Origin of the sequence: Streptomyces sp. NPDC091416, assembly GCF_044756845.1 — a bacterium.
Classification (GTDB): domain Bacteria; phylum Actinomycetota; class Actinomycetes; order Streptomycetales; family Streptomycetaceae; genus Streptomyces.
In genome coordinates this window covers 56,791-172,133 of record NZ_JBIVTU010000004.1, presented here as the reverse complement: position 1 = coordinate 172,133, position 115,343 = coordinate 56,791, and the positions used below count along the sequence as shown (strand labels likewise).

Genomic DNA, 115,343 nt, shown 5'->3' with positions numbered 1-115,343 from the left:
TGCCGTACCAGCACTGGTAGTTGTTCGGGTTCTCCTTGCGCGCGGTGATGACCAGATGGCCCTGGCCGTCCAGCGCTGCGTTGCTGTTTCCGGCCGTGTAGTACTGCCGCTCATGGTTGTTGACGTTGTCGCCGGTCTCGATCTGCCACTTGCTGCCGTTGACGGCCGAGCCGGCGGAGCCGTCGAACTCGTCGGAGAACGTCGTGACGGCGGCCGCGGCCGCTGTTTCGGACGTCGTGGCGGCGGACGCGGGAGCGGGGCCGCCACCCGCGAGGGCCGTCGTGACCAGCGCGAGGGTGAGAACCGAGAGTACGGAGTGCAGCAGGCGCCGCGTACGGCGTGGGGAGTCCATGACTCTCCCTTCCGGTGTATGAGGGGGAGGAAGGGGAATCTGTCATGCATATGACAGACATACGCATGACGGATTCAGGGCGCGAGGATGGTGCGGGAGCTGCGCCGACCGAGGTGGGGGTGCCGTGTGAAGTACCGCGTGCGGGGTGCGGCGGCGAGGCCGCTTAGTTCACTACGTGATTTAAGAAGTGAACTAAGCGAGTGTCAAGACCTTGGTCCATACCACTGACCGACCGCCCGAGATGCACCCCCGGAGTGCGAAAACGCCCGCATTCCGCCGCCCGCCGCTCGCCGCCAGGGGTGCGCACCGGCCAAGAGTCGAAGCGACGGCACGACAGAAGCCGCTCCGGCCTGCACGCTTTCGCGGAATGTCCACGGCCGGCGTCGCCGCGGGGCCACCCGGATCACCGCCGCCTCGGCGGACTAAATGTCGCGGCGATGACGTTATGGCTGCTCGGAGCCGATTCGTCTGCAGAAGAACCGGCGGAACTGGAGGAATGGCCGTGCACGGTGAATACAAGGTCCCCGGCGGCAAGCTGGTCGTCGTGGACCTGGAGGTCCGGGGCGGGGCACTGCGGGACGTACGGGTGGCCGGTGACTTCTTCCTGGAGCCGGACGAGGCGATCCTCGCGATCGACGCGGCGCTGGAGGGCGCCCCGGCCACCACCGACACCACGGGCCTGGCTGCCCGGATCGACGCGGCACTCCCGGAGTCGACCGTGATGCTCGGGCTCACGTCGGAGGGTGTCGCCGTCGCCGTACGCCGGGCGCTGGCGCACGCCACGGAGTGGAGCGACTACGACTGGCAGCTCATCCACGACGCCCCTCAGTCCCCGGCCCTCCACATGGCCCTCGACGAGGTCATCACGGCCGAGGTCGCCGCGGGCCGCCGGCCGCCGACGCTCCGCGTGTGGGAGTGGGACTCCCCCGCGGTGATCATCGGCAGCTTCCAGTCCCTGCGCAACGAGGTGGACCCGGCGGGCGTCGAACGGCACGGGGTCACGGTGGTCCGGCGCGTCTCCGGCGGCGGGGCCATGTTCGCGGAGCCGAGCAGCACCATCACGTACTCGCTCGCGGTGCCGCACTCCCTCGTCTCCGGCCTCTCCTTCGCCGACAGCTACGCCTATCTGGACGACTGGGTGCTCGAAGCGCTCGGCGACATGGGGATCAAGGCCTGGTACCAGCCGCTGAACGACATCGCGACGGAGGTCGGGAAGATCGCGGGGGCGGCACAGAAGCGCGTGGTGGGACCGGACGGCGGGCCCGGCGCGGTGCTGCATCACGTGACGATGTCGTACGACATCGATGCCGACAAGATGCTCGACGTCCTGCGCATCGGCAAGGAGAAGATGTCCGACAAGGGCACGAAGAGCGCCAAGAAGCGCGTCGACCCCTTGCGCCGGCAGACCGGTCTTCCCCGTCAGGCCGTCATCGAGCGGATGATCGAGTCGTTCCGCAATCGTCACGGCCTCGCCCAGGGCCGGGTGACCCCGGAGGAACTGGCCCGGGCGGAGGAGCTCGTGCGCACCAAGTTCGGCACGGCCGAGTGGACCGCCCGGGTCCCTTAGCCGGGTCCCTTAGCCGGGTCCCGGTCAGCGCTCGCGTGGGGTGATCAGCCCCGACTCATAGGCGAAGACGACGAGTTGGGCGCGGTCGCGGGCGCCGAGCTTGGTCATGGCGCGGCTGATGTGCGTCTTGGCCGTGAACGGGCTGATGACCATGTGCGCGGCGATCTCCTCGTTCGTCAGCCCCCGGGCCGCCAGCGCGCTGACCTCCCGCTCCCGGCGGGTCAGGGTCTCGAAGCCCGGTGCGGTGGCCCGGTCCGGGGGCCGGGCGACGAACTCGCCGATCAGTCTGCGGGTGATGGCGGGCGAGAGCAGCGCGTCGCCGCGGGCCGCGACGCGGACCGCGTGGAGCAGTTCGGCGGGTTCGGTGTCCTTGAGCAGGAAGCCGGCCGCTCCGGCGCGCAACGCGTCGAACACGTACTCGTCCAGGCCGTAGTTGGTCAGGATCACCACGTGGACCCCGCTCAGCAGCGGGTCGGCGGCGATCGCCCGGGTCGCCTCGATGCCCGTCATCACCGGCATCTGTACGTCGACCAGGGCGATGTCCGGGGTGTGCAGCCGGGCCAGCTCCAGCCCCTCGCGGCCGTCCGCGGCCTCGCCGACCACCTCGATGCCGTCCTCCGCGTCGAGCAGTGCCCGGAAGCCCGCCCGCATCAGGGCCTGGTCGTCGACGACGATGACCCGGAGCGGGCCGTCCGGTTCGCCGCTCATCCGTTGGATCCAGCGGTGTTCAGGGGCAGTTCGGCATGGACGGAGAAGCCGCCCGCCCTGCGCGGTGCGGCGGCCAGGGTGCCGCCGAGCGCCGTGACGCGCTCCCGCATGCCGGTGAGCCCGGTGCCCACCGTGACGGTGTCGCCCGGCGCGCACGGGCCGCGGTCGTCGACACGCACGGTCAGAGCGCTCCGCCCGTAGGCGAGTCGGACGGTGGTGGGCGCCCGGTCGGCGTGCCGGGCCACGTTGGTGAGGGCCTCCTGCACGATGCGGTAGGCGGCGCGGTCCACGGCCGCGGGCAGCGGCCGTTCGTCGCCGCTGACGGTGACCGCGAGCGCGATGCCGGCGCCGCGGGCCCGTTCGGCCAGCTCGCCGATCCGGTCGAGTCCGGTGCCGGGTTCGACCACGTCCGTACGCAACACCTCCAGTGTGGCGCGCAGTTCACGCATCGCCTCACCGCTCGCCTCCTGGATGGCGAGCAGCGCGGGCTCCACCTCCGTGCCACGCTTGCGGGCGAGGTGGACGGCGACTCCCGCCTGGAGCTTGACGATCGAGATGGAGTGGGTGAGCGAGTCGTGCAGCTCGCGGGCGATCCGCAGCCGCTCCTCCCCCGCCCGGCGCAACGCCGCCTCGTCCCGGGTGCGTTCGGCATCGAGCGCCCGCTGCTCGGTCTGGCGCAGATAGGCCTGCCAGTTCTTGTCGATGAGCCCGGTGACCCCGGCGCAGAGGAACCAGCCCAGCAGCAGCAGGGTCCGCTCCACGACGCTCTCGGCGGCGGGCGCGGAGGTGATCAGGACGGTGAAGTAGCCGGCGAGGAAGAGCGCGCCGGCCGCGATGCCCCAGGCGCGGTGCCCACTGCGGGCGGCGGCGTGCACGGCGACCAGCACGGGGAACGCCGCCCAGGTGCCCGGGTGCGCGTGGAGCACGTAGCCGGACAGGGCGAGCGTGGTGACGGCGAGCACCGTGCGGGGCGCCCGGCGGTGCGCGGCGAGGGCCAGCGATCCGGTCGCGACGAGCACCAGGTCGAGCACACCGGGCGCCGAGGCCGCCCAGGCCGCGGCGGAGACCGCCACGCCGATCGCCACCGCGAGCAACGCGTCCGGCAACCGGCCGCGGCGGCCCGCGTCCCCCGTCTCCCCCGTCATGTGCCGCACCCTAACTCCCGTACGGCCGACGGGGCATCAGCCCTGAGGACCGGCCGGGCACTACTCCCCGTGCAGTAGTGACCGGCCGCCCGCGACCGGTGGGGAGCAGCGGCGACTGCCTCCGGCGGTACGACGCCACGGGCCCGGTCCGGGGGCGAGCATCGTCGTCATGACCAGACCCTTCCGCTACACCTCACCCGTACCTCCGAAGTCGGCGACCGGAGTGGTCGCCGACGTCTACGCCCAGATGGCCACCGACTTCGGGATCGAGCGCGCCGCGACCTTCGTCGTCCTGTCCGCCTCTCCTCCGCTCCTGACCTCGGCCTGGGCTCTGACCCGCGAATCGTTGCTGACCGGACGGGTGTCCCGGACGGACAAGGAGGTGGTGGCGGCCGGGGTGTCGCTCGCCAACCGCTGTCCGTTCTGCGTGGACGCGCACACCGTGCTGCTGCACGCCACCGGCGACCACCGGCTGGCGGAGACGATCGCCCGCGGCGAGCAGCCGGCCGACCCCGGCCATCGCCGGCTGCTGGCCTGGGGGAAGGACATGAGCACGCCGCAGCCCTTCGGGCCCGCCGCCGCACCCGAACACATCGGGACCGCGCTCACCTTCCACTTCATCAACCGGATCGCCTCCGCGCTGCTGACCGAGAGCATGCTGCCCTGCGGTCTCCAGCGGATCCGTGCCGTTCGGAGTGCGGCGGGCCGCTCCCTGGCCAGGACCGTGCGCCGCGAACTCGTGGCAGGTCTGAGCCTGCCGATGCTCGAAACGGAGGGCGAAGCGCCCGCCTGGGCGGCGGGCACCGCCGTCGGCACTGCGTACGGGGCCCTGCGCACCGCGGCGGAGCTGGGTGCCGGGCTGCTGAGCGAGGAGGACGCGGCGTTCGTACGGGAGTCGGTGGCGGCCTGGGACGGCGTCACCCCGCTCCCCCTGCACGCAACGGATCTGCCGGACCGGGCCGAGCGCCCGGGCGCCCGGCTGGCACTGCTCGCGGCACGCGCCCCGTACCGGATCACGGACGAGGACGTGGCCGCCTGGCTCGCACCGCCGTTCACCGATCACTGCCTGGTCCATCTGATCGCGTTCGGCGCGATCTGCGCCATGGGGCGCGTCGAGGCCACGCTCACCTCGGAGCGGCGGGTGGCGAGCTGACGGCTGCGGCTACGCCTGCGACTGCGGACTGTCCCGCCATCCCCGGTGGATCGGCGCGCGGCGTCGGATGCGGTGAACGACAGGGCGGGGAAGCGCTCCGAGGAGGAGGTTCCGTGGCTGTCACCGTGCGCCCGCCAGGAATCGCGGGACAGTCCTGACGGAGCCGGCCCAGGGAAACATCGGCGCAGCGGTCGGCACGGTGCGGTGTGTGTGCCGGCCGGCTGTGCGCGTTGTTGCCGGGGTTATGCGGCGACGTGGACACCGGTGAGCCGTTCGCTCTCGGTCCACAGGCGCTCGGCGACGCGCCGGTCCTTGGCCTTCGGCGTGAAGTTCGCCTTTGCCGGGGCGCCCACCAGGTTGAAGCGGGGGCCGTAATAGCCGCCCTGGACCACGTCGGCCGACGTGGCGGCGTACAGCATCGGGTCGGCTCCGGCCTCGGCGGAGTGCTGGGGGGTGATCTTCCAGGCGACACGGAAGAGCAGGGTCGGGTCGCCGCCGAGGCGGGGTCCCGCGTCGGCGATTCCGGTGGCGGCGTTGCCGGGGTGGGCGCCGAGCGAGAGCAGGTTCCAGCCCTGCGCGGTCGCGACGCGGGCCAGCTGCTGGCTGAGCAGCAGGTCGGCGAGCTTGGAGCGGGCGTAGGCGCCGGTGGGGCTGTAGGACTTCGTCCAGTTCAGGTCGTCGAAGTCGATGGTGCCGCGGGCGGCCATGCCGCTGGACATCGTCACCACGCGGGGCGCCTTCGCCTTCAGCAGCGCCGGCAGCAGGCGCACGGTGAGGGCGAACGGGCCGAGGTAGTTGCTGCCCATCTGCAGCTCGAAGCCGTCGGCCGTCTCGTGCCGCACCGGCGGGAACATCACGCCGGCGTTGTTCAGCAGGATGTCCACGGGCCGTCCGTCACGGACCACGGAGTCGGCGAACGCCTCCACGCCGGCGAGGTCGGCCAGGTCGACGCGGCGTACCTCCACGTCCGCCCGGGGGTGCTGGGCGAGGATCTCCTGTCTGGCGCTCTCACCCTTGGCGACGGTGCGCACCGCCATGATGACGCGGGCCCCGGCCGCCGCCAGCTTGCGCGCGGCCTCCTTGCCGGTGCCGCTGTTCGCGCCCGTCACGATCGCGAGCTTCCCGGTCTGGCCGGGTACCTGGTAGGTCATTCCCACTCCTTAAAGACTGGTGGTCTGTTCTCCCTCCCGACGCTAAAGCACCACCGGTCCGAAAACAAGAGACCGCCGGTCTTTACCTAAGAGACGGGCGGTCCGTAGAGTGTGCGCATGGAGTTTCAACGAGCGCGCAGCGAGGAGCAGCGCGAACAGCGCCGGACCGCCATCCTCGAAACGGCCGCGGAGATGCTGACCCGGACGCCGGTCGCGGACGTCAGCCTCAACGAGCTGAGCCGGCGCGTGGGCCTGGCCAAGTCGAACGTGCTGCGCTACTTCGAGTCCCGCGAGGCGGTGCTGCTCGAACTCCTCGACGCCGAGATGCGCGCATGGCTCGCCGCCCTCGCCGAGACGAGCTCGGCGGTCACCGAAGGCCCCGCGCGTGAGCGGGCAGCGCGGCTCGCCGGGATGATCGCCGCGACGCTCCGGGCGCGCCCTGTGCTGTGCGACCTGCTCAGCGCCCAGGCCGGGGTACTGGAGCGCAACGTGTCCACCGAGGTCGTGTTGCGGCACAAGCGGGCAACCCTCGGCATCGCCGACGAAACCGCGCAGATCGTCACCCGGGCGCTGCCGGAACTGGATGCCGACGACGCTCTGCACGTCGCGGCGATCACGATCCTGATCGCCGCCGCCGCCTGGCCGCACAGCACGCCGAGCGAGGCGCTGCGAGCCGCCTACGAGGCCGACCCGGCCATCGGGAAGCTGCTCATGAGCTTCGACCACATCGTCACCACGAGCCTGACGCTGACCCTCACCGGCCTCCTGGCCCAGCACGAGGCGCGAGGCGCCGAGGACTGAACTCCCGAGCCACCGCACCGCCCCCTGCCGCACACCGCACCGGGAGGTGTCCGGCGCGCAACATGCGCTCCGGACCGGGCCCGCCGCCCGCATACACCCGCCGAGGCGCGGTCGACGCCCTGGTCCACGCGCCGCTCTCCGCGGACCCGGCCCGCCCACGACTGCCGCCGGACGCCGCCCCCGACGCACAGGATCATCCACGGCGGGGCGTTCATTCCGCCGCCACCTCGCCGATGTCCCGAGGCGTACCGGCTGCTCAAGGACCGGTCCCAGCTCGGCCGCGTCCTCCTCCTGCCCCGAAAGCACGCGACACACCGCACCTCGCACCAGCGCGAGAAGCTCCCTGGTCATCTTCGGCCAACGGGCAGCGGCCGCGATGCGAAGAAGCCGCTTCCAACTCCGTTCGGTCAGGCCCGCATACGGTGCGCGATGCTCCGCACCGACCCGGACGAGCCGCCCCGCCCCGAAGAGATCCGGGTCGGTTCCGGTGATCTTTCCGCGAACCCCGGCGGAGCCCAGGCCGGCGTTGGCCGGACATGGTCCTTCTCAGCACCGACGGCTGTTTCGGTGTTCCCCGGGGCCGGGTGCGGCCGGCGGGCGGTGCTCGTACCACCGCCGGTCGGCCTCCAGTTGGGCGGCGAGCGAGATGAGCCGTTCCTCGCTGCGGGAGGGACCGAGCAGCTGGGCCCCGACGGGGAGCCCGCCGGGGGTGAAGCCTGCGGGGACGTTGATTCCGGGCCAGCCCAGCACGTTCCACGGCCAGGCGTACGGGCAGGCCTCGGTCATCGCCACATCGGTGCGCCAGGCGCTCAGTCCGTCGAACCTGCCGATCCGGGGAGGCGGCAGGGCTGTCGTCGGGGTGAGCAGCACGTCGAATCCCGTTCCTTCCCTGCCGCGAGCGGGGTGGAACAGCGCGCCGATACGCCGGTGCTGGCGCACCTCGCGGGCACGTGCCGCCCGCACCACCCGGCCGCCGAGGCGGGTGCCGGTGCGCAGGGCGCTGCGGGTGCGGGGGTCCAGGAGCGCGGGTTCGGGGTGCAGGGCGGCGAGTTCGGCGATGCCGGCGGTGGCACGGGGGAGGAAGCCGAGACCGATCAGCCCGTAGCGCGGCCGGGCCTCCTCGACGTGATGGCCGAGGCGGGCCAGGGCCTCGGCAAGTTCGGTGACCGCACGGCGTACGTCCGGGTCGGGCGCCGCGCCCGTGAGGGTGAGCGGGGGGCGCCAGGCGAGTGCGATGCGCAGTCGGCCCGGGTCGCGGCGGGCGGCGGCCCGGGCCCGGACGGGCGGCGGGCGGTGCGGGTCGTCGGGGTGGGCTCCCGCGACGGAGTCCAGCAGCAGCGCGGCGTCGGCGACGGTCCTGGCCAGGGGGCCGTTGACGGTGAGTCCCTGGAAGGCGTCGCTGTGGGGATGCACGGAGATCCGGCCGCGCTGCGGCTTGATGCCGACGAGGTGGGTCCAGGCGGCGGGGATGCGGACGGACCCGGCCCCGTCCGAGCCGAGCGCGGCAGGCACCAGTCCGGCGGCGACGGCGGCCGCCGAACCGCCGGACGAGCCGCCCGGGGTGTGGTCGGTGTTCCACGGATTACGGGTGGCGCCGAAGGCGGATCCCTCGGTGAACGGCCACTGGCCCAGTTCGCAGGAGTTGGTCTTCCCCACGATCACGGCCCCGGCCGCTCGCAGCCGGCGTACGGACTCGCTGTCGGCGGTCGCGGCGGGCAGCTCCCCCGCGCAGCCGAAATGAGTGGGCAGCCCGGCGACGTCGGTGTCGTCCTTGACGGCGAGCGGCACCCCGAGCAGCGGCAGACGCTCCCCGGCGGCGAGCTTGCGGTCGGCCTCTGCGGCCTCGGCGAGTGCGGCGGTCGCGCGCAGGTGCCGGAAGGCGTTGAGGGAGCCCTGGCTCGCCTCGATCCGGGCGAGGGCGTCGGTGACCAGCCGGACGGAGGTGGTGCGGCCGTCCGCGAGGGCCTGTGCGCTGTCGGCCAGCCCGGCGGGGGCCCCGATGTCCGTTCCGGTGGGTTGCGCAGAGGACATGGGCTGCCCGCCTTCCTCGTACCGTCAGGTGCGTGTACCTGGCCGACCGAACGAACTTACTGGAGGGTAACGAGTCATGACCGATCCCTCAACCGCTCGCCCGGGCCCGTGGGCGCCACCACGCGGCCCGGGCGGTGCCTGCCCTACGGCTGAACGGTGATCTCACCGATTCCGGTGCCGAGCCCCGCACAGTGCGCGGTCGACTGACCGGACTGCCCGGGGTTCAGCGTGACGCGCTCACCATCGACGTCCGGCGACCAGCCGCAGACCAGGTGCACCCAGAAGGTCTGCGTCGCGGAGCCGTTGTTGCGGCAGAGCGCGTAGCCGGTGTAGTCGTCGATGGCGTGCTTGCCCGTCTCGCAGGAGAGTCCCGGCGGTGTCTTCGCCAAAGCCGCTGCCGAGGCTGCCGTGGCCAGGCCGGTGGAGACCGCGAGCGCCGCGGTCAGTCCTGCGACGGCGGCGCCCCGTACGGCAGCCCCGGACCGGCTTCCCATGGACTTCTTCATGTCTCCCTCTCGGTCGTGACAGGGACGGTCGCCTGCGACCGTCCCCCACCCTTAACCGATCACAGCACACAACGTCACGCTGGGTACGCACCCGATACGATGCGTCGCCACTCCGCCGGGCGGCCACCCCCCGCCCGGCGTACGCTCGGAAGATCGGGCCGCAGACCCGGACAGTCCCGTTACGACCCTTCGAGGAGGCGACGTGACCGGTCCACACCTCGGCACACGCCCCGCCGCATGGACTGCGGCGATCGTTCTCTCCGTCACCGGCAGCGCGGTCCTGGGCGCCGGCACGTCCCACGCGGAGGACATCGACCAACTCACCGCGCAGCAGATCGCCGACCGCTCCCGCGACGCGCTGCTCAGCGCGCAGTCCCTGCACCTGAGTACGCGCGGGGACCTCGGCAAGGGCAGTACACCCATGACCCTGGAGCTCACTCTGGACCGGGACGGCAACTGCAACGGTTCGGTGGACCTCGGCGACAGCCAGGGCTCGGCACTGATCGTGAAGCGGGGCGACGACATCTGGATCAAGCCGGACGCGGACTTCTGGAAGAACCAGGTCCCCAACGGCGGTTCGGCCTTCGCCGCGATCGTCGGCGACCGCTACATGAAGGGGTCGGCCGACGACCCCCGGCTGAGCGCCCTGACCAGGACCTGCGACCTGAAGACCTTCCAGAAGCTGGTCAGCGACAACGCGAACGACGACACCGGCACGCTCAACAAGGGCGAGAAGACCACGCTCGGCAAGGCGTCCGTCATTCCGCTGACCCGCATGCGCGACGGCACCACCCTGACCCTGGACGTGGCGGCCACCGGCAAGCCGTACCCGCTGCGGCTCACCATCGAGGGCAACGGCGCGGACGCGGTCGTGGGCTTCTCCGCCTTCGGGGAGCCGGTACCCAGGACCACGCCCTCGTCGGCCGACTCGTTCGACGTCAGCGCGCTGCTGGGCCGGTCGACGAGCCCTGTGTGACGCTCTCGCGGCCGGTGGTCCGCACCACGTCGAGCCCGGTGTGACGCTTTCGCGGCCGGTGGTCCGCACCACGTCGGGCCCTGTGTGACGCTCTCGCGGCCGGTGGTCCGCACCACGTCGGGCCCTGTGTGACGCTCTCGCGGCCGGTGGTCCGCACCACGTCGGGCCCCGTGTGACGCTCTCGCATCCGGTCCGCACCACGTCGGGCCCCGCGCGGACCGGCCGGTCAGGGCCGGCCGGGGCTTTCGGTGACGGGATCGGGGGTGGGCGGGACGGCGCCCACCGGGAACGCGCCCCCGGGTCAGGCGCCTCTTGCCGCAAGACCCATCCGCACGATGTGCAGCGCGAGGTAGAGCTCAGCCGCGGACTCCGCTTCCGCGGGGCGTCGGCCGGTCAGTTCGGTGATCCGGTTGAGGCGGTACAGGACCGTGTTGCGGTGGCAGTGAAGGAGCGCCGCGGCGCGTGCCGTGGAGCCCCCGGCGGTGAACCAGGCGCGCAGGGTCTCCAGCAGCATGGACTGCTCCGCCTCCGGCTGGGCGCGCAGGGGACCGAGCACGGCCTCGGCCATCTCCGCCGCCGCGTCCGGGGAGGCGGTCGCGAGCAGGGCGATCGGTGAACTCCCGTAGAGATGGCTCCCGGTCGTGCCGGGCGGCAGGCACTGCACCGCGAGCTGCGCCTCGCGCCAGGCCGTGGCGGCGTTGACGGGAGAGGCGAAGGGGCGGCTGACTCCGACGCGGGAGAGGACCCCGTCCATGAGCGCGTCGACGGCTGCCGTGAGGGCGGATTCGTTCGAGAGCGCCAGCAGACCGACCTCGGCATTGATCTGGGACATCCAGGCCGATCCGACCCCCGCCGCACGGAGCCGGACTGCCGCGCCGGGCAGCGGCTCCGTGGCGTCGTGGCCCTCGGCGCACACCACGAGGAACGGTCCCTGACGGTCGAGCCCCAGGACCCTGACGATGTCCCACGCGCCGGCGCTCGTGCCGACCCTGCCGTCCAGCAGGGTCGCGAACATGGCGCCCCGCGCCGTGGTGTCACGGCGTGCGTGCACCTCGACCACGGTGCGGTAGGCGTCGGCCGCCGCGCTGGAGTACGAGTCGATCGCCGCCCAGAGGCCGGAGGCGATCGGCAGGAGCGTGGCGGCGATCTCCTCGTCGTCGGTCAGGGCACGCAACCTGTCCCACACGAAACGCCCGGCCGTCCGGTACGCGTGGAGCAGTGCGGCGAGCGGGATGCCGTGTTCGGCCTTGAGCCGTCCGGCCGCACGCGGCGCGTCGAGGGTGGCGGGCCCGCCCTGAAGGGTGGTGAGCAAGGTCCGCAGGTTGTCGCGTACGACGGCGCGCAGCCGTTCCTCGTCGAGCAGCGCGCGCTCGCCGTAGACGTGCTCGCCGCTCATGATCTCGGCGGTCAGCTCGTCGCTGAGCCGGCCCACGTCCGCCAGCAGTCGGCCGACCAGCTCCGCAACGCGTTCGTCCTTCTCCAACTCCGCGACCACGCACGGATTCTAGACCCGCACTGTTTGTGCGGGCGCACAAACGGACGACTCGTTTTCCCGCTCGCTGCCCATGGTCTGATCCGGAACGGGGCGATGGAATCACGGTCAGTGGGTTCCACCGCGGTTCCGGTGTGCGAGGGCACCACCTCGACGGATCATGGGAGGTCGGATGTACGACTACGACTACGTCATCGTCGGGGCAGGTTCCGCGGGATGCGTGCTGGCTTCCCGGCTCTCCGAGAACCCGGACGTCCAGGTGGCGGTGATCGAGGCGGGCGGCCCGGACACGGCGCAGGAGATCCATGTCCCCGCGGCCTTCAGCAGGCTGTTCAAGAGCGACCTCGACTGGGACCTCGACACCGAGCCCGAGCCCGGGCTCAAAGGACGCCGGCTCTATCTGCCCCGCGGCAGGACGTTCGGCGGCTCCAGCTCGATGAACGCGATGATCTACATGCGTGGCAACCCGGCCGACTACGACGGCTGGGCCGCGGCCGGCGCGACGGGCTGGTCCTACGCGCAGGTGCTGCCCTACTTCCGCAAGGCCGAGGACAACGAGCGTGGCGCGGACGCCTTCCACGGTTCCGGAGGCCCCCTGCGCGTGAGCGACAGCCGCTCCGCCCACCCGTTGGCCACGGCCTTCGTGGAGTCCGCGGTACGGGCCGGCCACAAGCGCAACGACGACTTCAACGCGGAGTCGCAGCTGGGCGTCGGTCCCTACCAGCTCACCCAGCGTGATGGCATGCGATGCAGCGCGGCCGTCGCCTACCTCCACCCCGTGCTGCACCGCCCGAACCTGACGGTGCTTCCCTCGGCCCTGGCCCACCGGGTGGTGATGGGGAACGGCCGGGCGACCGGCGTCGAAGTGGGCATGGGCGGAGCCGTCGAGGTGATCAGCGCCCGGCAGGAGGTGATCGTCTCCGCGGGGGTGTACGAATCCCCGAAGCTGCTGATGCTGTCCGGCATAGGACCGGCCGCCGCGCTGGCTGCCGCCGGCATCGACGTAGTGAGCGAGCTGCCGGTCGGCCAGGGTCTCCAGGACCACTACATGGCGCTGCTCAACTTCCGGACCCGTGCCGAGTCGCTGATGACCGCGGCGAGCCCGGAGAACGCGGCACTCCTGGAGAGCGAGGGACGGGGGCCGCTGACCTCCAACATCGGCGAGGCGGGCGGCTTCTACCGTACGCGGGAGGGAATCGAGGCGCCGGACGGGCAGCTCCACATGGCTCCTGTCCTGTTCCACCAGGAGGGACTCGGTCCCGTCGCCGAGCACGGCTTCGCGCTCGGCCCGTGCGTGCTGGCGCCGACGAGCCGCGGACAGGTCACGCTGCGGTCGTCGCGGCCGGACGCGGCGCCGCGCATCTCGCACAACTACCTGACCACGGCCGAGGACCGCGACTGCCTCGTGAACGGCGTGCGGATCGCCCTGGAGATCGTCGCGCAGGCCCCGCTGGCCCAGGCGGTCACCGGGCCGTTCGACGTTCCCGGCTCGGATTCGACGGCGGACATTCTGGCCTGGGCGAGCGCGTCGGGAATGACGTTGTTCCATCCGACGTCGACCTGCGCCATCGGCTCCGTGGTCGATCCCGAACTGCGCGTGCTGGGGGTGGCGGGGCTGCGGGTCGTCGACGCGTCGGTCTTCCCCTCGGTGCCCCGGGGCAACACCAACGCGCCCACCATCATGGCCGCCGAGAAGGCCGCCGATCTCATCACGAGGGCTGCGCGATGACCACGGCGGCGACAGCTGAGCAGGTGGAATCGGCCGACCGGGCCCTGGCCGAACTGGTCCGGGGCGAAGCGGCCTGGGCGGCGTGCGACCTGGCACGGCGCCGGCTGCTGCTGGAACAGGTGCACGCCCGGACCGCCGACCGGGCCTCGGCCTGGGTGCGCGCCGCGGCCGCGTACAAGCAGCTGCCCGACGACAGCCCGCTGCTCGGCGAGGAGTGGATGTCCGGCCCCTATCCGGTCCTGACCGCCACGTCCGCGCTGGCCGCCGGCGTCCGCGCGCTGGAGGAGGGACGGAGCCCGGTGGACGGCTTCCCGCTGACCACCGCACCGGGCGGGCGCGTCGCCGTGCGCGTCATGCCGCACGGCATCTGGGACCGGCTGCTGCTGAGCGGCTTCAGCGCGCAGGTGTGGATGCCGCCCGGCGTCACGGCCGAGGCCGTACGGGAGGAAGCGGGTCTCGCGCTGCGCCGGCCCGGCAGGACCGCCGGCGTGAGCGTGGTGCTCGGCGCCGGGAACATCACGTCGATTCCGGTACTGGACGTGCTGTACGAGCTGTACGCCCACAACCGCGTCGTCGCCCTCAAGCTCAACCCGGTCGCCGCGGGACTGCTCGACGTGTTCCGCGCGGTTCTGGCCCCCCTGATCGACGTGGGAGCCGTACGGATCCTCACCGGCGGAGCGGACATCGGTACCCGCCTCGTCCACCACACGTCGGTGGGTCATGTGCACATGACCGGCAGCGCCCGGACGCACGACGCGATCGTCTTCGGCGGCGGCGAAGAGGGCGCGCACCGCAAGCGCGCCGGTACGCCCCTGCTGACGAAGCCCGTGACCAGCGAACTGGGCGGGGTCTCGCCGGTTGTCGTGGTGCCGGGCCCGTGGTCGGAGGCCGACCTCCGGTTCCAGGCCGAGCACGTGGTCACCCAGCGGCTGCACAACGGCGGGTACAACTGCGTGGCGGGCCAGGTCGTGATCGTAGGTTCCGACTGGCCCCAGAAGGACCGTTTCCTCGCCCATCTGAGGACAGCCCTGGCCGAGGCCCCGCAACGCTCCGCGTACTACCCGGGGAGCGACGACCGGGTCGCGGAGGCGCTGGAGTCCTACCCGCAGGCCCGCGTCCTCGGCGGACGTGTGCTCATCGAGGGCATCGATGCGGCGGAACCGGGACCGGCGCTGACCACCGAGTACTTCGCTCCGGTGCTCGGCGTCCTCGAACTGCCCGGCGACGAGCGTGCGTTCCTCGCCTCCGCGGTCCGTACCGCGAATGAGGAGTTCGCCGGCACACTCGCCGTCAACCTGATCGCGCACCCGCGCACCCTGACCCGTCTCGGGCCGTCGATGGACGAGGCGATCGCCGAACTCAGGTACGGCACGGTCGCGGTCAACGCCTGGGCCGGTCTCGGGTATCTGACCGCGGCCGCCAGCTGGGGCGCGTTCCCCGGCCACACCCTCGACGACGTCCAGAGCGGCATCGGGGTCGTGCACAACGCGCTCCTTCTCAACAACCCCGAACGCACCGTGGTGCGGGGTCCGTTCCGGCCTGCTCCCCGCGCCCTCGCGCACGGTGAGGCCGCGCTGTCCCCCAAGCCGCCGTGGTTCGTCACCAACCGGACCGCCGCGACGACAGGACGCCGGCTCGCCGGCTTCGCCGCCGGGCCCCGTTGGTCGGCGCTGCCCGGAATCTTCTCCTCCGCGTTGCGCGGCTGAGACGGGGAAGAGGGCCTGCCGTGCTCAACCTCGCCGTCGTGCTGGAACAGACCGCCCGGGACTTCCCGGACCACACCGCCCTGGTCCTGGGCGGGACCCGCATGTCGTACGCGGAGGTCGACGCCGCGGCCGCCCAGGTCGCCGCGGCCCTGTCGGCCCGCGGGATCGGCTCGGGCGACCGGGTGGCACTGAGCTGCCCCAACGTCCCGTTCTTCCCGGTCGTCTACTTCGGCATCCTCAAGGCCGGAGCCGTCGTCGTCCCGCTGAACGTCCTGCTCACCGACCGTGAGATCGCCTACCACCTGCAGGACTCGGCCGCACGGGTCTACTTCTGTTTCGAGGGCACCGAAGAGCTGCCCATGGCCGCATCAGGCCGGGCCGCCTTCGCGTCCGCACCGGACTGCGAGCACTTCGTGGTGATCACTCAGGACCCCGCGTCGCCCGCCCCCTCCCGGGAGGCGACGACGCTCGCCGAGTTCACCCGCGGCATGCCGGCGGTCTTCGAGTCCGTGGCCACCGCGGAGGGCGACACCGCCGTCGTGCTCTACACCAGCGGCACCACGGGCAGACCCAAGGGTGCCGAACTGACGCACAGCAACATGGTGCACAACGCACTGCTCGCCAACCGTCAGTTCGACATGGGCGCGGGCGATGTCCACCTTCTGGCGCTCCCGATGTTCCATTCCTTCGGCCAGACCGTTCAGCTGAACGCGTCCTTCGCCTGCGGAGCCACGATCGTGCTGCTGCCGCGCTTCGAGGCGGGTGCCGCCCTGGAGGCGATGGAGCGGGCGGGTGTCACGTTCTTCGCCGGGGTACCGACGATGTACTGGGCGCTGCTCACCTACGAGGCCGCCGGCGCCCACGATCTGGCGGCGATCGCCCGCAACCTGCGGATGGCGGTGTGCGGCGGCTCGGCCCTGCCGTCGGAGGTACTGAGCGGCTTCGAGCACCGGTTCAACGTGCCGATCCTGGAGGGATACGGCCTCTCCGAGACCAGTCCGATCGCCACCTTCAACCGTCTGGACCGGCCCCGCAGGCCCGGATCGATCGGTCTGCCGGTATGGGGCGTCGAGGTGAAGGTCGTCCGCACGGACGGTTCGTCGTGCGATCCGGACGAGCCGGGCGAGATCCACGTCCGCGGGCACAACGTGATGAAGGGCTATCTCAACCGGCCGGAGGCGACGGCCGAGGCGATCGACCCGCACGGCTGGTTCCGCACCGGCGACATCGCCAGACGGGACACCGACGGCTATCTCTACATCATCGACAGGATCAAGGACCTGATCATCCGGGGCGGCTTCAACGTCTATCCCCGGGAGCTCGAGGAAGCGCTGCTCACTCATCCCGGCATCAGCCTTGCCGCCGTCGTCGGCGTTCCGCACGCCCGGCACGGCGAGGAAGTGAAGGCCTTCGTCGTCCGTAAGCCCGGCGCGACGGTGACCGAGGACGAGCTGATGGTCTGGTGCAAGCAGAACATGGCAGCCTACAAGTACCCCCGCCTCGTGGAGTTCCGGGACCGCCTTCCCATGACGGCCACCGGAAAGATCCTCAAACGTGAACTCGCCGACTGAGTATCGGGCCAAGGGTTTAATCCGCTGATAATCGATCCCAAACGCCGAAACCGGGTCGAGAATCAGCCATTTATCGAACGTCAAGAATTGGCATAGGATCAAGGTACTGGCCGGTAAGTCTGGCGTATGAACGTCTGAACGAATTACTGTCGCACTGCTGTACGCCCAACGGGGGCGGTCCACAGGCAGTGAACACACCGGACCGTCATCACTGACTCCGTCCCCGCCCACGGGCCCGCACGTTCAGGCATCCGAGCTGCAAGGTGGAGGAGTCGACAAGTGAGCACCTACAGACCCTGACAGCGCAACGGAACAACGGCCGTCACGCGGAACGACGCTGCCGGCTTTCGCCGATTCGTCCTGATCCAGGGGAAGGCGCACCCCATCCACCCACAGCCGGAGCGGGCCGGCCCTCAGGCATGCCTCGCGCGGTGCCACAGCCTCTCGGTCTCCCACCGGCGTCCGCTCCCGAAGGGGCCGGGCGCTGCCGGAGCCTCGATCCGGGTCTCCCCGTCCCGAAACAGAGTCCATGGCGCCCGACAGCCGGTCTTCCCTCAGATCACGGGAACTGAACAAGGTTGATTCGAAGGTGCGATGTCGGCATGCTCCGGAGCGCACGGCGGCGCACGACGCATAGTTTCGAACGGGCGGACAAGGAGAGAGATGGAGAGGATACCGAGCAACGAGAGCGGGACGGTCGACGGCGGGCCACATTCCGACGCTTCGTCCCCGTCCTCCGTGAGCGATATTCTCTACCTCATCAATTCTTACCACGCCACCGTGTTACGTCCAGAGATTCTTCGGACACTTGACGGTGCCCGTCTGCTGTTCGTCCGGGGCGATATCAGGTCCGCGCTTTCGTCGGTCGACAAAGCACTTGAGGAAATGACCGAATCGGAGCAGGCCTATCGCGATGTGATCGCCTTCCGGCTCCTCGCGGCATCCATGGTCGGAGAGGATTCCCCACGCTGGAGTCCGGGGCCGGACGGACCGGAGGCGGAGCCGGCCGAAGGTGCCGATGCGCTGAGGACGGTCTCGCTGTGCGTCGAGTCGGACGAACACTGGCATTCCGGCAGCCTGATGCAGGGACTCGCGCTGAGCCGCTCAGCGGTCGAACACAGCCGCAACGCAGCCCCCATATGGCGCGTCTACGCGAATCTGCTGCTGGCCAAGAAGCTGAGCGATGTCCATGCCCATCTCCAGGCCAGCCGGGTCATCTGCGACATCGACGAACTGATAGACAGTTCCGGCCTGCTCGTCTTCGGCTCTCTGCCCGAGGCGCTGCGGTCGGTGCTTCACCTCCAGGCAGGGCGCTTCGAGCAGGCGATCGAATCCGCGGCGACCGCCGTGCGCATCAGCGAGGAGACCGCGTCCGCCATCGGAATGAAGCTCGCACTCTCGGTCGCGGCAACCGCTCATCTGGCGCGTGGTGAATATGACAGGGCCGCCGAACTGCTCCGGCTCTTCCACGCGAGAACCGGCTATTACGCACTGGTCGACTCCCGCGCCCGGGTCGCCTTCGCGGAAATAGCCCTGGTCGCCGCTGAGGAGCCACCACGCGTGGCAGCCGACCGCATCCGGGCCAACTGGCACCTCCTCGCCACGGATTCAGGATGCTTCATCGAGGATCCCTCACGGCCGGCGTGGCTGATCGGCGTCGCGCTGCGTGCCGGGGCCACCGGCCTTGCCGGGAACTGCCTCCGCGCGATCGAGAAGCTGGCGGACGACAACCGCGGTTTCACTCCGCTGGAAACGGCGGCCGAAAGTGCGCGAAAGGTATGGGCGGGCGGCACACCCGAAGTTCCCTCCATCCTGGACCTCACTGCCGACCGCTCTTGCCTTTCCGCGGAGCCACGGCTGCCCGGCGGGCCTCCGGCACCCTCCGGCGCGACGCCTCCCCCGCCGGCCGCTTCCGGGCCCGCCGCGCCGCGCCGGACAACGGGATCCACCCGGAGCGACGCGGCGGATCCGGAGACCGTCGCCGCCCGGCCCCACGAGCCGGGCCCGCTCTCCTCGCTGAGCGACCGGGAGAGCGAAGTCGCCCGGCTGGTGGGCCAGGGCATGACGAACCAGCAGGCGGCGAAGGAGCTCGGCGTCTCCCCGCACACGGTGAACTTCCATCTGCGCAACGTCTTCCGGAAGCTGTCGATCTCCACGCGCGTCAAGCTGGGGCCCATCATCGCCGGGATCGACGGGCCTCCGGGCACCGGGGACCACGGGCCGAACGGACATCGCTGATGGCGGTCAGTCCTGGTCCACACGCAGCGCACGGCTCAGCACACGGGCCGTCCCGGAGGCGTCGAGCGACTCGATGCGCTCCAGCTCGGACAGCACGTCCTGCGCACCACCGACGGCGAGGAACTTCTCGCCCACCAGGGAACGGTGGGACCGCCGTGTCGCCGGGCCCGCGGATCCGATGAACGCGTCGCACTCCTCGGTCACTTCGGTGCCGTCGGTCAGTTCGACCTCGATCCGGGCACCGATGGCCATCGTGGCGTTCTCCAGCGTCTCCTCCTGTCCGCCCAGCCCGGCCAGGATGGCCCGTACCTCGTCACCGCCCCACGCCATCAGCTCGGGCCAGTCCAGGGCGCGGTCGCCCGCGAGACGCAACGCCTCGCCCAACGGCGAAGTCGCCTGTGCCATCCGTACCGACAGTCCCATGTCGTGCTCGACCGTGACCCTGTCCGCCAGGGACCAGCGCGCCTCGTCGGCGATCGCGCCCTCCGTCAGGTCCCGCACCCCGAAAGCCCCCGTCATCAGCAGGGTGGCGACGCCGTACCCGACGGACAGGGTCGCGGCCGGGACACTGGTGCGCGGGCCGTCGAGCACAGGGCCGACCTTTCGTTCCATCTGCCAGGTCAGCAGCGAACCGCGGACGACGATCCGTCGGACCCGGGCCGCGTCGAGCGCGCCCAGCCGGCGGTGCACGCGCTCGGCGCAGTCGAAGGCGGCGTGCAGGTAGGCGCTGCCCGGGAAGCGCTTGTACGTCAGGGTGTCGGTGTGCCAGCGGCGTCCCAGCCCCGCCGTCACCGCTTCCGGAAGCGGCACCACGGACAGCTGTGCCAGCAGCCCTTCGGGATGTTCGAGGATGCGGTCCGGCCCTGCCATCCCGTGCGCCGCGGCGTCGCACGCGTCCAGTGCCAGCCGGACCGGCGCCGCGGCGCCGAGTGCCTTGACATCGCTGGTCACGACGGCGTGGTGAAGCGGCACGGCCAGGATGCCGAACGCCATGCCCAGCCCCGCCGTCCACTCCCGCGGGGACGCGCGCCGGGCGTGCAGCCGTGCTGCCGCCGCGCTGGCGAGATGGCAGTGCGTGTTCGTCTGGCCCCGGAAGAAGGGGCTGAGAATGGTCGCCGCCGAGATCCTTGCCGCGCACTCGTTGGCGGTGACGATCGTGGCCAGCAGGGACTTTCCGTCGAGCCCGTTGCGCTGTGCCTCCGCGATCGCCACGTTCACCGCCCCGGCCGACACGTGTCCGGAGTAGGCCACCTCGTCGAAGTCGAGCGCCGTCGCGAGCGCGGCGAGGACGTAGGCCGCTCGTCCGGGGTCGGGCTGGCCGGGAGGGCCGAACGCCCGGACGAGCTTTCTGCCGACGGGGTGGTTCAGCGAACCCCGGACCGCGGCGAGATTGGAGATGAGCTGGCTGACGGCCAGATCCGAGGTGTGGGCGGGGATGTCGTCATGGGTCACGGTGTGCGCCCATGCGGCGAGCCTGCCGGTCAGGCTGCCGGCGGCCTCGGGCGGGCCGGACGGGATGCCGGTGGAAGTCATGGACGTCATCGCCGGACACCCCTGTCGCACAGCGGCGACGAGCCGGCTCGTGCCGCGCTGCTGATCGGACCGGCCGGCTCCTGGATCAGGCCGGCCGGCTCCCGGAACGTCCGGTAGGAGCGGTCGTGCCAGAGCAGCGGCTCTCCCTCACCGACCCGCAGGGCGGTGAGCCGTCCGTACACGACGACGTGGTCGCCGACCACGTCCAGGGAGTGGAGGTCGCACCACCCGATGGAGAGCGTGCCGGCGATCGCCGGGGCACCTCGGATCAGCCCGACCTCGTGCCCCAGGTCCTCGAACCGTGAGCTGTCACTGGGCGGCCGGCTGAACCGGTCCGCCAGGTAGGGCTGGTCGCCGGACAGGAGGTGGACGGCGAAGCGCCCGGCATGACGGATCGCGGCGACCGTCCGGGAGCCGTGGGAGACACAGCACAGGACGATGGGCGGAGACAGGGACACGCTCGTCAGCGTCGACACGGTCGTTCCCGACCATCCCGAGTCACCGCACGCGGTCACCACAGCCACCCCTGCCGCCAGTTTGCGGAAGTACGCGCGGCACGACGTGTCGTCGACCGTCGACTCCCTCAGTCCCGGAGAACTGGCACCGTCCATGGATTCACCCTTCCCTGAACCAGGCGGGCGCCTGGGCCGCGGTCAGCACGGTCAGCGACGCCGGGACGACGTGGATGTCGTAGGACGGTGTGCTCTGCGGCATGACCTCGCCGTCGTGTTCGTACAGCACCGGCTCCCCGTCGACGCGCTCGACCGTGATCCGTTCGCCGCGCCCCCACACGATGCCGGGGACCTCGTAGACGTTGCCCTGGACCGCGGCCAGGGCGAAGGCGTTCATGTCGACGGCCGAGGTGACGACCGTGATGTCCAGCAGCCCGTCGTCGAGGACCGACTCCGGCACCAGGTTCAACAGACCTCCGCGATAGCGGAATCCGCCCACGATCGTCTCGACCACGCCGCCGTCGTGGAGCACCTTCCCGTCGACACGGACGCGCCCCGGATACGGTTCGTGCGCCGCCATGGCGTCCAGGGCGGCCGCCATCAGAAGGTCGCGCCCCGTCTCGGTCCGGTTCCTGGCAGCGAGCAGCGTCGCGGCGAACAGGCCGCTTCCGGAGCCGAGGACCACCATGTGACCGCTCTGCTCGATCCTGGCGAGGTCGATCGTGCGGGCGGTCGCGGCGCCGGACAGCGCCCGGCCGGCCACGAGCTCCCAGGGTTCGTCGTTCCACAGACCGCGGTACACGGAGTTGCCCGTGCCACCCGGTGCCACCAGGAGCGGCGGAACGGCCGCGGCCGCGGACTCGGCGGCCCGGTACAGACCCGTCACCACCTCGTGGACCGTTCCGTCTCCGCCGACAGCCACGACGAGGTCCGGCGGTACGTCGCCGACGGCGAGCTTGTACGCGATATCGGCGGCGTCACCCGGTCCCGCGGTCCTCAGCGGCAGGACATCGGCGGTGCCGACCGCCTCCATGGCGGCCAGCACACGGTCCGCGTCGCCCCCTGCCGCGGGGTTGACCACCGCGGCGACCTGCAGACGTTGTGTCATCTTCCCATCTCTCATTCCTGTGTCGGATCACTGCCTGTCCTACGGGGCGAGCCTGCGGACGACCCTGACGCGCGTGCCCTGCTTGGGGATCATCGTGATGTGGTTCATCGCGCTGCCCTCGTCAGCGGGGTCGACCGCTTCGAGCTCCACGGCGCGCAGCACGCCCGCCATCACCGTCTCGACCTCCACCTGCGCGAACATCGCTCCCACACACCGGCGCACGCCGCCTCCGAAGGGGATCCACGCGTTCTGCGGAGGCGTGCTCTCCAGCCACCGCTCGGGACGGAACTCCTTCGCGTCGGCGCCCCACAGACGCGGGTCGCACTGCACGGCGCCCACGGACGGCAGCACCGCCACGCCGGCCGACAGCCGGTAGCCGCCCAGCTCGATGGGCTCGGTGAGGCGCCGGGCGACGTTGTGAATCACCGGCCGGACCCGCAATGCCTCCTTGAACACCGCGGTCCGGTAGGCGTCCTTGGGCTCGTCGATGCCCTCGCGGACCCGGGCCAGGACGCGCGGGTGACGCAGCAGGCGCTCGAAGAGCCAGCCCAGCGCCACGGCCGTCGTCTCGTGACCGGCCACGAGGAGCGTCATCACCTCGTCGCGCACGACCTCGTCGTCGGGCTCGTCCTCCAGCAGCATGGACAGTACGTCGGTCCGGGAGGAGGAATCGGGGTCCCGACGCCGCCGGGCGATCTCCTCGTACATGAGCGCGTCGGCGTGTTCCAGGTTGCGCACCACGTTGCGCCAGGGCCACACCTTGCCCAGTCCGGGCCTGATCCACACCAGGATGTCCGACAGGCCGATGTCGGACACCTGGCGCAGCGCGCGGCTCAGTTCGGCGGCCCGCCGGACGTCGTCGACGCCGAAAACGACCCGCACCATGATCTCCAGCGTCAGCGCGTAGGCACGGTCCAGGAGTCTGACGGGTTCACCGACCGGCCAGCTCCGGGCCTCCTGCTCCGCGATGTCCCGCATCGTCGACACCAGTGCGGCGATGCGGTCGTGGTGGAACGGAGGCATGATCCGCTTGCGTGCGGGTTTGTGCTCGGGCGCGTCCAGGGTCAGGACCGAGTGCCGGCCCACGATGGGGACCAGGAGGGAGTTGCCCTCGCCTGCGTGGAAGACCTCGGGCGCGCCCCGGAAGACCTCCTTGATGTGCTCGGGGTTGCGCAGAATGACGAACGGCCCGCCGGGTGCCACCCGCAGGGTGACGATGTCGCCGTAGCGGTCGTGCATCTGCGGCAGATAGTGCTGCCTTCCGCGCCGGAAGCGGATCGTCTGTGACAGCACCGAGTCCGACGGTCCGGGCGGCATCCGGTCCATCCCTCCCTCGATGGACACCTGACTGATCGACGCCGAAGTCCTCAGACGCTCGTTGGCGCTTGCGTTGTCGCGTCCGCCGCTGTTCATGGTGTGTCTCCGTCCGTCGTGCGTGGCGGCCCGGCCGGGTCCGCGCGGCGCCCCGTGGACGCTGGGCGGGCCTGCTCGGCCGCGGCGGTCAGATGGGCCAGATAGCGGTCGAGCGCCCGGTCCGCCAGACGGCCCCGGGGCACCCACGGCGCCTTCGGGCGTACCCAGGGAAGAGCGGTGGGCGGGTCGTCCCTGAGGCCGTTCACGATCCAGCGCGCCAGCTGTGTGCCGTGCTGGACCGAGACCGCGATGCCGTGGCCGTTGCAGCCTCCGGCGTGGTGCAGATGAGGGTCGTCGGGGTGGTGGCCGATCACCGGAAGGCCGTCACGCGTCATGGCGACGGGCCCGGCCCACGAGGACTCGATCTCCATGTCCGCCAGCGCCGGCGACAGCGCCCGTACGGCTGCGCGGAGCCGTCCGGGAGCGGGTGCGAGCGACCCGAACGGCCCGCGTCGCACCGCTCCCCCGCCGACCACGAGGCGGCCGTCGGGAACGAGTCGGAAGTACGGCGACAGCTCACCGTGCTCGATGAGGGGCTCGGTGAGCAGTCCGTCCAGCGCTTCGACGGCATCGGGCGGCAGTTTCTGTGTCACCCCGGCCTGTACGCTCACGCCGATCACGCCCGTCGGTGCGCCGAGGACGGAGCTGAACGCGTTGACCGCGACCACGACGTCGTCCGCGACCACGACTCCGTCGTCGGTGGCGACGGAGAGGAGCAGGCCGCGCCGGATGCGGCGCACCGTGCTGCGCTCGAAGATCCTCAGTCCGCGCTGTTCACCGGCCCTGGCCAGTTGTCCGGTGAGCGCTGCCGGGTCCAGTGTGGCGGCCGGTCCGTGGCGCAGCCCACTGCGGTAGCGGGCCGCCACGGGAGGCAGTTCGTCCTGCTCGACCAGCGTGACCGGGAGGCCGAGAGCGCGGGCTGCCTCGGCCTCCCGCCACTGGTCCTCGGCGGCCTTCTCGTCGGCGGCGACGACGAGCTGGGTTCCCGGAACCAGGTCGCAGGAGATCCGCAGACGCCGCACGAGGTCCATGGTGTGCTGGACGGCGGCGGCCGACCAGAGATAGGAGGCCCGTGCGACGTCGTCGCCGTACCGCCGGCGGGCGACCGCTGCCGGAGGTCCGACCCTCGGCCCGAGCAGCCCCGTGCCGCGGCCGCTCGCGCCCGCCGCCACGTGGTCCGCCTCCACCAGGACGACGTCGAGGTCCGGATCGAGTTCGAGGAGCTCGACGGCGGTCGTCAGACCGGTCAGGCCCGCGCCGATGACGACGACGTCGCAGCGGTGGGTGCCTTGCAGCCGGGGCCGGGTGGTGGTGTACCCGCTGCTCTCCCACGGTGTCCCGTATCCGGTCATCACCGGCCCCGCAGCACGCCGGGGACGCCGAAGCGCCGGGACCCGGTGATGGCGCGGGCGATGGCCCGTGCGTCGACAGCCATGTCGGGCAGCTGGCCGGGCGGCAGCCGGTAGCCCTGGAAGTAGAGGCCGGGCGCGTGCGGCGCGGTACTGCCGCCGTGGACGACCGGACGCCCGCCCGGCTGGGCCAGGACGTTCAGGTGCCCCAGGAGGCCCTCCATGTCCGGCCGTTGTCCGGTGGACGCGATCACGACCTCCGGATGGATGCCGGAGCCGTCCTCCAGCAGCACAGCCTTCTTGTCGAAGCCCTTGACACCCGGGACGACCTCGATCGTTCCCTCACGGACGGCGGCTATCAGACCGCGGTCGATGGCTCCGTAGGAGTGTCCGATGCGGGCGGTGCCGGCCATGGTGCCCTCGGTGGGGGCGGCGAGGCCGTACGGCGACAGGTCGCCCCACTGCATCCGGTGCATCAGCAGGCTGGCCCGGTTGACCAGCCAGTGCGGCAGCGGCCCGTGCTTGATGGCCTGGCACAGGAGCGAGGTCGTCGCACTGAGCTTGAAGAGCACCGGCATGTTCCGTATCGACATCCGCACGCGGGAGGCGCCGGCGTTCGCGGCGGCGACCGCGATATCGATGCCGGTGGGGCCGCAGCCGACGACGAGGACGTCCTTCCCGACGAACGGAGCGGGGACCGTGTAGGACCGCGCGTGCAGGAACTCGCCCTCGTACTCCTCCAGTCCGGGCCAGTCCGGCACGAAGGGCTTGCGATGCAGACCGGTGGCCATGACCACGTTCTTCGCCCGCAGGTCCCCGGACGACGTGCGCACGACCCAGCCGCCGGACTCGCGGTCCACACGGTGCACCTCCGTCTCGCAGCGGACGTCGGGGTCGAGGACTTCGATGTACTTCTTCATGTAGGTGAGGAAGTCGTCGCGCATGGGCCAGGGGCCGTACTCCGGTGAGAGCCGCATGCCGGGCAGCGAGCTCAGCCGGCGCCACGAGTTCATCCGGAGCGACGGGTAGTACGAGTGCCAGCTGGAGCAGGCGATCTCCGCCTTGTCGATCAGCACGGGGTTCAGACCGGCTTCCTTCAGCGTCCAGGCCACCGCGAGACCACCCGGGCCCGCGCCGATGATGATCGGACGTTCACTGCTGTCGGACATGAGTTCCTCACCTCAGACGCGCTCGTGCATCGGATGTTCTGCTCGGTCGTGTGCGACGACGCGCTGCTCGAACTCCACGAACGCGGGGACGGAGACCGGTTCGAACCGCACGCGGAAGGACTTCAGGAAGTTGCCGAAGATCGCGCGGTCGCCGCACAGGTGGATCGGCACAGCGAGGAAGGCCCACTCGAAACCCCCGAGTGCGGCCCAGACGCCCAGCAGGACGGCGTGCGTGGCGAAGCTGTGCATCGTGTTGTAGAGGACGTAGTAGACCTTGGAGATCCGTCCGCCCTTGGCCCTGCGGAACGCGAAGGCGCCGGGAAGGTAGCCGATCAGGTCGATGTAGACGAAGAGCAGCACTGCGGCCCACCAGCGCACCTCGGAGAGGTGCTGGAGCATCAGTGCCGAGCACACGACGAGCGCGACGCCGTACTCCAGCCGCAGGAGTTGGAAGGTGACCCTGCTCTCGAAGCGGTTCAGATGATCCATCGTCGCCTCCGCGTCACGCCGTCAGCGCCGTGTCGGGCTCGCGCTCGCCGCCGAGCCGCGCCATCACGGCCATGGCGGTCGCCGGGTCGCCCACGACGTGTGCTCCGCCGAGCAGGCGGTACACGATGGTCGCGATCGCCTCCTTGAGCACCTTGGTGGCAATCGGTTCGAGAACGCCGGACAGGCTCGGGATCCCGAAGTCGAAGGTCGCCTCGAACGTGACCTCGCAGCCGCCGTCGAAGGGCGCCACGTGCCAGGAACCCCGGAACACGTCGAAGTCACCGCTGGTCTGTTCGAAGACGATGCGTCGCTGTTCGGGCTGGAAGTAGTCGACCTCCGCCCAGCGCAACGGGCCGTTGCGGAAGAAGATGTCCCACTCGCTGACGAGCGGTTCGTCCCCGGACTGCCCGTGCACGACGACCGAGCGGACCTCGTCGACGAACTCGGGGTACTTCTCGAACTCGGCGATCCGCCCATACGCGAATTCCGCGTCGGCGGCGGACTGCAACTTCAGTTCCAGACTACGCATCTGCCAGCACCTCGTACTCGGGGTTCCGCTCGGCGACCAGCCTGGCCGCGCGCTCGAACCGTTCGAAAAGGAAGGTCACTTCGGACTCGTCGAGGGTCGCCGGCGGGGTGAGCCGCACCACGTGGTCCGAGTTGAGCGAGAGGTTCGCAATGACGCCGTTGGCGACCATGGCCATGAACAGCTCCACCGCCAGCGCCGGGTCGGCGAACTCGATGCCGATGAGCAGGCCGGCTCCGCGCACCTCGTAGGGATGATGCGGCAGGTGCGCGGCGATGATCCGCTCCAGCTCGGGCGTCAGGCGTGCGCCGAGTCCGGCGGCCCTGGCGACCAGGTCGTCCTCCTGGATGGCCAGAAGCGCCCCGTACACGGCCGCCATGGCGATCGGCGCGGCCGAGAAGGTCGAGGTGTGCAGGATCGGGTCCCGGTCAAGGACCGAGAAGACCTCGTCGGTCGCGACGGTCGCGGCGACCGGCATCACCGCACCGCCGAGCGCCTTGCCGGACAGCAGGATGTCGGGGCGTACGCCCTCGGCGTCACAGCCCCACCACTCGCCGAGCCGGCCGAGGCCCGTCTGCACCTCGTCGACCACGAGCAGTGCGCCGTGCTCCGAGCACAGCGCCCGCACCTCGCGCAGATAGCCGGGCGGCGGGATCACCACCCCGCCCTCGCCCTGGACCGGTTCCAGGATCACGCAGGCCTCGCCCGGGTGCTGCCGAAGCGTGCGGGCCAGTGCGGGAGCGTCGCCGTACGGCACATGGGTGACGTCGGGAAGCAGGGGCCGGAACGGAGCCTGGAAGGTGTCCCTCGCGGTGACCGAGAGCGCGCCCATGGTCTTGCCGTGGTAGCCGCCGGCCATGGAGACCAGATGGCGGCGCCCGTTGAGACGGGCGATCTTGATCGCCGCCTCAACGGCCTCCGTCCCCGATCCCGAGAAGTGCACACGGTCGAGTCCCGGCGGCGTCACCGATGTCAGCAGCTCGGCCGCTCGCGCGGCGGCGGGATCGAGGAAGATGCGGGTGCCGATCGGATGCGTGTGCAGCTGCCGCTCGACCTCGCGCACCACGGTGGGGTGACGGGCGCCGGTGATGAAGACCCCGTAGCCACCGACGTTGAGGTACTTCTCGCCCCGGCTCGTGGTGAGCCAGGCCCCGGACGTCTCGACCTCGACCTGGCCTCCCAGGACGTCGGCCAGACGCGCCCGGCCCGAGCTCATGGTGCGGCGGTAGGCCGTCGACACCCGCTCGTCTGTCAATGCTTGCTCATGCATGCCCGGACCTCACTCGAACCGAAGGACGTCGCCGGCGAAGTTGGCGGCCAGCGCACCGCTCGTACTGGACCGGGACGGGGGGTGAAAGTTGGCGCACTGGCAGGCGGCGAGGAGGTAGGCGACGTCCGGCGACCCGATGAAGGCCATGCCGCCGAGTGCCTCGACAGCCCGCCCGGCGACCTCGACGATGGCCTCCTGAGCGCCGTAACGCGCGATCATCGCCTTGGTGAGCGCGGCGTTGTCGCCCTGCCTGGAGGTGAGCTGAGCGGCGATGCCCTCCAGAAGCTGGGCCGCGGTCTCGATGCGCACCCCGAGGTCCGCCACCAGCTGCGGGCCGAGCTTCTTGCTCGCGAAGGCCCGCTCGACGAGGGCGCTGGCCATGCCCAGGTAGCAGGACGTGATCAGCATCTCGAACCACATGAACCCGACGGTCTGCAACTCGTCCAGTTCACCCTGCTCACCCGCCTCCGTGGGCACGAGCAGCATGTCGTCGACGAAGACGTCGGTCAGCCGGACCTCGTCGCTCTCGGCACCGGCCAGTACGTTGCTGCGCCAGAACGGGTGCACGGACACCCCGGGGGTCTCCGCCGGCAGGAGCATCAGGAGCGTCTCGGATCCGCCGTCCTCCTTGGGGACCGACAGACTGGCCGACAGCAGGTCCATGGAACGCGACATGCTGCACGGACGCTTGGACCCGTTGACGAGGACTCCGCCGTCCTTGCGGACGCCGCCGACGGTGGGCGAAAGGATGCCCTGGCCCGGGTTGCCCTCGGCGAACCCCGAGGACACCAGCAGGTTCTGTGTGGCGATGCCTTCCAGCAGTGCCCATTCGAGACCGCTGGAACTCAGACTCGACGCGAGCGTGAAGATGGTCGCCACCGAGAAGTGGTGCATGGTGGAGGCGACCGCCAGGGACGGTGCGGCGGCTCCGATGGCGCGGGTGACCTGGATGGCCTCCTGCGGTGTGGCGCCGGAGCCCGAGTAGTCCTTCGGTATGACCAGGGCCGGGCCGCCGCTCGCCCGGAAGAGCTCCAGCCCGTTGTTGCCGGGCTTCTCCAGGTCGGCCAGCGGGATGTCGGCGAGCTTGGCCAGCAGGCCGGGGAGGTAGGTCTCGCAGACCTCACGTGCCTCAATGAGAGTTCGCATCGCGCTCTTCCTTCCGAGAAGGCTGCGAGGAGCGGTCCGCGACGATGGAGACCCCCTGCAGGTGCGTGGTCCGCAGCACGGGGTAGTTGGCCTCGCCGAAGACGCCGCCGGTCAGGCCGGTCCCTCCGTGCGAGGGCAGTGGGGCCGTGAACGCGATGTGCGAGTCGTTCACCTTGAGGAGCCCGCCCTTGACGGTCTCCGAGACGAATCTGTCCGTCACCGCCTCGTCCCGTGCCCAGAGCGAGTTCCTCAGCCCGTACATGTTGGAGTTGACGAAGTCGACGAAGCTGTCGAACAGGACCTCGTCGTCGGCCGGCTCGGGCACGATGACCGGCAGCAGCGGGAAGAACGTCTCGTGTTTCACGACGTCCAGCTCACGTGCGCCGCGCAGACCGTCGATACGCAGGACCGTGGGCTCCAGGAAGAACCCCGCGCTGTCCCGGGTCCCGTCGATCTGCACGCCGTGGCCGCCGGTGACGAGGGTCGCACCGCGCTCGACGGCGTCGGACAGGAACTGGTTGAACTTGTCGTGGCGCAGGACCGGGGAGAGCAGCACGCCTTCGTCGTCCGGGTAGCCGGTGCGCAGTGCCTGTGCCTTCTCGGCGACGCGGGCGATCAGGTCGTCCGCGATATCCGGGTGCACGAGTGCCTGGTTGGGAATCATGCACAGCTGCCCTGAGCCGTAGAAGCTCTCGACCAGGGCGTCGGAGGCCCGGTCGAGGTCGGCGTCCTTCCAGACCAGGACGACGTCGTTGCCGGCCAGTTCGAGGATCGGCTTCTTGCCCGCCTCGACGCACCGGCGCTCCAGCTTGAGCCCGCTCGGTACGTCACCGAAGTACAGGATGTCGTCGACCAGCGGGCTGTTGATCCAGGTGTCCAGCATCGGCCCCGGATGGCCGCAGACGATGTTGAGTACGCCGGGCGGGGCCCCGAGCTCCTCAAGGATGGGCGCGATCAGGTTGCGCAGCGCGTAGGTGACTCCGTAGGGGGCCGTGCGCGGTGCCCGTACGACGGCCGCGTTGCCTCCGGGAATGCACATGGTGCCCAGGAGCGCGCTGACCAGGGGCGCGTTCGCGGGCGGGGTGATGCAGACCACCCCGTCGGCCTGGCGGCGGACGATGTTGCGGCGGCCGTCGATGGAGAACTCCTGCCACATCTGCCCGCGCAGGTACTCCGCCGTCTCCTTCCTGGCCAGTTCGTGCATCCCCGAGATCTCCCATTTCGCAAGTTCCAATGGGTGTCCCTCCAGGGTGAGGAGGCGGACCAGTTCGTCACCGTGCTCGTCGATGACGCCGCGCAGCAGGTCCATCCAGCCGTCGAACCGGGTCGACAGCGGTACGGCCCTCCAGATCGCGGCCGCGTCGGCCGCGGCGGCCAGCGCGTCCTGCGTCGTCTCGTTCTCCGCGACGGCGACCCGGCCGACGACGACCCCTTCGGGAGCCTCGTCGGGGGACAGCCGGCCGGCCTCCAGCCTGCGCTTGAGGCTGAGGCTGGCGAACGAGTCCTCCAGGACCGCACGGGGAGAGAGCACGTACACCCACTGGCCGCTCTCCACGTCCTTTCCGCGCACGTAACTGCTCAGTGAGGGGATTCGATGGACTTCAGCGTTCGCTGTCAAAGTGACCCCGCAATCTCGATTCCAGTGACAGCCCGGTGCAGGTGAGCCGCCCACGTCAGTGATGCGTTATCGGAGTATTGACTGCGGCTCTGAAACCTCCCTGACGCGCCTCGGTCGGTGGCGTAGGCCGGACGTCAGGGGAGGGGGCTAACGTCATGCCTACCGAATCGCCGACCGGAGGGACAGGAAATGAAGGTGCCCGATTCGATCCGGCCCGAGGGCAACGCGCCGATGGTCTCCGGACTCGAGCTGTATGCGGACAACCCGAGCGCTTTCCTGGCCCTCAACAGCGGCAATGAGTACTTCACTTGCCCGGGCCTGGACGGCTTCGTCTGCTACCGTCCGCACGGCCGGCGGTGGATACAGTTCGGCGGCCCGTTCACGGCGGAGGAGAACCGGAAGGAGATGCAGTCCAGGTTCCTGGAGCACGCACACAGCAACGGACGCAGAATCGTGGGCGTGCAGTTGCAGCGTGCGGACGCCGAATTACTGGCCGAGTTGGGTCTCACCGTGAACCAGGTCGGCGCCTCCTACGCGGTGGACCTCACGGACTTCTCTCTTCGCGGAAAGCGGTTCGTACGCCTGCGGAACAAGATCTCCCGCGCCATGCGCGCCGGCCTCGAGATATCCGAGGTGGACGCCGACAAGGTGACCGGAGAGATCGCCGACATCGATGCGCAATGGCTTCGGAAGAAAGGCAGGCACACCAAGGAACTGACGTTTCTCATCGGTGAGATCGGCGGCCCGTGGCAGCCGCTGCGCAAGCTCTTCGTCGGCAGAATCGACGGGGTGGCGATCGCGTACGTCTCGTACGCACCTGTGTACGGCTCGTCGCCGGGATGGCTGCATGACCTGAGCCGGCGGCTTCCGGACTGTCCGCCGGGCGTCATGGAGGCGATCAACGCCCACGCGATCGAGCAGATGCGGGAACAGGGCGCGCCCTGGCTGCACTTCGGCTTCACCCCGTTCACCAGCCTGGACGACCGCCACCGGCTCGCGACCGCAAGCCGCGGCGCCACGCGGGTGGTCGGGCTGATCGCGGAACACGGTGACCGCGTCTATCCGGCCAAGAGCCAGCTCGAATACAAGTCGAAGTGGCACCCGACAGCCGTTCTACCCGAATACTTCGCTTTCGACGGCGGAATATCGATGCGCTCCCTGTGGAGTGTTGTACGTGTGACGAACATCCTGTGACAGCACGATCCGGGAAGGGTACTCGAAGCGGCCTAACGAGGTCCGGGGAAACCCGGTCGGGTTCACGCCCACGCAGGTTCGAATCCTGCCCCTTCCGCACAGTCCCATCAGATGCACCATCGCCGCGTCGCCTCTCGCGCGATGCTTTCCTCTCGAATCGAGCAGAACGGATCACGTGATGACCGAGGTTCGCTTCGTCGCCGCATGCGACGCACCGGTCGACATCGCCTTCGAGTACCTCGACGACTACCGCAATGTCACGCAGTACTGGCACGGCATGTCGAGCTACCGGCCGGTGGGAACTCCGGATCAGGGTCTCGGTTCGGTGTTCGAGGCCGTCTCCAAGGTCGGACCCTCCACTCTGAAGTCGACCATCAGGACGGTGGAGTGGGAGCAGAACGCCCGCGTGTTCTACCGCTCCGTATCAGGGATGGATTCGGCTACGCGCTTCGAATTCACCGCCATTGACGAGACCCACTGCACCGTGGAGTTCTCCATCGAGTTCAAGCTCGCCGGCGGGATAGCGGGCAGAGCACTGGAGAAGACCCTGGAGCCGTTCGTCAGCACGACCGCCAAGAACACGGCGGCGAACATCTCGAAGAAGGTCGCCGAGTACTACACGGCCCGACGCGCCGATTCCGGCCTGGGGTCCGCGGATCTTCCGAAGAGCTGAAGGACCGCAGGACCTCGCAGGACCTGCGCCGCCGCCACCGCACGGTCGCCCTCCCGCGGCTCCGCGAACGTTCGGCCCTCGGGCTGCCACACCCCGGCACCCGACGGAAAGGAGCATCACATGCTCGAATGCGCCGGCCCGCTCTTCGCCACCGTGAGCCACGCACTGGACCCGTCGGTGCCGGCCGAGGCCGGCCTCCTGGCGAAGCGCTGCGGAGCACCTCCTGCTGTCGTCCTGCTCGCCGGGGCCGAAGTACTGGCCGCCCGCTGGTCGGGGCGCGGCGAGGCCGGTGCCATCGCCTCGCCGCACCACGGAACCGCGGGTACCGCTCCCCCGCGCGTGTCCGACGCGTCGCCGCTGCCCGACGACTACCACCCGCGCGAGTCGTTCCTCGACCTGGTCGTGCGGGCGGCCGCAAGGCCCGCGTCGGGTGGGAGCGGGGTCATCGCGCTCGGCGACCACGGCGCGCGCGGCCGCCGTGCCGACGGCGCCGGCCGGACGGCGCCGCCCCGGCTCATCTTCCGTACGGCCGAAGACGCCTGCCGTCCCGCCGCTTCCTCGGCGGTCGCGGCAGGCGGTCCCCGGCCCCTGGCGGCCGACTGTGAAATGTCCGTCGACCTGTCGGCGGCCGAGGTCGTGGTCCGCTATGCCGCGGATGCGCCGGACGCCGCGTCGGTCCGGCTGCTCGCGCCGTATTACGGTGCGCTGCTCACCGCGGCGGTCGCCGCCCCGTCCACAGCGGTCGGTTCGATCGCCTTCGCGCCCCCCGCGGCAATTCTGCGCTCGCCGGAGGCGCTCGCCGAGCTGGTCCGGGCACTGCCCGGCCACGTCGGTGGCAGTGTGACGGGGGCCCGGATCGTCGACGGGGCGGACGGCGTGGTCCTGCCGGCCGCTCTGACCGGTGCGCTCCACCTGGAGGTCCGCGACGGCGCGCGGACCGGCGGCCCCGCCTGGGTGGACACCGGCGCTCGCGGCCGGTTCACCCCGACGGGCGGCATCGTGCTGGAACGGGCCGGGGAGCCGGAACCCGTGAGGCGCGCGTCCACTTCGTACGGGCGCCTGGGCCGCGCGTCGGCGGCCGGCATGGCCTCGCAGCTCGCCGCGGTGTGGGCGGCGAGCCTGGGACTCCAGGCCGTCGAGCTCGGCGACGGACGCGTCGGGCTCGGGGACGTGCTCCCGTGGTGTCCCGGGGGGGGGGGCCCCGGGGGGGGGGGGGGGGCCCCCCCCGGGGGCCCCCCCCGGCCCCCCCCCCCCCGGGGGCCCCCCCCCCCCCCCACCCGCCCCCCACGGCATCCTCATGCCGGGGGAAGGAGCCGTCGCGGTACGGACGGTTCGGCCGACCAGTTCTCGGTGAGGAAGGACGCGATGTCGCGCAGGGACTCCGCCGCCTCCCGGACCAGTCCCGCCTGGGCCTGGGCCGCGTGCCACAACGAGGGGCTCTCCACGTAGCGCAGCGGCACACCCGCACGCCGCAGGGACAGGGCCAGCTCCTGGCACTGTCCGTACAGCAGTTCACGCGTATTGGTGTGGAGGTAGGTCGGCGGCAGTCCGGCCAGCGGACCCGCGTGCGGAACATACCGGGGATCGGACGGGTCCCCATCGCCCAGATACGCGGCGGCGCAGGCCAGGCCCCAGGGGCGGTTGACCACGAGATCACGGGCCTTTTCGGCCACCTCCGTCGGGTTCGCCCACGGTGAGATCAGGGCGAGGGCGGAGGGCCGCGGCCCCTGGCCGGCGACCAGGTGCTGCGTCGCGGCGAGGGCGATGGCGCCGCCCGCCGAGTCTCCGGCCAGCACGATCGATTCGGGGGCGTGGCCCTCGGTCGCCGTCAGCGCGCCGAACGCCGCGATCGTGTCCTCCAGCGCCGCCGGACAAGGGTGTTCGGGGGCCAGCCGGTAGTCGAGGAGGTAGACGGGACGACGGGTGTCCCGGGCGAGATGCGCGGCCAGCGACCGGTGCGAGGCCGGCGATCCCACGGTGTACCCGCCGCCGTGCAGGTAGAGCACCGCACCGGCCGTCTGTCCCCCTCGGGCGTCGATCCGTTCGACCGGGCGGCCGCCGAGCAGCAGTGTGCCGACCGACGTGCCGGACGGAAGGGGCTGCGTACGTGCGACGGCGTTCAGCAGGGCGCGCTGGGCCCGCCACGGCATGCGGTGGTGGAAGGTGAGCCGGTAGAAGGGGTGCAGTGCCGCGCGGGCGAGCGGCATCGGCAGCAGCGGCAGAGACCTCATGCCGCGGCTCCCGGACGCGGGGCGATCCGCAGGAGGCGCGACATCCAGGCGCCGAACCGCTGGGAGCCCGAGGGCGCGATGCGGCTCAGCAGGTCGAGCGCCTTGGCCTCCGCCCCCACGAGCACCCGCGCGCGGCGCCGGCGGACCCCCGAGATGATGGTGTCCGCTGCCATCTCGGGGCTGTGCAGCGCCAGTCGCCTGTCGAAGGCGCGCGCGATCCCGGCCGCGTCCAGTCCCTGGGACGCCGTGGCGTTGCGGGCCACCGCGGTCTTGATGCCTCCGGGATGTACGCAGGTCACGTGCACGGGATCCCGGGACAGCAGCAGTTCCTGGCGCAGGCACTCGGTGAATCCGCGCGTCGCAAACTTGGAGGCGTTGTAGGCACTCTGGCCCGGATACGTGATCAGCCCGAAGAGGCTGGAGACGTTGATGACATGGCCGTCGCCGGACGCGATCAGATGGGGCAGGAAGGCTTTGGTCATGTTCACCACGCCCCAGAAGTTGACGTCCAGCACGCGTTCGATTTCCTTGAAGGACTCGTGGGCCACCTCGCCGTAGTGCGCGATGCCCGCGTTGTTGTAGATCTGGTGGACGGTGCCGAAGTGGGCACGGACCTCGTCGGCGTAGGCCAGGGTCCTCTCCCGCTGGGTCACGTCGAGCACGTCGGTCTTCACCCTCACCCCGGCCCCCTCGCACAGGGCGGCGGTCACCTCGACGCTGTCGCCGTCGATGTCGGACAGAGCGAGATCGGCGCCGAGTCCGGCAAGACGCACGGCGAGCGCCCGGCCGATCCCGGATCCCGCGCCGGTGATGACGAGGACCTTGCCGGCGAAACCGGTCCTGTCCGACTGCTTGTTCATCGTGGTCCTCCGGTCGAGACGTGGTAGGCGTCGATGTCGAACGTCCGCGTGATCCGGCGGAACTCGTAGGAGAAGCCCGGCCACATGGTGGTGTTGGCCCCGTGCTTGTCCAGGTACCAGCTGGCGCACCCGCCGACGTTCCAGATGGTCCGCGACAGCTTGCGCTGCAACGCGGACGAGAAGTTCTCCTGCGCCTGCGCCCGTACCTCGACCGAGCGCAGGTTCCGTCGCTTCATGGTCGCGACGGCATCGGCCAGGTAGTTCACCTGCGATTCGATCATGAAGATCATCGAGTTGTGGCCGAGGCCGGTGTTGGGGCCGACCAGCAGGAACATGTTGGGGAAGTTCGCGATCGCCGTGCCCTTGTAGCACTGGCGGCCCACCTCGTCGAACACGTCGCCGAGGCTCCGTCCGTCCTTCCCGAAGAGCTTGCGGTAGGTGGGCGAATCAGTGACGTGGAAGCCGGTGGCCAGGACGATGGCGTCCACCTCGCGCTCGGCACCGTCGTCCGTGACCACGGACTTCTCGCGTACCTCGCTGATGCCCGCCGTGACGAGCTCGACGTGGTCCTGCCGGAACGTGCGGTGGTACGTGTTGGACAACAGGATCCGTTTGCACCCGATCCCGTAGTCGGGAGTGAGCCGGCGGCGCAGCTGCGGGTCGGGAATCTCCCGTCGCATCCTGGCCCGTGCGAGCAGCCCCACCGGCTTCATCAGCACGGGGTGCTTCGCCAGGGCGATCGCCTGCGCCTCGTGCGCCCAGTAGATGCCGGAGCGTACGAGGCGCTGGTAGCCGGGCACGTACCGGCACGCAAGGCGTTCGATCCTGGAGTAGCGGCGGTCCATCCGGGGCAGTACCCATGCCGCGGTGCGCTGGTACACCTGGAGTTCGGCGACGCTCGACGCGATGGCGGGAACTATCTGGATGGCGGAGGCGCCGGTTCCGACGACCGCGACCCGCTTGCCGGCCAGGTCGGCATCGTGGTCCCACCGGGCGGAGTGGAAGACGTGGCCCGCGAAGTCCCCGATCCCGGGTATGTCCGGCTGCGACGGTTCGCAGAGCGCTCCGAACCCGCCGACCAGGATGTCGGTCACGAACGCACCTTGGGAGGTCTCGACCTCCCAATGGGTGTGCTCCTCGACCCACTTGGCGCTCAGCACCTCGCAGTCGAAGACGTGGTGGTCCCGCAGACGGTACCGGCGGGCCACCTGGATCAGGTAGTCCTGTATCTCCGCCTGGCCGGAGAACGACCGGCTCCAGCCCGGGTTCAGGGCGAACGAGTACGAGTAGAGGTGCGAGGGTACGTCGCACGCCGCGCCGGGGTAGGTGTTGTCGCGCCACGTTCCGCCGACTTCGTGGCCCCGTTCCAGGACCAGGAAGTCGCTCCATCCTTCCCGTCGGAAGCGGATCGCGGCGGCGAGCCCTGCGAGGCCGCCGCCGATGACGAGGATATGGGTGCGACGAGGCGGCCGGGCCGGGGGCTCGGACCTCTCGGACGCTCTCCCCCGGGCGTTCGCCGCCTTCTTCCGGTTCTTGTCTCTCTGGTTCTCAGCACTCAAGGGGGATCAGATCTCCCGTCGCGTCTGTCCCGGACGGTGGGCCCCCGGATACTCCCAGACCTGCTCTGACACGCCCCTGAAGCGACCCTGCGTTCAGGGCAGGGCGATTTCAGGGCCTCTGTGGATGATGGTCCGTCACATGGGCCTCGACGTCTGTCACGTCCTGCGCATTCCGCCCCTCATCGACCGAGCAGGCAAGGAGACATCTGATGGGTTCCACACCGGCGCAAGCAGAGGCCGTCGAAACGCCGGACGTGCTGATCGTGGGAACGGGGTTCGCCGGCCTCGGGATGGCCATGAAGCTGCTCGACGCGGGTCAGTCCGACTTCGTCATCCTGGAGAAGGCCGACAGCGTGGGCGGCACCTGGCGGGAGAACACCTACCCCGGCTGCGCGTGCGACGTCGCAAGCGTCATGTACTCCTACTCCTTCGCCCCCAATCGCGAGTGGAGTCGCATGTACGCGGCGCAGCCGGAGATCCTCGACTACATCGAGCACGTCGTGGAGGACCGCGGGGTCGAGCCGCACATCCGGTTCAACACCGAGGCGGTCTCGTACGAGTTCGACGAGGACAGCGACCGGTGGACCGTACGGACCCGGTCGGGCCAGGAGTACCGGCCGCGGATCGTCGTCCTCGCCCACGGAGCGCTGCACCAGCCCAACATCCCGGACCTGCCCGGCATGGGCCGGTTCAAGGGGACCATGTTCCACTCGGCGCAGTGGGACCATTCCGTCGACCTGACGGACAAGAAGGTCGCGGTCGTGGGTACCGGCTCCAGCGCCGTGCAGTTCATCCCGGAGATCGCCGGCACGGCCGCCCACGTCGATGTCTTCCAGCGCAACGCCCACTGGGTCCTGCCCAAGGCCGACCGGCCGCTGAAGGCCCTTGAGCGCAAGCTCTTCAAGGCCCTGCCGTTCGTCCAGCAGCTGTACCGGCTGACGGCCTACTGGACCCACGAAGTACCGGTGCTCGCCTTCCTCAACCCGAAGTTCGTCAAGCTGCTCGAACTGGCCTCCCTGCGCATGCTCGCCAAACAGGTGAAGGACCCTGTGCTCCGCGCACAGTTGACGCCGGACTACAAGATCGGGTGCAAGCGCATCCTGCTGACGAACGACTACTACCCGGCGCTCCAGCGCCCCGACGTCGACCTGGTCACCTCCCCCATCGCGGAGTTCACCAAGACAGGGCTGACCACGGCGGACGGGAAGAGCCACGAGGCCGACGTGGTGATCCTGGCGACCGGGTTCTCCACGGACAACCGCTGCGCCACGGAACACATCGTGGGGCGGGACGGGGTGACGATCCAGGAGGCGTGGCGCGACGGCATGAGCGCGCACCTGGGCACCACGGTGTCGGGGTTCCCCAACATGTTCATGCTGATGGGCCCCAACTCGGGCGGCGGCGCGCAGTCGATCCTGTTCGTCATCGAGGCACAGCTCCACTACATCGTCGAGTGCCTTCGCATGATGCGGGCGCGGCGGGCGACCCGCATGGAGGTGCGCGCGGAGGTCCAGCGTGCGTTCAACGCCCGTCTGCACCGCCGTCTCGCCGGCTCCGTGTGGAACTCGGGCGGCTGCCACAGCTGGTTCCTGGACCACACGGGCCAGAACCGCCAGTCCTGGCCCGGGACCGGTACGTCCTACTGGCGCGCCACCCGGCGTCCCGACCCGCAGGCGTTCAGCCTGACGAGCGGCGCCGGGAAGCGGCCGCTGCGCGTGGTTCCGCAGCCGCAACCCACCGACTCGTGAGCCGGGACACCGATTGCAGTAGACATACGGTCGTGCGTACACTCAATTGTCCATGCTTCGACCTGCCGCCCGGACGGGCGGACTCATGGACCCGGTGGACCGGGTCGCGTGGCACCCGGTCCTGGCAACCGGCGCAAAGTGTGTGCACAACGAGAAGGGGATGCATTCGTGACGAATGCCAAGGAAGAAGTTCTCGCGACCGCAGCGGTGCCGGAGGACCGCCCCGCGCTGCCCTGGCCCACCGTGTCGACGGTCATGGTCGGCATGTTCATGGCCATCCTCGACTCGTTCATCGTCGTGGTGGCGGGCCCGGCGATCCAGGATGACCTGGGGGCGACCGTCGGCCAGCTCCAGTGGATCCTCGCGGGTTACCAGCTGAGCTACGCGGTCTTCATGATCACCGGCGGCCGCCTCGCGGACCTGTACGGACGCAAGCGTGTGTTCGTCATCGGCACCGCACTGTTCACGCTGTCCTCGCTCGCCTGCGCCATGTCGCAGAGTCCCGCGGCACTCATCGTCGCCCGGATCGCCCAGGGCCTGGGCGCGGCGCTGATGGTTCCCCAGGTCTTCGCCGTCATCACGCTCTCGGTCCCCGAGAAGGGCCGCCCGCGTGTCTTCGGCGTCCTGGGCATGGTGATCGGCATGGCGACCATCAGCGGGCAGCTCGTCGGCGGGCTGCTGATCGGCGCGGACCTGTTCGGCACCGACTGGCGGTCGGTGTTCTGGGTCAACGTACCGATCGGGATCGCCACACTCGTCCTGGCTCTGAAGTTCGTTCCGGAGTCGCGCTCCGAGGGCGCACGCAAGCTGGACTTCGCGGGCGTGGCAGCCCTGAGCGCCGCGCTGCTGCTTCTCACCTACCCGCTGATCCAGGGGCGGGAGGAGGGGTGGCCGTGGTGGGCCTGGGCCTGCTTCGTGGCCAGTGCCGCCGCCTTCGCCCTGTTCGTCGTGCTGGAGCGCAACCTCGAACGACGCGGCGGCGATCCGCTGATGCGGCTCTCCCTGTTCTCGCAGCGGTCCTTCTCGCTGGGAATCGTTCTGGTGCTCGCCGTATACGCACTGCTGACGTCGTACTACCTCGCCCTGTCGATCGCGATGCAGGACGGCCTCGGCCTGTCGGCGCTCGGTTCGGGCCTCGTGTACACGCCGGCCGCGGTGACCTTCTTCGTCTTCAGCCTGATCGCCGGCCGCCTCGTCCCGAAGTACGGCCGTCGCGTACTGGAGGTCGGCTCGGTGGTCCTGGCGCTCGGGTACCTGGCCACCGCCGTCGTCCTGCTCTCCGGCCCGAGGCTGACCCCGCTGCTGGTGATTCCCACCCTGATGCTGCAGAGCGTCGGCGGCGGGCTGCTCATCACGCCGCTCCTGAACACCGTGCTGAGCAGGGTCTCCGCGGAGACCGTGGGCATGGCCTCCGGGGCTCTGTCCACCGCGCAGCAGGTGGGTGGAGCGCTCGGGGTCGCCGTGATCGGAGCCGTGTTCTTCAACTCGTTCGATCCTGCCGACGGCGGGAGGGTCCACGCGGCGGGGCATGCCTTCGCCATGTCGTCGCTGACCACGTTCGGCATCGCGGTCCTCGCGTCCGCGCTGGTCTTCCTGCTCCCGAAGCACACGAGGGCGGGCAAGTGACGGCGCGCGAGTAGGAGCGCGCCGGGGCCGGCCAGGCCAGGACAGCTCGCACACAGATGTCGCAGCCCGGTGCGGCGGACCTCAGGGTCCGCCGCACCGGGCTGCGACGTCCGGTCTGTCCACGCACTTGTACGGCACGAAGTCACGGTCCCAGGTGGCCTGCCGACACGCCCGTACGGCACGAAGTCACGGTCCCAGGTGGCCTGTCCACACGCCCGTGCGGCGCGAAGTCACGGTCCCAGCCCACCCGTCCACGCGCCCGTACGACGCGAAGTCACGGTCTCAGCGCGAGGTCGCCAGGAGCCCGTCGATGATGCGGCGAGCCTTGCCCACGGCCTCCGTGTCCCCCGACTGAAGGGCCGTGTTGGCAGCGCAGAGCAGGGCGTCGATCTGAAAGACGGTGAGGTCGATGTCGAGCCCGACGACCTCACCGGAAGCCACGGCCTTGCGCAGTTCGGTCGCGATGACCTCGCGCCACTCCCGCTGGTCATGGAACAGCGCGTCGTGAACCGGACCCGGCCGGCTGTCGAACTCGGCGAGATTCGCCACTCGGAAGCATCCGCCCGCGAACAACGGGGTCTCGGCGTAGACCACCCAGTGGTCCAGCAGCGCGCGCAGACGGGCGATGCCTGCCGGGGCCGCCCTCGCCGGACGGATCACGGCGTCGATGAACATCTCGCGCGCGAACTCCACGGTCGCGAGCTGCAGGGTCTCCTTCGTCTTGAAGAGAGTCTGGATCCCCGCCTTGCTGAGTCCCGTATCGACGGCGAGGCGGCCGAAGCTGACTCCGTCGAGACCTTCCAGCGAGGCGATGTCGACAGCCCGGCGCAGTACTGTCCCGCGCGTCCGGGCACCGCGCAGCAGGCGCTTGTCCGTGACGTCCGGCTGAATCCCCGCCGGCGTCAAAGGCACACGCGCTCCGGTGCCGCCGGCTCGGGAGGCGATCGACTCCACACTACTGCCCATACGGTCGATCGTACCCTGTTCAGCCGAATAATGGCGCATACGTACGGCAGATCTCTCGTCGATCACGCCTCGCGCACGGCGGGAAATACCTGTTCCGATGGCGCCGGATAAGATCTCGGCCACGTATACATCAAGCCTCCCCTTTTGGCCGAATGCCATCCGTCTGCGCATTTCCGCAGGCCAAGCAGGTCCCTACTCGAACGTGCGGGCTGCGGAGGCCGACCACATCTCGTTAGGATCACACCCGAATCGCCGTGAGGTGAATTTGTTCAATAGGGAACTTTCTTGAAGCTCCACGCCAATGTGTCCTGCTCGCCTGAATTGAGGGAAGTGCACAGTGATCAGCGTTGGAATAGGTGTCCTCGGACCGCTGCGGGTCGAGATCGGAAGCTCAGAAGTGGCGTTGAGCGGGGCGAAGCTGCGCAGCATTCTCGCCATCCTCGCGCTCCGGGCCGGCGGCGAGGTGCGCCGCGACGAGCTGATCGAAGAGCTCGACCTCATGCGGACCACGGGGGACGCGGTCAACGCGGTGCACGCCCACGTCGCCAGGCTCCGCCGCTGGCTCCAACGGCATGGCGGACGAGCTGACCTGCTGGAAACGGTCAACTCCGGTTATCGGCTCAATATCGATCGCGACGCGGTCGACGCCCACCGTTTCGTCAGCCTGGTGGAGCGGGCCCTGAACCTGTCCCCCGGAACCCCTTCCGTCGTCGCGACCATCCTGAAGGACGCGCTGTCCCTATGGCGGGGCGATGCCCTGCTGGACGCCCTGGAGAGCCCGATGGTCGCCACGGCAGCCGACGAACTGTGCCAATGGCGGGCAGCCGCGCGGGAAACGCTGATCAACGCGTGGCTGGAACTCGATTGCAATCAGAAGGTCGTGCTGAACGCCCAGAAATTCATTTCCGAGGACCCGCTGAACGAATCGATGCGCGCACGCCACATCATCGCTCTGCAGCGCATGGGAAGGCATGCCGAAGCAGTCGAGGCCTACAACAGCGCCGAGCGCGTACTGAGCCAGGAACTGGGAATCAGACCCGGCACCGAACTCCGCTCCGCATCCGATCCCGCCATCCGGTTCATTCCCGCTTCGAATCATGGTGTTCATGGCGTCCGGGGCGGACGCATCATGACCGGGGCCATTCTGTAAGGAAATCCGCGGATACCGGTTCGGCTGCCGCGTCGCACCCCTGCGGTCGCGGCAGCCGAACCGTCCGAGGTCGCCGCTACCGCCGAACCGTCCGCGACCGCCGGGACAGCCGCCCCGGCGGTCGTGGACGAGGCCGTCGGTCAGTCCCGTTCCGTACGGCTCAGTACGTGAGCCAGCCCCTTGGCCATCTCGCTCGCCATGACCGCCTGCCCCGAGGTCGAGAAGTGGATGCCGTCCTCGCTGAGGAGGTCCTCCCGGGCGTTGACGGGGTGGTCCCACATGTCGACGACCACGGCCCGGTACTCGGCAGCCAGCGCGCGGGTGATGGCATTGACCCTCTCCACCCGCTCCGACCAGTCCGGGAACACCGGAACGACGTAGGCCCTGCCCAGGGTGAAGGTGGTCAACTGGGCCCCGGTGACGGACGCCATGGCGTACATGCGCCGCAGCCCGTTCTCGATCTCGCCGAAGTCCGGCTTCCGCCGCACGAGGTCGTTCGCGCCGCACGGCAGGTGCAGCAGGTCCGGGCCGAACTCCAGCATGCGGTCGATCTGCTTGTCGAGGGTCTGCTCCGTGGTCGCGCCGATCTCGGCCGTGTTCAGATACTCCAGATCCGGCCGCACCCGGCGAAGGACGTCCGCGAACCTGTCGGACCAGCCCGCGTCCGCGTATCCGGGGCTAGGGTCCCCGGTGCCGGCCGACAGGCTGTCGCCGATCACCGCGAATCGGTTCCAGGGGGCGTCGAAGAGCAGCGCCGCCGCATCCAGGGACGGCAGGCAGTACGGATCGGACTCTTCGGTGAGCTGTGTCAGGGCCATGAGAAAAGAATACGTCCGAGCGTATGTAAAGACAAGGGGCCGCTTCGGGCCGGCCCCGGCCTGCGAAGGGTTCGGCAGCCGGAGCGGGCTCCTCGGCGTGAACGGAGACGTGCGGGGCGGCCGTTCGTGTCACCACGGGCACGGAAGGTCCGCGGCGGGCCCGGGACTTCAGCCGGTTGGTCGCGTCCGTGATGCGCACACGGCGGCACGGCCCCGTGGCCGGCGGGTTCCTTCCGCCGGCCACGGGGCCGTGTGCTCAGTCCGTGAGCGCGGGGATGATCTCGGAGCCGTAGGCGTCGATGGTCGCCTCGCGGGCGTCGTGCATGTTGTAGACGGCGAACTGGTCGACGCCGAGATCGCGCAGAGTCCGGAGCTTCTCGATGTGCGCCTCGGGCGGGCCGAGCAGGCAGAAGCGGTCGACGATCTCGTCGGGGACGAAGGCGGTGTCGGGGTTCCCGGCGCGGCCGTGGTGGCTGTAGTCGTAACCCGAGCGCCCGGCGATGTACGCGGTGAGCGCCTCCGGGACGAGGCCGGAGTGCTCGCCGTAGCGGGAGACCAGGTCGGCGACATGATTGCCGACCATGCCGCCGAACCAGCGGCACTGCTCGCGGGCGTGGTCGAGGTCGTCGCCCACGTAGGCGGGCGCGGCGACACAGATGGTGACGGAGTCCGGGTCGCGGCCGGCCTCGGCGGCGGCGTCCCGTACGGCCTTGATCATCCACTCGGTCAGGAAGGGGTCGGCGAGCTGGAGGATGAAGCCGTCGGCCTTCTGCCCGGCGAGCGCGAGCGCCTTGGGCCCGTACGCGCCCATCCAGACGGGCAGCCGTCCGTCCTTGACCCAGGGGATCCGGACCGGCTGACCGTCGACGCGCGCCTCGCGTCCCTCGGCGAGGTCGCGGATGACATCGATGGCCTCGCCGAGCCTGGCCAGGGTGTTGGGGCTGCGTCCGGCGACGCGCATCGCCGAGTCGCCGCGGCCGATGCCGCAGACCGTGCGGTTGCCGTACATGTCGTTGAGGGTGGCGAAGGTGGAGGCCGTCACCTCCCAGGTGCGGGTGCCGGGGTTCGTCACCATGGGGCCGACGACGAGGCGTTCGGTGTGTTCGAGGATGCGGCTGTAGATGACGAAGGGCTCCTGCCAGAGCACCGCCGAGTCGAAGGTCCAGCCGTAGCGGAAGCCGTTGCGTTCGGCGCGCCGCATCAGGCCGACGACGGCCGACGCGGGCGGGTCCGTCTGCAGGACGAGTCCGAAGTCCATGGCAGATGCTCCTAGTCGAGGTACTGGCAGGTGGCGCGGGGGGTGTACATGCCGTGGCCGGCGCGGCCGGTGTACGTACGCCGGTCGATGACGACCTCGCCGCGCGAGAGCACCGTCTCCACCTGTCCGGTGAGCCGCTTGCCCTCGTACGCCGAGTAGTCCACGTTCATGTGATGGGTCTCGGCGGAGATGGTCTGCCGCGCCGCCGGGTCGTAGATGACGATGTCGGCGTCGGCACCGGGCGCGATGGTGCCCTTCTTCGGATAGAGACCGAACATCCGGGCCGGGGACGCGCACGCGATCTCGATCCAGCGGCGTCGCGAGATGTGGCCGTCGACGACCGCCTGGTGCAGGAGGTCCATCCGGTTCTCGACGCCCGGCATCCCGTTGGGGATCTTCGAGAAGTCGCCGCGGCCCTTCTCCTTCTGGCCGGAGAAGCAGAAGGGGCAGTGGTCGGTGGAGACGACCTGGAGTTCGTTGTTCCGCAGCCCCCGCCACAGCGCTTCCTGGTGCTCCTTGGGCCGCAGCGGCGTGGAGCAGACGTACTTGGCGCCCTCGAAGTCCGGCTCGGCGAGGTTGTCGGTGGAAAGGAAGAGGTACTGCGGGCACGTCTCGCCGAAGACCGGCAGACCCTTGTGGCGGGCGGCGGCGATCTCGGCGAGGGCCTCGTCGGCGGACACGTGCACGACGTAGAGCGGTGAGCCGGCGACGCGGGCGAGCTGGACGGCTCGGTGCGTGGCCTCGGCCTCCAGCGCCACCTTCCGTACGTCCCCGTGGTAGCGGGGGTCGGTACGGCCGGCCGCGAGGGCCTGTTCGACGAGGACGTCGATGGCGATGCCGTTCTCGGCGTGCATCATGATCAGGCCGCCGTTGGACTCGGCCCGTTGCATGGCGCGAAGGATCTGCCCGTCGTCGCTGTAGAAGACCCCGGGGTAGGCCATGAAGAGCTTGAACGAGGTCACGCCCTCCGCGACCAGCAGGTCCATCTCCTTGAGCGACGACTCGTTCACGTCGGCGAGGATCATGTGGAACGCGTAGTCGATGGCGCAGTTGCCGTCCGCCTTGGCGTACCAGGCGTCGAGTCCTTCGCGCAGGGAGCGCCCCACGGACTGGATGGCGAAGTCGACGATCGTGGTGGTGCCGCCCCACGCCGCGGCGCGGGTGCCGGTCTCGAAGGTGTCCGCCGCGTAGGTGCCGCCGAACGGCATCTCCATGTGGGTGTGCGCGTCGACACCGCCCGGGATGACGTACTTTCCGGTGGCGTCGATGGTCCGGTCGGCGGTCCAGCCCGCCGCGGCTTCCGTGCCGTGCGCGGCGAGTGCCGCGATGCGGCCGCCTTCGACGAGTACGTCGGCGTGGATCTCGTCGGACGCGGTGACGACGAGGCCACCGTGGATGACGGTGCGGCTCATGTACCCCTCCTCACTGTGGCGGAACGGGTCTACGCACGTAGACAAGGTGCGTGATGAAGAACGTAGAAGTGGGTTACCCACTGTGGCAATACCGCTGCCGCTAACCGCTGAAGACGTTTCTGTTTCACCCGTCCGGCACTCGACCGGCCCAGTGCGCGGACCGTTCCGCCGTCCGGGTGGAGCGCGCCCGGCGTCGTATACGCGCGCGCTCCGCCGTGCGGAGGCGGCCCGGCCCGTACGGGCGAGTGCGGCGGGCCCTTGCGGGGGAACTCCGGGCGACGGGAGGCCGCGGTCCGGCCGCGGCTGCGGAACGGCCCTTAGCTTCGCTCCATGATCAGAAACGGAATCATCGTCACGGCGGTGCTCTGCGCCTCCCTCGCCGCCGCGCCCCTGAGCGCCGCCGCCTCCGGCGGGTGGCAGCGGGTCGGCTCGGGGCTCCAGGGCGGGGTGAGCGGCATCGCGCTCGTCGAAGGCGCGCCCGCGGGCCCCGGTCTGGCCGACGCCGTCGTCGTACGGGACAACAAGGGGGACCTTGAGAGCAGGCTGGCGACCGTCCGCCTGCGGCCCGGCGACGCGCCTGTCGTCACGGAACTTCCCTGGCTCGGCGTGCTGCCCGCGGACCTGGAGGCCCTCGACGCTGTGCCGGGGCGCCCCGGCCACTACATCGCCCTCGCCAGCAGGGGCGAGGCCTACCACGTGGTTGTCGCGGACGGCGTGGCGACGGCCGAGGACGCCGCCGTCCTGCCGGGCCGGCGGGACGGCGACAACTACGAGAGTTTCGCGCTGCACCGTGACCGGTCGGGACGGACCTTCGCCGTGTGGGCGACGCGGGGCAGCGGCGCGCAACCGGCCGTCGTGCACGCGGCGTCGGTACGCGTCGGGCCGAACGGCCTCTCCTTCGGCACGGTTTCGGCGCGGCAGGAGTTCACCGTGCCGTTCCCGGACCAGGACGAGGTGCGCCACATCAGCGACCTGAAGGTGCTCGACGACGGCACCGTACTGGTGTCGGCGGCCTCGGACCCCAATGTGAACGACGGGCCGTTCGCCTCCGCCGTCTACGACGCCGGCCGGCTCACCGTGAACCGGGCCAACGACGCGGTGCTGCGGATGAGGCCCCGGCACGCACTCACCCCGCTGTCCCGCTTCACCCGGCAGGACAACCGGAAGATCGAGGCCATCGCCTTCCTGCCCGGCGGGCTCGGCCTGTGGGGTACCGACGACGAGAACTTCGGCGGTGCGGTGGCGTTCGAACGCCTCGGGTAGCCGGACCGGTCGGGCACGCGGGCGCGGCGTCCGGCCGGGCCTGGGGATGCGGCGTCCGGCACACGGCCACGGCGTCCCCGCGGCCGAGAGGGTGCGGTGTCCCGTCGGGCACCGCACCCCGTCCTCACCCCACCGAGCGCAGCGCCTCGTCGAGGATCCCCGCACCCTCCTCCGCCTCCGTGATGGAGAGCGAGAGGGGCGGCGCGATGCGCAGCACGCTGGTGTCGTGGCCACCGCCCTTGCCGATGAGCAGTCCGCCCTCCCGCGCCGCTTCGAGCACGGCCGCGGCCGCTTCGGGATGCGCCTCGTCCGTACCCGGCTTCACGAGTTCGATGCCGATCATCAGGCCCCGCCCGCGCACCTCCCGTACGCACTCCGAGGCTGCGCCGATCGCGCGCAGGCGCTCGATGAGCAGGCCGCCGACGCGGCGGGCGTTGCCCTGGAGGTCGTGTTCGAGGAGGTACGAGAGGTTGGCGAGGCCGGCTGCCATCGTGACCGGGGAACCGCCGAACGTCGAAATGGAATTGGCGTCCAGGCAGTTCATGACGTCGGCGCGGGCGACGACCCCGCCGATCGACATGCCGTTGCCGATGCCCTTGGCGAACGTGAGGATGTCCGGCGGACCGTTCCTCCCGTGCGCCTGCCAGCCCCAGAAGTGTTCGCCGGAGCGCCCCCAGCCGGTCTGCACCTCGTCGGAGATCCACAGGATGCCGTGCCGGTTCAGGACTTCACGGAACGCCGCGTACAGACCGTCGGGCGGTGAGGTGAACCCGCCGACGCCCTGGATGGGTTCGGCGATCAGCGCGGCGGGCGACCGGGTGTGGCCGAGCAGGTCCTCCAGGTCCGCGACGCAGGCGGCGATGAACTCCCCGTCGCCCAGGTGCGCGTACGGTCCGCGGCTGCGGACGCCCCCGTGCACGTACAGGGTCTGGAGCGGCGACAGACTGGTCGGCGACCAGGCGTTGTTGCCGGTGATGGAGACCGCGGAGAAGGACCGGCCGTGGTAGCTGTTGCGCATCGCGAGGATCTGGTTCGACCTGCGGTACGTGGTGGCCAGCAGCAGGGCCGTGTCGTTGGCCTCGGTGCCGGAGGTCGTGAAGAAGACCCGGGCGTCCGGGATGCCGGACAGCGTGGCGACGCGCTCGGCGAGTTCGACCATCGGCCGGTTCAGATAGAGCGTGGACGAGTGGATGATCCGCCCGGCCTGTTCGCTGACCGCCTTGGTGACCTCGGGCAGCGCGTGGGCGGTCATCGTGGTGAGGATGCCGCCGAAGAAGTCGAGGTAGCGGTTGCCGTCGGCGTCCCAGACGTGGCGGCCCTCGCCGTGGGTGATCTCCAGCGGGTGCCGGTAGTAGAGCGCCAGCCAGTCGGGACTGACGGCCAGGTGGCGGTGGTGCAGGCTGCTCACGGTTCCACCAGCCCTTCGTACGCGTCGGGGCGGCGGTCACGGTAGAACGCCCACTGCTGCCGGACTTCTTCGATGAGGCCGAAGTCCAGGTCTCGGACGAGCAGTTCCTCCTCCTTGTCGCTGGCCACCTCGCCGACGAACTGGCCGCGCGGGTCGACGAAGTAACTGGTCCCGTAGAAGTCGTTGTCGCCGTACTCCTCCTGGCCGACGCGGTTGATCGCGGCGACGAAGTACTCGTTGGCGACGGCGGAGGCGGGCTGCTCCAGCTGCCAGAGGTAGCCGGAGAGGCCGCGCGAGGTGGCGGACGGGTTGTAGACCAACTGGGCTCCGTTGAGGCCGAGTTGCCGCCACCCTTCGGGGAAGTGCCGGTCGTAGCAGATGTAGACGCCGACCTTGCCCACCGCCGTGTCGAAGACCGGCCAGCCGACGTTCCCGGGCTTGAAGTAGTACTTCTCCCAGAACCCCTTGACCTGCGGGATGTGGTGCTTGCGGTACTTGCCGAGGTACGAGCCGTCGGCGTCGATCACGGCGGCGGTGTTGTAGTAGAAGCCGGACTGTTCGACCTCGAAGACCGGGACGACGATCACCATGCCGGTCTCGCGGGCCAGTTCCCGCATCCGCTGCACGGTCGGGCCGTCGGGCACGGCCTCCGCCCAGCGGTAGTGCTCGGGTTCCTGCACCTGGCAGAAGTAGGGGGCGTTGAACACCTCCTGGAACCCGATGATCTTCGCCCCCTGCCGAGCGGCCTCACGAGCGTGTTCCTCGTGCTTGGCGATCATGGATTCGGTGTCGCCGGTCCAGGTCGCCTGGACGAGTGCGGCGCGTACGACGTGGGACATGAGCTGCTCCTTCGACGCGGCGTCAGAGAGCCTCTTCGCGTTTCTACGCCCGTAGACACGTGCGTAGGGGAGAACGTAAGCCCCGTCACACGGCGGGGCAAGACCATCGTCGTGAACCGGCGGAGTCGATCACGTTTCACACCCGTGCGGTCCAGTGCCGGGGCTCGGCCGGATGGCCCCGGGCCGTCCGGCGGAACGGGGCCGGGCAGCACCCCCGGCCAGGATCCGCCGGACAGCCCCGGAGTCTGCCGCTCGGATCGGGCCGGATCAGGGAGCGGGGTCGGGTGCGTGCGGCCGCAATGCGGAGGAGTGGGGCGCTGCGGAGCATGCGCGGCCTACGGCAACCCCGGAGAGGGTCTCCCCGGGTCGAGCGGGACCGAGGCCCGGGGAGCACCCGCCCGGCCGCGCACCCGGCACGATCCGAACGGGAGGCCCTGACCGGCACCCGCGACACGCACTGCTGTCGAGTCCCTGACCGATACCCGCGACACGCAGCGCCGTCGAGGCCCTAACCGATACCCGCGACACGCAGCGCGTGCTCGACGTCCCGTCCGCGGGCCTCGGACACCGTGCGGGCCGCCGCCAGCAGGTGGGGTACGAGGTGGCGCGGGTCGCTCGCCGCGATTCTGGCCGCGTCCTGCGGTGTCCGTACGCGGACGAAGGCGCCGAGCAGCGCCTGCGCCTGGGGGCCGCGGCCGGCCCGGTCCAGGGCGATCACGGCATCGGCGATCTCGGCGGGCGGCCGCGCCACGCCCTGACGCAGCAGCTGTCCGCAGTCCTCCGGCCGCCCCGCCCCGGCCAGCGCGTCCGCCGCGGCGGCCAGCTCGGCCGGGGGCAGCGAGGCGACCTCCCACAGCAGGGTCGCCCAGTCCGCGCCGAGCCCCGCCCGGTGGAGTTCGACGGCGAGGACCGGCAACAGTTCCGCGGGCCGGCCCGCCGCCTCGCAGAGCACGCCGTGGGCCTCGCCGCTCAGCCCTTCGGTCCGGAGCCGGACCAGGGTCGCGACCGTGGCCCGCACGGACTGCAGCGCGGCCTGGTCCGGCGCCGGCGCGGCGCGCCCCGGCGGCTCGCCCTGCGCGCGGGGCGAGCCGCCGAAGCGGGCGCCGCGCGGCTGGGCGGCCGCCACGGGCGGGACCGGCAGGACGGGCGCGGCGGCGACGGGCTCCTCCTCGGGCTCCAGCCCGGCGAAACGCGCGCCCCGCGGCTTCCTGCGGGACGGCCCGCCCGTGCGCACCGTCGACGGCCGGGGAGCTTCGCGTACGGCGTCGTCCGCGGCGTCGGCTGCCGCGTTATGTACGGCCGCGGGTTGCTGCGGCGGGGCCGCGGGCTCCGGTGTGCCGGGGCCGGGTTCGCCTTCCGCACGGAACCAGTCCGACGGAGCGGCGACGGCCGCCAGTCTCCTGCGCAGTTCCGTGCAGCGGGCCGACGCCCGGGCATGGTCGTCGCGGGCCCAGGCCACCGCCTCCGTGTCCGCCCCGCCCGCCTCGCCCCCGGTCCGGGCCACGCTCAGCCGCCGGGCCGCGTTCGCCTGTTCCCGCCGCATCAGCTCCAGGCGCTCCACGAGCTGCCGCTGGCCGCCGGGGCGGCGGTCATGGGCTGCGGCGGAGGCGGCGTAGAGCTCGGCCGCCCGCACCGAGGCGCGCTCCGCGAACGCGGCGCCGCGCACTGCGGCGAGGTCCGTGAAGAGCGACTCCACGACGTCCCAGGGCGGGATCTCGGCACCCGCCAGACAGGCTCGCATCCCCTCGGGATCACGCCGGCAGAAGACTCCGTACCAACCCCGCCCGGGATCGAGGAGCGCCGCCACCTCTCGCAGGTGGTGCGTGAACTCCCCTGTGGACACAGCATGCTGATGCACCGTCAACCTCGTCCTCGGCCGCCGTCGACTGGAACCTTCCAGTTCGCAGGCATTCGACCGCAGTCGTGTTACGGGACGGCTACACGCAGTTTTCACCCAAGGTCCGCGAGGAGCGCGGAAGTTGACGCGAGCACCCTTTCACGCACCGGCGGGACCCGCGCGTGCCCGGGCGGGCTCAGAACGTGATCGCGATCCCGGTCTGCGGCCGCTTGCCGAGTCGGACGATCATCGCCGGGTAGTCGAGCAGCCAGTACTTCCAGGTGTACTTGCGGGCAATGGCCTTGCGCACACCGGTCGTGCCCTGCTCGTCGAGCAGCCTGCCGGTCCCCTCGGCACTCGGGGCGCCCTCCGCGATCCGGCCGCGCACATCGCAGACGGTGACGCGGACGCGACTGTCGTTGCGCAGCCGCTTGACCTTCCATGAATCGCTCTTGGTCCAGACGAGCAGCTCGTCCCCGTCGGCAGCGGCCCACACCGGTGTGGCGACAGGGGTGCCGTTCTTCCGGTAGGTGGTCAGGCTGACGTACTCGCTGCGGGCGAAGTCCTGGAGGCTCATGGGCCCAACCCTACTCAGAGCCTTCGCCCTTCGCCCCGTTACCCGGCGAGTGGAACGATCTCCGGCTCCGGCGCGCATCGCAGGAGGAGTTCGTCCATGGACATGCCGAGCGCTCCGGCGAGCGCCGCCACGGTGAAGAAGGCCGGAGTCGGCGCACGGCCGGTCTCGATCTTCCGCAGCGTCTCGGCCGAGATTCCGGCGCTTGCGGCAACGTCGGCCATGCTGCGACGACCGCGCGCCTCACGGAGCAGCCGACCGAGCCGTTCGCCGCGCAGACGCTCTTCGGGGGTGAGAGGGGTTCGAACCATGCCGTCATTCTAATACCGCTTCGACCGGTATAGTAATTGGCATGGTGCAGCTCAAGACAGACACATCCATCGAAGCCATGCGCGAGGCCGGCCGGGTCGTCGCGCAGATTCTGACCGCCGTGCGCGAGGCGGCGGCGGTCGGCACGTCGCTGCGCGAACTCGACGGGGCGGCCCGCGAGGTCCTGCGTGAGGCCGGGGCCGGATCGCCGTTCCTGAACTATCGGCCGCACTTCGCGCCAACCCCTTTCCCCGGCGTGATCTGCGCCTCCGTGAACGACGCGATCGTGCACGGCATCCCGAACGACCTGCGGCTGCGTGACGGCGATCTGGTGAGCATCGACGCGGGCGCGACGCTCGACGGCTGGTGCGGGGACTCGGCGATCAGCTTCGTCGTCGGCCGCGCCCGGCCCGCGGACATCCGCCTCGTCGACACGGCCTTCGAGGCACTGGAGGCGGGCATCGCGGCGGCCGTCGTCGGCAACCGGATCGGCGACATCGCGCACGCGATCGGCACGGTCTGCCGCACCGCGGGCTATGGCATCCCGGACGGATTCGGGGGCCATGGCATCGGCCGGTCCATGCACGAGGACCCGGGCGTCCCCAACGAGGGACGGGCCGGCCGCGGAATGCCGCTGCGGCACGGCATGGTGCTGGCCATCGAGCCGATGCTGATCGGCAGCGGCCGGGACGAGTTCCATCCGGACCGGGACGGCTGGACCCTGCGTACGACCGACGGCAGCCGGGCCGCGCACGCCGAGCACACGGTGGCCATCACGGACGACGGCCCCCGGATCCTGACGGCCCTCTGACGGCCCCGGCCGGTAAGGACCGCCCCCGTCAGTTGTTCTTCAGGAACTCCTCGGCGAGACCTTCCCCAGCGGTCACCGCCGCGCTGTGGCTCTCGATCGGCGAGACGACGGAGTCCTTGAACAGGATGTACGTGACGCCGGACCCCACGCCGCCGGTCTTGGGATCCGGGTCGATCCCGAGCGCCTGGGCGGTGGCGTACGAGGCCTCGCCGATGATCCCGGCGGGGCCGGTGTCGCCGACGACGGCGTACTCCACCTTTCCCGCGTGGATGACGGCGGCGACACCGCCGCCCTTGATCCCCGAACGGCTGAAGTCCCAGAGGGCGCTGCGGCTCGGCACCACGACGTACGGAAGCTCCTCCGCGTCGAGTGGCCGGTCGCCGGATGTGTGGAAGGCGGTGTCGCCCTGGAACCACGGATCGGTTTCCACGTTGCAGGCCCGGGTCACCTCGCCGTCACAGTCGATGTCCAGGTCGGCCTTCCAGAACACGGCCCCGTTCATGCCGCACACCGGGACGGAGGGCGGGGCGCCCGCGTCCGTACGGTAGGAGCCGTTCGAGACCGGCTCGCACGCCGCGAGCTTGGCCAGCAACTCGGCCGCGCCTACGGGACTTTCGCCGGAACCGGGGGCGGCGCCGACGGGGCCTTCGCCGGACTCGTCAGCACCGGCGGGGCGGGGCGCGGCGGTATCGGCCGGACCGGTGCCGGACGCCGGGCGGACATGGGCGGCGGGAGCGAGGTCCACCGCGACCGGACGCGCTCCCGGCACCGGCACGAACCCGTCGGGCCGCAGCATCGAACCGTCCTGGGCGGCGGGCGTCAGGGATCCGGCCGCGAGCAGGGCGGCTCCGGAGACCGTGGCGAGGGCAAGCGTTCGCATACGCACCGTGGGGGGTGCCCTTCTGTGAGGTGTCTTTCCCTTGCTGACATCGGACAGGACACCCCCCCGGCATACCTCCGTCGAGGCTGCGGGGCCGGTCCGGCGCGCGTCACCCGCGCCCGGCCGGCCCCGCCCCCCGCACGACTACTGACACCCCCTCAGGCCGCTACCTGGACGGCCTCACCACCATGGCCGAACCGCCGCCGCGCCGCTCCGTCTCGGCCGCCGCCAGCCAACGCCCGTCCGGCAGCCGCTGCACGCCCGTCGCGGCCCCGATCTCCGGGTTGGGCTTGAAGACATGCCCCAGCGACTCCAGTTGAGCCCGGACCGGGCTGTTCCACAGCCCCGGTTCGAGCTCCGTTGCCGCCGCGTTGCGCTGGCTGGCGCGGGGCGCCGCGATGGCGTCCACCAGCGGCAGACCACGGTCGACCGTGCCGATCAGCGACTGGAGCACGGTGGTGATGATCGTGGCGCCGCCCGGCGACCCCAGGGCCAGCACCGGCTTCCCGTGCTTGAGCACGATGGTCGGGGAGATCGACGACCGCGGCCGCTTTCCGGGACCCGGCAGGTTCGGGTCGTGGACGGCCGGGGAGGCCGGCGCGAACGAGAAGTCCGTCAGCTCGTTGTTGAGCAGGAAGCCGCGCCCCGGCACGGTGATGCCACTGCCGCCGGTCTGCTCGATCGTCAGGGTGTACGCGACGACGTTGCCCCACTTGTCGGCAGTCGTGAGGTGCGTGGTGTTCTCGCCCTCGTACGTCGTGGGCGCGGCCGTCCCCGTACCGGCGCAGTCACCGGGGTGGCGCGGGTCGCCCGGGGCGAGCGGGCTGACGAGCACCGCGTCGTCCTTGATCAGGCACTCCCGCGAGTCGGCGAACCGCTGGCTGAGGAGCTCCTTCGTCGGCACGTCCTCGAACGCCGGGTCACCGACCCAGCGCCCGCGGTCGGCGAACGCGATGCGGCTCGCCTCGATGAAACGGTGCAGGTACTGTGCCTGGCTCGCCTTCGAAAGGTCGGTGGACTCAAGGATGTTGAGGGCCTCGCCCACCGTCGTACCACCGGAGGACGACGGCGCCATGCCGTAGACGTCGAGCCCGCGGTAGCCGGCCTTCGTGGGTGCCTGCCGCAGCGCCCGGTAGGAACGCAAGTCCTGCGCGGTCAGGTCGCCCGGGCGGACCACCCGGGCCGAGGCGGGGTCGACGGGCGGATTGCGTACGGTCCGCACGATGTCGTCGGCCAGCTTGCCCCGGTACAGTTCGCCGACCCCCTTGCGGCCGACCTCCTCGTACGTACGCGCCAGGTCGGGGTTCTTGAAGACCGAACCGACCTCGGGCAGGGCACCGCCCGGCAGGAAGAGCTTCCGGGTGGCGGGGAAGTCGGCGAACCTGGCCTGGTTGCCCTCGGTCTGCGACCGGAACGTGCCGTCGACGACGAACCCGTCGCGGGCCAGCTTCTCGGCCGGCTTCAGGACCTGCCGCAGCGATCTGCTCCCCCAGGCGTCGAGGGCGGCGTCCCAGGTCGCGGGGGTTCCCGGGGTTCCGACGCCGAGACCGCTGGTGACGGCGGACTCGAACGTGATGGGCTTGCCGTTCTCCAGGAAGAGCGAGGAGTCCGCGCTGCGCGGCGCGGTCTCGCGGCCGTCGATCGTCTCCACCGTGCGGGTGCGGGCGTCGTAGTGCACGAAGTAGCCGCCCCCGCCCAGCCCCGCCGAATACGGCTCGGTCACGCCGAGCGCCGCCGCGGTCGCGACGGCCGCGTCCACCGCGTTGCCGCCCTTGCGGAGCACCTCGATGCCCGCGGCCGTCGCATCGGCGTCGACGCTGGAGACCGCTCCCCCGTAGCCCGCCGCCACGGGCGACTTCACAGGCGGCGGGACCGGTGGCGCGGAGGAGGACGGGACGGCTGCCCCGACCGTCACCACTACGGCGAGAACACCTGACAACGACACATTCCGCACAACGGAACGCCTCATGCGCACCTCCAGTGAAGGATTGTCCGCGCAGGGTAGCGCCGCTCCGGCAACCCCGTCAGGACCGCCTCGAACTTGAGGCCGAATGCCCGCTAACATGCCCGCCCATGACTGACGACGTACGCAACATCGTGCTGGGCGTGATAGCCGCCGGCCTCAGCGCCGCCCTCGGCTGGATCGTGCGCACCTACATCTGGCGCCGCAAGCTCCGCCGCAAGCAGGCCTTCTTCGGGCTGCCCGGCAACTCGGAGTGCCTGCTCGTCGTCAACCGCGACGCGGGCGGTGACGGCGCCGTCCACCGCCACGACGTCTTCGCCCTGCTGGAGCTCTCCGCGCTGATCAAGGACTGCTCGGCGCACGCCCAGATACTGGCGCACGACGTCGCGCAGCAAGGATTCGGCGAACGGACCGAGTTCTGCGTCGGCGGTCCCGTCTCCAAGGCGCGGAGCACTCCAGGCCCGCGCCGTGTCGGCATTCCGTTCGCTCCGGGCCTCGCTCCCTAGCCTTGGCACTTGAGTTCCACCTGACACCACCTGTGCGACTCCTGGGTCTGCTGAAGGGTCTGATGCGGGGGTGTCAACTACTTGTGAAGTGGCGCCTCAGCTCCCGACACTTCCGCTTTGTGCCGCAAGGTCCAGCTGTTGATAGCAGCGGATCCTCACCTGGTACGGCGTGATGCAGCCGATGGTCGAGTGGAGCCGCTCCCGGTTGTGACGTTCCGCGATCCACCGGAAGACGTCCTGCCGAGCCTGCGCCCGGATTCTCCGGACGCTCGACCCGATCTCTGCTTTCAGGACGACGAAAAGGCTCGCCGCGGCAGCGTTGTCGAAGCACGAACCGGTGTGCCCGGCGCTCTGTCGGATGTCCAACTCGCCGAGTGGGGAACGGGCGGGTCAGTCACGTGCTGGGGTAATGGTGTGCGCGAGTTGGAAGCGTGAGTGCAGGCCGAGTTTCCGGTAGACGCGGGTGAGGGTCGCTTCGACCGTCTTCACGCTGACGGTGAGGGTGGTGGCGATGTCACGGTTGCTCGCTCCGGCGGCGGCGAGTTCGGCGCAGCGCTGTTCGGCGGAAGTGAGGCGGAGGTGGGCGTTGTGGTCCGTGGGGGCGGATTCCAGCCGGCCGAGGGTGTGCGCGGCGGTTTCGGCCCAAGGGTGTGCCTGGTGGGCGGTGAAGAGATCGGCGGCGCTTTGCGCGGCGGTGCGGGCGCTGGCGCGGCGGCGTCCGCGTCGTTCGGTGTGGCTGAGCGCCAGCAGGGTCCGGCCCCGTTCGAGGGGAAGGTGGCGGAGGCGGTCGGCCGCGTCGGTGAGGCGCCGGGCCGCGGTGTCGTAGTCGCCGCGGGCGGCGTCAAGAAGCGCCTGGGCGCGTTCGAGCGGAGGGAGGACCGCGTCCCTGCCGAGTTCGGTCGCGGTGCGGCGGGTGTCGTCCAGCAGGCTCTGTGCCTGGTCGAGGCGGCCGAGGGCGACGAAGGTCTCGGCTAGTTCGGGATGCCAGCGCAGGACGGACGGGTCGCGGACCTGCTGGAGCTCCTCCAGTGTGCGGACCTCCTCCAGGACCTCCAGGGCTTCCTTGGGGCGGCCGGTGGCCAGGAGGAGGCGGCCGAGGGCGAAGAGGTTGCGGGAGAGGAAGACCTTGTTGTCCTCCTGCCGGGCGGTGTCGACTCCGCGGCGTGCGTGGACGAGGGCGAGGTCAGTGCGCCGGGCGGTGCCCTCGACGAGGGAGGAGGTGTAGCAGGCCGGTGCGGGTGACAGGGCGGTCCCGTCGGTCAGCGCCTGGGCACGGTCGGCGTGGTGGAGCGCTCTGGCGCACCGTCCGGCGCGGAGTTCGGCCTCGGCGAGGCTGCGCAGGATGTCCACGGTCGCCTCGGCGTCTCCCGTCCGCTCGGCTTCGACGAGCAGGGGAAGCAGCATGGTGCGAGCCTCCTCGGGGTGGTCGTCGAAGAGTGCGTGCCGGGCGGCGAGGTGCTGGGGTGTGCCGTTGACCGGGATGGAGGCGGCGCGGGGCAGGAACAGGGCGCGGCTGAGCGTGGTCTCGGCGTCGGGGTGGCCGAGGACGCGTTGGAGGCGGGCCTGCATCGTGAGGGCCATGACGGTGGTGGTGGTGTCGCCGACGGTCTCGGCGAGGGCGGTGGCCCGGCCGGCGAGGGCGCACGCCCGGTGGGGGTCGCCCTCGTTGACATTGGCCCAGATCGATTGGCGGATGAGGATCTGTGCGGTGAGGCCGGGTCGTCCGGCCGCCGTGTGGAGTGCGTCGGCGAACAGTTCGTCCGCGCCGTGCAGGTGCTGGCCGCTCGCGTCGATCAGGGCGACGAGGGCGTCGACGCGCTGGTCGGGGGTGGTGTCGTGGCCCAGGACAAGGCGGGCGGCGGCCCGGCTGCGGGGGAGGTCGCCGTAGTGCGCGGCGTCGCGCACGGCGGTCAGGGCCCGTTCGGTGAGCAGTTCGCTGTCATCGTGCGAGGTGCGCTGGGCGGCGAGAAGGGAGAGTTCTGCAGCGAGTGCGTGGTCGCCGCGCTGCCGGGCGCGTACGGCAGCGCGGGCGGCGCGGCGGGCCGCCCGCGGGTCGGCGCCATCGGCCGCCAGCACGGTGTGCCGGTCGCGGCGGACGCTGTCGTTGCTGGCCTCGGCCAGGCGGGCGTGCAGAAGCCTGCGCGCGTGGCCCGGCAGCCGGGTTGCGAGTTCCGTGCCGATCGCGGAGGCGGTGAACTGCACGCTCCTGTCCGCCCGTCCGATCTCGAGCACACCCGCAGCCTCGGCCTGGGCGAGGAGGGCCTCGGCCGCCGGGCCGGCGAGGCGGCCGAGCAGTTCGACGTCGGGCCGGTCGTCCAGTGCGGCGAACGTCAGCAGTTCCTGTACCTGAGCCGGTACCTCGTCCAGCCATTCGCCCACCAGCCGGCGGGCAGTCGGCGGCAGGGCCGACTCGCTTTCACCATCCCGGTCCGAGAGCGGGCGCGAGGCGTCGGCCAGCGCCAGGGCCAGGGCCGGGTTCCCGCCGCTGTGGGTGTGGATGCGCGTGACCTCGCGGGGGGAAAGCCGGTACGGGGACAGCAGAGTCGCGACCTGAGGGGCCGCCAGGGGTGGGATGCGTACCGCGCACGTGTCCTCCCCGCACCAGTGGCCGGCGGCCCCCGGGCGCCAGATGCGCTCGGCCGCGATGACGGGAAGGTCCGGGGTCAGGCGCAGCGCCCAGCCCAGGACGGCTGCACTGGCGGGGTCCAGCCACTGGGCGTTGTCCACCACCAGCGTCATGGGCGGTGCCTCCCGCAGCAGAGCAGCGGTCAGGCGGCGCAGCCGCAGGGCACGACCGGCATCGTCCGGAAAACCAGACCGGCCGGCGGCCTCGTCGAGTGTCGCCGTCAGCTCCCGCGCGGCGGGCGATGCCGGTAGGGCCAGCGCGAGTTCGAGCAGCCCGGCACAGGCAACCCGGGCGTCCTGCGGGCCCGGAGCCAGCCGTAGGACCGGCAGGCCCGACTGCCGTCCCAGGACACCGGCCGCGGTGGTCTTGCCGCTTCCGGGCGGCCCGAACAGGACCACCCGGCGTGTGCCTTGCACATCTTCCGGCAGCAAGGGGCCGGTCTCGTGGGACGCGTTCACCCGCAACGCAGAGTCTCGCATCGGGCCATGGTGCGCTCACCGGGCCACCCCGGTCCAGGTCAAGGGGTTTCCCTGATGTCGGCAGCCCCCCTCGTCCCTAGCCTCATGGCCACAGCCGAGCCGACTGCCGCCGAACTCCCCCGCACCCCTGATGACGTTCTGCGGCATATCCCCGACAAGGCCCGGCGGAAGGATCTCGATGAACCGCAAGAACGCCCTGGCAGCCGCTGTCGCCGCAGCCCTCGCCCTGGGCACCGTGAGCCTGGTGGGCACCCAGTCCACCGCGGCAGCCGGCAACTCCACCGCCCAGCCCGGCGCCGGCTTCCAAGCAATGACGGCCGACACACGCAGCGAGGCGATACGCACAGCCGGCCGGAACGCGTCCGCCACCGCCCGCGAACTCGGCCTGGGCCCCGCCGAGCACCTGGTGGCCAAGGACGTACTGATCGACACCGACGGCACCCGGCACGTGCGCTACGACCGCACCTACAGTGGCCTGGCCGTGATCGGCGGCGACCTGGTGGTCCACCTCACCGAGGACGGCGACATCACCGGCTCGGACCTGGCGCACCAGGGCGCCATCAAGATCGCCGGCACCAAGCCGAAGCTGACGGCGGCCGACGCCTCGGCCAAGGCCGTGAAGCACGCCAAGCACGTGAAGAAGGCGAAGGCCGACAGCAAGGACAGCACCCTGGTGGTGTACGCGGCAGGCAAGGTGCCCGTACTTGCCTACCGCTCGACCGTCACCGGCGCGGGCGAGACCGGCCCGGCCTCGCGCGAGGCGGTGATCGTGGACGCCGAAAGTGGTGCGCTGCTGGACCAGTATGAACTGCACCAGAGCATCACGGGCACCGGAAACGGCGTCACCGTCGGCCAGGTCTCCATCGAGACCACCCAGTCCGGCAGCGGCTACACCCTCACCGACGCCGCACACGGCGGCACGATCATCTACGACTCCTACAACAGCCCGCAGACGAACCCGAAGCAGAACGCCCGGACCTTCTCCAAGACCTCCAACTCCTGGGGCAGTGGCACCACGTCCAGCCGCGAGAGCGCCGCCGTGGACGCCTCCTACGGCCTGGCGAAGACCTGGGACTACTACAAGGACTCCTTCAACCGCTCCGGCATCCGCAACGACGGCCGCGGAGCCCCCGCCTACGTGCACGTCGACAGCAGCCTGCTGAACGCCTTCTACGACGACACCTGCTTCTGCATGTCCTTCGGTGACGGCTCCTCGCAGAACAGCAACACCCCGGTGACCGCACTCGACGTGGCCGGCCACGAGATGAGCCACGGCGTCACCGCCGCCACCGCCAACCTCAACTACTCCGGCGAGTCCGGCGGCCTCAACGAGGCCACCAGCGACATCTTCGGCACCATGGTCGAGTTCTACGCCAACAACACCGGCGACCAGGGCGACTACTACATCGGCGAGAAGCTCAACATGTCCGGCGGCTACATGCGCCGCATGGACAACCCCTCCGCCGACGGGAACTCGCTCTCCTGCTGGACCTCGGGCGCGGGCTCGGTGGACGTCCACTACTCCTCCGGCATCGCCAACCACTTCTTCTACCTGGCCGCCGAAGGCACCGGCGCGAAAACCATCGGCGGACGCTCGCACAACGGAACCACCTGCAACAACGACACCTTCAGCGGCATCGGCAAGGACAAGGCCGCCGCCGTCTGGTACCGCGCGCTGTCCACCTACATGACCTCCACCACCAACTACGCCGGCGCCCGTACCGCCACCCTGCAGGCCGCTGCCGACCTGTACGGCACCAACTCCCAGGAGCGGTACCTCGTCTCCAAGGCGTGGGCGGCCGTCAGCGTCGGCACCGCCCTGCCCGACCCCGGCACCGGCACCCCCACCCCGACCCCGACCGACCCCACCCCCTCGCCGACCACGCCCCCCAGCGGGAACGCACTGGCCAACGGCAGCTTCGAACAGGGCACCAGCGGCTGGATCCAGAGCGACGACATCATCACCAACTCGGCCCTGCAGCCCGCGCGTGACGGGTCCTGGTACGCCTGGATGATGGGCTACGGCGCTGACGCCGTCGAGTCCGTGTCCCAGTCGAACATCGCGGTGCCCACCACCGGCACCCCGAAGCTCACGTTCTGGCTGAAGGTCACCACCCAGGAATCCGGCTCCACCGCATACGACACCCTCAAGGTCAAGATCAACGGCTCCACGCTGGCCACCTACTCCAACGCCAACGCCAGCGCGGGATACGTCCAGAAGACAGTCGACCTGTCCGCCTACAAGGGCCAGACAGTGAAGCTGGAGTTCGCCGGCACCGAAGACGCCTACCTGTCGACCATCTTCCTGGTCGACCAGATCGCCATCGGCTGACCGGTCCCTCTCCCCATCAGCACTCCTGCGACCGGAGCCCCTGTTCAGGTGCTCCGGTCGCAGGAGCCACCGCATGCGTGGGGGCGGCGCAGTCCTCACTCCGCGGGTTTCGCGCTGTGTTCAACAGCCCTCCCCCACTCAGTCGCGTACATGACAGAAAGAGTCACGAATGCCTTCCTGACAGGGTGAAGCCTCCCCGGTCGTGCGGCGTTTCGTCGTAGCGGGGCGACCACTGAGGCACAGTTGGTGACGGTGGGCGGGCGGCCTCGTAGAGGGTCTGCTCGACAAAGCGCGATATACCGGAGCCGCGCGGGCTCGCCGACAGCCTGCACCTGGCGCTGCAACAGCCACCGGCCGCAGCCCGGAGAACTCCCGACGTCCGGCCACGGGACCCAGCGCATGAAGCGTCGGGAGACACAGAAGCGCCACGTCCGCACATGCAGCGGTCGTCGCTCATGGCTCCCACCCTCACGGAGAAGGCCCCCACCGAAGCGGGGCCTCACGTTTCCGCAGGTCAGGAGGATGTCACGAAACTGAGTTCAAGGCTGGATCCTCGGAACGCGTCTGAACCGCCGGATGGCCGCGCACCTGCACTCGCTGCTGCCGGGCGTGAAGATCAACACGGACGCCGAACCGGGCCCGGACCGGGGCGCCTTCCAGATCGGCCCGGAGCGCTATCGGATGGAGAAAGGCGTGGCCGAGTACGTGATCCTCGCCCGCCTGACAGCAGGTCAGGAAGCGCGTCCGGTCTTCCTGTTCTGCGGCCAGCAGGCGATCACCAACCAGGCGGCGTCCCGCTATCTGGCCCGGAACTACGAGCGCCTCGCCCGCAAGCACGGCAACAGCACCTTCTGCCTGCTGCTGAAGGTGGTCAACTCGCAGGCGTACGGCCCCGATGTGGTGGAGCTGGTCTCGGACGTGACCCGCGCCGCACAGGCCCCCGCGCCGGCGAGCACGCCGCGGACGTCCCACCGCGCCCAGGGCTGAGAGCGGCGGATCCGCAGCCGGTGGCGCAGGCGGCCGGCGAGCCCCGGCCGGCCGCGGGGTCAGCCGCGCGGGGTCCGGGCGAGGAAAGCGGCCAGACCCTCCAGCAGCCGGTCGGCGTCCTCCTCGCTGTTGTACGGGGCCAGCCCGATCCGCAGCCCTCCCCCGTCACCCAGCCCCAGATGGCGCGAGGCCTCCAGGGCGTAGAACGAGCCTGCCGGTGCGTCGACCCCGTGCTCCGCCAGGAAGCGTGACGCGTCCGCCGCCGACCTGCCCGGGAAGGTCACCAGCAGCGTCGGGGTGCGCCGGACGGCGCGCGAGTGCACGACGACGCCGTCGAGAGCGGACAGCCCCTTCTCGATACGGACCCGCAGGGCGTCCTCGTGGGCCTCGATCTCCTCGAAGGCGATGGCCAGCCGCTCCCGGCGGGTGCCGTCGGCGCCCGGAGCGAGCGAGGCGAGGAAGTCCACCGCGGCCCGGGCCGCGGCCAGGAACTCGTACGGCAGGGTGCCCAGTTCCAGCCGCTCCGGTACCGCGTCGGTCGACGGCAGCAGCTTGTCGGGCCGCAGGGTCTCCAGCAGTTGGGGGCGGCTCGCCAGTACGCCCATGTGCGGGCCGAGGAACTTGTACGGCGAGCAGACGAGGAAGTCGGCGCCGAGCGTGTCCAGGCGGACGGAGCCGTGGGCCGCCAGGTGCACGGCGTCCACGTGCAGCAGGGCGCCTGCCCGGTGGACGAGCTCAGCGATCGCGGGCAGGTCGGGACGGGTGCCGATGAGGTTGGACGCTCCGGTGACCGCCACCAGGCGGGTCCGCGCGGACAGCACCTCGGCGAACCGGGCGGGCGGCAACTCCCCGCTGTCCGGATCGAAGTCGACCCACCGGACCGTCGCGCCGACGGCCTGTGCCGCCTGCACCCAGGGGCGGATGTTGGCGTCGTGGTCGAGACGGCTGACCACCACCTCGTCCCCCGGCCCCCAGTCCTTGGCCAGGGTCCGCGCCAGGTCGTACGTGAGCTGGGTGGAACTGCGCCCGAACACGATGCCGCGCGGCTGTGCCCCCACCAGGTCCGCGAGCGCCGCCCGCGCCCCGGCGACGATCGCCTCCGCGTTCCGCTCGCCCTCGTTCTGCGTACCCCGGACGGCGAGCGGACGGGACAGCGCCTCCACGACCGCGTCGATCACCGGCTGCGGGGTCTGGGTGCCACCGGGCGCGTCGAACCGGGCCGAACCTGCCGACAGGGCCGGGATCTGCGCACGGAGCGCGGGGACGTCGAGGGGCATGCGGTTCTCCTGGACATGAGCGGGGGCGGGACCGGACCTGGAGGGCCCGGGGGCGGCGCGGCAGCGGCTTCCCGGGTCGATCCTGCCTTGTGTGTGTACGGGGCACGCGCCCGGGTCGGCGACGGGGTGCGCGAGATCCGCGGGCGACGGACGGCGAACCCGGACACGGCGGGCCCGGGAGAGCCCTGACCGGACGTCCGCCTCAGGGCACGACACGTCCGCGCCGCAAGCGGGGTCATGGGCGGGCGGCTCGGCCGCTCACACCCGGATCCACCGCCTCAGCGCCTCGACCGTGTTCTCCGGCGCCGTGTTGAAGCACAGCCGGATTCCGGGCGCCACCTCGGTCAGGACGTTGAGCAGTCGCTCGAACAACAGGGTGTTCTCCGGCATCATGCGTACGCCACCCCCGATCATCGCCAAGCCGAAGGCATGCTCGCGCAGATGCTCCCGGACGGTCGACTCGGCGCGGTCCGGAGACGTGTCGATCAGACACGCGACGACATCGAACCCCGCCTCGCCCAGCGCCGCGTTCCCGGCTTCGATGCGGGCGGTGAGCGCGGCCTCGTCGATGCCTTCGGGCATCCGGCTGTAGTCGAGTGCACTCGGATGCACCCCGATGGACAGGACCTTCGTGTCTCTCGGCAGAGGCGTTGACGTCGTCGGCCGGCCCATGGGCGGAGCCCTCCCTGTTCGCGTGGCGTGACCTTTCCGGTCTACCACGGAAGCCGGGCGGAGAGCCCGCTCCGCCCGACCTCCCAGCTGCTCCCTCCGGCGCACCGGCGGTGGCGACTTCGAAACACCGGCAGCATCGCGCGGTTCTCTCCCCGAGGGATGGCGCGGTGAGGACGACGAATCCCGGAAGGCCGGGCTCAGAGGCCGGTGATCACCCATTCCTGCGCGGCGGATCCGTCGGCCGGCATCTGCACGATCCGGGCGCCGTCGCCCGTCGATCCGTCCTCGACGGCCGCGTACAGTCCGCTGGCCACGTTGACCAGGCGGTAGCGCTCCGCCGCTCCGGCGGGCTCCAGCTTCCACCACTGGTTGGGGCTGTCCGTGTCCGTCCACTGGTCCAGGCGCTCGCCGGGTGTGGTGGACGTCCCCGGGTTGTCGAGGACCTTCTCGCTCTTGACGTTGGACAGACGGAAGGACCCGTCGTAGTTCGGCAGGAGCCGCCACTGCTGGTTGGTGCCGCCCGACCAGGGCCACTGGATGATTGAGCCCCCGTTGCCGGTCGACTCGTTCGCCACGTCCAACGCCTTGCCGCCGCCGCGGTTGACCACCCGGAAGGTCCCGGTGAGCAGGCCGACCGTGACCTGGGTGCGGGCTCCCGGGGTGAGGGTCAGTCTCCGGACGTGGGCACCGAGCGGGGAGGCCGCCACGGGCGCGGTGGTGGCGAGCGACGTGATGCCGGGGCGGCACACGAAGTCGAAGGTCTGGGCGATGTCCGAGACGAGGGTGACCGTGGCGGTGCGCGCCCCCGTGTCCCAGGTGAGGCTCTCGACGAGGACGCGGTTGCGGCCCCGTACGCCGCGGATCGTGCCCCGGGTCAGTTGCCCGGGCAGCGCGGGAAGGATCTCCAGGAGGCCCGGCCGGGTGTGGACGAGCGACTCGGCGATGATCGCGGGCAGCGCGTTGGCAGCGTCGCTGTTGTAGGTGTGCAGGTCGGGGTTGTGCGAGGTCACCAGCGAGCGCCACACCATGTTGCTGCCGAGAACCTTGCGGATGTTGTCGTACACGCCCGCGCCGTCCTTCAGGCGGGCCCAGGCCAGGGCGCGGTGGAGGCTGCCGTGGGCCGAATAGTTCTCGTCCCCGCGCAGCCTGAGCGCCGTGCGGGCCGGCAGCATCAGGTCGGCCCGCTCCTCGGGGTTGATCTCGTGCAGGGGCCAGGCGCCGTACAGGTGCTGGACGTGCCGGTGGTTGTAGCGGTCGTTCAGGCCGGGCCAGGACCACTCGGCCAGGGCACGGTCGCCGTTGACCGTGTAGTCGGGCAGCCTGGCCAGGAGGGCGGTCCAGCGGGCCACGCCCTGCCCGCTCCCCTGCTCGACGTCGAGTGTGTTCGCGGCGTCGATGGCGGCCCGGAGTGCGTGGCGGCCGGCCATGATGTCGCCGGTGGCGTTGACGGACAGCATCTGGCCCGTGTTGGAGGGTGAGTTCTCCATGGAGAACGAAGGAACGAACACCGCCTTCCCGTCGGCGTCGGTGCGGGAGAGGAAGTCCTCGTAGAACAGGGCGAGTTCCATCAGGGCCGGGCCGAGCTTCTCACGGAGGAACGCCTCGTCGCCTGTGACCTGGTAGTACTCCAGGAGCGGGTACAGCATCCAGTCGGCGCCTCCGGTCCAGCACTGGCCGGGGAAGTCGCTGTTGTTGAAGTGGAGCATGTGGCCGTGCTCGCCGTCGGTTCGGGAGGGCGCGAGGAACCCGCGGGTGCCGTACAGGTTCGCGGCGTTCCTTCGCCAGTCGTCCAACTGGCCCAGCACCAGGTCGAAGTAGCCCTGCATGGCCTTGCCGTGGCTCAGGATGTTGCCGCCGGCGACCTGGAGATTGATGTTGGCGTCGGTGGTGAAGTCGTCGGCCCAGGCACCGTCCCAGGAGCCCGTCCAGACGCCCGTGAGGCGCGGGGGCAGGACGCCGCTGGAGCTGACGAAGAGGTACCGCCCGCTGTCGTACATCCGCTCCAGGAGCGCGAGGTCGACGACCGACCGGTCGTTGTTCTGCCGAGCGGTCAACTCGGACGTGGACAGCTTCCGGTCCGCCGCGGAGACGCCGAGGTCCAGACTGGAACCGTCGAACATGGCCCGGTGCAGCGGCGCGTGCCGGCCCAGGAGCGTGGCGTAGTCGGCGGGAAGGGCGGCCAGCGCGGCGTGCAGGGGCTTGGCGTCCCATCCGCCGGCGGATTCGTACCGGCCGAGCTTGGTGAGGAGGACCACCTTGGCCGCGCGGGAGACGACCAGTGTGTCGCCGCTGACCGCCACCGACGCCTTGTTGCCCGTGACCACGACCCGGGTGACGCCCTCGTACCCGTACGCTCCCTGGCCGGACGGGTAGGTGCCCCGCAGGTTGAGATAGCCCTGCCCACCGGAGACGGCGGCGATCGTGGTGAAGGAGACGTCGCCCGGCACACCTTCGAGCCCGGTGTTCACCTTGAGCGTGGTGTCGACGGTCTTCCCGGCGGCGGGGAGGAGTTCGTGTACGACGACCTTGTCGGACCGGGAGGCGAAGACGCGCCGCTTCCAGACACCGGCGCTGTCGGTCCACGTGTGGGTGAGCTCGCCGGTCCGGAAGTCGGTGATCCTGGCGTAGTCGTTGGCGGTGGTCGCGCCCGGGGTGCTGAGCTGCAGCTCGTATCCCGGGTGGAAGGTCTGGGTCCAGCGCAGGGACCAGCCTTCGGCGAAGGTCCCCGCGGCGCCCCAGTAGTCGCCGTCCAGGGCCTTGTCCCGCACCGCTCCGAGACGGTCGGCGAGGACGGGAGGCGTCACGTCCCGCGTGCCGTTGGGAAGCACGAACCGGTGGTGGTTGAGTACGACCTTCTCCAGGGTCGGCGCCCCGTGCAGCACGGCTCCGTACTCGCCGTTCCCGGTGACGAATCCGTCCGTCCACGACGATGCCGTCACGGTGTCGTACATGCCACGCTGCGGCAATGTCACCTGAGGCGGAACGGCGGCCGCGGCCTGTGCGGGCCGCAGGACTCCGGGCAGCGCCACCGTGCAGGCGGTGAGAGCGGCTGTGCCGAGGAAACGCCGGCGGTCGAGCGGACTGACGTGGGAGGTCATGGCATGACTCCTTCAGCAGGAGAAGAGTGGGGGAACCGGCGAGCAGCGGGGAAGTGCCGGGCGGCTGAGCGGCGGGCCGGGCCACGTTGCGGCTCTGGTCGGCCCAGTCGCTGAGAACGTAAACATTCGGGCGTGAATCGCTCCGTTGTGTTGCCGAGCCAGTGCAGCACGCACCACGACAACGCGTCAATATTTGTGCAGTCTTGTTAATTCTTGGGGAACTTAAGGGGGCGTACCCCCTCGGCGAGCCCCACGCACCCCATGCGGGGTGTGACCTGGAAGCACACAGGCGCACGGCGCCGCGATCGCGTAAACATTCCTCCCGGACGAACGAACCCGGCCACCCTCGCGCGGCACACCGTGGTCGCGCTCCCAAATTCCCCGCGAGGACGGATCGGATCCGGTCGAACACTTGCCACAGCCATCATGTTTACGCAAACATGACCATGGCAGGCTCTCGACATCGCTACAACGCACTCACCCAGCACAGGAGCACCCGTACATGCCTCTTCTCCAGATCGACGGCGGCGGCTTCACTCTCGACGGCGAACCGTTCCGGCTCCTGTCCGGCGGGATGCACTACTTCCGTACGCACCCCGAGCAGTGGGCGGACCGGCTGCGCAAGGCCAGGCTCATGGGCCTCAACACCGTCGAGACCTACGTGCCCTGGAACCTGCACCAGCCTCGGCCCGACAGCTTCAGCCTCGACGGCGGCCTCGACCTGCCCCGGTTCCTCGACCTCGCGGCCGCGGAGGGACTGCACGTGCTGCTCCGGCCCGGCCCGTACATCTGCGCGGAGTGGGAGGGCGGCGGCCTGCCGTCCTGGCTGCTCGCCGAACCGGACATACGGCTCCGCTCCCGCGATCCCCGGTTCCTCGCCGCCGTCGACGACTACTTCGACCGCCTGCTCACGCCGCTCCAGCCGTACCTGGCCTCCCGGGGCGGCCCGGTCCTGGCCGTGCAGGTGGAGAACGAGTACGGGGCCTACGGCGACGACACCGCCTATCTGGAACACCTCGCCGCCTCTCTGCGGCGCTGCGGGGTCGACGTCCCGCTCTTCACCTGCGACCAGCCCGCCGACCTGGAACGCGGTGCGCTGCCCGGCGTCCTCGCCACGGCCAACTTCGGCAGCCGCTCCGGTGAGGGTCTGGCCGCGCTGAGGGCCCATCAGCCGAAGGGACCGCAGCTGTGCACCGAGTTCTGGATCGGCTGGTTCGACCGCTGGGGGGCCCACCACGTGGTGCGCGACCCCGGCCACGCAGCCCGCGAACTGGATGAACTCCTTTCCACCGGCGCCTCGGTGAACTTCTACATGTTCCACGGCGGCACCAACTTCGGCTTCACCAACGGCGCCAACGACAAGCACACGTACCGGCCCACGGTGACGTCGTACGACTACGACGCCCCGCTCGACGAAGCCGGGGACCCCACGGAGAAGTACACCGCCTTCCGCGACGTGATAGCCACGTACGCCTCCGTGCCGGACGCCCCCGTCCCGCCGCCCGGCCCCAAGCTGGCCCGGCGGACCGTGTCCCTGACGGAGAGCGCCGCGCTTCTGCCGCAGGCCGCGGCGTTCGGGACGGCCGTCGAGGCGCACCGGCCCCTCACGATGGAGGAGCTGGAACAGGACTTCGGCTTCGTCCTGTACGAAACGACCCTGCCGCTCAAGGGCCCCGCCCTGCTCGAGACCGACCAGGTCCGCGACCGCGCCCAGGTCTTCGTCGACGGGCAGCCCGTCGGTGTCCTGGAGCGCGAGAACCACGAGCACGCCCTGGCGTTCACGGTCCCCCGGGCCGGCAGCACGCTCGCCGTACTCGTCGAGAACCAGGGGCGGGTGAACTACGGACAGGGCATCCACGACCGCAAGGGCCTGCTCGGCAGAGTCCTCCTGGACGGCGTGGAGCTCGTGGGCTGGACCAGCCGGCCCCTGCCCTTCGCGAACCTGGACGACATCCCGTTCGCCTCTGGAGGGGCCCGCACGGTCGGACCGGCCTTCCACCGGGGGACCTTCGAGGTGGCCGACCCGGCCGACACGTTCCTCCACCTCGACGGCTGGACCAAGGGCAACGCCTGGGTCAACGGCTTCGCGCTCGGGCGCTACTGGTCGCGCGGCCCGCAGCGGTCCCTGTACGTCCCGGCCCCGGTGCTGCGCGCGGGAACCAACGAGGTCGTCGTGCTGGAGCTCCACGCGGGGCACCGGGCCCGGACGGCCGAGTTCCGTCCGACACCCGACCTGGGACCCACCGAGGAGTAGCCACCGGCAGAGCGCGGGCCCGGTCGTTCGACCGGGCCCGCGCTCTGTTCCGCCTCAGCCCTGCCGGAGTTGCTGCGCCCGGGAGCCGTCACAGGCGCGCTGCACGACCGCCGCACCGTCCGTCGTGGCGGCGCCGTCCACTCCCAGGCACTTGGCGCTGTGCCGGGCCGTGAGCGTGACGTACCCGTCGCTCGTGCCGCGTACGGCCCATTCCTGGTTGCGGCCGTTGTTGCACGTGTACTGGAGGACGGCCGCGCCGTCGGCCGTGGAGACGTCGCTCACGTCCAGGCACTTGCCGCTGTGGCGCGCGACGACGTTCACGTATCCGTTGCCGGTGGAACGGAGGGACCACTGCTGGTTCGTGCCGGCGTTGCAGCCGTACTGGACGACGGCCGCACCGTCGCCCGAGCCCGCGCCGCTGACGTCGAGGCACCGGGAGCTGTGCCGGAAGGACAGGGCCTTCCAGGTGTCCGCCGCCGCGCCCGGGAAGGTCCAGGACTGGTTGGCGCCGGTGGTCGGCCGGTAGACGCCGACCGGCGCCCCGTCGGCGGTGGAGGCGTCGGTGACGTCCAGGAGCGTGCCGCTCGCCGCGTTGATCAGGGTGTTGTGGCCGTCGCCCGTGGTCGAGCGGATCCACTGCTGCGCGGTGGACGAGCCGGGTGCCGCGAACGTGAGCGTTCCGTCCGAGACGGCGAGCGCCCTGCCGGTCTTCTCGCTGGTGACGCGGTAGGCGGCGGTGCTGCTCCAGTCGGTGGCCGACAGTTTGGTGAAGGTCCACCGCTGCGCGGTGTCCGCGGGCGCGGACGCCCGCTGGACGGGCACGCTCTTGCCGCTGACGGTGGCCACGGCCAGCGCCTTGCCGCTGTTGTCGTTGAGCAGCTGGCGCGGGGTGCCGGTGGGTGCGGTGGCCGTCGCCTCGTTCACGCCGGTGACCGTGGGCAGGACGAACGTGGTGACGGAACCCGGGCCCACGGTCGCCCTGAGCGTCCCGCCGGTCACCGCCGCGTCACTGTCACGCTGGAGGTCGCGGGTGGAGTCGGTCGTCCACCGCTCGACGGGCCCGTTCGCCGAGGTCCGGAAACCGTCGAGGTTCAGGCTGAGTTCGCGCGCCTGGCCGGTCGGGTTGGTGTGGACCACGACCACGCCGTCCCCGCCCGGCCGTACCGCGGCCAGTGTCTGCGGGTCGTCGGTGTCGACGATGCGCGCGCCGGGACGTACGAAGCGGCTGTAGTTCGCCATCGCCCAGTACTTCTTGTTCTTGCGGAGCGGCTCCGTGGCCGCGTTCTCGGGGGTGAAGTCGGTCTGTATGAGACCCCAGTTCGAGTTCTCATGACCCGGGGTCATGTTCTCGTGGTCCTCGACGGCCTGCCACAGGACCCAGGCGCTCGGCTCCAGCTCCCGGATGTCGTCGTTGATGTGCTGCGCGAGGTCGAGGGCGGGGCTCATGTCGGTGAAGCTCTGCGGGGCGCTGCCGCCGGTGTCCACTTCGGACATCCACAGCGGTGTGGCCTCGCCCTTGGCCGTGTCACGGGCCCCGGTGCGGCCGTTCGTCCCGTAGGTGTGCGTGTTGAGCCGGCCGACGGCCGCACGGGCATCGGGGGCGTACGACTCCCAGTCGGAGCGGAACTTCTCCGGGTTCGTCTCGTCCATTGCGGCGATCGGGGTCTTCACGCCCTTGGCGTCGAGCGCGGCGCGCAGCGTCGTGATCATGCGGGCCTGGGAGGCCGGGTCCCAGTGCGAGCCCTCCTGACGGCCGCCCGCGTGCCAGTAGTCCGTGTCGGGCTCGTTGACGGGTGAGACGGAGTCGAAGGTGACTCCGGAGGCGGACTGGGCACGTTGGAGGGCGCCGGTGAGATAGGCGGCGAAGCGGTCGTACTGGTCGGTCCGGAGGTTGTCCTGCCAGCCGTTGGAGGCACCGGAGACCAGCCCGCTGTTGGTCATGAAGTACGGCGCGGAGTTGGAGAACGCCTCGAAGGTCTCGGCCCCGCGGGCCTTGGCTGCGGTGAGCCACCAGCGCTGGTTGGCGTCGGCGCCGGGATTCCAGTGGTCGGCACGGTTCGGGTCCCACCAGTCGGGCGCCTCGGGGCCAGGCCGGTTCCAGTAGCCGGGGACGGCCGCGCCCGGCCGCATGTACGGGGTGGTCTCGGGGCTGTCGCCACCGCCGATGTTGTAGCGGGCGATCGTGAAGCCCAGGCCGTCGGCGCCGTAGAGCGCGTCGGCGAGCGCGTTGCGCTGTGCGTCCGGCCAGCCTCCTGTCACGTTGGCGAACCAGGCGAGGGCCGTTCCCCATCCTTCGAAGGCCGGGTGCTGATAGCTGGGATCGAGGCGCACGGTCAGCGCCGCGGCGGGGCCGTCCGCGGCGCTCGCCGGCGACGAACCGGTGCCGACGGCGGTGACGGCCGTCGCGACGAGGGCCGCGGCGGCGCCGAGGGCGGCCAGGCTCCTGGGCCGGCGGCTCCGACGCGATGTCGGTCGGCTGCGGATGCAGAACACGCGTACTCCTTCACGTGGGGGCGGGGTTCCTCTGATTCCGTCACTGCGCCTCCTGGCCCGGGGCCGGGAGGCGCAGTGACGTGCGGGTCCGGAGGCGGTTCCGGACCCCGGGGGGTGGTGCGGTCAGGCCGCGGAGCGCCGCCACTTCTGGTTGTCACCCGCGTTGCAGGTCCACTGCTCCAGGGCGGTTCCGTCGGCCGTCGACTGGTTGACGACATCGAGGCACTTGCCGCTGTGCCGGGCGACGAACTCGACGTAGCCGGCGGCGTCGGTCGTCCGGACCTTCCACTGCTGGGAGGCGGAGCCGTCACAGGTGTTCTGGACGGCGAGCGCGCCGTCCGCGGCCGAGGCGCCGGCGACGCCGAGGCACTTCCCGCTGTGCCGGGCCATGATCTGGACATGGCCGTTGCTCAGCTTCTTGATCCAGAAGTTCTGGTTCACGCCGCCGCCGCAGCCCCACTGGATCACCTGGGTGCCGTCCGCGGAGTCGAAGTTCGCCACGTCGGCGCACTTGCCGCTGTTGCGGGCGGCGAGGGTCTCCCACGGCACGTTCATTCCGCTCACGGTTCCCGCGGCGGTGTCGACGGTGAGCTGCGGGGAGTAGTCCATCGTCATGGTGGTGCTGGTGGGGAAGGTGAGCGGAAGCCAGACGTACTGGGAGTCGTTGACCATGCCGCCCATGGAGTTGCCCCAGCGGTCGCCCATGTAGAGGAAGGAGGTGCCCTTGGTGCCCTGGACCGGGAGGACGAAGGCGGTCTGGCTCCGGTAGGTCGTCGGGTCCCCCACATCCTTCAGATCGGTCCAGGAACCGGTGATGCTGTCGGCCGTGGCGTACTTCTGCTGGTTCGGGGACCAGCCGGTGGCGCCGGAGGTCAGGAGGAAGTACACGCCGTTCCGCTTGAACATGGCGGGCGCCTCCCGCCACTGGCCCGGCCACAGCTTCTGGACCTGTGACTCCACAGCGGTGTAGTCCGCGGTCAGACGGTAGACGTGCAGGTCGGCGTTCTCGTTGGCGGCGGAGACCATGTAGCCGGTGCCGTCGGTGTCGACGAAGGTCGAGATGTCGCGGGACATGTGGCCGAGCGGCCGGAAGCTGCCGCGCCAGGCGTAGTCGCCGTCCACCGTGGAGGACACCGCGACGGCGGCGCGCGCCTCGCCGTAGTCGGAGCCGTTCTCCTTGTGCATCCACATCACGAACTGCTGGGTGGAACTGTTGTAAATGACCTTGGGCCGCTCGATGTTGGCCCAGTCGAGCTCCGGATCGGTGGCCTCGGTCAGGACGTGGTTGCGGAACTCCCAGGACTTCAGGTCGGTGGAACGGTACGCGGAGACGTACCGGAAGGTGTTGTCGGTGTTGCGGTCCTCTCCGAACCAGTAGTAGTACTGCCCGACCTTGATCACACCGCCGCCGTGCGCGTGTACGGGATTGCCGGCCGGATCGGTGAACTGCGTGCCGTTGGCGATGGTCACCGGGGCCGCGTGAGCGGTGCCGCCGGTGGTGAGCAGGGGGAGGAGGAGGGCGCAGATCAATGCCGCCGTCCTGGAGATCTTCAGTCGCATGGCGCGACACCTCGTGGTCTCTCGTCGGACTTGTTCTCCGCGCGGTCGGCGCGGCAGACGGCCGCCGCGGAAGCACGGAGCGACGGGGTGGGGGGACGGCCATTCAGGCCGTGCAGAGCACCGCTACCTACGCAATGTTTTCGTAAACACGGTGTTAACCGGAAGTGTGGAAGCGCTCCGGAGGCCTGTCAAGGAGTCGGACGGAAGCGACCACCTTTTGACCCGGAGGGCCTGTTTGCGTCAACATGCGTCCGTGGGGGCGCAGCCTGCGCGCGCCCTCGAAACCTGTGCGAAGGAGCGGTCGAAGGTGGCGGACAAGGGAACAAGGACGCCGCGCTCCCGCCCGCCGCGGAAGTGGCCCTCGATGGCGGAGGTAGCGGCAAGGGCAGGCGTTTCGTCGCAGACGGTCTCCCGCGTGGCCAACAACCACGACAACGTCGACGAGACGACACGCGCAAGGGTTCTGGCAGCGATGCAGGAGCTCGGCTACCGCCCCAACGCGGCGGCGCGCGCGCTGGTCACCGGCAAGTTCGGAGCGATCGGCGTCGTCAGTTTCGACGTGGGCGCGCACGGTAACGCCCGCACGCTCGGCGCCATCGCGGACGCGGCCCGCGAGGCGGGCTTCTCCGTCAACTTCATGGGCATCCGGGCGCAGACCGAGGCTGCCGTGCGCCAGGCCTTCCGCCACCTCATGCTGCAGTCCGTGGACGGCATCGTGCTGGTGGAGTCACAGATGCTCGACACGCCGTCGCTGCACCTGCCGCCCACCATGCCGGTGGTCGTCGCCGACGGCGACACCGGGCACCAGTACCCGAACGTCGACTTCGACCAGGCCAGTGGCACCCAGAGCGTGGTCAGGCACCTGCTGGAGCTCGGCCATCGGACCGTGCACCACGTCAGCGGTCCACGCGACTCCTTCGCCGCCCGGCGGCGTGCGGAAACGTGGGAGCGGACGCTCGTCGCGGCGGGTGCGCCGGTACGTCCCACCCTGTACGGGGACTGGACCCCCGAATCGGGCTACCTGGCCGGCCGGACACTGGCCCAGATGCCGGAAGCCACCGCCGTCTTCGCGGCGAACGACCAGATGGCGCTGGGGGTCCTTCGGGCGATGCACGAGGCGGGACGGTCCGTGCCGGGCGAGATCAGCGTGGCGGGTTTCGACGACGTGCCCGAGGCGCCGTACTTCGAGCCGCCGCTGACCACGGTCCACCAGGACTTCGACGTGGTGGGCCGGCACTGTGTGACGCTGCTGCTGGAGCAGATCGAACGTCGCGGCAACGGTCCGCGGCGCCTCGCCGTGGAACCCACCCTCGTGGTCCGGGCCAGCACGGCACCGCCGCCCGCCTGACACCTCCCGCTCCCGCCCCGGCGCGCCACCACGGGCGCCGGGATGCGGGGTTCGCCCCGGCGCGCCGCCACGGGCCGGGAGGCCGGTGGCCCCGGCGTGTCTTTGGCCCCCACCTGGGCAGGACAGCCTGCCTGGCGGAACACCCCACGAGGCAGGGCAGCCGGCCTGGCGGGACACCCCTCCACCCCCTCCCACCAGCCATGACACTCGCAGCACCCGCGGGCCGTCGCGTCCGCCGTCCGCCCCGTCACACCTTGCGCCGCCTCACCGGCCGCCCCGCCACGCCCTGCGCCGCCTCGCGGGCCGCCTCACCACGCCCTGCGCCGCCTCGCGGGCTGACGTGACCCGCCTTGCCCCGCCACCCCTCCCGGCGCACAAGCAACGGCGTTTTTACCTCAATCACGTTTGATCGCTGCTTCCTTGTGCTTGACGCCCATCTGACGGTGATGCAACCATCGGGGCACACCGATGATTACGTAAACATGAACCATCGGGGCGACCCTCTTCCGGCCTTCCGTTCAAGGCCCCGACTTCCTCCGACCCGTTCCCGACCAGTCGGTCACCGACGCAAGGAAGCACCATGACGCTCCTGTCGACCTCTGCGCAGGCGGTCCCGCCGCCGCGCCGACGAACCCGTTTCCGTCGCCGGAAGGAGGCCTTGGTCGGCTGGGGTTTCGTCGGTCCCTTCGTCGCGGTCTTCGGGCTCGTGTTCCTTGCCCCCATCGCCTACGCGCTGTACCTCAGCGTCTTCCGGGACCGGCTGATCGGGGGGACCGCGTTCGTCGGCCTCGACAACTACAGCGAGGCGCTCGCCGACCCCCGGTTCTGGGAGGGCTTGGCCCGGGTGGGCCTCTTCCTCCTGGTCCAGGTACCCGTCATGCTCGGCATCGCGCTGCTCATCGCCCTGGCGATCGACAGCGGCCGGCTGTACGGCACGGCCTTCTTCCGCGTCTCGGTCTTCCTTCCGTACGCCGTGCCCGCCGTCGTGGCCAGCCTCATCTGGGGGTTCATCTACGGCACCCGGTTCGGCCTCGTCGGCAACATCAACGACACCCTCGGCGTGACCCTGCCCGACCCGCTCTCCCCCTCCCTGGTCCTGGCAGCGATCGGCAACATCGTGACCTGGGAGTTCGTCGGCTACAACATGCTGATCTTCTACTCCGCGCTCAAGGTCGTGCCGCGCTCGCTCTACGAGGCCGCGGCGATCGACGGTGCGGGCGAGTGGCGCATCGTGGCATCGGTGAAACTGCCGGCGATCCGCAGCGCCCTCGTCATCGCCACGATCTTCTCGATCATCGGCAGCTTCCAGCTGTTCAACGAGCCGAGCATCCTCCAGAAGCTCGCCCCCAACGCCATCACCAGCGACTTCACCCCGAACCTCTACACGTACTCGCTGTCCTTCGCGGGCCAGCAGCACAACTACGCGGCGACCGTGGCCATCGTGATGGGCGTGATCACCGCGATCATCGCCTACGCGGTCCAGCTGCGCGGCATGCGGAAGGGCTGAGCCGATGACCACCTCTCTCACCACGGCGGCGACCGGCGGCGCCCAGCCCACCGGCGCCGCTCCGGCGACCGCGTCCCCGAGCACCGGGTCGAGGCGCGGGAAGCGGCGCCCGCACACCCCGCTCAACCCCCGGCCCAGCCTCCCGCTGACGCTCGTCACCGGCCTGGCCCTGATCTACACCCTGCTCCCGCTCGCCTGGCTCGTCATCAACGCCACCAAGAACCAGAAGGGTCTCCTCGACTCCTTCGGGCTCTGGTTCGCCGACGACGTCAACCTCTGGGACAACATCACCCGCACCCTCACGTACGACGACGGAGTCTTCGTACGCTGGCTGCTCAACACGCTCCTCTACGTCGTCGCGGGCGCGGGCGGAGCCACCGTCCTCGCCGTCCTCGGCGGCTACTCGCTCGCCAAGTTCAACTTCCCCGGCCGCAAGGCGGTCTTCGCCGTCGTGCTCGGCGCCGTGGCGGTCCCGGGCACCGCCCTGGCCGTCCCCACCTTCCTGATGTTCAGCAAGATGGGCCTCACCAACACTCCGTGGGCCGTCATCATCCCGTCCCTGATCTCGCCCTTCGGGCTCTACCTGATGTGGGTGTTCGCCGCCGAGGCCATTCCCACCGAACTCATGGAGGCCGCCCGCATCGACGGCTCGGGCGAGCTGCGCACCTTCTTCACGATCGCCCTGCCGCTGCTCATGCCGGGCACCGTCACCGTCCTGCTGTTCTCCATGGTCGCGACCTGGAACAACTACTTCCTGCCGCTGATCATGATCAAGGATCCCGACTGGTACCCACTGACCCTCGGTCTCAGCGCCTGGAACTCCCAGGCCCAGACCGCCGGCGGCGAGGCCGTCTTCGACCTCATCATCACCGGCTCCCTGCTGACGATCGTGCCGATCGTGGTGGTCTTCCTGCTGCTCCAGCGGTTCTGGCAGTCCGGCCTCGCCGCGGGCAGCGTCAAGGAATAGACGCCACACCCTGCCCCTCCCCCACTCCACCCGCATCACCGACCAGGAGCACAGCCCATGAGAACGCACACCACCCGCAGACTGCTCGGCGCGCTTGCCGTGGCCTCCGCACTCGCGCTGACCGCCACGGCCTGCGGTTCCGACGCCGAGGACGGCGGCGGGGGCAGCGGCCCGAAGGACGTCAAGTCCGCACTGGAGAAGGGCGGGAAGGTCACGGTGTGGGCCTGGGAACCCACGCTCAAGAAGGTGGCGGAGGACTTCGAGAAGAAGTACCCGAACGTCGACGTCGAACTGGTCAACGCCGGCACCGGCGACAAGCAGTACACCGCCTTGCAGAACGCGATAGCGGCCGGCTCCGGCGCACCCGATGTCGCGCAGGTGGAGTACTACGCCCTGGGACAGTTCGCCATCGCCAAGTCCGTCGAGGACCTGTCGCCCTACGGCGCGGGGAAGTTCGGCGAGACGTTCACGCCCGGGCCCTGGAACGCGGTCACCCAGGACAAGGCGGTCTACGCCCTGCCCATGGACTCCGGCCCCATGGCCTTCTTCTACAACAAGAAGGTCTTCGACAAGCACCACATCGAGGTGCCGACGACGTGGGACGGGTACGTGGAGGCGGCCCGCACCCTCCACAAGGCCGATCCCAAGATCTTCATCACCAACGACACGGGTGACGCCGGGGCGACGACGAGCTTCATCTGGCAGGCCGGCGGCCGCCCGTACAAGACCGACGGCACGAACGTCACCGTCGACTTCGGCGACGCGGGCACCAAGAAGTACACCGCCACCTGGCAGAAGCTCCTCGACGAGAAGCTGGTCGCGCCGATCAGCTCCTGGAGCGACGCCTGGTACAAGGGCCTGGCCGACGGGTCCCTGGCCACCCTCTCCATCGGCGCCTGGATGCCGGCCAACCTCACGTCCGGAGTCGCGGCCGCCTCGGGCGACTGGCGCGTCGCCCCGCTGCCGCAGTGGACGAAGGGCGACAAGGCGAGCGCGGAGAACGGCGGCAGCTCGCTGGCCGTGCCCAAGGCAGCCAAGAACAAGGAACTCGCCTACGCCTTCACCGAGTTCGCCACCACCGGCGCCGGTGCCACCACCCGCGTCTCGGAGGGCGCCTTCCCGGCCACCAGGGCCGACCTGGAGTCGAAGACGTTCCTCGACACCCCGTTCCCGTACTTCGGTGGCCAGAAGGCCAACCAGGTCTTCGCCGAGTCGGCCCGCAACGTCAGCACCGACTGGTCCTACCTGCCCTTCCAGGTGTACGCGAACTCGGTCTTCAACGACACGGTGGGCAAGGCGTACGTGTCCTCCACCAAGCTCACCGACGGCCTGAAGGCCTGGCAGGACGCGAGCGTCAAGTACGGCAAGGACCAGGGGTTCACCGTCAACGACTAGCTCACAGCACCCCACATCTGTTTGAAACTGTCGATCCCCCAGTTCGCCTGGCACGCCTTCGAGTTCATTGGCGCGCCAGAGCAACTGGGGGATTTTTGTTGCCCATTCACGGATATGGGCGGCTGGCATAACGGACTCATCTCGCCCCGTCGCACCTCTTGACGTACCAGTCTTCATGTTGTGTTATGTAGTTACATGTTTGAACCTGTTTGATTTCAAGGATCCAGGTTCCTCCGGCGAGGCACTCTTCCAGCCCCGCAGCCCCTTCCTCCTCTCCTCTCGAACCGACCGCCGCGCGCATGCCGGGCGGCAGGTCACTGTCAGCACCTAGGAGCTCCCGATGTTCCGTTCCACCCCCAGCCGCGCGGCCGCAGCCACCGGGCTGCTGCTGACCCTCGGCCTGAGCACCGCGTGTTCCTCGGGCAAGGAGGCCACCACGGACAGCCCTGCCGCCAAGGCCGACGGCGCCCTCTCGATCACATATCTGCAGAAGCAGGGCGACCAGGAGTACTTCATCGGCGAGGCCGCCGGCGCGAAGGAGAAGGCGAAGGAACTGGGCATCGACCTCAAGGTGGTCAACCTGGGCAATGACGCCAACAAGACCGTCAGTGAAGTGCAGTCGGCGATCGCGCAGAAGGCGAGCGGCGTCGTCATCGTCGTTCCCGACCCGGCCGTCGGCCCGCAGGTCGTGCAGACCGCGAAGGACGGCGGGGTTGCGCTCCTGACGTCCGACGACCAGATCTGCGCCACGGGCCCCGACCCTGCCGCCTGCGGAAAGGACGACCTCGTGCCCCGGATCGGGTTCAGCGGCACTCAGATGGGCGAGGAGGTCGGGAAGCGTGCTGCCGCCGAGTACAAGAAGGCCGGCTGGAAGGCCTCCGAGACGCGGGTCATCTCGGCGTGGAAGCAGGACGTCACCGTCTGCGGCGACCGGATCGCCGGCTCCAAGAAGGCGTTCGAGGCAGCGGTTCCCGGTGTGAAGAACATCGACGTCCCCACCGACAACACACCCACCGGCGCCCAGGACAGGATCGCCGCGACGATCACCGCCAACTCCGGAGTCAGGAACTGGGTGGTCTGGGGCTGCAACGACGAGAACGTCATGGGCGGCGTGACCGCGCTGGCCAACGCGGACATCGGCCCCGACCACGTGATCGGTGTCGGGCTCGGCGCCTACCTCGCCTGCAAGGAATGGCAGTCCGACAAGCCGACCGGCATGAAGGCCGCGCTCTTCATCAACGGCAAGGACGTCGGCGCCCTGGCCGTCCAGACCATGTACGACAAGCTCAAGAACGGCAAGGAGTTCCCTGCCGAGGCCTTCGCCCCCACCACCATGGTCGACCACACCTCGTGGAAGGGCGCCGGAGTCACCTGCAGCTGAGCAGTCCCCCGTCGGCGGGCGTCACGCACCTCGCCGGCGAACCGCACCACGCCCCTGCCTGCACCGTGCCTTCGAGGTGAACCGACCCATGAACCCAGCGCAAGAACCGGCCGCCGCGCCGGAGGCCCACGGCAGTCCGCCGTCGGCGGAGCCCCGTCCGATTCCCGTGGCGGTGTCGGGCGTCACCAAGCGTTTCGGCACGGTGCAGGCACTCGGCGGCGTCACGCTTGAGTTCCCCGCCGGACAGATCACCGCGCTCATGGGTGAGAACGGCGCCGGCAAGTCCACGCTCCTGAAGATCCTCACCGGTGACCATCAGCCCACCGAGGGAAGCGTCGTCGTGAACGGGGCGCCCATCGCGCTCGACGCCCCCGCACGCGCACGGGCCGCCGGGATACGGATCATCCCCCAGGAGCCCGAGATCATCCCCCACATCTCCGTGGCGGAGAACGTGTACGCCGGCGCGCTGCCCCGCACCCGCGGACGGCTGCTGGACCGGGCCGAACTGAACCGGCGCATCACGGCCGAGCTGGACCGGCTGGGATTCGCCCATGTCCTGGACCCCTCCCTGCTCGGCTCGCAGCTCACCCCCGCCCAACGACAGTTGGTGGAGATCATGCGCGCGCTGACCGGCGGCACGACCGCGCGGCTGATCGCGTTCGACGAACCGACGTCGTCGCTGTCGGAGCACGAGGTCGACGCGCTGTTCACGCTCATCCGGCGGCTCCGCGACGAAGGCATCGCCATCGTCTACGTCTCCCACCGCATGCAGGAGATCTTCCAGCTGGCCGACCGCATCGCGGTGCTGCGTGACGGCACCCTGGTCGGCGTCCAGGATGCCGGTGCCACCGACGAGAGCGAGCTCGTGCGCCGGATGGTCGGCCGCGATCTGTCCGACGCGTTCGTCCGTCAGCGCGTGGCGGTCGACCGGCTGGTCCTCGACGTCCAGGACCTCACGACCGACGATGTCACGGGCATCTCGCTCCAGGTCCGGGCGGGCGAGGTCGTCGGTCTGGCCGGCCTGATCGGCGCCGGCCGATCGGAACTCGCCCTCGCACTCGCGGGCGACGCCCCCGTCCGCAGCGGCAGCGTCACCCTCGACGGCACGCCGCTGCGCAGCGGCCGGCCCGGCGACGTGATCAGGGCGGGGCTGGGACTCGCGCCCGAGGAGCGCAAGGCCCAGGCGCTGTTCCTGCGGCAGTCCATCAAGGACAACACCTCGCTCGTGGTGCTGGGCCGGCTGCGGCGCTTCCGCTTCGTCCGCCGGGCGGCCGAGCGCCGCCTCGCGCAGGAGTACACCGACCGGCTGCGGGTCCGCGCCCCGTCCATCGACCACGAGGTGGGCAAACTGTCGGGCGGCAACCAGCAGAAGGTGGTCCTGGCCCGCTGGCTCGCCCGCAAGCCGAAGGTCCTGGTCCTCGACGAGCCGACGCGCGGCATCGACGTCGGCGCGAAGGCGGAGATCTACCGGATCATCGCCGATCTCGCCGCCGAGGGAGTCGCCCTGCTGGTCATCTCCTCCGAGCTCCCCGAACTCCTCGGCCTGGCCGACCGCGTCGTCGTCATGCAGGGCGGCCGGATCACGGGCGAACTCGACCGCGGCGAAGCCACCGAAGAATCCATCCTCCAACTCGCCATGGCCGATGACATCGTCGGCCCCGCCCCCGGAGCATCGTCATGACTCTCACCCGTACACCTTCCCCCGCTGTGGAGGGGTCCCCCGGCGACGGCACCGTTGCGCGACGGCCGAAGCCCTTCGCCGGCCTGGGCGGACAGAACATCAGCCTGATCGGCGCGCTCGCCGTCGTCCTGCTCCTCTTCGGTGTCCTCAACGAGAACTATCTGAGCCTGTCGAACATGCAGGTCGTCGCCGAGGCGGCGACCATCACCGGGCTGCTCGCGATCGTCCAGACCGTGGTCATCATCTGCGGCGGACTCGACATCTCCGTCGGATCGCAGGTCGGCGTCGCCTCCGTGGTCAGCGCCATGACCTTCACCGCCACCGGGTCGGGGGCGTTCCTCGGTATGGCCGCCGCCGTCGGCGTCGGGATGCTGATCGGCGCGCTGAACGGCCTCGTCATCGTCTACGGCCGGGTCAACCCGACGATCGCCACGCTCGCCGGCCTCGCCGCGTACAAGGGGCTCGCCCAGCTCCTGTCCGACGGGCGTGCCCAGGGCTATGTCCTCAACAACGATGTCTTCATCTTCCTCGGCCGCGGCAAAATGGCGGGTCTGCCGGTCATGGTCTGGATCCTGATCGTCGTGGCCGTCTCCGTCCACCTGCTGCTCAAGTACACCGACATCGGACGCAATCTGTACGCGATCGGCGGCAACGACACCGCCGCCCGACTCGCCGGCATCAGCATCAACAAGTACCTGATCTGCGTCTACGCGCTCATCGGGGTCGTCGCCGCCGTCGCCGGCATCCTGCTGACCGCCCGTACCGGATCGGGCCAGCCCGTGTCCGGCAGCGAAGGGCTCGAACTCAAGGCGATCACCGCCGCCGCCCTGGGCGGCGCCGCTCTCAAGGGCGGCAAGGGCGGGATCGGCGGCACCCTGCTCGCCGTCGCCCTCCTCGGCTGCCTCGAGAACGGTCTCACCGTCCAGGGCATCAACACCTTCTGGCAGAACGTCGCCCAGGGCGCGCTCCTCGTCATCGCCGTCGTCATCCAGCAGCGACGCAGCGGCGAGAGGGCGGTCGGGCTGCCCCACTGAACGCTCACGCGTTGCAGCCCGTACCGCCTTCCTCTCCCCCTTCCTCCCCTCTGTCAGGACTCCGCGGACCGGACCCCGCTATCGCACGGTCACCGTGACCGGCTGGTGCACGGACCGGGCCGGGAGCGTGACGGTGAGGACTCCGGTGGCGGCGTCCCAGTGGTACGCGTCCTTGGCGAGCCGGACCCCGCGCGCGGTGACCGCCGTGGGGGCGTGGGTGGTGCCCAGGAGGGACAGCGTCCACCGGCGGTTCTTCACCTGGCCGTGGAAGGAACCCTTGGCCGCGCCGATCGACACGGTCCGCAGCGAGCCCTTCTCCTGATACGTCACCGACGTCGTGGCGCTCCGCTGCTTCCGCGTCGTGACGCCGTCGTCCTCGTACAGGCGGTACGAGCCCGAGGCGCCGGTGGCGATGGACAGGCTGACGTCGGTCAGGGGGTTGCGGTCGTTGTCGGTGACGTCGGCGGTGCGGGTGGGCATGATGCCACCTGCCTTGATGAAGACGGGCATCGTGTCGAGGGTGGTGGTGACGGACTGGGTGGTGCCGCCCCGGTAGGTCTTGCCGGTGAAGTAGTCGGTCCACTGCCCCGGCGGGAACCACACCGAGGTGGTGGCGGACTCACCGGGCGTGGTCACCGGAGCGACCAGGACGTCGGAGCCGTAGAAGTACTCGCTGTCGGCCGCCGCGTACGCCTCCGGCTCGTCCGGGTACTCCAGGTAGGCCGGGCGGACGATCGGCACTCCGGTGCGGTTCGCCTCCTCGGCCAGGCCGTAGGTGTACGGAACCAGCTTCTCGCGGAGGTTGAGGAAGGCGTCGGCCGACTTGCGCGCCGCCGGGCCGTACTGCCACGGGAGCCGGTCGCTGTGGTTGCTGTGCAGTCGGTCGATCGGCTGGAAGGTGCCGAACTGGACCCAGCGGGCGTACAGGTCGTCGGGGAGCTTGTGCGTTCCCTCCTCCGAACCGGCAATGCCCGTCGTGTCGTTGTGGCCGCCGATGTCGTGGGTGATGGACGCCATTCCGGTCGCCGCGGACTCGCCCGGGGTGTATCCGACCTCCAGACGGAGGGTGCCCCAGGTGGAGGCGGTGTCGCCGGTGAAGTGCACGGTGCTGCGCTTGTCCGCCCAAGGGCCGGTCGGCAGGGCCTGCTGGCCGCTGTACCCGCCGGCCTGGAGCGAGCCGTAGGCGCGGGAGAGGACGAAGCCCCGGCCGATGGCCTCGGCGGAGGTGTCGGCGTACTGCTGGTTGATCCAGGCGTCGGGGGTCACGCCCTTCAGCGAGGACTGCGAGGAGTCGCAGCACCAGTCCAGCCACCAGAAGTCGTTGCCCTGCCGGTCCATGGTCCGGTGCAGGTCCATGTAGGCCTTGAGCTGGTCCGGGTCACCGAAGTCGAAGACGTAGCAGTCGTCCCCGCAACCGCCCTTGACCAGCTTGCCCTTGGCGGTGGACTGCGCCTGGGCGAACTGGGGGTCCGAGGCCCGGATGCTCGGGTGCACGTTGAGCGTGTTGTGCAGGCCCTGGGCCTTCGACCAGTCGAAGAAGGCCTCGGGGTCGGGGAACTTGGCCGGGTCGATCTCCCAGCCGCGCCAGGTGTCACCGGCCTTGAAGTCGGTGTCGGTCACCAGCACGTCGAGAGGCACACCCTCCGCGCGGAACGCGGGAAGGATCTTGTCCTGGTAGTCGGCGGCCGTCCGGTCGATGTACTCGGAGTACCAGACGCCGTACGCCCAGGTGGGCAGGAGCGCGGGCGGTCCGGTCAGGGTGGCGAGGTCCGTGAGGCCCTGCTTGTAGTCGTGTCCGAAGCCGAAGACGTAGCCGTCCTGGTAAGGAGCGCCGCCGTGGCCGGGGCGGGGGCGCACCTTCTTCGCCCCGGTGTCGTACAGGGCCGACGGGGTGTCGTCGAGCAGGAACCAGCCGTCCCGGTTGAGCAGGCCCGGGGTGGTGACGGGGGCGGCACCCTCACCGGTCACGCCGTCCAGGCCGCGGCGGTATCCGCCGAGCGCGATGTGGGGCTGCGGCTCGGCGGCGCCGGGGGCGGCGAGGGAGAGGGTGTCGGCGTTGATGTGGCAGCTGTCCGACTCGGGGCAGCCCAGGGTGACATCGTTGTCGCCCGCCTTGAGGGTGACGGGGACCGCGGCCGTCCGCCAGTCGTCCCAGTCCTTCGTCGCGGGCAGCTGCAGAGCCGCGGGCGACCCGTCGGCCGCGGTCGTGACGGTGGCGGTGCGCGTCCGGTGCTGGCCGTCGCCGCCCTGCCCGTTGGCGTAGCGCAGCCGGAGTGTGTACGTGCCGTCGGCCGGGACTCCGACCACGTGGGCCGTCAGGCCCGACCCCTTGTTCAGTTCGGCGACGAAGCCGTTGCCCGCGTATCCCGGGTGGTCCAGCGCGCCGGTGGCCGTGCCGCTGATCCGCGCCGCCTCGGCCTCGCAACTCGTCCCGAAGAGGCAGTCCTTGATGGCGGTGTCGGAGACGGCCGGGTACCCCTGGTCGTCGGGCCGGAGCAGGGCGACGCTGTCGACGTTCACCGATCCCGAGTCCGAGGCGGTCCGGGTCAGCGCGAGCGTGTGCGGTCCCTTGCCGAGCCGCACCTCCGCCGTGGCCTTGGCCCAGGTGTCCCAGTCGGCCGTGGCCGGAAGGCTGATCTGCCGCGGCGCGCCGCCGTCCACCGAGAGCGACAGCGTGCGGGTCTGCGACTTGCCGTCCCCGCCGCGCGCGTTGGCGTACTTCAACGCGAACCGGTAGGTCCCTTCGGCACTGACATCGATGTCAGTGGACACCGAACTGCCGGTGGCCTCGAAGCCGGCGGCGAAGGCCGCCCCGGTGTGGCCCCGGTGATCGGCGGCGGTACCCAGCCCGTCGAGCCGGAGGTCCTCCGCCTCGCACAACTCGCCGAGCGCGCAGACGAGCCGCTGCCAGGGGGCGGCGGTCACGGGCGCGTCTCCCGCGGCAAGCCGGACGGAGAGGTTGCGGGCGTCGAAGGGTCCCGAGCCGACGCGGTAGCGCAGGGTCATCGCGCTCGTCGAGACGGTCAGCCAGCCGTCCTTCGTCCGTGCGGTGTAGGCGGTCGGGGTGAACCCTTCGCGGCCGATCGCGTTGAACGTCGGATCGTCGGTGAACGCACCGTCGCCCGCGTACTCGGTACGGATGAGGGTCGGCGAGAGGATCTCGAAGCGGGCGTCCCCGGAGGTGACGGTCGGGATCCGGGCGCCGTGGCCGCCACCGGCGGAGGCGGAACCCGCCCCGGTCAGGGTGGTCGAGGCGGCCACGGCGAGGGCGGCGACCGCACTCGCTCTCCGGCGCACCCCTCGTGGAACCCTGCTTCTGCTCATCGATGCGGGCATGACACGCAACTCCGTTCTCCTGCACGCCGACTGGGGGCGCGGCACTGCCGCACCCCACGGTTCCAACGTTGCAAATCACTGGTTCGGCAGGTAGGACACCACGCCCTCTCGCACGGTGTCCACAACGGTGCGGCAAAATGCGGCCGGTGCTACGGGAGCGGGGCGGGTGCCACGGCCACGCACCGGTGTCCGCACGGGGTCGCGCGCCGGCCCGTGGTCACGAGACCCGCTCGAACTGGAGCAGCAGGAGTACCGAGTCGTCGTCACTGGCGCCGCCCGTGTGATGGTCCACGTCGGCGCGCAACTCACGCAGCGCCCGGTCCGGACCCGAGTGGGAGAGCGGGCCCCCGGCCCGGTCCTGGAGGGGGTAGAACTCGCCCCGGTCGTCGCGGGCTTCGCTGAGGCCGTCGGTGTAGAAGAGAATCCGCTCCTCCGGGGCGAGGAGGACCCGCGTGGCGGCGGGGCCGGGGGCGTGCGGGGTGGCGAGGCCGGAGAGACCGAGAGGCAGCGCGTGCTCGGCGGGCCGGGCAAGTTCCAGGCGCCCGTCCGCGCGCCGTATCAGCGGAGCGGCATGGCCGTAGTTGAGAAGGTCGACCGAGCCGTCGTTGCGGGCCTCCGCGATGATGCCCGTGACGAACCGATCTCCGTCGGTCCGGGTGGCGAGTACTTCCTCGATGCGGGCCGCGATCTCGCACAGCCCCAGGGGGCCGCGTGCCACGTCGCGGAAGGTGTGCAGGACGAGCGCAGCGGTGCGGAGCGCCTCGATGCCCTTGCCCTGGACATCCGCGATCATGACGCGCACCCCGTGCTCGCAGGGCACGGCCTGGGAGAGATCGCCGCCGACCCTCGCGGACTTGGTCGCGGACAGGTACGAGTCGGCCAGCTTGAGCGGACCGACCTGCGCGGGCAGCGGAGGAACCAGGACGTCCTGCACCGCCTCCGCGACCTCGCGTACGTCGACCAGGTCCCGCTCGGCCTGCCGTCGGACCCTGCTCACATAACAGGCGGCTGCCGTGACGAAGATGATCCCGCCCAGGGCCACCAGCGTCCTGGTGTTCCCCAGGTGGTCGTCGGCGACCGAGCTGATCAGGCAGAGCGCGGCAGAGAAGGCTCCCACGCCCAGGACGGTCCGGGAGGTGCCGCGAGCGGCCGCGAGAGCGGGCCCTGCCGTGAAGAAGGGGAGCAGACCGAATCCGGGGCCCGCGAGGAGCGAGGCGGTCGCCACGACCACCATCGCGGCCACGGGGATCGCCCAGGGCCGACCGGTCGTGTTCGCCTGGGTGCGCATCTGATCATCCTTCCCTGAGCCCGGACTTCACCGAGACCTCACCGAGAGGCCGGACTGCGTCAGGGGGCTGGACTTCACCCGGGTCCGGTTCTCCGCGCGGCTGCCGAGGCGGCGGTACGCGGCCCTGCCGGTACTGCCGAGGCAGCGGTACGCGGCTTCGCCGGCGCCTTCCGCCGTCGGCGTGCAACGGCGCCGCAGTCCGGAGCGGAGCGGCTTGCCGTTTGACCTACCAGCCTAGGACGCCCACCCTCCGGCCTCATGAGGCGCCCGGCCTCGCCGGGCGGGGCCTTCGTCCCGGCCCGCCGGGACCACCGGCCCGGCCGGAAGTCCTCGGCACGGCGGGCGGCCCTCACGGGCCCTCCCCCACGACAGCCCGGCGTTGGCCACCCGGCCCTCGACAGAACCACTGGTCAGACGTTTCCCCAGGTCGCAAGGGGTGGCGTAACACCGGCGAAACATGGGGGCGAGTACGGTCTGCAGCTCCGATCAGGCGAGTACGGCCTGCAGCTCCGATCAGCTGAGGAAGGCGGGACATGGGCACGGTCACGGGCCGGGCGGCACAGGCGCGGCGGGCCGCGGACGCGCTGCGGCAGCGCATCGTCGCCGGTGAGTTCGAGAACGGCAGGCTCCCCGACGAACACACGCTGAGCCGGTCGCTCGGCGCCTCGCGCAATGTCACCCGGGAGGCGCTGAACCTGCTGAGGGACGAGAACCTCGTCGTCCGGCGGCGCGGCATCGGCACCCTCGTCACCGCGCACACGTACCGGCACGGCCTCGACCGCCTGGCGGGGCTCGCGGAGGAGCTCACCCCGTATGGCACGGTCTCCAACGACGTACGGGAGGCACATGCCGTCCCGCATCCGCCCCCGGCGATCGCCGCGCGTCTCGCCCTGCCCCCTGGTTCGGAGGCCGTGTACATCGAGCGGCTGCGCCGGCTCGACGGCAGCCCGCTGTCCCTGGACTCCACGTGGCTGGCCCCCGACATCGGACGCCCCCTCCTCGAACGCGACCTGGCGGGACGGGATTTGTTCGCGCTGATCGAGGAGGCGACCGGGGCCGCCCTGGGCAGCGCCGAGGTCACCGTGCACGCGGTCACCGCCGAGCCGGACATCGCGCGGGTACTCGACGTCACGGACGGTGCCGCGCTGTTCGCCATCGACCGGCTCACCCGCCTGCCGGACGGGCGGCCGGTCGACGTGGAGTCGCTGCGGGTACGGGCCGACCGGTTCGCGCTGCGCGCCGATCTGCCCAGGAATTGAACCGATGACGGCTCATCCGGACGCCATCCGTCTCGTCCTCCTGGCTGTCGTCGGGCTGGTCGGCGGTATCGGGATCACGGCCATCGGGCCGGGCGGCGTGCTGCCGACGATCGGCCTGTTCCTCCTCACCGGCCTGTCACCGTCCGGTGTCGCCGGGACCGCCATCGTCACGCATGTCGCCACCGGCGCCCTGGGCACGGCCGCCTACACGCACTCGGGCCAGTTGAAGGAGGCGGACACCCGCCGTTGCGCCGCCGTACTCGCCCTCGCGGCGCTGGTCGGCACTCCGCTGGGCGTGCTGTGCAACACCCTGGTCGAGGGACGCGGTTTCGGACTGCTGCTCGCCTTCGCGGTCACCGTCACCGGAGTGCTGGTGTGGGTACGCGACCGGCATGCCCCGCACGTGTCCGGCGCTCTCTCGGGCCCCGGCATTCCGCCCGTGCGCGCGGCGTTGACCGGCTTCGTCGTGTCGCTGGCGGCGGGCCTGTTCGGGCTCGGCGGCCCGATGCTCGGCGTGCCGCTCCTCGTCGTCTGCGGGCTGCCCGTGCTCGCCGCGCTGGCCGCGGCACAGGCCCAGTCGATCGTGATCGCGAGCGTGGGCACGGTGGCGTATGTGGTGCACGGCGATGTGGACTGGCCGCTTGCCGCTCTGGTGGGGGTGCCGGAGCTGGCCGGGGTGCTGATCGGCTGGCGCATCGCGCACCGGATTCCGGCCCGGCGTCTCAAGTACGCCTTGGTGGTCGGCCTGTTGGCGATGGCGCCGTATCTGGCGCTGCGCGGCTGAGCGTCGGCGCGCCGCTGTCCGGGCCCTGGCGCCGCGCGCTTGAGTCCTGGCGCGCCGCCGTCCGAGCCTGGGCAGGGCGTACCCGAGCGCGACGCGGGCCCGCGTCCGGGGTTGCCGGTCGCGTGCCCGCCCCGGCGGCGGCGTTGCTCGCGCCGACGGCCGGAGCGGGACGGGCGGACCCGGTGTCCGGCGTCCGCCCGTCCCGCTCACGCGTCAGCCGGGGAGCTTGGCGGTGACGACCTTCGTCGAGCCTCCGTCCGTCTTGTCCGTGGCGTAGAAGGCGACCTCACCGCGGTTGTTCACCCCGATGCCCTCGGTCGGCGCCCAGTGCTGGGTGTCCACCATGGCCGAGAGGTCGTACATCCGGCCCTGCGGGTCCCACACCACCGCGGTGGGGACGTCGGGCTGCAGCTCGGCGGTGCCGACGATCCAGCCCGCCTCGTTGACCGCGATGGCGTCCGCGTTGAAGCCGAAGTCGGGCAGCCGGGTCATCGTGCCGCCCTTCTTCAGGACGAACGCGTCGTGGCCGCTGGTGCCGACCACGGTTCCGGCCTCGCTGATGTCCCGCGCGAAGCTGTCGGCCATGCCGGGAAGCGTCCCGAGGTCCGTGATCGTGCCGTCCGGGGCCCACTCGACCGCCCGGCGCTGGCCGTCCTTGCGGGAGTGGCCGACGACCACGCCCGCGTTGTTCACGGCCAGCGGCTCGGTGAGGTCCCGCTGGGAGGTCAGGTGCGGCAGCTCGGTGAATCCGCCGTCCTTCGTCCAGAGGAAGCCCTCGTTGACCGTGGTCTTGCGGCCGGTGGCCGGGTCGGTGATCACACCGGATGCGTTGCCGACGACGGTGCCGGAGTCGTTGACCGCGTAGGCCCGGTCGTAGCTGTACGCCTCCCAACTGGGCAGCGGCAGTGTGGTGAGCGTGCCGTCCGGGGTCCACACACCGGCTCGGGTGCCACCCTCGGTGAGCGTCAGCTGTCCTGCGGCATAACCGGCTTCGGGGCTCGCGTTGAGCGCGTGGCCCTCGCGGGCGCCGGCGTTGTCGAGTGCGGTGACGCCGGTCGCCGCGTCCCAGCGGATCGGCTGGGAGTGACCGGCGGTCTGCTTGGATCCGACGACTCGGCCCAGGTCGTCGAGGTCGAAGGCGATGGCGGGGCCGAAGGACCCGGTGACCTCCACCTTCGGCTGGGTGACCGCACCGATCAGGACGTCGGAGCTGCCGATGACGGTGTCGTCATCGGTGACCAGGGAGAAGCGGCCCACCAGGTGACGGCCGGCCAGCGGCCGTGCGTCGGCGACGACGCGGCCCCGGATGCCCAGCGATGCACCGGCCTTGAGGTCGACGGGAGTGTCGTCCTCCACCGTCGTGGAGCCGAGCGAATCGGCGAACAGCGTGTCCTGGATGTCGAAGTCCGTGCTCCCGGAGGGCACGCTCACGCCGGCGATGTAGAGCAGGTAGTAGCCGGGGGCCGGCTTGTCGACCGCGATCGTCTCCTCGGAGCCGCCGTTGGTGGAGGAGCCGACCACCACACCGCCCTGGGAGACCAGGAACAGGTCGAGGTCCGCCTTCGGGTCGGAGGCGTTGCCCATGGACACCTCGATGCGTGAGGCGTCGCGCGGCACGGCGATCTGCTTGCCGGTCATCTGCTGGTCGGCGAGCGTGGGGCGCTCCTGCGCCAGGGCGCCCAGGGCGCCGCCGGCCGCGTGTGCGCGGACGGGTGCGAAGGTGTTGACGGCGGTGACGTCGCGCTCCAGCGGCGCGTGCAGCGCCGCCTCGGCGACCACGGCGGACGGCGGGTCGACGGTCGCGCCCTGGACGGTCGCGGTCAGCCGGTAGGGGTTCTCCAGGAGCGGCGACGTGCGCCGGCTCTCCACCTCGAACTCCCAGACACCGGGCATCGGGTGCTCGTACACCCGGGTCGTGAGGTCGCACTCCTTCTCGTCGGAGTAGTTGGTGTAGCAGCGTCCGGCCGCCGTGTCGTCGGCCGGCATGCCCTGCGGGTCGACGGCCAGGAAGCGGGTCTGGGACCCCTTGGCGATACGGGACAGGTCGACGCGCACGGCAGCGGCACCCTTCGGCACGCTGACGAACACCGACCGGGTGCGGTTGCGCACGGCGTCGCCCGACTCCGTGACACGGTACGCGGGGCTCGCCGGGCGGTCCGCGACGACCACGGTGACCAGGATCATCCGGTCGATGCCGGGGGTGGCCGGGTCGTCGACGCGCAGCACGGCGGAGTGGGCGCCCGTGGTCCTGGCCCGTGCGCGGACCGGCACGGTCGTGGTGTCGCCCTGCCCCAGACGGACGCGCTTCGGTGCGTCGAACGTGCCGTCGTTGCCGAGCCAGGACAGTTCGGTGAGGGAGCTGCCCTCACCGGTCCGGGTGAGCCGGACGTCGTAGGTGCGGGACTTGCCCGTGACCTGACCGCCGTCCTCGGGCGCACAGCGGTTGTAGACGCCCTCGCCGCTGTCCGGGGTGGCGAGCATCCCGGCGAGAGCGCCACAGACCGGCGCCTTGACGTCATAGGCGGTGGGCTCGGTCCGCTTGCCGTGGCCCCGCCCCGTGGCAAGGGTCTTCCAGGCGGCGGGCACGGAGAGGAGGCCGGCTCCCTGGGCGTAGGCGGGTTCGTCGTCGAGGAAGCGCGCGGAACCCGTCAGCGCGGCGCGCAGGGCGGCCGGGGTGACGTCCTTGCGTCCGGTCGCGGCGGCCGCGGAGAGCAGCAGGGCGGCGTCACCGGTGGCCATCGGGGAGGCCATCGAGGTGCCGTTGAACATGGCGTAGCCGGGCGGCAGTTCATAGCCGGCCTGCGGAACGGGCGAGCCGGGCAGCCAGGTCGGTATGGAGGAGACGGCGGCACCGGGCGCGAGGAGGGTCGGCTTCATACCGCCGTCCTCACGGGGTCCACGGGCCGAGAACGGGAAGAGCGCCTGGCGTGCCGTGACCTGGGAGCCGTAGTCGGCCCACCAGGTCTCCCGGCTGACGGAGGCGCCCACGCTGACGACCTGGCCGGCCACGGACGGGTCGCCGACGGTGTTCATGCCGGGGCCGTCGTTGCCGGCGGAGACGAAGATCTGCACGCCGTACTCGTCGATGAGGCGGTTGTACAGGACCGCGCGCACGTTCTGGCCGTCGTTGAGGGCGGGCAGGCCGCCGACGGAGAGGTTGACGACGTCGACGTGCTTGTCCACGACGGCGTCGATCATGCCCTCGACCAGGGCGTAGGAGGTGCAGCCCGAGGCGAACAGGCAGACGCGTTCGGACACGATGCGCGCGCCGGGAGCGGCGCCGTTCATCTTTCCGCCGAACAGCCCGTGGCCGGCGGTGATGCCGGCGACGTGCGTCCCGTGGGCGCCGGAGACGATGCCGATGTTGACGAAGTCGGCGGTCTTGCCCGCGCCGGTGGCGCCGCGCGGGGAGAGGTCGACGTCGTCGCGGTACTCGACGGTGAAGGGCATCGACTCGGCGACGGGGGTGGCGGGGTCGTCGGTGCCGAAGTGGGCCATGGTGCCGCTGTCGGCGTACGGCCGCACGATCTCGTCGGACTCGAAGGAGTGGTCGAGGTCGGTGTCGACCCAGATGGTGTGGTCGGCCTTGCGGTAGAGGACGCCGAAGCTGTCGTTGTAGTCCCCGTCGCGGTTGACGTCGCCGCCGAGTTCACCGCCCCAGGTGTTCTTCTCCTGGAACACCTGGAACTGGAAGTCCCCGGCGGGCGCGGTCCAGCTGACGCCGCCGTTGGTGAAGGACGGGCCGGTGACCTTGGTCCGCATCTCCAGCCACGTCGGGTCGGCGTCCGTCACGGGGTCCGTGGCGGTGACCCAGTCGGCGATCTTGGGCGCGCCGGTCGTGGTGGTCCGCAGCGCCGGGTGGCTCGCGTCCACGCCGGTGTCGAGGATTCCGACGGTGACGCCGCGGCCGTCCCAGCTGGGGTGGTCCTTGACGAAGTCGACGGCCCCGGTGTCCGCGGTCGGCAGGTAGGGGTTCGCAGCCGGAGTGCTCTTGCCGGGCGCGGGCGCCGTCTTCGCCGGCGCGGGGTCCTTGCGGTCGGCCGCCGTGACGGGGGACGGATCCGGCAGCTTGAACGTCTCGCTGAGGTCCATCGCGGTGACGCTGCCGAGCGCGGCAAGCTTCTCGGCCTTCTCCGTCGGCACGGTCGCGCGTACGTAGCCGAGCCGGTCGTCCGCGGTGGCCACGTGCCCGCCGAGCGCGGCAATGTCGGCACGGAGCTGCTCGGTGCGGCCCTTCGGCGCGGCCAGCAGGACGGTGACCGTCTTCTTCTTGCCCGACTGCGCCTTCTCCAGCAGGGTGCGGTCGTGGGAGCCCAGCTTGTCGTGCCGGACGTCCTTGGGTACGTCGGCCTTCCGGGCCCCGAGCGGGTGCGGGATCTTCGCGGTCGGCGCGGGCTGCGCGGCCTGGGCGAGCGGGCCGGACAGGCTCAGCAGGGAGCCGGCCAGGGTGGCGGTGAGGGCGACGGCGGTGAGCCTTCGCCTTCGGGAGGTGGTGGGTGGTCGCACGGTCCCTCTTTCGATCGGTTGCGTCCCGAAAGATCTATGGGACGGAGCCGGGCCGAGGGCAGGGGCCAGCGGTGGCGGGTTGTCGACATGTCGTAAGGACGCCAGCGGCAAGGGCCGTTGACGGCTCCGCCCCGTCCACCGTTTCGCGGCGGACGGGGGCGGCGGTGCACAACTGCGGGCGGGCCCGCGGTCCTCAGGACTCCGGAGCCCCCGCGTCAGCTGTCGGGGCACCCGTACCGCAGTACCGGTTCAGCGGCGGTTCCTGCGCGAGTACGGCACCGATGGTGAACGCGAAGGTGAGCGCACCGCACACCACGATCAGCCAGGACAGCATGGTGAGGACGAGCCCCAGCGAGCCGTACTCGCCCAGGGCCCTGTTGAGTGCGCCCGGCATGTAGAGCCGGGCCGTGAGCCCGAGCGCGGTGGTGGCCGCGGCGCCCAGGAGCGAGCCGGGGAGCAGCGGCAGCCACCGCACCCGGTTGGCCAGCAGAAGGTGCTGGGTCCAGAGCCATACCCCCGTGCTCACGAGGAACAGGGCGGGGACGCCCAGCCACAGTCCGGCTCCGAAGCCGCCCCGCAGCGGTGCCTGGAGCAGCACGACGACCACGAGTGCGAGCAGCCACACCGCCCAGCGCCACGCCGCGATCCGGGTCCCTGCCTTGGGCAGCCCCCAGGCCCGTTCGCACACCCGGGCCATGGCGCGGCTGAAGCTCGTGGCCGACACCAGCGCGACGAGCACGCCGACGACCCCGGTGGTCTCCCGCAGCCCGTCGGAGCCGGAACCGCCCAGGACCTGCTGGAGCTCGTGGTCGGAGGGTCCGGTCAGCCCGAACATGGCCCGCAGCGACTCGCGCAACTGGTCACGGACACCGGTCGGCGCGAAGGCGGCAAGGGCGAACAGCAGGGGCACGGAGGCCAGGAACGCCTGGGCGGCGAGCCGGGTGCCGGCGTCCAGCAGGTTGCCGCTCACCAGGCGGTTCGTCAGTTCCGTGAGCACGGGGAACCGGGTCTCCGCCCCGGCACGGAACCCCTGCATCCGACTTGCCCATGACATTCCGCCTCCCGACCCGCCCCGATGGCCCATCCCCATTGGACGCAACGCAGGGCCCCCGGGCCACTCCGCCGTGTCGTACGGGGGAGCGGCCCGGGGGCCCGGAGTGCTCTGCGGCTCAGCTCCGCAGCGCGAACGCCCGGACGATGGTCTGCTGCGTCCGGTTGCCCGCCCGGTCCCAGGCCGTGACCCGCAGGGTGACGGTCTCGGCGCCCTTCGGCGCACGGTGCAGGACGGTGGTCGCCGATCCGTCACGGCTCACGTGCGGCTGGGTGGCGGCGCTCCAGGTCGCCCCGTCGTCGTACGAGGCCTCGACACGGATCCCCGTCACGGCGGCACCCCTGTAGCCGTCGGTCCGGTGCGTGGCGATGCGGATGGGCAGGGCGCGCCCGGCCGGTGCGCTGTTCGCGCCGTCGAGCGCGAGGCCGTAGTCGATGAAGATCACCGGAAGCACCGCGCAGGGGTGGCCCGCGCCGAACACCTCGGTGCAGCCGGTGGCGGTGTCACCCGCTCCGGGTGCCTTCGAGCGGAAGGTGTAGGAGCTGTCCGTGCGGGTGCCGAGGGTCTCCAGTGCGGTGGTCTTGCGGCGCACGGTCTGGTCGATGCGGTATTCGGCCTCCTGGGGGACGAAGAGCTGGGCGGCGGGGACCGCCTCGCCGTCGCGCTGGTAGGTGAACGTGGTGCTGGAGACGCCGGTGGCGTAGTGGGCGGGGTCGGAGTCCCCGTACGGAGCGAGCAGGAAGCTCGCGCCGGTGTCGGCGCGGCACAGCGGGCAGCTGATGCGGCGCGGCAGGGTGGGGTGCTGCGGTGCGCGGCCCCAGTCCTGGTCGAGGGTGCGGCCCGCCCGGTACGTCTTCGGGTACTCGTCCAGCGCGGCGTCGGACAGGTCGGAGGTGCGGACCGTCTGCGCGTACGTGCTGTCGGCGGCGTACACGTAGTCGGTGCGGGACCCGGGGGCCAGATGCCTGGCGCCGATGCGGAAAGCCGACCGCTCCCAGGCGTGCCAGACGGTGAGCACGTCGTCCGCGATGCGGGAGTCGCCGTCGGCGTGGAAGGTGTTGTCGATCCGGGCGAACTGGCCGGGGCGCGCGGTCGCGGTGGTGTGTGCGGGGATGGCGCCGGTGGCGTGGAACGGCAGGCTGTACGTGAACCGGCTGTCGGGGCGGGCGGCGAAGGTGACCGTCACCGGGCCCTTCGCCAGGGCCTTCAGGAGCGGGGCGCCCTGTGCGGAGGTGACAGCGGCTGCCGGGAGGACGCTGCTGCCGTTGTCCTGGATGAGGCCCGCTTGCCCGTCGGGCAGGACGAGGAGGACGGCCGCGGCGCCGTGCTTGACGGCCGTGGCGATGATGGGGACGAGCCAGCCGTTGGCATGGACGACGGCGAGCTTGCCGGTGACGTTCAGGCCTTCGTAGCCGGCCTCGGCTCCGGTGCCGGCGTCGACCGCCGTGAGCTTCTGCGTACCGGCGAACCGTCGGCCCAGCTCCGGGGTGAGCAGGTCGATCCGGGTGGTCCGGCCCGCGCCGGTCCAGGTGGCGCGGACGAGCGGGTCGCGCAGCCGGTGCTCCGCGGTGAACTCGAAGGTTCCCTTCTCGGCCTTGGTGTGCGACGGGATGGCGCCGTACACGGTGGTGCTGTCGGCCAGTCCCTTCGCCACGCCGATCGCCGCACTGGCCCCGTCGTCGAGGGTACGGCGGGCGGCGGTGCTGATGGCGGCGCGCTCCAGGGGGCGGTCCTCGCCATCGATGCGCGCGGTCAGCGGCTGGGCGCGGCGGGCGTCGATCGCCACGCTGCTGTCACCGTCGACGACGAACTCCGGCTCCGCGAAGTGGTCGACGGAGATGAGACGGCGGTTGCCGTCGTAGGTGGAGATGAGCGACTGGAGGGCGTAGTGGCCTTCCGGCAGTACGGTCTCCCAGGTGTTCTCGCCCATCAGTGTCACGGACTTCAGTTCGGCGTCACCGGTGGTCAGGTTGAGGATCTGGAGGTTGGTCTGACCTGCGGCCTTTCCGTCGCGGCCCGTGAGCGTGAACTTCACCGTGCGGCGCTCGGGCTGTTCGGTCCAGGCGACGGCGGTGGTGCGGGTGACTCCGTCGCCGGTGGCGGTCAGGTAGCCGTCGTAGCGGCCGGTGCCGGTGCGGGAGGGGTCGACGGTGAGCGTGACGGAGCGGCTGCCGTGGGCGGGGACGGTGACGGACGACGCGGACAGGGCGGCGGCACCGTCGGGCACGTCGGCGCCCCGGTCCAGCTTCAGGTCGAGTGCGAGGGTGACGTCGTGGTCCGCGTCGTTGGTGTAGACGACGTCCTTGCTGCGCGGCTCCTGTACCTCGCGCAGGTCGCCGAAGTCTGCGGTCCCGGTCGCGGTGAGGGCGGCTGCGGAGGCGCGGTCGACGGCGAGACGGCCGGCGCCCTGCTCGTATACGTCGTTGTCCGGGCCGGTCTTCGCCGAGGAGACGAGGGCGTCCTTCAGGCGCTGCGGCCCCCAGCCGGGGTGCTGCTGCACGAGGAGCGCGGCGGCGCCGGAGACGTGCGGCGCGGCCATGGAGGTGCCGCTGATGGCGGTGTAGTCCGTGTCGACCACCGGGCCCAGCTGGGTGCCGGCGGCCCGGGCGGAGACGATGTTGACGCCCGGAGCGGTGATCTCCGGCTTGAGTGCGCCGCCGGCCGTGGGCCCACGGCTGGAGAACTCGGCGAGCCGGTCCTGGTCGTCGGTCGCACCGACGGTCAGGGCCTTGCCGGCGATGCCGGGCGAGGAGACGGTGGTGCGGCCCGGGCCGCTGTTCCCCGCGGAGATGACGAACAGGGCGCCGGAGGAGTCGGTGAGCGCGTCGACGGCCTCGCTGATCGGGTCGCTGCTCTCCTCCGTGTCGGCGCCCAGGCTCATGGAGATGACGTCCGCGCCCTGCGCCGCGGCCCATTCCATGCCGGCGATCACGGACGACTCGTCACCGTTGCCCGTGTTGTCGAGGACCTTCCCGACGAGGAGTTTCGCCCCCGGCGCGACTCCCTTGTACCGCCCGTCGGACGCGGCGCCGCTGCCGGCGACGATGCCGGCGACGTGCGTGCCGTGGCCGCGCCCGTCCTGCACGGTCTGTCCGGGCACGAAGCTCTTGGAGTCGGCGACGCGGTCGGCCAGGTCGGGGTGGTTCAGGTCGATCCCGGTGTCCAGGACGGCGACCTTGACCCCGTCGCCCTCGTACCCGCTCTTCCACACCTCGGGCGCGCCGATCAGCGGGACGCTGACGTCGAGGGTCGCGTGCACCTTGCGGTCGGGGTGGATCACGGCCTGGGGGCCGTCGAGGACGTCGCGGTAGAAGTCGCGCAGTTCGCCCTTGTCCACGGTGACGGCCGTGGCACCGAGCGAGGGCAGTGCGGTGTGGCGCTCGACGCCGGGGGCTGCGGCGGCGCGGGCGGTCAGCGTGGAGCGGGCGGCGGCGCCGCCGGCGTAGTCGACGATCAGCGGAAGGGTGTCGCTGTCGGCGTCGTCCCGTCCGTCGGCGACCAGCCGGGTGACGTTGAACAGCTCGCGGTCCAGGCGTCCTTCGGCAAGCCCCTGTCCCGCACTGTCCGGTATGACGTAGGTGTCGCCGGAGGGCGTGGACTCGGTGTGGAAGCTCGCCTCGGTGCCGGGGGCGGGCTCGGCGGCGAAGGAGGTTCTGCCGTCGGATGCGGTGGTGACGGTGACCGTGTCACCGGTGACGAGGGTGACGGTGGCGGAGGCCGCTGTCTGGTCTCCCGTCGGTGTGGTGAGGGCGACCGGCGGCACGGTTCCGGCTGTGGCGGACGGCACGGGGCCGGTCAGGGAGAACGCGAGGGCGGCGGCGAGCACGATGGCTCTGCCGCCGGGCGGGACGGAACGGACCGGCATGGAGGCTCCTGGCTGGTGCGCGACAGTGCGCCTGCTCCCGGACGGCAGCAGGAGGTGGTCCCGGTGGCCGCGCCTCGTACGCCACGGCCACCGGTCCTGACCGCTCGTCATCGTCCGGTCCGCCCGGGCGCCGGCGGAAGAAGCCCCGGCTGGCGAGATCACGGCATGACGTGATCTCGCCAACGGTCCCGTCCCTCACCGGCAGCGACAGATCTGACGACCGGGCAGGCGTCGGCCGCTCTCGGGGCGGCCCGGACCGGGAACTCCCACGGCTCCGCAGGCCGGCCACGGTCAGACGGAGCAGTTGGCCGGTCCGATGACACCGTCGGTACCGGTCACCGTCACCGTCGCACCGCGGTCCGCCGTGCGGGCCTGGGCCGCCGTGCAGAAGAGCTGCTGGCGTGCGGGTTCGGACAGCCTGGTGACCGGGGTGTTCAGCGTGACCCGCACGCCCTGCTCACTCAGCTCGACGCTCATCTTCACCCGGTTGCTGGGCAGTTCGGAGCGGAGGCCCGCGTCGCGCTCCGCGCGGCTGGGACCTGCGAAGAGCAGGGCGAGTGCCTTGCTCGCGCCGACGGGCGGCATGTCACCGTACGAGCCGGTGCCGCTCCCCCGGCCCGACGGCTCGGCGTACCGTACGACGGGCATCAGCCGGGCCGCCGACGACGAGGAGACGAAGTACAGGACCATGCCCAGCTCTCCGGCCGGCGCGACCTGCACGATCGCCGGTTCACCGGCCTCGACCACCTCCGTCGCCCGGATGCCGCAGCCCGCGGCCAGCAGCACCAGGGGCAGCACCGCACCGAGCGCGCGCCCGCTCCTCATCGCCCCTCCAGGGGCAGTTCGACGGTGAACACCGCGCCTCCGGACGGCCCGTTCGCGGCATGGACCGTGCCACCGTGCAGCCGGACGTTCTCCCGGGTGATCGCCAGGCCCAGTCCGCTTCCCGTCGACCGGGTGCGGGCCGCGTCGGCCTTGTAGAAGCGGTCGAAGATGTGCGGGAGGACGGCGGCGTCGATGCCCGCGCCGCTGTCCTCGACCTCGGTCACCAGCCGGGCCGTCCCGTCCCGCCGTCCGGTCCGCAGCCGTACGGTGACGGGCTCGGACCCGTGCCGCAGAGCGTTGCCGACCAGGTTCGCGACGATCACGTCGAAGCGGCGCGGGTCGAGCACCGCCCGTACACCGTCCGGGAGTTGGGTGCGGACCCGGTGCTCCCAGTGACGGGCCTGGAGCGTCTTGCGGATGGTCTCGGCCACGTCGACCTCGTCGCTGTGGAGGTCGACGGCACCGGCGTCGAACCGGGAGATCTCCATCAGGTCCTCGACCAGCGTGGCGAGCTTCCCGGTCTCCGTACTGATCAGCCGGACGGCCGCCGCCGTGTCGGGACGCAGCCCGGCGGCGTCCTCGTCGAGGACCTCGGTGACGGCGAGCATGCCGGCGAGCGGGGTACGCAGCTCGTGCGAGACGTCCGAGGCGAAGCGCCGGGCCCGTTCCTCCGCCTGGCGGAGCTCCTCGACGGATTCCTGGAGTTTGGTCGAGGACTCGTTGAACGTCCAGGCGAGTTCGGCGAGTTCGTCGGAGCCCCGGACCGCGATCCGGGTGTGGAGCTCGCCCCTGCCGATGCCCGCGGCGGCGCGGCGCAGATCGCGTACCGGACGCAGGACGCTGCGCGCGGCCAGCAGGGCGGGGACCAGGGCGATGAGCAGGGCGGGCAGGGCACCGTCGCGGGCCGCGGTGACCATGGCGGCGACGTTGGCCTCCTCGGTGGCGAGCGGCATCACGGCGTAGAGGACCAGTCCGGTGGGCTGGCGGCCGTCGCCGCGGTTGAAGAGCGTCGGCATGCCGACGGTCAGCCAGGGCTTGCCGTCCTTCACCACGCGCTGGAACGAGCCGTGGCTGTTCTCCTTCGTGGCCGCTCGCAGGGCGGCCGTGATCACGGTGGAGGTCGGCCGGTCCGAGGAGGAGGCCCGCAGGCTCCCGTACTCGGCGAAGACGGTCCAGGTGTGCGACTTGCCGTCGCGGGCCAGGGCGAGGCACATGTCCCTCAGCCCGAGCCGGTCCGGTGGAAGGTCCACGCCCCGTGCGCTGACCCGGTCCCGGAACTGGGCGACGGCGGTGTCCTGCGCCTGTTGCAGGATCGCCGAGCGTGCCTCGCGGTAGGTCAGGGTCGCGGTGGTGGCGGCGCTGACCGCTGCGACGAAGAGGAACGCGGCTATGAGCCGGGTACGCAGGCCGAACCGGGCGGCGAACAGCTTCATCCGAGTGGCCCGAAGCGGTAGCCGAAGCCGCGGACGGTCTGGATGTAGCGCGGGTTTCCGGCCACGTCCTCGATCTTCTGCCGCAGCCTGCGCACACAGGCGTCGACCAGCCGGGCATCGCCGTGGTAGCTGTGCTCCCACACGTACTCGAGGAGCTGCTGGCGGCTGAAGACCTGTTCCGGCGCGCCCGACAGATGCAGCAGCAGCTTCAGTTCGGAGGGCGCGAGGAGCAGCCGCTCCCCCGCCTTGGCGACGGTGAGGCCGACCCGGTCGACCGTCAGCGCGCCGTGGGTCTCGACACCGCCGCGCCCTGCGGGTTCGGCGAGCCGCCGCAGCACCGCGCGGATCCTGGCCTCTATGACCTCGGTCCGGGCCGGCTTGACGATGTAGTCGTCGGCACCGGCCTCCAGTCCCACGACGACGTCGAAGTCGTCGCCGCGTGCGGTGAGCATGATGATCGGCAGCTGGCTGGTCTCCCGGATGCGGCGGCACACCTGGACGCCGTTCATTCCGGGCAGCATGAGGTCGAGCAGGACGAGTTCGGGCCGGAACTCGTCCAGCGCGGCCAGCCCGGCCTCGCCCGTGCCGACGGTCCGCATGTCGTGCCCGCGCCTGCGCAGCCCCAGTTCGACCCCTTCCCGTACGGAGGGGTCGTCTTCGATCAGCAGCACGCGTGGCATGGCGTCAGTATCCCAGTGATCAAGGAGTGGATTCGGAAGTGTGAGCGGACCCGTGACATCTCAGGCGCGCCGCAGCCGGTTCCGTACGGCGCTCAGCGCGGCGTCGACCTCGGTCAGCCGCAACGGGCGGGCCAGCAGGGCCACGACCAGGAAGAGGACGAGCACACCGGCCCCCGCGGGGGCGAAGTCCCGCAGCCCCGCGCCGTCCGTGTCGACGAGGCGGGCCGCCCCGTACGCCAGCAGCCCCGCGGGCACGCACGCGGCCACCAGACGGGCGTGCGCCCCCACCCCCGGCGAGCGCAGCAGCGCGGGCGTCGGCGCACCGGCCGCGGCGACCCTGCGGTGCAGTACGTACGCGGTGACGGTGAACCCGGCGAACAGGGCCACGGAATAGGCACCCGCCATTCCCGTCACCGCCCAGCGTGCGGGCAGCAGCAGATAGGCGGCGACCGAGAGGCCGGCGTTGAGCGCGGCGATGACCAGGTTGAGGAGGAAGGGGGTGCGGGTGTCGCTCATCGCGTAGAAGCCGCGGGAGAGCACGTACTGACCGGAGTAGGCGACGAGTCCCGGAGCGAAGGCGGCCATCATGCCCGCCATCACCGTGATGTCGGCCGGTCCGGTCTGTCCGTACCCGAAGACGGACCCCATCACCCACGGGGCGAGCGCGAGCAGCGCGGCGGCGGCCGGGACCACGACGGCGGCGGAGGTCCGCAGCGCGTACGAGACGTCGCGCCGCACCCCGGCCAGGTCGCCCTCGGCGGCGGACCGGCTCATCCGCGGCATCAGCGCGGTGACGAGGCTGACGGTCACGATGCCCTGCGGCACGACCCACAGCTGGAAGGCATAGCTGTACGCGGTGTAGCCCGCGCCGCCCGCCAGGCCCTGGTCCGCGGCGTGCTGACCGGTGGCGGTGGAGAGCCGGGTCACCACCCAGTAGGCGGCCTGGTTGGTGAGCACCATCATGACGAGCCAGCCGGCCGCCCGCAGCGGCCGGGTGAGCCCGCTGCCGCGCCAGTCGAACCGGGGCCGCCAGCGGAACCCGGCGGCGCGCAGGGCGGGCACCAGCGCGAGGGTCTGCACGGCGATGCCGGCGGTGGTCCCCCAGCCGAGCCACTGCGCCTGCGCGGAGGTCAGCTCGCCGCCCGAACCGGCCGCGGTCCAGAGGTAGAGACCGAACACCGCGATGATCACGAGGTTGTTGAGAACGGGCGTCCACATCATGGCGCCGAACCGGTTCCGGGCGTTGAGGACCTGTCCGAGCAGGGTGAAGAGCCCGTAGAAGAGGATCTGGGGCAGGCAGTAGCGGGCCAGGGCGATGGTGAGTTCCGCCTGGTGGCCGTCGTACGTGGGGGCGTACACCGAGATGATCAGCGGGGCGCCGACGACGGCGAGCGCGGTGAGGGCGAGGAGCCCGACCGTGCAGAGAGTGAGCAGGCGGTCGGTGTAGGCGGCCCCGCCATCGCTGTGTTCCCGGGCGGCCCGGACGAGTTCGGGGACGAAGACGGCGTTCAGGGCGCCGCCGATCAGCAGCATGTAGAGGATGTTGGGAACGGTGTTGGCGACCGTGTAGCCATCGGCCCGCAGTCCGGTGCCGAGCGCGGCCACGACGACCGCCGAGCGTATGAACCCCGTCGCCCGCGAGACGACGGAACCGGCGGCCATGACGGCCCCGCTGCGCAGCACCGAGCCGGACTTCCGCGCCTCGTGCTCGTCCGTGGCGACCGTGCCGGTGGCCGCGTCCGCGGCCGTCACCGGTGCGCCAGATAGGCCTGGAACGCCCGGTACAGCGTCTTGTTGGCAGCGCCGCCCACTGATGTCTCCCACTCTCCGAGGGTCTCCACGACCTGCCCTCCGGTGCCGAACTTCCAGCGCAGCAGTCCGAAGGAGCGGTCATCGGGATCGAGGGTGGACGATACCCCGCGCATGTCGTACACCTCCGCGCCCTGGGCCTGGGCGTCGAGGAGCATCTGCCACTGCAGCGCGTTGCTGGGGCGGACCTCGCGGCGGTGATCGGCGGACGCGCCCGTCTGGTACCAGACCCGGCGCCCGGTGCTGATCATCGTGTGGGCGGCGAGGATCTCGCCCTCGTGCACGGCGAGGCAGAGCTTCATCCGGCCGGGCTGTTCGGCGTTGAGCACGGCGTACTGGCGCTGGTAGTAGGCCAGGGAACGGCCGAGCCGGAAGCCGTCGCGTTCCTCGGTGATCCGCAGCAGGCGGTGGAACTCGGGGAGTTCGGCCGCGCTCCCGGTGACGATGCGCACCCCCGACCGGCCGGCCTTGCGGACGTTGCGGCGCCATTCCTGGTTGAGCCCGGCCCACAGGTCGTCGGAGGTCCGTCCGGCGAGCGGTACCCGGAAGACGTACCGGGGCTGGGCGTCGGCGTCGTCGCCGTCCCCGCCGCAGCGCTGCCAGCCGCGTGCCCGCAACCGGTCGGCCACGGCCGCGCCGAGCGGGTCGACCTCGCGAGCCAGCACGTCACCGACGGTGCGGCCGGGACCGGTGGCGGACTTCAGGCGGGCGGTGTCCCAGCGGCGGTAGGCCGGGGACGGCCCGATGCGCACGGCGAACGCCCCCGCGCCGCGCAGATGCGCCATGAGGGGCCGCAGCCAGCGGTCTATTCCGGGATCGGCCCAGTCCGCCACCGGCCCTTCCGGTATATAGGCGAAGTATTTACGGGTACCGGGGAATTGCCGGTAGAGAATCAGCGCGCTGCCGGCCACTTGTCCGCACTCGTCGAGCCAGCCGACGCTCTCCGATGTCCACTGGTCCTTCACACCGGCCCAGGACGGGTACTGGAGAAAGCTCGCGTCCCCGTGCGCGGCCAGGTGCGCGCGGTGCTCGGCGGCCGTCAGACCGCATATCCGTAGTTCCCGGTGACGGCTGCGGTCTCCGGTCGCGAGCAGCGCTGACATGTCCGTGGCCTTCCCTCATGGGCCCCGCGGCGGTTCGGCGGGGCTGCACAGGATGCTCACAGCGGACCATGACCGGGCTGCGCGCCGGATGTGACCGGACGATGACCGTTGCGCTGCGCTTCCTGTCACACACCGCATTCACGCATTTCCGCGGATTTACGGAACCTAGGCTCCGGTGAATGCCTCTCCTTCGACGACAGAGCAAGGCCCAGGAGGTCTTTCCGTTGCTGCCCGCCCCTTTCATATCCGCCGCTCGGCGCACCGTCCTTTCCACGAGCCCGGCACGTCCTGCCCGGCTGGCCCTGATCGCCGGCACCGCGGTGCTCGGTGTCACTCTGACGGCCTGCTCCGGTGGCGCCGCGGCCTCGGGGCACGACGGCAAGGAGCAGGGTGCCGGTCCCTCCAAGGCCGCGGAGACCCGCATCTCGGTGAACCTGCGTGGCGCCTCGGCCGCCGCGGGCACACCGGTCACGGTAACGGTTGCCGCCGGAAAGCTGCGCACGGTCACGGTCGCGGCGGACGGCGGCGACGCCCTCACCGGCCGGCTCTCCCCCGACGGCAGGACCTGGACGTCCGACCGTCCGGCGGCGCCCGGCACCACGTACCACGTCGAGGCGAAGGGCACGGGCGGCGGCAGTGACACGGCCGGGTTCACCACGGCCCCGGCGGACAAGGTGAACAAGCTGACCCTCGCTCCCGGCAAGAACACCACGGTCGGCATCGCCCAGCCGCTGTCCATCGTGTTCGACAACCCGGTGAAGAACAGGGCGGCGGTCGAGAAGGCGCTCAAGGTCTCCACCTCGAACGACACCGAGGGGTCCTGGGGCTGGCTGCGGGACTACTCGGGCCGCGACCGCGTGGACTGGCGGCCGAAGGAGTACTGGAAGTCCGGCACCCGCATCACCCTGGACGCCGAGCTCAACGGCGTCGACTCGGGCTCCTCGGGCGGGTGGTTCGTACGCGACTACGCGACGACGTTCACCGTCGGCAGCAGTCAGGTGGTCAAGGTGGACCTGGACCGTCACCGGCTGGCGCTGAAGCGCGACGGCAGGACCGTCATGGACGTGCCCGTGTCGGGGGGCACGCCGGGCGGCGACCGGGCGTCCTGGCGCGGCACGGCCGTCCTGATGGCGAAGGAGGGAACGATCAACATGAACTCCGAGACGGTGGGCCTCGGGGACGCGTACGACAAGATGGTCGACTTCTCGATGCGGCTGACCTGGTCGGGCATGTACGCCCATGCCGCGCCGTGGAACGCCGCGTACTTCGGGGTGGCCAACCACAGTTCGGGCTGTGTCGGCATGAGCGACGCGAACGCCGCGTCGCTCTACCGTCAGGCCCGTGTCGGCGACCCGTTCGAGATCACGGGCGCGGACGCCAAGGGCACGGTCGCGGAGGGCAACGGCTACGGGGCGTGGAACGTCTCCTGGTCCGACTGGCGGACCAGGAGCGCTCTCGGCTGACGGGCACGACGGCCGGCACGGCTCTCATCGCCGGCACGACCGGCACGGCCGGCGCGCAGCTGACCTTCTCCCCGCCCGGCACAGGCCCTCGCAGGCGTCCGTGCCAGGTGCGGGAAGTGATCACCGGCTGCCGCCGGACGGGCACCGCTGCCCGGACCGCGCCTCTCGGCGGGTCCCGGCTACCGCGCTTCCGGCATCAGCGTGCCCGGCTGAGCCGGGCCGACGCCCGTCGCCTCCGTCTTCGGGTTGCGCCGCTGCCGCTTCGCCACCCAGGTGGCGAACCACGAGAGCAGCATGCACATCCCGATGTAGATCGGCGAGATCACCATCACCACGGGGATGAAGGGGAGATCGTAGTCGAGGTTGGACGCGATGAGCTTCCCCGCATGGAGGAACTCCTCGTAGGTGATCAGGTAGCCCAGCGAGGTGTCCTTCAGCGCCACCACCAACTGGCTGATGATGGTGGGCAGCATCGCGCGCACCGCCTGCGGTGCCAGGACGAAGGTCGTGACCTGCGTCTTGCGCATGCCGAGGGCGAACGCCGCCTCGCCCTGGCCGCGCTCCACCGAGTTGATGCCGGTACGGAAGACCTCGGCGAGCACCGAGCCGTTGTACAGCGTCAGTCCGGCGACCAGGGCCGGCAGCGGCTGCACCTTCAGCGCGACGAAGATGAAGAAGATCATCACCAGCACGGGCATGGCACGGAAGAACTCGACGAGGATCGTCGCCACCCAGCGCACCGGCCGGTGGTCGGAGAGCCTGCCCACCGCCAGGACGGCCCCGAGCGCCAGTGAGAGCACCGCCGCGTACGCGAACGCCTTGAGGGTGTTGCCGAGCCCGCGCAGCAGCAGTTCCTGAATGCCCTTGTACTCGAAGGGCGTCCATTTGGCGCTGGTGAACTGGTCGGTGTCGAAGAGCAGGTAGATCACCCAGCCGACCAGGGCGAGGATCAGGATCGTCGAGACGATCCCGTAGACGAGGTGCCGCTTGCGGGTCTGCGGCCCCGGGATGTCGTAGAGGACGGTCGCACCGGTGGTGGAGTGGGCGGTCATCGGGCGACTCCCCAGCGCTTCTCCAGCACGTTGAAGAGCGCGCTGATGGTCAGAGTGATGATCAGGTAGCCGACGGCGATCCAGACGAACGTCCAGATGATGTTGTAGCCCAGCTCGTTGAGGGTCTTGTAGGTGCCGAGCAGTTCGGTGACGCTGAACGCCCCGGCGATCGCCGAGTTCTTGGCCAGGGCGATGAGCGTCGAGCCGACCGGTGGGATCACCGAGCGGAACGCCTGCGGAAGCACCACGTTCCCGAGCGTCTGGCCGAACGTCATGCCGAGGCTCCGCGCCGCCTCGCCCTGCCCGGTGGGCACGGTGTTGATTCCGGAACGCAGCACCTCGCAGATGAACGCGGAGGTGTAGCAGCCGAGGGCGAGGATCGCGAAGACGTTGAACGGCAGGACCAGGCCGAAGCGCGGCAGACCGAGGAGCACGGCGAAGAAGAGCAGCGTCAGCGGGGTGTTGCGCAGCACGGTCACCCAGACCGTGCCGATCACCCGGAGCGAGCCGACGGGCGCCACCCGGAAGGAGGCCATGACGAATCCGAGGACCATCGCCAGGATCGAGGCGTAGAAGGTCAGCTCGACGGTCCCGAGGAACCCCTTGCCGTAGAGCGAGAAGTTGTCGGTGAGTACGTCCATGTGTCGTGGCCGTCCTCTCAGGTCGCCGGGTAGTTGTCGATGGGCGGCGGTTTCGGCGCGGGCACACCGGAGAGCCCGAGCGTCGCCTCGAACGCCTTCTTCCAGTTGCCGTTCTTCTCGTTCTCCTCCAGCGCGTCGTTGAGCGCGAACCGCAGCGCGTTGTCGCTGCGCGGGACCCCGATGCCGTACGGCTCCTCGGAGAAGGGTTTGCCGACGACCTTCATCTCCTCGGGCGCCTTCGCGGCGAAGCCCAGCAGGATCGCGTCGTCGGTGGTGACCACGTCGACCTGGTACGTCAGCAGGTTGTCGACGCAGATCGAGTACGTGTCGTAGGCGACCAGCTTCGCCTTCGGGTAGTCGGCGGCGATCCGCTGGTACGGGGTCGAACCGGCCGCCGAGCAGACCGTCTTGCCGGCCAGGTCCTGCGGTCCGTGGATGTCGTCCTCGTCCGTACGGACCAGCAGCCCCTGGCCCGCCATGTAGTAGGGACCGGCGAACCCGACGAGCTTCTTGCGCATGTCGTTGATGGTGTAGGTGCCGACGTAGTAGTCGATCTGCCCGTTCTGCAGGGCGGTCTCGCGGTTGGCGGAGGCGATGGTCTTGAACCGGATCGTCTTCGGGTCGAAACCGATCGAGGCCGCCATCATCCGGGCGATCTCGATGTCGAAACCGGAGTAGATGCCCGTGGCCGGGTCCTTCTCGCCCAGGTAGGGCTGGTCCTCCTTGGCCCCCACCCGCAGATATCCGCGCTTCTTGGCCCTGGTCCACGTCTTGGAGTCCGGCAGCTCGAAACCGGTGTCGACCCGGTAGACCGGCAGCGCTCCGGCCTGCGGCCCCTTCACCGGCGGGCTGCCCTCCTTGCCGCAGCCCGCCGCGAGGACGGCCAGCAGCAGACCGGCACAGGCGGCCAGTACTTTTCTCGTACGCAACACACGGCCTCCCGTCAGTGCTTGAGGATCTTGGAAAGGAAGTCCTTGGCGCGGTCGCTCTCCGGGGCGGTGAAGAAGTCCTCCGGGGTGCGGTCCTCGACGATGCGGCCGTCGGCCATGAACACGACGCGGTTGGCCGCGGAGCGGGCGAAGCCCATCTCATGGGTGACGACGACCATGGTCATGCCCTCGCGGGCGAGCTGCTGCATCACCTCCAGCACCTCGTTGATCATCTCCGGGTCGAGGGCCGAAGTGGGCTCGTCGAAGAGGAGGGCCTTCGGGTCCATGGCGAGGGCGCGGGCGATGGCCACGCGCTGCTGCTGGCCGCCGGAGAGCTGGGCGGGGAACTTGTCGGCCTGACCGACGAGCCCCACCCGCTCCAGGAGCTCCCGGGACCGCCGGTCGGCCTCGTCCTTCTTCCGCTTGCGGACCTTGAGCTGCGCCAGCGAGACATTGGCCAGCACGGTCTTGTGCGCGAAGAGGTTGAACGACTGGAAGACCATGCCGACTTCGGCCCTCAGTTGCGCCAGGCCCTTGCCCTCCTCGGGAAGGGGTCTGCCGTCGATGGAGATATGGCCCGACTCGATCGTCTCGAGGCGGTTGATGGTCCGGCAGAGCGTTGACTTCCCGGAGCCGGAGGGGCCGATGACCACCACCACCTCCCCGCGGCCGACGGTGAGATTGATGTCCTGCAGTACGTGCAACTTTCCGTAGAACTTATTGACGTCACGCAGCTCGATCAACGGATCGACGGCCATACGCTGCCCTACCCAATTATCGCTTTGTCGAGGTCAGCGCAAACTATCCACCCCGGCAAGGGACTTCACACCCGACACGCGTAAATGGGTCATAAGGCGTTTTATCTCGCCGCGCGGTGCGCGCGGCCGGCGGTCACCCCTCGGCCGACTCCGAGTACACCTGCGACAGCTCCGGACTACCCGTCATCGCCCAGTCCAGACCGGCCTCGACGACATCGATCTCGCGCCCCGACGCGAGGCGGACCACGGGCTGGCCGCTGGGCCAGATATGCCAGTGCGCACCGTCGACGGTGCGCACCAGAACCGTGCCCAGATAGAGCCCCGCGTCATTGCCCAGCCAGGGAAGTTCCTCCGGATCGTCGCGCCAGCGCGGCGGCAACTGGTCCAGCGCCGCCAACGAGGCCGGACTGTCGTCGAGTTCGAGCCCTCTCTCCCCCACCCGGACGCGGAGCAGCTCGCATTCGGCGAGCAGTGCGGCCACGCCGTCCGGATCGGCCTCGACGGCGGCCGCGAGCCCCGCCTCCCGCGTTCCGTCGTGACGCTTACGCCAGTTGTCCAAGAAAGGGATGTTCATACCACTCAGGTTCCCATCCCGGCCGGGATCCGCACCACAGGGCGCGCGGCCTGTCGTTCGAGTGCTGAACACCACGCGTACGCCCCACGTTCACCCGGACACGCTCCCTGACCGGAAGACCGGCCGGACCGCACCGGACCGGACCTCAAGACCGCATCGGACCCGGCCGGAAGGAACGCGGTGGTGGAGCCCGGCCCCCGGCTGGTAGGTTCGCCCGTCATGAGCAGCCCCGAGTCCGACAGACGCTAGCCACCGGTCCCCGGTGGCTCCCCGCGGCCGCGCCCGACCGCCTTCGCGTCGGCACGGCCGTCGCGCTGCCCCCGCCCGGACCCATGCGATGCGGGTCGCGCTCGGCATTGCGTACGGGTAGAGCTCCTCCCGGCCCTGTCCGAAGGACATCGCCCTCCCGGCACCGCACGGCTCTGCCGCCGCTCTGCCGTTCCACGGTTCTGCCGTTCTGCCGCCTCGCCGCTCGTCACGACGAGCGGGTGCGGCCCGCATCCCCGACCGGTTCTGTCCATCAGCCGTCCATGGGGTCATTCATGCCATTTTCCGTCTACGCTCTCGGGCTCGCCGTCTTCGCCCAGGGCACGTCCGAGTTCATGCTGTCCGGCCTTCTGTCGGGCATCTCCGGGGACCTGCGCGTCTCCATTCCCGCTGCGGGCCTGCTGACCTCGGCGTTCGCCGTGGGCATGGTCATCGGGGCGCCCACGATGGCGCTCCTGGGCCGCAACTGGCCGCGCCGCCGCGCCCTGTTGTCCTTCCTCTGCATCTTCGCCGCCGTGCACGTCATCGGCGCGGTCACCTCCAGTTACGGGGTGCTGCTGGCGACGAGGTTCGTCGCGGCGGTGGCCAACGCCGGGTTCTGGGCCGTCGCCCTGGTCACCGCGGTCGCCCTCGCCGGCCCCGAGGCTCGCGCGCGGGCCACGTCCGTGGTGGTCGGCGGTGTGACCGTCGCCTGTGTGGCGGGGGTGCCCGCGGGGGCGTGGCTGGGCGGTCAGTGGGGGTGGCGTGCGGCGTTCTGGGCCGTGGCCCTCGTCGCGCTGCCGGCGATCGCCGTGATCGCCGCGACGATTCCGGCGGGACGGCCCGCGGCCGCTCCGCCCAGCGCGTACGCCGAGCTGCGGACCCTTGCCGGGCCCCGACTGCTCCTGACGCTGCTGACGAGCGCGCTCGTCCAGGGAGCGACCTTCTGCGCGTTCTCCTACCTCGAACCCGTCGCGCGGAACGTCACGGGCCTCGGCGCCGGGTGGGTGCCCGCCCTGCTCGCACTGTTCGGTGTGGGCTCGTTCATCGGGGTCGCCCTCTGCGGCCGGGTCATCGACTCCCGGCCCTTCGCCCTGACCGCCGCCGGACTGGTGGCCTTCACCGTCGGGTGGGCCCTGTTCGCGTCGACCGCCGCCAGCGCCGTGACCGTGGTCGTACTCGTCCTCCTCCAGGGCATGCTCGCGTTCGGCACCGGGACCGCGCTGATCACCCACGTGTTCCGGCTGGCCGACGGCGCGCCGACCCTGGCCGGCTCGTTCTCCACCGCGGCGTTCAATGTGGGCGCCGCGCTCGGGCCATGGCTCGGCGGGCTGGCCATCGGCGCCGGTTTCGGCTACCGGTCACCGCTGTGGGTGAGCGCGCTGCTGATGGTCCTGGCTCTGGCCACCGCGGCCGCCGCCCTGGGCCGTCGCCCGCTCCGGGCCGCGGGCCCGGCACCGGGCTCCGCCGCGCAGGCGTACGAACAGGGGAGTTCGCATGGCTGAGGACCGGGCGTCGGTGGTCGTCCGCTGACGCGGAGCGCGGCCGTACCGCCGATGGCCGCGGGCGGGCGGCTGCGGTGAATCCGTCGGCGCGCCGGGTACGGGCAGCCGTTCGGGCTCGGGCGCCGCAGACGGGCGCCCGAGCCCGGTGCCTGATCAGAGTTCGAGGTCGACGACGACCGGGGCGTGGTCGGAGGCGCCCTTGCCCTTGCGCTCCTCGCGGTCGACGTAGCTGTCCTTGACGGCGGCGGTGAACGGGGCGTTGCCGTAGACCAGGTCGATCCGCATGCCCTTGTTCTTCGGGAAGCGCAGCTCGCGGTAGTCCCAGAAGGTGTACGGGCGGTCGTACTTCAGCGGGCGGGGCATCACGTCGGCGAGGCCTTCCTCGCGCAGCGTGGCGAGGGCGGCCCGCTCGGCGGGGGTGACATGGGTGGCGCCCTCGAAGAGGGCCGGGTCCCACACGTCCTCGTCGGTCGGGGCCACGTTGAAGTCACCGAGGACGGCGAAGGGCTGTGCCCCGGCCGCGTCCGCCGCCACCGCCTTCTGCAGCGCCTCGAACCAGCGCAGCTTGTACGCGTAGTGCTCGTGCTCGACCTCGCGGCCGTTGGGCACGTAGACCGACCAGAGGCGGACCGGCCCGCAGGTCGCGCTGATCGCCCGGGGCTCCTGCACGCCGTCGTAGTCGGGGCCGCCGGGCAGCCCCGACACGACGTCGGCCAGGCCGACGCGGGAGACCAGCGCCACCCCGTTCCACCGGCCCGTGGCGTTGACCGCGGACTCGTAGCCGAGCTCGCGGAGCGCGTCGGCCGGGAACTGCTCGGCCGTGCACTTGGTCTCCTGGATGCACAGCACGTCCGTGCCGGTGCTCTCCAGCCAGGCCAGCAGCCTCGGCAGGCGGGCGGTGATCGAATTGACGTTCCAGGTGGCGATGCGCATGTACGTAAACCTAGCGGCTCCCACTGACAGCGGCGGGGGCGGCGCCCGTCACACGCCGGTCGACTCCCCCGGGGTCAGCCGGGCATGACCCGCGCCGCCCAGGTTGCCGATGTGGGTGTCGTAGATCGGGCGGGCGAGATCGGTGAGCAGCGCGTCGTGGATGTCGATGGCGCGCCGCGGCTTGACCTCGCGGACGTAGTCGATCACCTCGGAGATCTTGCTCCAGGGCGCCATCACCGGAAGCAGCAGCGTGTCGACCGGCTGCTCGGGCACGGTGAGGGCGTCGCCCGGGTGGAAGACGGACCCGTCCACCAGGTAGCCGACGTTCGTGACCCGCGGGAGGTCCGGGTGGATCACGGCATGCAGCTCGCCGTGCACCTGGATGTCGAACCCGGCGGCCGAGAACGTGTCGCCGTTCCCGACGGTGTGGACGCGCCCCGGGAACGCGGCCGCGAGCTTCTCGGCCACGCTGCGCAGCGTCCAGATCTCGGCGGCCGGGTCGGCCTCCAGCCCGGCCCGCAGCCTCTCCTCGTCGAAGTGGTCGGGGTGCTCGTGCGTCACCAGGATCGCCTCCGCGCCGATCGCGGCGTCCTGCTCGGAGAACCCGCCCGGGTCGATGACGAGCGTGCGCCCGTCCTTCTCCAGTCGGATGCAGGAGTGGGACTGCTTGGTCAGCGTGAGCGCGAGCGGCTCCGGGTTCTGGGCGTTCATACGGACCATCCTGCTACGCGGGAGGCGTCGTTTCCGCCTGAATCACGGACTGGGCGATCCTGAAGGCGGCGCCGGCCGCCGGGATCCCGCAGTACACGGCGGTCTGCAGCAGCACCTCCCTGATCTCGGCCGGGGTGAGTCCGTTGCGCAGCGCGGCGCTGACGTGAGCGGCCAGGCCCTCCAGGTGTCCGGAGGCGACCAGCGCGGTGAGCGTGACGCTGCTGCGGGTGCGCCGGTCCAGGCCCTCCCGGCCCCAGACCTCGCCCCAGGCGTAGCGGGTGACGAGCTCCTGGAAATCGCCGGTGAAGTCGTCGGCGCCGGCCATGACCCCGTCCACATGGGCGTCACCGAGCACCTCACGGCGGATCTTCATGCCCCGCCCGTGCGGATCGGCGCGTCCACCGGTCTCCGCCTCGG

General features: G+C 70.8%; 85 protein-coding genes, 1 tRNA gene and 2 pseudogenes (2 of these 88 only partly in view). 31 read left to right on the top strand and 57 right to left on the bottom strand.

The features are described from left to right. Positions 1–352, bottom strand: the beginning of a protein-coding gene (locus ACIQMX_RS14350; protein WP_363074885.1) for a ricin-type beta-trefoil lectin domain protein. It extends 929 nt beyond the left edge of the window; the window shows 352 of its 1,281 coding nt (coding positions 1–352); its start codon is at positions 350–352; its stop codon lies beyond the left edge, outside the window. Between the two features lie 502 nt (positions 353–854). Here ACIQMX_RS14350 and ACIQMX_RS14345 point away from each other — a divergent pair. Beyond that, positions 855–1,919: a biotin/lipoate A/B protein ligase family protein gene (locus tag ACIQMX_RS14345; RefSeq protein ID WP_402477802.1), complete on the top strand. Its 1,065-nt coding sequence runs from the start codon at positions 855–857 to the stop codon at positions 1,917–1,919. 24 nt (positions 1,920–1,943) lie between these two features. Here the strand turns inward: ACIQMX_RS14345 and ACIQMX_RS14340 are convergent, their stop codons facing one another. After that, positions 1,944–2,627, bottom strand: coding sequence for a response regulator transcription factor (locus ACIQMX_RS14340; RefSeq protein WP_363074889.1), 684 nt, complete (start codon positions 2,625–2,627; stop codon positions 1,944–1,946). After that, on the bottom strand, positions 2,624–3,772 hold the full coding sequence (locus tag ACIQMX_RS14335; RefSeq protein ID WP_363074891.1) for a sensor histidine kinase: 1,149 nt from the start codon (positions 3,770–3,772) through the stop codon (positions 2,624–2,626). The genes ACIQMX_RS14340 and ACIQMX_RS14335 overlap by 4 nt, the downstream gene beginning before the upstream one ends. A gap of 169 nt (positions 3,773–3,941) precedes the next feature. Between ACIQMX_RS14335 and ACIQMX_RS14330 the strand changes: the two genes are divergently transcribed. Next, on the top strand, positions 3,942–4,925 hold the full coding sequence (locus ACIQMX_RS14330) for a carboxymuconolactone decarboxylase family protein (protein WP_402477798.1): 984 nt from the start codon (positions 3,942–3,944) through the stop codon (positions 4,923–4,925). Between the two features lie 242 nt (positions 4,926–5,167). Here ACIQMX_RS14330 and ACIQMX_RS14325 read toward each other — a convergent pair whose 3' ends face one another. Beyond that, positions 5,168–6,076, bottom strand: a complete 909-nt coding sequence (locus tag ACIQMX_RS14325; RefSeq protein ID WP_402477796.1) for an SDR family oxidoreductase — start codon at positions 6,074–6,076, stop codon at positions 5,168–5,170. Between the two features lie 117 nt (positions 6,077–6,193). Here ACIQMX_RS14325 and ACIQMX_RS14320 point away from each other — a divergent pair, with 117 nt between their 5' ends. Continuing rightward, complete coding sequence (locus ACIQMX_RS14320) at positions 6,194–6,877, top strand: TetR/AcrR family transcriptional regulator (protein WP_402477793.1); 684 nt, start codon at positions 6,194–6,196, stop codon at positions 6,875–6,877. Positions 6,878–7,423: 546 nt separating this feature from the next. Here the strand turns inward: ACIQMX_RS14320 and ACIQMX_RS14315 are convergent. Beyond that, positions 7,424–8,908, bottom strand: coding sequence for an amidase (locus tag ACIQMX_RS14315; protein WP_363074895.1), 1,485 nt, complete (start codon positions 8,906–8,908; stop codon positions 7,424–7,426). A 143-nt stretch (positions 8,909–9,051) separates the two neighbouring features. After that, positions 9,052–9,414 (bottom strand): hypothetical protein, encoded by a 363-nt coding sequence (locus ACIQMX_RS14310; RefSeq protein WP_363074897.1) that lies wholly within the window; start codon positions 9,412–9,414, stop codon positions 9,052–9,054. Positions 9,415–9,616: 202 nt separating this feature from the next. Here ACIQMX_RS14310 and ACIQMX_RS14305 point away from each other — a divergent pair, with 202 nt between their 5' ends. Further along, complete coding sequence (locus ACIQMX_RS14305; protein ID WP_363074899.1) at positions 9,617–10,390, top strand: hypothetical protein; 774 nt, start codon at positions 9,617–9,619, stop codon at positions 10,388–10,390. 301 nt (positions 10,391–10,691) lie between these two features. Here the strand turns inward: ACIQMX_RS14305 and ACIQMX_RS14300 are convergent, their stop codons facing one another. Continuing rightward, positions 10,692–11,885, bottom strand: coding sequence for a PucR family transcriptional regulator (locus ACIQMX_RS14300; protein ID WP_402477790.1), 1,194 nt, complete (start codon positions 11,883–11,885; stop codon positions 10,692–10,694). A 169-nt stretch (positions 11,886–12,054) separates the two neighbouring features. Here ACIQMX_RS14300 and ACIQMX_RS14295 point away from each other — a divergent pair, with 169 nt between their 5' ends. From ACIQMX_RS14295 to ACIQMX_RS14280, 4 genes are all read left to right on the top strand, one after another. Then, entirely contained in the window at positions 12,055–13,611 is a 1,557-nt protein-coding gene (locus ACIQMX_RS14295) for a GMC family oxidoreductase (protein ID WP_402477787.1), read from the top strand. Next, on the top strand, positions 13,608–15,317 hold the full coding sequence (locus tag ACIQMX_RS14290) for an aldehyde dehydrogenase family protein (protein WP_402477784.1): 1,710 nt from the start codon (positions 13,608–13,610) through the stop codon (positions 15,315–15,317). Before ACIQMX_RS14295 ends, ACIQMX_RS14290 begins: the two co-directional genes overlap by 4 nt. A gap of 20 nt (positions 15,318–15,337) precedes the next feature. Continuing rightward, positions 15,338–16,888, top strand: a complete 1,551-nt coding sequence (locus tag ACIQMX_RS14285) for a long-chain fatty acid--CoA ligase (protein ID WP_402477782.1) — start codon at positions 15,338–15,340, stop codon at positions 16,886–16,888. A gap of 885 nt (positions 16,889–17,773) precedes the next feature. Then, positions 17,774–19,126: a LuxR C-terminal-related transcriptional regulator gene (locus ACIQMX_RS14280; RefSeq protein ID WP_402477780.1), complete on the top strand. Its 1,353-nt coding sequence runs from the start codon at positions 17,774–17,776 to the stop codon at positions 19,124–19,126. Positions 19,127–19,132: 6 nt separating this feature from the next. Here the strand turns inward: ACIQMX_RS14280 and ACIQMX_RS14275 are convergent, their stop codons facing one another. The 11 genes from ACIQMX_RS14275 to ACIQMX_RS14225 are packed head-to-tail and all read right to left on the bottom strand — an operon-like array spanning position 19,133 to position 31,151. Continuing rightward, on the bottom strand, positions 19,133–20,668 hold the full coding sequence (locus ACIQMX_RS14275) for an MmgE/PrpD family protein (protein ID WP_363074911.1): 1,536 nt from the start codon (positions 20,666–20,668) through the stop codon (positions 19,133–19,135). Then, entirely contained in the window at positions 20,665–21,270 is a 606-nt protein-coding gene (locus ACIQMX_RS14270; protein WP_363074913.1) for a flavin reductase family protein, read from the bottom strand. The genes ACIQMX_RS14275 and ACIQMX_RS14270 overlap by 4 nt, the downstream gene beginning before the upstream one ends. A 4-nt stretch (positions 21,271–21,274) precedes the next feature. Next, a complete protein-coding gene (locus tag ACIQMX_RS14265) occupies positions 21,275–22,219 on the bottom strand; it encodes a diacylglycerol kinase family protein (RefSeq protein WP_363074915.1) in 945 nt (314 codons plus the stop codon). A 39-nt stretch (positions 22,220–22,258) separates the two neighbouring features. After that, on the bottom strand, positions 22,259–23,632 hold the full coding sequence (locus ACIQMX_RS14260) for a cytochrome P450 (RefSeq protein WP_402477776.1): 1,374 nt from the start codon (positions 23,630–23,632) through the stop codon (positions 22,259–22,261). After that, the gene (locus ACIQMX_RS14255; protein WP_402477773.1) at positions 23,629–24,984 is read right to left on the bottom strand and encodes an NAD(P)/FAD-dependent oxidoreductase; all 1,356 of its coding nucleotides are present in this window, start codon (positions 24,982–24,984) and stop codon (positions 23,629–23,631) included. Before ACIQMX_RS14255 ends, ACIQMX_RS14260 begins: the two co-directional genes overlap by 4 nt. Beyond that, a complete protein-coding gene (locus ACIQMX_RS14250; RefSeq protein ID WP_363074921.1) occupies positions 24,984–26,150 on the bottom strand; it encodes an NAD(P)/FAD-dependent oxidoreductase in 1,167 nt (388 codons plus the stop codon). The genes ACIQMX_RS14255 and ACIQMX_RS14250 overlap by 1 nt, the downstream gene beginning before the upstream one ends. Positions 26,151–26,162: 12 nt before the next feature. Continuing rightward, the gene (locus ACIQMX_RS14245; protein WP_363074923.1) at positions 26,163–26,639 is read right to left on the bottom strand and encodes a hypothetical protein; all 477 of its coding nucleotides are present in this window, start codon (positions 26,637–26,639) and stop codon (positions 26,163–26,165) included. Between the two features lie 13 nt (positions 26,640–26,652). After that, complete coding sequence (locus ACIQMX_RS14240) at positions 26,653–27,168, bottom strand: SRPBCC family protein (RefSeq protein WP_363074925.1); 516 nt, start codon at positions 27,166–27,168, stop codon at positions 26,653–26,655. Continuing rightward, on the bottom strand, positions 27,161–28,435 hold the full coding sequence (locus ACIQMX_RS14235; protein WP_363074927.1) for an aspartate aminotransferase family protein: 1,275 nt from the start codon (positions 28,433–28,435) through the stop codon (positions 27,161–27,163). The genes ACIQMX_RS14240 and ACIQMX_RS14235 overlap by 8 nt, the downstream gene beginning before the upstream one ends. A 9-nt stretch (positions 28,436–28,444) precedes the next feature. Beyond that, on the bottom strand, positions 28,445–29,581 hold the full coding sequence (locus ACIQMX_RS14230; protein WP_402477769.1) for an acyl-CoA dehydrogenase family protein: 1,137 nt from the start codon (positions 29,579–29,581) through the stop codon (positions 28,445–28,447). Further along, complete coding sequence (locus ACIQMX_RS14225; protein ID WP_363074931.1) at positions 29,565–31,151, bottom strand: aldehyde dehydrogenase family protein; 1,587 nt, start codon at positions 31,149–31,151, stop codon at positions 29,565–29,567. Before ACIQMX_RS14225 ends, ACIQMX_RS14230 begins: the two co-directional genes overlap by 17 nt. A gap of 237 nt (positions 31,152–31,388) precedes the next feature. Here ACIQMX_RS14225 and ACIQMX_RS14220 point away from each other — a divergent pair, with 237 nt between their 5' ends. From ACIQMX_RS14220 to ACIQMX_RS14210, 3 genes are all read left to right on the top strand, one after another. Further along, complete coding sequence (locus ACIQMX_RS14220) at positions 31,389–32,393, top strand: bifunctional lysylphosphatidylglycerol flippase/synthetase MprF (protein ID WP_402477767.1); 1,005 nt, start codon at positions 31,389–31,391, stop codon at positions 32,391–32,393. 12 nt (positions 32,394–32,405) lie between these two features. After that, positions 32,406–32,490 (top strand) — tRNA-Phe (locus ACIQMX_RS14215). Positions 32,491–32,571: 81 nt separating this feature from the next. Further along, the gene (locus ACIQMX_RS14210) at positions 32,572–33,066 is read left to right on the top strand and encodes an SRPBCC family protein (RefSeq protein ID WP_363074933.1); all 495 of its coding nucleotides are present in this window, start codon (positions 32,572–32,574) and stop codon (positions 33,064–33,066) included. A 1,295-nt stretch (positions 33,067–34,361) separates the two neighbouring features. Here the strand turns inward: ACIQMX_RS14210 and ACIQMX_RS14205 are convergent. Genes ACIQMX_RS14205 through ACIQMX_RS14195 form a run of 3 tightly spaced genes read right to left on the bottom strand, consistent with a single transcriptional unit; the run spans position 34,362 to position 37,716 of the window. Continuing rightward, complete coding sequence (locus tag ACIQMX_RS14205; RefSeq protein ID WP_402477764.1) at positions 34,362–35,297, bottom strand: alpha/beta hydrolase; 936 nt, start codon at positions 35,295–35,297, stop codon at positions 34,362–34,364. Next, complete coding sequence (locus ACIQMX_RS14200; protein WP_402477761.1) at positions 35,294–36,157, bottom strand: SDR family NAD(P)-dependent oxidoreductase; 864 nt, start codon at positions 36,155–36,157, stop codon at positions 35,294–35,296. The genes ACIQMX_RS14205 and ACIQMX_RS14200 overlap by 4 nt, the downstream gene beginning before the upstream one ends. After that, positions 36,154–37,716, bottom strand: coding sequence for a flavin-containing monooxygenase (locus ACIQMX_RS14195; protein WP_402477758.1), 1,563 nt, complete (start codon positions 37,714–37,716; stop codon positions 36,154–36,156). The genes ACIQMX_RS14200 and ACIQMX_RS14195 overlap by 4 nt, the downstream gene beginning before the upstream one ends. 209 nt (positions 37,717–37,925) lie before the next feature. Between ACIQMX_RS14195 and ACIQMX_RS14190 the strand changes: the two genes are divergently transcribed. Together ACIQMX_RS14190 and ACIQMX_RS14185 are read left to right on the top strand one after the other, a co-directional pair. Continuing rightward, a complete protein-coding gene (locus ACIQMX_RS14190; protein ID WP_363078935.1) occupies positions 37,926–39,464 on the top strand; it encodes an NAD(P)/FAD-dependent oxidoreductase in 1,539 nt (512 codons plus the stop codon). 168 nt (positions 39,465–39,632) lie between these two features. Further along, positions 39,633–41,090 carry an MFS transporter gene (locus ACIQMX_RS14185; protein WP_402477754.1) on the top strand — a complete coding sequence of 486 codons (1,458 nt, stop codon included), beginning with the start codon at positions 39,633–39,635 and terminating at the stop codon, positions 41,088–41,090. 282 nt (positions 41,091–41,372) lie between these two features. Here ACIQMX_RS14185 and ACIQMX_RS14180 read toward each other — a convergent pair whose 3' ends face one another. Beyond that, a complete protein-coding gene (locus ACIQMX_RS14180) occupies positions 41,373–42,179 on the bottom strand; it encodes a TetR family transcriptional regulator C-terminal domain-containing protein (RefSeq protein WP_363078904.1) in 807 nt (268 codons plus the stop codon). Positions 42,180–42,393: 214 nt separating this feature from the next. Here ACIQMX_RS14180 and ACIQMX_RS14175 point away from each other — a divergent pair, with 214 nt between their 5' ends. After that, entirely contained in the window at positions 42,394–43,206 is an 813-nt protein-coding gene (locus ACIQMX_RS14175) for a BTAD domain-containing putative transcriptional regulator (RefSeq protein WP_402477751.1), read from the top strand. A 140-nt stretch (positions 43,207–43,346) separates the two neighbouring features. On the opposite strand, the gene ACIQMX_RS14170 is transcribed toward ACIQMX_RS14175, so the two are convergent. From ACIQMX_RS14170 to hydA, 3 genes are all read right to left on the bottom strand, one after another. Then, positions 43,347–44,024, bottom strand: a complete 678-nt coding sequence (locus tag ACIQMX_RS14170; RefSeq protein WP_363078902.1) for an SGNH/GDSL hydrolase family protein — start codon at positions 44,022–44,024, stop codon at positions 43,347–43,349. 256 nt (positions 44,025–44,280) lie between these two features. Further along, positions 44,281–45,282, bottom strand: a complete 1,002-nt coding sequence (locus tag ACIQMX_RS14165; RefSeq protein ID WP_363078901.1) for a TIGR03842 family LLM class F420-dependent oxidoreductase — start codon at positions 45,280–45,282, stop codon at positions 44,281–44,283. An 11-nt stretch (positions 45,283–45,293) separates the two neighbouring features. Beyond that, positions 45,294–46,694: a dihydropyrimidinase gene (gene hydA, locus ACIQMX_RS14160; RefSeq protein WP_363078900.1), complete on the bottom strand. Its 1,401-nt coding sequence runs from the start codon at positions 46,692–46,694 to the stop codon at positions 45,294–45,296. 330 nt (positions 46,695–47,024) lie between these two features. Between hydA and ACIQMX_RS14155 the strand changes: the two genes are divergently transcribed. Further along, entirely contained in the window at positions 47,025–47,957 is a 933-nt protein-coding gene (locus tag ACIQMX_RS14155; protein WP_402477747.1) for a hypothetical protein, read from the top strand. Between the two features lie 124 nt (positions 47,958–48,081). Here ACIQMX_RS14155 and ACIQMX_RS14150 read toward each other — a convergent pair whose 3' ends face one another. The 5 genes from ACIQMX_RS14150 to ACIQMX_RS14130 form a co-directional block, all read right to left on the bottom strand. Beyond that, on the bottom strand, positions 48,082–49,365 hold the full coding sequence (locus ACIQMX_RS14150; protein ID WP_363078898.1) for an aspartate aminotransferase family protein: 1,284 nt from the start codon (positions 49,363–49,365) through the stop codon (positions 48,082–48,084). Further along, positions 49,362–50,204 carry a nitrilase-related carbon-nitrogen hydrolase gene (locus ACIQMX_RS14145; protein WP_363078897.1) on the bottom strand — a complete coding sequence of 281 codons (843 nt, stop codon included), beginning with the start codon at positions 50,202–50,204 and terminating at the stop codon, positions 49,362–49,364. Before ACIQMX_RS14145 ends, ACIQMX_RS14150 begins: the two co-directional genes overlap by 4 nt. 508 nt (positions 50,205–50,712) lie before the next feature. Further along, a complete protein-coding gene (locus ACIQMX_RS14140; RefSeq protein WP_402477743.1) occupies positions 50,713–52,068 on the bottom strand; it encodes a hypothetical protein in 1,356 nt (451 codons plus the stop codon). 169 nt (positions 52,069–52,237) lie between these two features. Then, positions 52,238–52,618, bottom strand: a complete 381-nt coding sequence (locus ACIQMX_RS14135; protein WP_363078684.1) for a PPOX class F420-dependent oxidoreductase — start codon at positions 52,616–52,618, stop codon at positions 52,238–52,240. Positions 52,619–52,656: 38 nt separating this feature from the next. Further along, entirely contained in the window at positions 52,657–52,926 is a 270-nt protein-coding gene (locus ACIQMX_RS14130; protein ID WP_363078682.1) for a helix-turn-helix transcriptional regulator, read from the bottom strand. Positions 52,927–52,967: 41 nt separating this feature from the next. Between ACIQMX_RS14130 and map the strand changes: the two genes are divergently transcribed. Further along, on the top strand, positions 52,968–53,735 hold the full coding sequence (gene map / locus ACIQMX_RS14125) for a type I methionyl aminopeptidase (protein ID WP_402477740.1): 768 nt from the start codon (positions 52,968–52,970) through the stop codon (positions 53,733–53,735). A gap of 28 nt (positions 53,736–53,763) precedes the next feature. Here map and ACIQMX_RS14120 read toward each other — a convergent pair whose 3' ends face one another. Together ACIQMX_RS14120 and ggt are read right to left on the bottom strand one after the other, a co-directional pair. After that, a complete protein-coding gene (locus ACIQMX_RS14120) occupies positions 53,764–54,615 on the bottom strand; it encodes a glycoside hydrolase family 75 protein (RefSeq protein ID WP_402477737.1) in 852 nt (283 codons plus the stop codon). Positions 54,616–54,781: 166 nt separating this feature from the next. Next, on the bottom strand, positions 54,782–56,584 hold the full coding sequence (gene ggt, locus ACIQMX_RS14115; protein ID WP_402477734.1) for a gamma-glutamyltransferase: 1,803 nt from the start codon (positions 56,582–56,584) through the stop codon (positions 54,782–54,784). A gap of 104 nt (positions 56,585–56,688) precedes the next feature. Between ggt and ACIQMX_RS14110 the strand changes: the two are divergent. Then, positions 56,689–57,027 (top strand): annotated as a pseudogene (locus ACIQMX_RS14110) (hypothetical protein); the annotation flags it as partial. A gap of 153 nt (positions 57,028–57,180) precedes the next feature. On the opposite strand, the gene ACIQMX_RS14105 reads toward ACIQMX_RS14110, so the two are convergent. Both ACIQMX_RS14105 and ACIQMX_RS14100 read right to left on the bottom strand, forming a co-directional pair. Continuing rightward, positions 57,181–57,450: an integrase core domain-containing protein gene (locus tag ACIQMX_RS14105; protein WP_363078674.1), complete on the bottom strand. Its 270-nt coding sequence runs from the start codon at positions 57,448–57,450 to the stop codon at positions 57,181–57,183. A gap of 24 nt (positions 57,451–57,474) precedes the next feature. Beyond that, complete coding sequence (locus tag ACIQMX_RS14100) at positions 57,475–60,189, bottom strand: LuxR family transcriptional regulator (RefSeq protein ID WP_363078672.1); 2,715 nt, start codon at positions 60,187–60,189, stop codon at positions 57,475–57,477. Between the two features lie 178 nt (positions 60,190–60,367). Here ACIQMX_RS14100 and ACIQMX_RS14095 point away from each other — a divergent pair, with 178 nt between their 5' ends. Both ACIQMX_RS14095 and ACIQMX_RS14090 read left to right on the top strand, forming a co-directional pair. After that, a complete protein-coding gene (locus tag ACIQMX_RS14095; RefSeq protein ID WP_329029752.1) occupies positions 60,368–62,521 on the top strand; it encodes a M4 family metallopeptidase in 2,154 nt (717 codons plus the stop codon). A 564-nt stretch (positions 62,522–63,085) separates the two neighbouring features. Further along, positions 63,086–63,508, top strand: a pseudogene (locus ACIQMX_RS14090) (hypothetical protein); the annotation flags it as partial. A gap of 59 nt (positions 63,509–63,567) precedes the next feature. Here ACIQMX_RS14090 and ACIQMX_RS14085 read toward each other — a convergent pair. From ACIQMX_RS14085 to ACIQMX_RS14075, 3 genes are all read right to left on the bottom strand, one after another. After that, complete coding sequence (locus ACIQMX_RS14085; RefSeq protein WP_402477729.1) at positions 63,568–64,785, bottom strand: cysteine desulfurase-like protein; 1,218 nt, start codon at positions 64,783–64,785, stop codon at positions 63,568–63,570. 258 nt (positions 64,786–65,043) lie between these two features. Then, positions 65,044–65,397, bottom strand: coding sequence for a hypothetical protein (locus tag ACIQMX_RS14080; RefSeq protein WP_402477727.1), 354 nt, complete (start codon positions 65,395–65,397; stop codon positions 65,044–65,046). Positions 65,398–65,654: 257 nt separating this feature from the next. Beyond that, positions 65,655–68,555 (bottom strand): glycosyl hydrolase family 95 catalytic domain-containing protein, encoded by a 2,901-nt coding sequence (locus ACIQMX_RS14075; protein WP_402477724.1) that lies wholly within the window; start codon positions 68,553–68,555, stop codon positions 65,655–65,657. Between the two features lie 502 nt (positions 68,556–69,057). Between ACIQMX_RS14075 and ACIQMX_RS14070 the strand changes: the two genes are divergently transcribed. Next, the gene (locus tag ACIQMX_RS14070; protein ID WP_402477721.1) at positions 69,058–70,809 is read left to right on the top strand and encodes a beta-galactosidase family protein; all 1,752 of its coding nucleotides are present in this window, start codon (positions 69,058–69,060) and stop codon (positions 70,807–70,809) included. Positions 70,810–70,863: 54 nt separating this feature from the next. On the opposite strand, the gene ACIQMX_RS14065 is transcribed toward ACIQMX_RS14070, so the two are convergent. After that, a complete protein-coding gene (locus tag ACIQMX_RS14065) occupies positions 70,864–73,302 on the bottom strand; it encodes an RICIN domain-containing protein (RefSeq protein ID WP_402477719.1) in 2,439 nt (812 codons plus the stop codon). A 123-nt stretch (positions 73,303–73,425) separates the two neighbouring features. After that, a complete protein-coding gene (locus tag ACIQMX_RS14060) occupies positions 73,426–74,862 on the bottom strand; it encodes an RICIN domain-containing protein (protein ID WP_402477716.1) in 1,437 nt (478 codons plus the stop codon). A 364-nt stretch (positions 74,863–75,226) separates the two neighbouring features. On the opposite strand from ACIQMX_RS14060, the gene ACIQMX_RS14055 reads away from it, so the two are divergent. From ACIQMX_RS14055 to ACIQMX_RS14025, 7 genes are all read left to right on the top strand, one after another. Continuing rightward, positions 75,227–76,210: a LacI family DNA-binding transcriptional regulator gene (locus ACIQMX_RS14055; RefSeq protein ID WP_363075967.1), complete on the top strand. Its 984-nt coding sequence runs from the start codon at positions 75,227–75,229 to the stop codon at positions 76,208–76,210. A 580-nt stretch (positions 76,211–76,790) separates the two neighbouring features. After that, positions 76,791–77,717, top strand: coding sequence for a sugar ABC transporter permease (locus ACIQMX_RS14050; protein WP_363075965.1), 927 nt, complete (start codon positions 76,791–76,793; stop codon positions 77,715–77,717). 4 nt (positions 77,718–77,721) lie between these two features. After that, positions 77,722–78,684 carry a carbohydrate ABC transporter permease gene (locus tag ACIQMX_RS14045; RefSeq protein ID WP_402477712.1) on the top strand — a complete coding sequence of 321 codons (963 nt, stop codon included), beginning with the start codon at positions 77,722–77,724 and terminating at the stop codon, positions 78,682–78,684. A gap of 57 nt (positions 78,685–78,741) precedes the next feature. Beyond that, positions 78,742–80,079, top strand: coding sequence for an ABC transporter substrate-binding protein (locus ACIQMX_RS14040; protein ID WP_402477709.1), 1,338 nt, complete (start codon positions 78,742–78,744; stop codon positions 80,077–80,079). A 340-nt stretch (positions 80,080–80,419) separates the two neighbouring features. Further along, positions 80,420–81,460, top strand: coding sequence for a substrate-binding domain-containing protein (locus tag ACIQMX_RS14035; RefSeq protein WP_402477707.1), 1,041 nt, complete (start codon positions 80,420–80,422; stop codon positions 81,458–81,460). 88 nt (positions 81,461–81,548) lie between these two features. Beyond that, positions 81,549–83,141, top strand: coding sequence for a sugar ABC transporter ATP-binding protein (locus ACIQMX_RS14030; RefSeq protein ID WP_402477704.1), 1,593 nt, complete (start codon positions 81,549–81,551; stop codon positions 83,139–83,141). Beyond that, positions 83,138–84,175, top strand: a complete 1,038-nt coding sequence (locus tag ACIQMX_RS14025; protein ID WP_363075953.1) for an ABC transporter permease — start codon at positions 83,138–83,140, stop codon at positions 84,173–84,175. Before ACIQMX_RS14030 ends, ACIQMX_RS14025 begins: the two co-directional genes overlap by 4 nt. 78 nt (positions 84,176–84,253) lie before the next feature. Here the strand turns inward: ACIQMX_RS14025 and ACIQMX_RS14020 are convergent, their stop codons facing one another. Both ACIQMX_RS14020 and ACIQMX_RS14015 read right to left on the bottom strand, forming a co-directional pair. After that, on the bottom strand, positions 84,254–87,511 hold the full coding sequence (locus tag ACIQMX_RS14020; RefSeq protein ID WP_402477702.1) for a TIM-barrel domain-containing protein: 3,258 nt from the start codon (positions 87,509–87,511) through the stop codon (positions 84,254–84,256). 217 nt (positions 87,512–87,728) lie between these two features. Next, positions 87,729–88,799, bottom strand: a complete 1,071-nt coding sequence (locus tag ACIQMX_RS14015; protein ID WP_402477699.1) for a PP2C family protein-serine/threonine phosphatase — start codon at positions 88,797–88,799, stop codon at positions 87,729–87,731. A gap of 533 nt (positions 88,800–89,332) precedes the next feature. Here ACIQMX_RS14015 and ACIQMX_RS14010 point away from each other — a divergent pair. Both ACIQMX_RS14010 and ACIQMX_RS14005 read left to right on the top strand, forming a co-directional pair. Beyond that, entirely contained in the window at positions 89,333–90,058 is a 726-nt protein-coding gene (locus ACIQMX_RS14010) for a GntR family transcriptional regulator (RefSeq protein ID WP_402477697.1), read from the top strand. A gap of 4 nt (positions 90,059–90,062) precedes the next feature. Next, complete coding sequence (locus ACIQMX_RS14005) at positions 90,063–90,842, top strand: sulfite exporter TauE/SafE family protein (RefSeq protein WP_402477695.1); 780 nt, start codon at positions 90,063–90,065, stop codon at positions 90,840–90,842. Positions 90,843–91,055: 213 nt separating this feature from the next. Here the strand turns inward: ACIQMX_RS14005 and ACIQMX_RS14000 are convergent, their stop codons facing one another. The 8 genes from ACIQMX_RS14000 to ACIQMX_RS13965 all read right to left on the bottom strand — a co-directional run bounded on the left by ACIQMX_RS14000 (position 91,056) and on the right by ACIQMX_RS13965 (position 106,114). Further along, positions 91,056–95,348: a S8 family serine peptidase gene (locus ACIQMX_RS14000; protein ID WP_402477692.1), complete on the bottom strand. Its 4,293-nt coding sequence runs from the start codon at positions 95,346–95,348 to the stop codon at positions 91,056–91,058. 193 nt (positions 95,349–95,541) lie between these two features. Beyond that, complete coding sequence (locus ACIQMX_RS13995; RefSeq protein WP_402477689.1) at positions 95,542–96,402, bottom strand: YhjD/YihY/BrkB family envelope integrity protein; 861 nt, start codon at positions 96,400–96,402, stop codon at positions 95,542–95,544. A gap of 115 nt (positions 96,403–96,517) precedes the next feature. After that, positions 96,518–100,264, bottom strand: coding sequence for a S8 family serine peptidase (locus tag ACIQMX_RS13990; RefSeq protein WP_402477686.1), 3,747 nt, complete (start codon positions 100,262–100,264; stop codon positions 96,518–96,520). A gap of 291 nt (positions 100,265–100,555) precedes the next feature. Beyond that, entirely contained in the window at positions 100,556–101,089 is a 534-nt protein-coding gene (locus ACIQMX_RS13985) for a hypothetical protein (RefSeq protein ID WP_402477683.1), read from the bottom strand. Next, positions 101,086–102,522 carry a sensor histidine kinase gene (locus ACIQMX_RS13980; protein WP_402477681.1) on the bottom strand — a complete coding sequence of 479 codons (1,437 nt, stop codon included), beginning with the start codon at positions 102,520–102,522 and terminating at the stop codon, positions 101,086–101,088. The genes ACIQMX_RS13985 and ACIQMX_RS13980 overlap by 4 nt, the downstream gene beginning before the upstream one ends. Beyond that, positions 102,519–103,202: a response regulator transcription factor gene (locus ACIQMX_RS13975; RefSeq protein WP_363075933.1), complete on the bottom strand. Its 684-nt coding sequence runs from the start codon at positions 103,200–103,202 to the stop codon at positions 102,519–102,521. The genes ACIQMX_RS13980 and ACIQMX_RS13975 overlap by 4 nt, the downstream gene beginning before the upstream one ends. A gap of 60 nt (positions 103,203–103,262) precedes the next feature. Further along, positions 103,263–104,954, bottom strand: a complete 1,692-nt coding sequence (gene murJ / locus ACIQMX_RS13970) for a murein biosynthesis integral membrane protein MurJ (protein ID WP_363075931.1) — start codon at positions 104,952–104,954, stop codon at positions 103,263–103,265. Continuing rightward, a complete protein-coding gene (locus tag ACIQMX_RS13965; RefSeq protein WP_363075929.1) occupies positions 104,951–106,114 on the bottom strand; it encodes a peptidoglycan bridge formation glycyltransferase FemA/FemB family protein in 1,164 nt (387 codons plus the stop codon). The genes murJ and ACIQMX_RS13965 overlap by 4 nt, the downstream gene beginning before the upstream one ends. Before the next feature lie 242 nt (positions 106,115–106,356). Here ACIQMX_RS13965 and ACIQMX_RS13960 point away from each other — a divergent pair, with 242 nt between their 5' ends. Then, the gene (locus ACIQMX_RS13960; RefSeq protein ID WP_402478461.1) at positions 106,357–107,577 is read left to right on the top strand and encodes an Ig-like domain-containing protein; all 1,221 of its coding nucleotides are present in this window, start codon (positions 106,357–106,359) and stop codon (positions 107,575–107,577) included. A 179-nt stretch (positions 107,578–107,756) separates the two neighbouring features. Here the strand turns inward: ACIQMX_RS13960 and ACIQMX_RS13955 are convergent, their stop codons facing one another. The 5 genes from ACIQMX_RS13955 to ACIQMX_RS13935 all read right to left on the bottom strand — a co-directional run bounded on the left by ACIQMX_RS13955 (position 107,757) and on the right by ACIQMX_RS13935 (position 111,531). Beyond that, positions 107,757–108,629: an amino acid ABC transporter permease gene (locus tag ACIQMX_RS13955; protein WP_402477676.1), complete on the bottom strand. Its 873-nt coding sequence runs from the start codon at positions 108,627–108,629 to the stop codon at positions 107,757–107,759. After that, entirely contained in the window at positions 108,626–109,270 is a 645-nt protein-coding gene (locus tag ACIQMX_RS13950) for an amino acid ABC transporter permease (protein ID WP_363075925.1), read from the bottom strand. The genes ACIQMX_RS13955 and ACIQMX_RS13950 overlap by 4 nt, the downstream gene beginning before the upstream one ends. 17 nt (positions 109,271–109,287) lie before the next feature. Then, positions 109,288–110,199: a glutamate ABC transporter substrate-binding protein gene (locus ACIQMX_RS13945; protein WP_402477672.1), complete on the bottom strand. Its 912-nt coding sequence runs from the start codon at positions 110,197–110,199 to the stop codon at positions 109,288–109,290. A gap of 14 nt (positions 110,200–110,213) precedes the next feature. After that, positions 110,214–110,957: an amino acid ABC transporter ATP-binding protein gene (locus ACIQMX_RS13940; RefSeq protein WP_327707985.1), complete on the bottom strand. Its 744-nt coding sequence runs from the start codon at positions 110,955–110,957 to the stop codon at positions 110,214–110,216. 133 nt (positions 110,958–111,090) lie between these two features. Continuing rightward, positions 111,091–111,531, bottom strand: a complete 441-nt coding sequence (locus ACIQMX_RS13935; protein WP_363075921.1) for a DUF6278 family protein — start codon at positions 111,529–111,531, stop codon at positions 111,091–111,093. 542 nt (positions 111,532–112,073) lie between these two features. Here ACIQMX_RS13935 and ACIQMX_RS13930 point away from each other — a divergent pair. Further along, the gene (locus ACIQMX_RS13930) at positions 112,074–113,282 is read left to right on the top strand and encodes a Cmx/CmrA family chloramphenicol efflux MFS transporter (RefSeq protein ID WP_402477668.1); all 1,209 of its coding nucleotides are present in this window, start codon (positions 112,074–112,076) and stop codon (positions 113,280–113,282) included. 153 nt (positions 113,283–113,435) lie between these two features. Here the strand turns inward: ACIQMX_RS13930 and ACIQMX_RS13925 are convergent, their stop codons facing one another. The 3 genes in view from ACIQMX_RS13925 to ACIQMX_RS13915 are tightly spaced (at most 48 nt apart) and all read right to left on the bottom strand, a layout consistent with a single transcriptional unit that may run on beyond the window. After that, complete coding sequence (locus tag ACIQMX_RS13925) at positions 113,436–114,215, bottom strand: exodeoxyribonuclease III (RefSeq protein WP_389061364.1); 780 nt, start codon at positions 114,213–114,215, stop codon at positions 113,436–113,438. A 48-nt stretch (positions 114,216–114,263) separates the two neighbouring features. Then, positions 114,264–114,926: an MBL fold metallo-hydrolase gene (locus tag ACIQMX_RS13920; RefSeq protein WP_363075915.1), complete on the bottom strand. Its 663-nt coding sequence runs from the start codon at positions 114,924–114,926 to the stop codon at positions 114,264–114,266. Positions 114,927–114,939: 13 nt separating this feature from the next. Beyond that, on the bottom strand, positions 114,940–115,343 hold the end of the coding sequence (locus ACIQMX_RS13915; RefSeq protein ID WP_402477665.1) for an alpha/beta fold hydrolase. 874 nt of this gene lie beyond the right edge of the window; only the last 404 of its 1,278 coding nucleotides appear in the window; its start codon lies beyond the right edge, outside the window — the gene reads right to left on this strand; it ends in the stop codon at positions 114,940–114,942.

Coding starts and splice junctions, on each gene's coding strand:
- ACIQMX_RS14340 (WP_363074889.1), bottom strand. CDS start 2,627: ATGAGCGGCGAACCGGACGGCCCGCTCCGGGTCATCGTCGTCGACGAC.
- ACIQMX_RS14335 (WP_363074891.1), bottom strand. CDS start 3,772: ATGACGGGGGAGACGGGGGACGCGGGCCGCCGCGGCCGGTTGCCGGAC.
- ACIQMX_RS14330 (WP_402477798.1), top strand. CDS start 3,942: ATGACCAGACCCTTCCGCTACACCTCACCCGTACCTCCGAAGTCGGCG.
- ACIQMX_RS14325 (WP_402477796.1), bottom strand. CDS start 6,076: ATGACCTACCAGGTACCCGGCCAGACCGGGAAGCTCGCGATCGTGACG.
- ACIQMX_RS14320 (WP_402477793.1), top strand. CDS start 6,194: ATGGAGTTTCAACGAGCGCGCAGCGAGGAGCAGCGCGAACAGCGCCGG.
- ACIQMX_RS14315 (WP_363074895.1), bottom strand. CDS start 8,908: ATGTCCTCTGCGCAACCCACCGGAACGGACATCGGGGCCCCCGCCGGG.
- ACIQMX_RS14310 (WP_363074897.1), bottom strand. CDS start 9,414: ATGAAGAAGTCCATGGGAAGCCGGTCCGGGGCTGCCGTACGGGGCGCC.
- ACIQMX_RS14295 (WP_402477787.1), top strand. CDS start 12,055: ATGTACGACTACGACTACGTCATCGTCGGGGCAGGTTCCGCGGGATGC.
- ACIQMX_RS14290 (WP_402477784.1), top strand. CDS start 13,608: ATGACCACGGCGGCGACAGCTGAGCAGGTGGAATCGGCCGACCGGGCC.
- ACIQMX_RS14280 (WP_402477780.1), top strand. CDS start 17,774: ATGACCGAATCGGAGCAGGCCTATCGCGATGTGATCGCCTTCCGGCTC.
- ACIQMX_RS14275 (WP_363074911.1), bottom strand. CDS start 20,668: ATGACGTCCATGACTTCCACCGGCATCCCGTCCGGCCCGCCCGAGGCC.
- ACIQMX_RS14270 (WP_363074913.1), bottom strand. CDS start 21,270: ATGGACGGTGCCAGTTCTCCGGGACTGAGGGAGTCGACGGTCGACGAC.
- ACIQMX_RS14265 (WP_363074915.1), bottom strand. CDS start 22,219: ATGACACAACGTCTGCAGGTCGCCGCGGTGGTCAACCCCGCGGCAGGG.
- ACIQMX_RS14260 (WP_402477776.1), bottom strand. CDS start 23,632: ATGAACAGCGGCGGACGCGACAACGCAAGCGCCAACGAGCGTCTGAGG.
- ACIQMX_RS14255 (WP_402477773.1), bottom strand. CDS start 24,984: ATGACCGGATACGGGACACCGTGGGAGAGCAGCGGGTACACCACCACC.
- ACIQMX_RS14250 (WP_363074921.1), bottom strand. CDS start 26,150: ATGTCCGACAGCAGTGAACGTCCGATCATCATCGGCGCGGGCCCGGGT.
- ACIQMX_RS14245 (WP_363074923.1), bottom strand. CDS start 26,639: ATGGATCATCTGAACCGCTTCGAGAGCAGGGTCACCTTCCAACTCCTG.
- ACIQMX_RS14240 (WP_363074925.1), bottom strand. CDS start 27,168: ATGCGTAGTCTGGAACTGAAGTTGCAGTCCGCCGCCGACGCGGAATTC.
- ACIQMX_RS14235 (WP_363074927.1), bottom strand. CDS start 28,435: ATGCATGAGCAAGCATTGACAGACGAGCGGGTGTCGACGGCCTACCGC.
- ACIQMX_RS14230 (WP_402477769.1), bottom strand. CDS start 29,581: ATGCGAACTCTCATTGAGGCACGTGAGGTCTGCGAGACCTACCTCCCC.
- ACIQMX_RS14220 (WP_402477767.1), top strand. CDS start 31,389: ATGAAGGTGCCCGATTCGATCCGGCCCGAGGGCAACGCGCCGATGGTC.
- ACIQMX_RS14210 (WP_363074933.1), top strand. CDS start 32,572: ATGACCGAGGTTCGCTTCGTCGCCGCATGCGACGCACCGGTCGACATC.
- ACIQMX_RS14205 (WP_402477764.1), bottom strand. CDS start 35,297: ATGAGGTCTCTGCCGCTGCTGCCGATGCCGCTCGCCCGCGCGGCACTG.
- ACIQMX_RS14200 (WP_402477761.1), bottom strand. CDS start 36,157: ATGAACAAGCAGTCGGACAGGACCGGTTTCGCCGGCAAGGTCCTCGTC.
- ACIQMX_RS14190 (WP_363078935.1), top strand. CDS start 37,926: ATGGGTTCCACACCGGCGCAAGCAGAGGCCGTCGAAACGCCGGACGTG.
- ACIQMX_RS14170 (WP_363078902.1), bottom strand. CDS start 44,024: ATGGCCCTGACACAGCTCACCGAAGAGTCCGATCCGTACTGCCTGCCG.
- ACIQMX_RS14165 (WP_363078901.1), bottom strand. CDS start 45,282: ATGGACTTCGGACTCGTCCTGCAGACGGACCCGCCCGCGTCGGCCGTC.
- hydA (WP_363078900.1), bottom strand. CDS start 46,694: ATGAGCCGCACCGTCATCCACGGTGGCCTCGTCGTCACCGCGTCCGAC.
- ACIQMX_RS14155 (WP_402477747.1), top strand. CDS start 47,025: ATGATCAGAAACGGAATCATCGTCACGGCGGTGCTCTGCGCCTCCCTC.
- ACIQMX_RS14145 (WP_363078897.1), bottom strand. CDS start 50,204: ATGTCCCACGTCGTACGCGCCGCACTCGTCCAGGCGACCTGGACCGGC.
- ACIQMX_RS14135 (WP_363078684.1), bottom strand. CDS start 52,618: ATGAGCCTCCAGGACTTCGCCCGCAGCGAGTACGTCAGCCTGACCACC.
- ACIQMX_RS14130 (WP_363078682.1), bottom strand. CDS start 52,926: ATGGTTCGAACCCCTCTCACCCCCGAAGAGCGTCTGCGCGGCGAACGG.
- map (WP_402477740.1), top strand. CDS start 52,968: ATGGTGCAGCTCAAGACAGACACATCCATCGAAGCCATGCGCGAGGCC.
- ACIQMX_RS14120 (WP_402477737.1), bottom strand. CDS start 54,615: ATGCGAACGCTTGCCCTCGCCACGGTCTCCGGAGCCGCCCTGCTCGCG.
- ggt (WP_402477734.1), bottom strand. CDS start 56,584: ATGAGGCGTTCCGTTGTGCGGAATGTGTCGTTGTCAGGTGTTCTCGCC.
- ACIQMX_RS14100 (WP_363078672.1), bottom strand. CDS start 60,189: ATGCGAGACTCTGCGTTGCGGGTGAACGCGTCCCACGAGACCGGCCCC.
- ACIQMX_RS14095 (WP_329029752.1), top strand. CDS start 60,368: ATGAACCGCAAGAACGCCCTGGCAGCCGCTGTCGCCGCAGCCCTCGCC.
- ACIQMX_RS14085 (WP_402477729.1), bottom strand. CDS start 64,785: ATGCCCCTCGACGTCCCCGCGCTCCGTGCGCAGATCCCGGCCCTGTCG.
- ACIQMX_RS14075 (WP_402477724.1), bottom strand. CDS start 68,555: ATGACCTCCCACGTCAGTCCGCTCGACCGCCGGCGTTTCCTCGGCACA.
- ACIQMX_RS14070 (WP_402477721.1), top strand. CDS start 69,058: ATGCCTCTTCTCCAGATCGACGGCGGCGGCTTCACTCTCGACGGCGAA.
- ACIQMX_RS14060 (WP_402477716.1), bottom strand. CDS start 74,862: ATGCGACTGAAGATCTCCAGGACGGCGGCATTGATCTGCGCCCTCCTC.
- ACIQMX_RS14055 (WP_363075967.1), top strand. CDS start 75,227: ATGGCGGAGGTAGCGGCAAGGGCAGGCGTTTCGTCGCAGACGGTCTCC.
- ACIQMX_RS14050 (WP_363075965.1), top strand. CDS start 76,791: ATGACGCTCCTGTCGACCTCTGCGCAGGCGGTCCCGCCGCCGCGCCGA.
- ACIQMX_RS14045 (WP_402477712.1), top strand. CDS start 77,722: ATGACCACCTCTCTCACCACGGCGGCGACCGGCGGCGCCCAGCCCACC.
- ACIQMX_RS14040 (WP_402477709.1), top strand. CDS start 78,742: ATGAGAACGCACACCACCCGCAGACTGCTCGGCGCGCTTGCCGTGGCC.
- ACIQMX_RS14035 (WP_402477707.1), top strand. CDS start 80,420: ATGTTCCGTTCCACCCCCAGCCGCGCGGCCGCAGCCACCGGGCTGCTG.
- ACIQMX_RS14030 (WP_402477704.1), top strand. CDS start 81,549: ATGAACCCAGCGCAAGAACCGGCCGCCGCGCCGGAGGCCCACGGCAGT.
- ACIQMX_RS14025 (WP_363075953.1), top strand. CDS start 83,138: ATGACTCTCACCCGTACACCTTCCCCCGCTGTGGAGGGGTCCCCCGGC.
- ACIQMX_RS14020 (WP_402477702.1), bottom strand. CDS start 87,511: ATGCCCGCATCGATGAGCAGAAGCAGGGTTCCACGAGGGGTGCGCCGG.
- ACIQMX_RS14015 (WP_402477699.1), bottom strand. CDS start 88,799: ATGCGCACCCAGGCGAACACGACCGGTCGGCCCTGGGCGATCCCCGTG.
- ACIQMX_RS14010 (WP_402477697.1), top strand. CDS start 89,333: ATGGGCACGGTCACGGGCCGGGCGGCACAGGCGCGGCGGGCCGCGGAC.
- ACIQMX_RS14005 (WP_402477695.1), top strand. CDS start 90,063: ATGACGGCTCATCCGGACGCCATCCGTCTCGTCCTCCTGGCTGTCGTC.
- ACIQMX_RS13995 (WP_402477689.1), bottom strand. CDS start 96,402: ATGTCATGGGCAAGTCGGATGCAGGGGTTCCGTGCCGGGGCGGAGACC.
- ACIQMX_RS13990 (WP_402477686.1), bottom strand. CDS start 100,264: ATGCCGGTCCGTTCCGTCCCGCCCGGCGGCAGAGCCATCGTGCTCGCC.
- ACIQMX_RS13985 (WP_402477683.1), bottom strand. CDS start 101,089: ATGAGGAGCGGGCGCGCGCTCGGTGCGGTGCTGCCCCTGGTGCTGCTG.
- ACIQMX_RS13980 (WP_402477681.1), bottom strand. CDS start 102,522: ATGAAGCTGTTCGCCGCCCGGTTCGGCCTGCGTACCCGGCTCATAGCC.
- ACIQMX_RS13975 (WP_363075933.1), bottom strand. CDS start 103,202: ATGCCACGCGTGCTGCTGATCGAAGACGACCCCTCCGTACGGGAAGGG.
- ACIQMX_RS13965 (WP_363075929.1), bottom strand. CDS start 106,114: ATGTCAGCGCTGCTCGCGACCGGAGACCGCAGCCGTCACCGGGAACTA.
- ACIQMX_RS13955 (WP_402477676.1), bottom strand. CDS start 108,629: ATGACCGCCCACTCCACCACCGGTGCGACCGTCCTCTACGACATCCCG.
- ACIQMX_RS13950 (WP_363075925.1), bottom strand. CDS start 109,270: ATGGACGTACTCACCGACAACTTCTCGCTCTACGGCAAGGGGTTCCTC.
- ACIQMX_RS13940 (WP_327707985.1), bottom strand. CDS start 110,957: ATGGCCGTCGATCCGTTGATCGAGCTGCGTGACGTCAATAAGTTCTAC.
- ACIQMX_RS13935 (WP_363075921.1), bottom strand. CDS start 111,531: ATGAACATCCCTTTCTTGGACAACTGGCGTAAGCGTCACGACGGAACG.
- ACIQMX_RS13930 (WP_402477668.1), top strand. CDS start 112,074: ATGCCATTTTCCGTCTACGCTCTCGGGCTCGCCGTCTTCGCCCAGGGC.
- ACIQMX_RS13925 (WP_389061364.1), bottom strand. CDS start 114,215: ATGCGCATCGCCACCTGGAACGTCAATTCGATCACCGCCCGCCTGCCG.
- ACIQMX_RS13920 (WP_363075915.1), bottom strand. CDS start 114,926: ATGAACGCCCAGAACCCGGAGCCGCTCGCGCTCACGCTGACCAAGCAG.